This is a genomic window from Gemmatimonadota bacterium (assembly GCA_026706345.1).
Classification (GTDB): Bacteria; JAAXHH01; JAAXHH01; order JAAXHH01; family JAAXHH01; genus JAAXHH01.
On record JAPOYX010000023.1, the window covers coordinates 37,256 to 140,974 of the forward strand.

Sequence of the window (103,719 nt, forward strand, 5' to 3'; positions counted from 1 at the left end):
CTTTGATATTCAGAATGGACGAGGCGACTGCCGGGTTTGCTTCGGATGTAAATCCCTCACCCGAAGTCCGCGATAGACGTCAGGTAGTCGTAGCTCTGGCGGGCGGCTTCTTCGGGTTCCATGAGCTCGGCGAAGGCCTGGTGCACGGTGACGTAGCCGTCGTATCCGAGTTCCTCGAGCGTCTTCATGATGATGGGGAAATCGATCCCGCCCGTTTCCTGGAGCGGAACAGGGTCGTGGGGCGCGGGGCCCTTCACCCAGGTGTTCAGGGTCATGGAACCCGCCGGATTCAGGCGGTGGTTCTGCAGATAGACGTTGAACAGCCAGGGCGCGAAACGCCGGATGGTCTCTGGACCGTAATCCTGGCCGCACAGGTCGAGATTGGCCGGTTCGTAGATGATGCCGAAATTCGGACGTCCCACGCGCTTCAGCACCGAGACGGACTCCTCCACCGTTTCGAACAGGCTGCGCGTGTGGGACTGGTGGGCGAGCCGGATACTCCGTTCGGCTGCCTCGTCCGAAGCCCGCTGCGCCCAGGCGACCTCTTCATCCGTTTTCATGCCGATCCGGATCAGGTCGGCGCCCAGTAACGCGGTCAGGTCCAGGTAGGGCGTGATGTTCCGCAGGGCGTCCGGGGCGTGTTCGTCGTTTGCGGGTATGGGGATGTCTCCCGTCACCATGGAAACGGGCAGTCCCCGTTCGTCGAGGATCTTTCGCACCCGGGTGATCTGTTCCAAGGGCGTCTTTATGCCGGCCTGGGAGGCCCGCATGCACATGGCGGCGTATCCGAGCTCCCGGGCCAGGTCCGCCAGGTGCTCCATGGAACGGTTGGCTTCTTCCTTGTTCAGCACGGATTCGGCGACACGGACGGACAGGGACAGTTTCATGGAAATCTTCCTCTTTGTTTTCAGATTTCAACTTTGTTGCAGGGTCAACGGCGGCACCGACGGTCTAGCGTATCTGCACCTCGGTTCCGCCTGGAATCCTGTGCCCGATACAGGCCAGGATCTGGGCGGTGAAACGGTACGTGAGTCCCCAGAGCACGGGTTCTTCGGCGCCCAGCAGGTCGATGGCGGGCACCTCCTGTTTCCCCCATTCCCCCGAGACGACGGTCGTGACGTAGCGATTCTCATCCATCAGATCGGCCAGCGGGATCCAGAACGCACGCTGGATCTCATGGTTGAGGGACACGGACAGTTCTGACCCATTCGACAGGAAAAACACGAAAGCGGCGACGTGCACTTTGCTCAAATGGGTGGCCTGGTCGTCGAGCCGGCAGACGCATTCCGCCTCGGAAAGATCGAGGGACGTTTCTTCCCGGGTTTCGCGGATGGCCGTTTCCAGGGGACCTTTGTCGGACGCGTCGATCTTTCCGCCGGGGAAACTGATATGGCCCGACCAGGGATCGCCCCCGCGTTGCACGCGGAGCAGGTAGAGCAGGTCCAATCCGTCACCGGTTCCGCGCGCGCGTATCGGGACCGCGATGGACGCGGTAAGTGCGTCCCGGGCGGGATCCAGTATCCTGCTGCGCCTGCCGCGCAGCTTTTCGATGAGTTCATCTTCTCGTGTCAAATCCTCGCCGTTCCTCTCAATATTCGCCGCCGTGCGCTCAGTGATGCGCGCCCCGCCCGACAACGCGCCTGACGGTCCGCAATCAGGACCGGGCGAACACGACCTGGTTCCTAGGATGGTCGGCCCGCTGGCCCGGGCGCCTGCTTCCCAGATTGGCATCGATGACCGGCCGGTTTTCCGTGCTGCAAGCCGAGTCGTCGATTAGCAAACCATCCTCGTAGAACGTGATACCGAGCGCTTCACGGATTCGCCCCGACGTGTTGGCCCGCGCGCCGTGAACGACCCAGTGGCTGTGCAGGGTGGCGCCCCCCGCAGGAATCTCCTCTTCCACGACCGGAATCCGGTTCGTGCGGATAAAGTCTTCGAAGAACGACTCCGATTCGCGGTGTATCCCTCTGGGACCGAGCACTTTGTCTCTGTGGGTGCCGCTCGCGAAGCGGGGCGGCCCCATGTCGATGGCGGCGTCCACGAGGGGGATCCACATGGTGAGGACTTGGTCCGAGCACAGCGGCCAGTGGGGACCGTCCTGGTGCCAGGGCGTGATCCAGCTTTCGGGTTCCTTGAACATCGCCTTGTCGTAGTAGATGCGGACCGCGTCCACCCCCATGAGGTCGGCCGCTATCTGTCCGAACCGACGCGACTGGATAAACCGTGCGGCACGCTCGTCCGCTTCCCTCAGGTTGAACGTCTGCATGAATACGCGGGAGAAATCGTCCTCCGGCCGATCGCTCATCTTGCTCGCCCCGGCGAACCGTTCGGCCGTGACCGACCTCAGTATCCCCCGATACTCCGCGATCTCTTCCTTTGTACAGACGTCCCGGAGATGCACGTGGCCGTTTTCACGGTATTGCCGCACGTGGTCCGGCGACAAGGGGTATGCGGACGCAAGGCCCGTTCCACCGGGTAGATCACCCTCGGTCATGAAAGCAGATCCTCCCACCCCGCGCGGATCTTCCCTTCCGCGTAGATGTCCGGCCTTTCGCGGATCCTACCAGCCCGCACAGACCCTCTTGTCCGCGTGGTAAACCAACGGAGCTTTCAATCAGGATACGGTCATCGGGCAACTAACAAACAGGAACCGGGATGTCAAGGGGTTTGGCCCTTCCGGCCCGGGACCGCCTGGTCGATCGTGAGGTCACGAAACGGGAACGGATTACATGCTTACAACGTTTGCCAGGAGACCCTATGTTTTCGTCCGGCAGGCCCCGCCCTTGACAGGACATGCCTGTTGGTCTTTATTTGAAGGAACGCGGCGGGACTACGTGAACTTCGTGTGTCCGCCGCGATTCCAGTTTATGACGCCGGATGGTGCAGCCTGGAGCATGCCATGGAAGAGAACGGCCCGATTCTCGAATTTGAAAAACCGATCTACGAGCTCGAGAAGCGCATAGAGGAAATGAGAAACTATGCGGTGACCGAGAACCTCGACGCCCTGGCCGACGAGATCCAGCGCCTGGAAGAGGAAGTGGCCCGGCAGCGGCAGAAGACCTATTCCAACCTGACCCGGTGGCAGCGCGTGCTCATCGCCCGTCATCCGAACCGCCCCCACACGCTCGACTATATCGACGGGATGATGGAGGATTTCGTCGAACTGCACGGCGACCGGTCCTTCGGGGACGACAAGGCCATGGTCACGGGGCTGGCGAAAATGGATGGCCAGCCCATCGCCGTGGTCGGTCACCAGAAGGGGAAGAACACGAAGGAAAACGTGATGCGCAATTTCGGCATGGCGGGTCCCGAGGGATACCGCAAGGCCCTGCGCATCATGAAACTGGCCGAGAAGTTCGACATGCCGGTCCTGTCTCTTGTCGATACCCCGGGAGCCTATCCCGGCGCGGGCGCCGAAGAAAGGGGCCAGGCAGAGGCGATCGCCCGGAACATCTACGAGATGGGGCGTCTGCGTGTACCCATCATCGTCATGGTGATCGGCGAGGGCGCCAGCGGCGGGGCCCTGGGGATCGGGGTGGGCGACCGCGTCATCATGATGGAAAACGCCTGGTATTCGGTCATCAGCCCCGAACCCTGTTCCACCATTCTGTGGAAGGACCAGGAGAAGGCGGCTGCCCGCAAGGCCGACTGCGCCGAGGCCCTTCGGCTTGCCGCCACCGACCTGCTCCAGTTCGGCGTCATCGACGAGATCGTACCCGAACCCTTCGGCGGCGCGCACCGCGACCACGAAGCGGCTATTTCCAACGTCAGGAAATCCATCCTCAAGGCATTGCACGAGGCGGGCGGACAGTCCGTCGACGAACGGCTGGAAGCCCGGCTGGAGAAGTACAGCAGCATGGGCGCCTTCGACGAAATACCCGCCGCGAACGACCCCGCGTAACCCGGAAGCCAGGAGCAGGACGCTTGTTAAAGGCCATCAAGGGCGGCTTGATCATCAACGGGAAAGGCAAGACGCCGATTCCCGACGGGCTGATCCTGGTGGACGGCAACCGGATCCAGGCCGTCGGATCCCGCGAAAGCCTCTCGATACCTCAGGACGCGGAGATCGTCGACTTCGGTACGGCCACGCTGCTCCCCGGCCTCATCGATACCCACGTCCATCTCGTCATGAACGCGCGGGAGGACTGCGTAACCTCCCTGGCGCACAAGACCGCCGTCGAATCCGTGGTCGAGGCCGCCGGGAACGCCCGACGGACCTTGCGGGGCGGAGTGACGACCGTCCGTGATTGCGCTGACGTGTTCGGCGTGACCCTGACCCTGAAGCGGGCCATCGACGGGGGCCACCTGGACGGGCCGCGCATCCTGGCCTGCGGTCTGCCCATCACCACGACGGCGGGGCACCTCCACTACATGGGGATCAGCGCGGACAGCACGGAGGAGGTGCTGAAGGCCGTGCGCACGGTGGTCACCATGGGCGTGGACTGGGTCAAGGTCTGCGCGACCGGGGGCGGATTGACCCCCGACAGCAACGTGCGCCGCGCTCAGTACACGGCGGAGACGTTGACGGCCCTCGTCGACGACGCCCATCGACTGGGCAGAAAGGTCGCCGCCCACGCCCACGGGACCGAAGGCGTTATGAACTGCGCCATCGCCGGCACCGACAGCATCGAGCACTGTTCGTGGATGGGGGAGGAAGAAGACCACCGTTACGACGAGGCGGCCGTCGCCCTGATTCTGAAGAAGGGGCTCTACGTCAGCCACACGATCACGGGGCCGAGGACGGGTTCGCCGGAAGAAGTGGAGGAGCTGCTCAACAGCGAACTCGGTGAACGATTCGCCTTGCTGCGTCGGACGCTGGAAGAAGGCGTCCGCATGGTCATATCCAGCGACGCGGGCGTCCCGGACACACGATTCGAGGATTTCGCCGGGAGCCTCGTCATCGCCGTCAAATGCTGCGGCTTTTCCCCAATGGGCGCGATCATCGCCGCCACGAGCCGGGCTGCCGAGATGCTGGGCATGACGGACCGGGTCGGATCCCTGGAACCCGGCAAATTCGCGGATATCCTTGCCGTCGACGGCGATCCTCTCCAGGATATCACGGCCATCCGGCGGATCATCGGCGTGTTCAAGGAAGGCCGCCGGTTCGTGTGAACGGAAAGACGCGCCTGCCGGCGTAGCAAGAATTACGCGAGCGTACGAGGCTTAAGCACGCTTTGACTGCGTTGGGGGTCACGCGAGCGTACGAGGCTTAAGCACGCTTTGACTACTGAATCTTTCGAGACCGAACAGGCTCGTGTCGACTGGCGGCGGTTCATCGAACAGCAGGGCGGCCAGTGTATCGCCCAGCACTGGACCGAACTTGAACCCGTGACCCGAGAACCCTGCCGCGACGACTACGTGGCTGTAATCGGGATGCCGGTCCAGGATGAAGTGGAAATCCGCCGAGTTGGTGTACAGACAGTGTTTCACCGCGACGGGATCCCGGGACAGGTGGGGACATCTACGTCCGATGAAATCCTGCACCGCGGCGAGATTGGCGCCGTCGACCTCTTCAGGGTCGTCGGCCTCCACGACCCGGCCGGTCCTGTGGCAGCCGGCCTTGACGCCCGGCACCCGCACCTGGGGCACGCAGTAGAAGGGATCGGGGGTGTGGTAATCGATCACGTTGGGCATGGCGCCCGCCTCGTGGGGGACCGGCCCCTTCTGCGGGAAATAAGCCAGCAATTCCCGCGTCACCACCAGATCGACATTGATCCCCAGCGTGCGCAGCCACCGGTCCGTCCAGCCACCGGTTGCCAGCACGAGGCGGGTGCCTGACCAAGACCGTCCGTCCGACGCCGTGACCTCGACGCGCGCTTCGCTCGGGACGATCGAAGCGACTTCCGTTTCCGTAAGGGCGTCCACGCCGTCTTCCAGGACGCAGTCCCACAGGCTCCGTACCACCTCGTCGGCGAAAAGCACGGCACTGTCGGGTTGGTAGATGGCCTCGCCGTTCTTTGGCAGGTTTAGCTGGGGGAAACGGCGCGCAAAGGATGGACCGTCCAGTCGCTCGAAAGGAAGTTCGCAGTCCCGCAGCCGGGTTTCCAGCGTCTCCAGCACTTCTGCGTCCGCGGGCGCCAGGTTGCAGATGCCGGTCTGCCTGAACACCGGCCTGCCCAGGCGATTCGCGAGATCCTCCCAGGCCCGGAAGGCGCGCGCCGCCATTTCGACGTACACGTTCTCTTCGTAGTCGAAACGGATCATGCGGCTGTCGCCGTGTGAACTGCCGTGTTCGTGGACGGGTGCGTATCGCTCGAGCAGAAGGACGCCCATCCCGCGACGGGCCAGCACGTAGGCCGTCGAGACGCCGACGACTCCGCCGCCGACCACGATGACATCGTACTGTTTCACCGGTCGATTCACGACAGGACCCGCGTCGCGCGGAGCAGGGTCTCCTGCACGAGCAGTTCGTGGGACAGGGGACGGTCCGGCGGCTGTTCACCCGAGATAGTCTTCAGGAGAGACACCAGTTCGAGGTCATACAGCGCCTGGCGGCTGCGGCCCGTCACGGGTACGCGGGATTCTCCCGCGGGATACCCGTCCCGGGCTCCGGTCAGGACCAGCCGGATCTCCGTGCCCGGCTCAAAGGGTTCGAGTAGTATGGCGCTGCCTTCTGTTCCGTATACCTCGAAGCGGCGGGCGGGCGGAGACGGTTCCATGGCGGCGATATCCACGGTGGCCATGGCATGCTCGTATTCAAACACGCCCAGGCCGTTGTCCGCGAAAGCGGGCACTTCCCCGGTTTCGTTGCGCAGAAACGCGGTCACCTCAGACGGCCGGCCGAGGATCCAGACCACCTGGTCGAGCATGTGACCGGCCAAGTCGTAGAATATGCCTCCCCGATGGGCACTGATTACTTCGCGGGACGAGGCGGGGACGTTAGTCGACATGTGCGCGCGGATCGAAAACACGTTGCCCAGCATGCCGGACCGTGCCCAGTCGGCGATCTTGCAGAACCCGTCGTGGTACCGGAACATGTACCCCATCTGCACCTGCAGGTTCGCCATTTCGGCCTGTGCGACCACCCGCTGCCAGGCCGGCCAGTCGTCTCCCGCGGGCTTGTCGTACCAGGCATGCTTGCCGGCGCGGACGATCTCCTCCGTCTGGGCCAGGCTTTCGTCGTTGCGGCCTTCAGAAGCTATGGCAGTGATACCGGTGTCGCCAAGCATGTCCTCGGCGCGTTTAAACCAGCGGACGCCCGCATACGGTCCACCGCCCTGCTCCAACGCGGCACGCCGCGCCTCATCGGGCTCATAGACCCCGACGCACTCGACATCGGGATGGGTCAACATAGATTGAAGTTTGCCGGCCGCATGTCCGTGACCGGTGCCGTACTGCGCCATGCGTATCGCCATTCAGGGTTCCTCTGGTGACGTGGAGTTGAACTGTGGTAGGTGTTTCCGGGAAGTAAACAACGGACATGGTATCGTCAAGCGAATTCGGGAAGACATCGGGTAGACATCAGGCTTGACATCAGATGCGGTTTCCGCTACGTTCGCACCAATCTTTCCACGATCTGGAAGCCCATCGATCATTGTAATAAACCAGGAGACGAAGCGTGTCCCTGATCCAGGCGCAGATCGACGAATTCAGAGCGGTAGGGTTTCTCAACGTCGGTCGTGTCTACAGCGACGAAGAGGCCGACGCGTTGCGGGATCGCCTGATGACCGTGATCGCGGGCACGTCCCGCGGCAAGGCCGAGGCGGTTCGGAACATAGCCGGCGAGGAACTGGAAGCGGAAAGGGACGTGGTGATCCAGGTGGTCAACACCTGGCAGGCGGACGACGGATTCCGCGCCCATCTCTACCACCCTGAAATCTGCCGCATGGCCTGCGACCTGATCGGCACCGACGTGCTGAGGGTGTGGCACGACCAGATCCAGTACAAGCCACCGCGTCGCGGCGGGGCAACCGACTGGCACCAGGACCATCCCTACTGGCCGATCATCCAGCCGGCCGATCTGGTGAGCGCCTGGGTGGCGCTCGACGACGCCACCGTGGAGAACGGCTGCATGCGCATGGTGCCGCGCAGCCACCATTGGGGACCTCACAAGGGCGGCACGATCGGGACGAACGAGGATGGTTTCACACCGGATCCCGATCGGTCACTCATCCCCAGTGACGAAGAGATCGAGATCGTCCCCTGCGAGGTGAAGAAAGGCGAGTGCATGTTCCACCACTGCCTGACCTGGCACGGCAGCCCGCCCAATCCGTCCGCCAACGGCCGGCCGGCCATCGCCGTGCACTACATGCCCGGATGGACGCGCTACGAACCTACCAGAACTCATATCATGGAGCGGCGGGTCGACGTCGAACCAGGTGAACTCCTGACCGGCCATTACTTTCCCACCGTGTGGGATCGCGGTCCGGTAGAACCGCCGGCGCACTGGTCCAAGGAACAGGCATGACTATCGAGGGACACGTCAACGCCGCTTCCCGCCCCGGCGAACTGCGTATCACCGACATGCGCACGGTCACCATCGGCGCGTCAACGATCATCAGGCTCGATACCAACCAGGACATCCACGGCCTTGGAGAGGTGCGCGACGGCGCCAGCAAGACCTACGCCCTGGCCCTCAAGTCGCGCATCCTGGGCGAAAATCCATGCGACGTCGGCAGGATCTTTCGGAAGATACGCCAGTTCGGCCATCACGCCCGGCAGGCCGGCGGCGTCTGCGCCGTCGAAATGGCCCTGATGGACCTCGCGGGCAAGGCCTACGGCGTGCCGGCCTACCAGTTGGCGGGCGGCAAATTCCGAGACCGAGTTCGTATCTACTGCGATACGACGTCGACCCCGGATGCGGGAAAGATGGGCCGACGCCTTAAGGAACGCATGGACCGGGGTTTCACCTTCCTGAAGATGGACGTGGGCATCGGCCTGCTGAAGGACATACCCGGTACCCTTTCGGCCCCCTCCGGGATACTGGATACCCTGCACATCATGCATCCTTTCACCGGGATTCGGCTGACCGATAAAGGCATCGGCCTGCTGTCGGACTACGTGGCGGGCGTCCGCGACATCGTCGGGTACGAGATCCCCCTCGCCGTCGACCACTTCGGACACATCGGCGTGGAGGACTGCATCCGCCTGGGCAAGGCGCTGGACCGGTACAACCTGGCCTGGTACGAGGACATGGTCCCGTGGCAGTTCACCGAGCAGTACGTCCGCCTGCGCGACGCCTGCGATACGCCGATCTGCACGGGGGAGGACATCTATCTCCGGGAAGGGTTCATGGAGCTCTTCGAGAACCGGGCCATTTCCGTGTGCCATCCCGACCTGGCCACGTCGGGCGGCATACTGGAAACCAAGAGGATCGGCGATACGGCCCAGGAATACGGTATCTCCATGGCGCTGCACATGTCCGCCATGCCGGTCGCCCAGATGGCCAGCGTGCACTGCGCCGCGGCCACGGAGAACTTCATCGCCCTGGAGCACCACCACGTGGACGTGCCCTGGTGGGGCGACCTGGTGACCGGCCTTCCGGAGCCGGCGGTCCAGGACGGGTTCATGACGGTGCCGGATGCGCCGGGCCTGGGCATCGAATTGAATGAAGAGGCCATTCGGGAGCACGTCAGCGAGAAGGACCCCGGATACTTCGAACCCACCGACGAGTGGAACGAATTACGGTCTCACGACCGCCTGTGGAGTTGATCGACCGAAGGTCGGAGAGAACGGTGGACCGAAGGACGAAATGACAAAGGAGTGAAACGATGACCATCCCCGCTGTCCAGGCCGCGCCGGAACCGTTTGAACCTGAACCCTACCTGGCCATTACGGAAGCTCAACGGAAACAGTTCGACGAAGACGGCTTCATCCTGATCGAGGACGCCCTCTCTCCAGACCATGTCGACCGGTTGCTGGACGTCGTCGATGAGCTTTATGAAAAGCTTCACAAGGCGCATGGCACCTCCCCGGAGGCCGCCTACCAGATCCGGAATTCCCTGGCTCTCCACGATGAACTCTTTGCGCTGATCGAATATCCCGCGATCCTTCCGCTTGTCGTGGACGTCATGGGCGTCAACATCCAGATCCGCACTTCCCACGTGGACGTCCGTCCTCCTATGAAGAACCACAAAGAGACCGAACTCGGGGTATCAGGCAGTTTCTTCCCCTGGCATTCCGACGCACCCAACTACGGCTACCCGATTACGAACGGCATCGTCCCGTTCTTCGAGGTGAAGGTCGGGTACTACCTCACCGATCTTACCGAGCATAACAGCGGCGCCATCTGCGTGGTGCGCGGCAGTCACCTCCGTTCGCCCAGCCTGATTCACGATCCGGATTACCACATCGACCCGGAGGACATCGTCGAAGTGAACGTCCGTCCGGGGACCGCCATGGTCTGGCGCACGGCCCTGTGGCACTGCCTGACGCCCAACCTGTCCGACCGCACCCGGAAGTGCCTCTACTACGGATATAACTACCGCTGGGCGCGTCCAGGGGATTACGACCGGCAGGACTCCGGGTTGCTTGCGCGATGCACGCCGGTCCAGCGTCAGTTGCTGGGCTCCAACACCACGGAAGACGGCGTGGTCTACCAGGACGGTGACCCGGCCCACCCGGCCTCCAGATACTGGCGCCCGGAACCCGGTGACGTACCTTTGGAAGCATGGGCGGAAGAACAGATGAAGAAAAAGAGGGACAGGGAATGGAGGCGATGGAAACGGAGGAATACCCTGCCCGACGGCGCGGTAGGCGCACCAGTAGTGGCGGACGGAGGTCAACCAGGGAAGCCTAAGTAAGTATGAACTCGGAGAAGTATCTGGAGGCAACCATGACCGAAGCGGAAATCTTCGAATTCGATCTCAACGGCTACATCATGTACCGGAACGTGCTGACCCGGGACCAAGTCGACCATATGAACGGGGTGCTCGACAGACACCTCACGGATGAATCCTACAATTTCCGTTTCCTGGAACTTGACCCTGTGTTCATGGAGGTCATGGCCCTGCCCCGGACGCTGAACATCCTCGAGACGATCATCGGAAGATGGATGCGCCTCGATCACGCCTACGGGCTCCAGATGGATACGCGCTCCGAGGAACGGGGCGATGTCAGGCCGAACCTCCACGGCGGGCCGCTGGAAGACAACGGCGAGCATCATTACCAGTGGTTCAACGGGAAGATGTACAACGGGCTGACCGTCGTCATGTATGCCCTCAAAGACGTAAACCCCGGCGACGGCGGTTTCATCTGCGTGCCGGGAAGCCACAAGGCCAACATGGACTTCAAACCGGCTGTGGACTCGCATATCGTCGTGAATCCCACCTTCAGGGCTGGCGATATGCTGATCTTCACGGAAGCGCTGGTCCATGGGACCGACACGTGGACCTCGGCGGACAAGCGGCGCTCCCTGCTCTACAAGTACTCGCCCGGACACTCCACGTGGGCGATCCCGGAGAATTGGGAAAAGCTGCGGGAGATTGCCGCCAACGACCTGCAGCGCGACCTGCTCAGAGCACCCAGCATCGAGGGCCGGACGCCGGTGGAAATACCGGATGCGTGAGGAGGAATCCATGACCGAAGCCGAGATCTTCGAATTCGACCTCAACGGCTACATCATCTATAAAGACATGTTGTCCCGGGACCAGGTCGATCACATGAACGGCATCCTGGACGATCACCTCTCCGAAGAGACCCACGGTTTCGATTTTCTCCTGCTCGATCCGGTTTTCATGGAACTCATGGCCCATCCCCCTACGCTGCGTATCATCCGCACGATGATCGGGGAATGGTTGCGGCTGGACCACGCGTACGGGCTTCAGATGGACCGGCAGTCCGTGGAGCGGGGGCACGTGAAGCCCAACTTGCACGGCGGGCTGAGGCATGACCACGGCGAACACCAGTACCAGTGGTTCGATGGTAAGATGTACAACGGCCTGATCGTGGTCATGTACGCCCTGGAGGACGTACATCCCGGCGACGGAGGACTCATCTGCGTCCCGGGCAGTCACAAGGCCAACTTCCGTTACCGCCCGCCCGTGGATTCCCACCTCGTCGTGAACCCCTCCTTCATGGCCGGGGACATGCTCATCTTCACCGAAGCGCTGGTCCACGGCACCACCACGTGGACTTCCGACCGGCGGCGGCGCGCCTTGCTCTACAAGTACTCTCCCGGGTATTCCACCTGGGCATCCGTCGATCGGCTGGACGAAGCGCGCGAACTGGCCGCCAACGACCTGCAGCGCGACCTGCTGCGGCCGCCCAGCGTCGGCAAGCGGACGCCCATAGAGATTCCGGATGGATGAGAAATGCTGCGGAGCCGTATCACAGGAGGCAGGAAATGAACGTGCGGGAAGAATACCGTTACAACCGGCTGACCTGGGAGGACATGAACGAGGCCATCGCCATGCAGAAGGTGGTGGTCCTGCCCACGGGTTCCACCGAGCAGCACGGCAAGCATCTGCCGCTGGACACGGACGCTTTCCTGGTCGAATCGGTCTGCCATGAACTGGGCCGGCGCATCCCCGACCGCGTGCTCGTCCTGCCGACGGTCTCCTACGGTCTCAACCTGCACCACATCGACTTCCCGGGCACGATCCACATCGAGCCCGAGGTCTTCATCGCCTTCTGCCTGAACATCACCAAGAGCGTGGCCTACCACGGCTTCGAGAAGATCCTGATCGTAAACGGCCATGGCTCGAACGCACCGATGATCGACCTGATCGCCCGGAAGACGGTGCTTGCCACGGAGTCGCTCTGTTTCGCCGCCAACTACTTCACCTTCCTGATCGACGCCTTCAACGAAGTGAGGGAATCGGAGGTATTGGCCCACGCCGATGAACTGGAGACGTCCCTGTACCTTCACCTGGCCGGTGAACGCGTGAAGATGGACCGGGCCGCACCGGATAACGACCGTGTGGGGAAGTACTGCTCGTCCGACAGTACCGGGACGGTACGGTTTAACGATTTCTGGGGCCGGTGGACGGGCCTGGGCGTCCACGGCGATCCGACGCCGGCCACGGCCGAGAAGGGCGAGATCATCTTCAACGCGTCGGTTGAAGGCCTGATCGAACTGGTCGACGATATCCGGGATTGGCCGATTGAGCAGCGCAGCGATCAGCACACGGGGCCGGTGCAGCGCGGGATCAGGTGGTAGGTACTGAAGGCGATAAAACTGGTGCGGCGGTGAAGGCTGTTTCTTAAGGTCGCGGTCTACCAGTCGCCACGCCCGAAGAGTATCTGGCGGCCGCGGTCTGCTAGTAACTCAAAAACCCGCCGTCTACCAGCCACGTCGCCCCGGTGACGAAACTCGCCTCGTCGCTGCCCAGGAACACGGCCACCCGGCCGATTTCCTCCGGAGTTCCACGGCGGTCGAGGGGCGTGTCCCTGAAGAACCTTCCTGTAGCGCCGCGTCCTACCGCGTCCTCCCTCGGCTGGTCGCTTTGTTCCGTGTGGATATCGCCCGGCGCGATGCTGTTCACCCGGATGCCGTGAACGGCCAGTTCGATGGCCGCGGACTTGGTGAGGCCGTCCAGGCCCGCCTTGCCGGCGCAGTAGGCGGAGGCGCCCTCCTGCGCCGCGAACTGGGCAACTGACGAGATGTTGATGATGGAACCTCCCGCTCTCCGGGCGATCATGCGGCGGGCCGCTTCCTGCGTCGCGATAAACGCGCCGGTCAGGTTTATGTCGAGGACGTTGCGCCAGTGCTCGTCCGTTTCCTCCATGAAGGGCCGCAACTCCAGGGATTGTCCCGTCAACGCGGCATTGTTGACCATCACGTCCACAGGCCCAAGCAACGATTCCGCCTGGTCCAGGAGGGCGACGACATCCTCCCGCCGGCGCACGTCGCATCGCTGCGCCTGAGCCTTAAAGCCCTGCTCCCGGAAGCGCGCGGCCTCGCGCTCGGCGATCTCGATCCGGCGCTGGGCGATCATCACGGCGGCACCCGCTTCGAGACAGCAGCGCGCAATGCCGAGACCGATGCCGATACCGCCGCCGGTGACGACCACGATTTTGTCTTTCAACCGGTCACGCATAGACGTTTCATCCCTCATTCCGTGACGCGTCTTCATTCCGTGACGCGTCTTCGTCCATCCGACGCACGATTTCGTTGGCTCCGGCTTCGACCAGCGGGAACGTCCAATCTCCCAGTGTACGCAGGTCCAACAGAAAGCGGTCCCCCGACAACCGGCCGAATACGGGTGGCGACTGCCTCCTGAACGCGGCGGCGAGTTGCCGGTTCGTCCATGCGACAGGCCGGAGCGCCACGACACGGGAGGGGAGTTGCTGGACCGGCAGGGCGCCGCCTCCGATCTCAGCAAAGGATTCTTCCACGGTAACATCGACGCGGTGATCATAACAGCCCGCGAGGCGATCGGCGAGGCGACGTGCCCTGGATTCAAGTTCCCCGGTCGATACGGCAATCATACCCGTAACCGCGTGGCAATCCGCGAGTTTGTCAGGATCGGAAAACAACTCAAGGGTAGCCTGCAGGGCGGCATAAACCATCTTGTCCGCGCGAAAGGCCCGCATCAGCGGATCCTTCTTCATCTGATCGAGGAGGTCCCACCGGCCTGCGATGATACCGGCCTGAGGTCCGCCCAGCAGTTTGTCGCCGCTGAAACAGACCACGTCGACTCCCCGGTCGAGCGCTTCCCGCACCGTGTATCCGCTGTCCAGGCCGTGCTGATCGTACGCTTCCAGATCGATCAACGCGCCGCTTCCCTGGTCGTACACGACGGGTACGCCCCTCTCCCGGCCCAGCATCGCCAGTTCGTCAAGGGGCGTCGAGACGTCCAGGCCGGCGAGGTCGAAATTGCTCCGGTGGACGGCCATGATGAGGGCCGTCCGGTCCGTGATGGCGGCCCGGTAGTCTTCCAATTCGGTATGATTGGTCGCACCCACGCCGACGAGCCGTGCCCCGCCCGCGGCCATGACGTCCGGCATGCGGAAGGACCCGCCTATTTCCACCAGTTGTCCCCGGGAAATGATGACTTCGCGGTCCCGCGCCAGGGCGTGCAGGATCAACATCACCGCGGCGGCGTTGTTGTTCACCACGATGGCCGACTCCGCACCGGTCAAGGCGCACAGCAGGCCGGAAACCAGATCGTGGCGCGAACCGCGCTTGCCTGTCTCCGCATCGATTTCCAGCGTGCAGTAACCCTCGATCACGGCGGCCACGGCCCTCCGCGCCGCCTCCGACAGCACGGCCCGGCCCAATCCGGTGTGCAGGATCACGCCCGTGCCGTTCAAGGCAGGCGTCAATGCGCCGGCCGGATGCCCCGGAGCTGCTGGATTAGCCTGGTCTGACATATGATATGGAGGGAAGTCCGCTCAGTTATGGTCCTTATTGCCGATAGGACAATGCCGTGGAAAAGGTCCATGCCGCCAACAAGGCCCGTGTCGCCGAAAAGGACGATGCCGCCGATGAAAGCCGGATTCCGGAGTCCGTAATTCGCGACTACCATCGGCCGGCGATCACATCGGTCATCCTCGTCTTGAATTCCTCCCAGGGGAACGCGGGTCCGGGATCGATCTTGCGATCCGGCGCGATGTCGCTGTGGCGCACGATGTTGTCCAGGGGGATCCGGTAGCGCTCGACGAGCCGCCCGGACAGCGATTCGACCTGTTCGATCTGTCCGGACGGATAAGGCGCCCACCAGGCGCCCCCGGCCGGGACGGGTGATGGTCCGCTGTAAGGCGTCCCGTAGTCCTCCGGCCAGCAGTAGAAACGTCCGTTTTTCTTCTCCAGCCGCCCCCAGTTCACGATCTCGATGCCCAGTGACCACCGATTGCAGCCTTCCCGCCCCCGCCACGCGCTGACTCCGCAGTGCCAGGCGGAGTCTTTGTCGCGGACCATCTGCAGCACCGCGCCGTCGAGTCCCACGATGTAATGGCAGCTTACGCGTCGTTCCGGATCCTGGAAGATCGCGACGCAGTCTTCCAGCGAAGGTCCGTCCGTAAAGTGTAGCACCAGCATATCGATCGGCGCGTCTTCGCGACTCGAAGCGTACAGGGCCGGGATAAATGGTATCTCGGCAGGGGCATTTGACATGTCTGCCACGTGTCCTTCCGGGGTTCTTTGCGTCCCTGGATCGTTCCTTGAAACTTATAGAAAGGACCGCCGCAAGGCAATCCGTTTCACCGCGTTCCACGGGCGCGGCAATCGGGCGCGTCGGTTGACACGAAACCGCCCACCGCGTATACTAACGCCATGATCCGGACGTGCAAAGCACCTGTTTTTAATTGCCTCGCGACCAGGCAGGCCCGGTCTTGACCACCGACTCCTTACCAGCTCCCTCGCTGCGGGACCGATACCTCAAAAACCGCGGTCCGGTCTTTCTCACCGGCATACACGCCATCGTCCGCTTCCTGCTGGAAAAGCAGCGGCGTGACGCCCTGTCCTGCGGTGCTGTAAGACGCAGCTTCATAGCCGGCTATGAAGGCTCGCCCCTCGGCGGCCTCGACCTTGAACTCCGGCAACAGGCCGCTCTGCTCAACGAAGCCGCGCCTTTCGTACACCAGGCGGCGGTCAACGAGAAGACGGCAGCGGCGGCGGTGCACGGCAGCCAGTACGAAGGGAATGTGGACGGGTTCTGGTACGGCAAGGCCCACGGCGTGAAATGGGCCCTGGATGAATTCAGTCTGGCCAACATCGCGGGGACGGGAAAGGACAGCGGCGTCGTCCTGTTCTGCGGGGACGACCACATGGCGAAGAGTTCCGGGTACCCCGCCAGCAGTGAACAGGCCCTGCGCGACGCGCGCATTCCCGTCTTCTACCCTTCGACAGTCTCCGAGGTCATCACCTACGCCCATCACGCGCTGGCGCTCAGCAGGTACGCCGGGGTCCTCTGCGGCCTGAAACTCGTCACGCCCATCTGCGACGGGGCGGAAACGGTGGACGTCAATCCCGAACTTCCCAGTGTGACACTGCCGCCCGGTATGCCTGGCGGTCGGCCTGGACAGCCTGTCCGGCCTTACGAAAAACGCTTCCACCAGGTGGTTATCTCCACCCAGTCCGTCCCCTTTGAAGAAGAACTGACCACGATTCGTATGGAAATCGCCGCCGAGTACGCCCGGGCCAACGGAATCGACACGGTGGAGAACACGGAATCGGACTGTCCCCTCGGTATCGTCGCGACGGGAAAGAGCTACGCCGACATCGTCCAGGCGCTTCGATTGCTGAACCTGGAGGACCAGGTGCCGATCTTGAAGCTGGGCGTGATCTATCCGGTCAATCCGCGGACGATCCGGGAGTTCGCAGGGCGCCTGCAGACCCTGGTGGTCCTGGAGGAAAAGGGTCCTTTCGTGGAAGAGGCGGTGGCCCATGCGCTCCTGGGCACCGGCGTCGAACACGTCCACGGAAAGCGAGGCCCGGGTGACCGTCCGCTCATTCCCGCTTACGGAGAGTTGAATCCCGACCTGCTCACCCAGCGTCTCGGGCCGATGCTGCAGGAGATCTTCCCGTCGGCGCCCATTTACGCCCGCATGGAGGAACTGACATCCATCGCGGAAAGAGACCCGGGCGCCTTCGCCCGGCGCACCGCCCACTACTGTCCCGGATGTCCCCACAGCGTATCGGCCCGCGCGCCCGAAGGGGAGGTCGCGGGCGGCGAAATCGGCTGCTCTTCGCTGGACGCCTACATCGAGGCGGACGGCAGGGGCGTGCGATGGATTCCCACCATGGGCCTGGGCGGCGCCATCTACAACGGGATGTTCCCCTTCAACGGAAACCGTCACCTGTTCCAGAACATCGGCGACGGCACGGTGCTGCACAGCGGCCTGATCACGATCTTCAGCTCGATTTCCCACGGCGCCAACGTCACCTATAAAGTCCTCTGGAACCACGTGGTGGCCATGACCGGCGGCCAGGACATCACCGGGCAGCCGACGCTGGACGACTTCGCGTTGATTCTGCTGGGCATGGGTGTGCAGGATGTAACGGTCGTCAGCAAATTCCCGGAGCGGGTATCGCTCAAACGCGCCCGGGCGGCGTTGAAACCGGGTCAGAATCTGCTGCTCGAACCGCGCGACGGGCTCGAATCCGCCCAGGAGAGCCTGTCGCGAAAGCCCGGCGTGAAGGTGCTGGTCTACGACCAGGAATGCGCCACGGAACACCGGCGCCGCCGCAAGCGTCAGCGTCTCGCCCCCGAACGGTACGTCTTTATTCACGAACGGGTGTGCGAAGGGTGCGGCGACTGCGGACAGCAGTCCATGTGTCTCGCGCTCGAACCAAGGGAGACGGAGTTCGGACCCAAGACCGCCATACTCCAGTCGGCCTGCAACCAGGACCTGTCCTGCCTGAAGGGAGACTGCCCTTCCTTCGTCTCCGTCGAACCGGTTGGAGACAGCAGGCCTTTAAGAGCGGAATGTCCGTTATTGGACGACTCGGACCTGCAAGAGCCCGGCTCCAAGACGGCGATAGAGGGAGAATATGCGATTCACCTCATCGGTATCGGTGGCACCGGCGTCGTGACCGTGGCCCACCTGTTGGCCGTCGCGGCGCTTTTCGACGGGAAGAAGGTGAGCGAGATGAACCGCACGGGGCTGGCGCAGAAGGGAGGTCCCGTGGAATCGCCTATCATCCTGGGGGAAGGCGAGGTCCCCCCTTCCAGCTATATTCCTGCCGGGCGGTGCGATCTGTACCTGGCCGCGGATATCGCCGGCGCGGTGAACCCCCTGAACCTCCAGGCTGCTTCCGCGCATCGGACCGTGGCCGTGGTAAGCCGGTCCGGCGTCCCGACCGCGAAGATGGTGTACGATCCCCAGGTGCCCGGCGCCGACGTCCCGGCCATGGAAGCGCAGATCGAGGCACACACCCGGTCGGTGGACAATGTCTTCATCGATGCGCAGGACTACGCGATGAAGCTATTCGGGAATCACATCGTGGCCAACGTGTTTCTCCTGGGCGTCGCCTACCAGGCCGGGCACATTCCGCTGCAGGCCGGGAGCATCGAACGCGCTATCCGGTTGAACGGCCAGGCCGTCGACGTAAACATTCAGGCCTTCCGATGGGGACGCATGGCCGTACACGACCGGACCCGGTTGGACGGGGCCGTGGAGGAACCCGAACCCGGTTCGGATGAACTGGTCCGCCGTTATGCGCGGTTACTCGGTCGTAAGCGGGGGCAAGCCTTCGAGGCGATGATCGGGCGGATTCCCGTCCGCCAGGAATCTTTCCAAAGGAGTTGGGCCATACGCGTAGCCGAACTGATCGCCTTCCAGGACACGAAGCTCGCCGAGCGGTTTGTTGATCGAATCGCGCGGGTTTACGAAGGGGATGAACGAGTTGGCGGACCGGACCGCGGATACCTGCTTACCACACACGCGGCTTTCATGTTGCACAAGCTCATGGCCTACAAGGACGAGTACGAGGTGGCCCGGCTGCTGACCGACCCGTCCGAACCCGGCATCGCGGAGCGATTCGATGGACCGGTCAGGGTATCCTACCATCTGCATCCGCCCCTGTTGCGGGCGTGGGGACTCGACCGGAAGCTGCGGCTGGGGCCCTGGTTCAGGCCCTTTCTGCGGATCATGGCCCGCTGCAGATTCCTTCGTGGAACCCCCTTCGACCCCTTCGGATACACCGCGGCCCGGAGGGAGGAACGTGAGCTCGTAGCCTGGTACGAATCGTTGCTGGACCAGGCCCTCGCCATGCTCACACCTGAAAACTACCCCGAAGTATCGGAACTGCTCCAACTTCCCGACGAGATCCGGGGATACGAGCAGGTCAAGCACCGCTCGGTGCTCCGGGTGAAGAAGAAGGCCGACGAAATGCTCGAAACCCTCCTCCAGGGCGCGGCGTCGCGCCCGGTCCGCACCCGTTAAACCCGGATAACCAGGAGAGATGCGACAAGAAAAGATGCGAGTGAATGGCCGTAGTTCGCCCGCGCCGGACAGGTTCCACGATCTGGACGCGCTGCGCGCATTTGCCATGTTGCTCGGCATCGTGCTGCATGCCTGTCTCTTCCTCATGCCCGTCGACGCGTGGCCTGTACAGGACAGGTAGGCGGATTTCCACGATTTCGAGAACAATCCGTACGCCTTCCTCTTCGGCGCCATTCACGGTTTTCGCATGCCGGTCTTCTATCTGATCAGCGGCTTCTTTACTGCCATGCTCTGGCAATCCCGCGGTCTGAGCGGCCTGGCGCGCCACCGCCTGAAACGCATCGGACTTCCCCTGCTGGTGGGAACGTTGACGATCATCCCGGTTACGAACGCGTTCTTCTTTCCCGCGACTCCCCTGACGTGGATGTTCTCCTGGCTGTTCAGCCTCGCCCACCTCTGGTTCCTGTGGTACCTGATCCTCATGACGGCTGCCTTCATCGCCTGCACGCGAACCGGCCTGCGGTTCCGTCATCCGGCCTGGTGGCTTCTCGTACCGGCCAGCATCCTTCCACAGTACCTGATGCAGGAGGGCATGATCGGCGCGGACAACTCGCCGGGCTTTATTCCGATCCCCCACGTGTTCGGATACTATCCGGTCTTCTACCTGTTCGGCGCGTTCTTCTACCAGAAGCGCGTCGAAGTGCGAAGGTGGTGGTCCGCGGGCCTGGTTCCGGCCGTCCTGGTGGTCATGCCGGCAGGATACCTGATGCTGAACCCAGAGTTACTGGGGCTGTCGCCGTCGAACACAGTCAGGGGGACGGTCGCGGCGATCGGCGTGGTCTATACGTGGCTGGCCTGTTTCGGATTGCTCGGACTGTTTCGCTGGATCGCGTCGAAGCATCGATACTGGGTTCGATACGTCTCGGATGCGTCTTACTGGCTGTACCTGGGCCACTTGCCGCTCGTACTCGGCGGACAGGTGCTGGTGGTGTCCTGGCCAGTCAGCGTGCATCTCAAGTTCGCGCTGATTTGCGTCGCGGTTACCGCCATCCTGCTGGCAACCTATCACTTCGGGGTACGATACACGCCCGTCGGAAGGGTGCTGAACGGCCCCCGCGTCCGTCATTGACCGGAGGGATGTCGGCACGTCCGGCACGCGTCAAGTTGAGCGGAGACATATCGGGATGAACGGTTTCCGGAACGGGACTGGCGTGATTGCCCGGTCCCGGAAACCGTCGCTTCGCCGGAAGGGGATTGTGCCGGGTCCGTCCGGTGCCGCCAACTGCTCACGAGCACCTTTTTAAGTGCGGCGATGAAGGCTTCGTTCTCTTCCTGCAGGCCGGAGGTGACCCGCAGCCAGTTGTTCATCCGCCAGCGGCGCTTGCCGTTGCCCACGAGCACGTTGTACTCCTCGAACAGCTTGCGCGTAACCTCGTCCGCGTCCGTGCGCACGTTCACCAGCATGAAGCTGGACTGGCTGGGCACGTACTCCAGTCCCATCTCCTCGAACTGGCTGGCGAAATAGTCATGGCCGGCCCACGCGGTTTCCCGGGCGCGGTCCTGGTAGTCATCATCCTCGATACACGCCTCGGCGGCGACCATCGACAGCGCGCTGACCCGGCCGCCCTTGTTGTCTTCGAGTTTCTCGATGACATGGGGCCGGGCCAGGCCGTAGCCGATGCGCAGGCCGGCCATGCCCATGATCTTCGAAAAGGTGCGCGTTACGATGACGTTCTCGTGGTCCAGGATCAGGGGAGCGGCGCCGATGCGGTCCTGCGGATTCCGCGCGAACTCGATATAGGCCTCGTCGACAAAGACCATGACGTCGGAGGGAACATCGCTGACGAACTTCTTGAGGTCTTCGAAAGGCGCAATGATGCCCGTCGGATTGCCCGGAGACGTGATGATGACAACCCGGGTATCCTCTGTGACGGCCGCCTTCATGGCGTCGAGGTCCTGGTGGAAATCGCGGGTTGTGCGGACCAGCCGCGCCCGGGCCCCGTATTTCCGGGCCGTACGGATCACGCCCCCGTAACCCGGCGCCGCCTCGATCATCTGGCCGCCGTCGCGCAGGTAGGCCGACGCGATGGCGAAGAGCACCTCCGAAGATCCGCAGCCGAGGGTCACCCAGGGTTCGGACCGATCCTGGGAGTCCCGAGTGGGTATGACGACCGGCAATCCGTGGCGTTCCGCGATCTGGCCGTATAGTCCCCGTCCCCGATAGTAGCGGTTGAACTTGTAGACGTACTGCATGATGGCTTCGACGGCCCGGGGCGACGGACCAATCGGATTCTCGTTGCTGCTCAGCCGGATGAACCCCTCGGGTACGCCCCAGCCCCGCACGGGCCGCGCCCGGGGTCCCGCCACCATCTGGGCCACGGCCTCGTAGCTGCCCAGGGACGCCACGCCAGCGCCTAATGCAAGCCCCTTAAGGAACTTGCGTCTCGTGAACCCGGAAGCCGCCAGGTTCATAGCCTTGATCATGTTTGACATATCGCCTTCCTTTTGAACGATTTGTTCAGACGCCCGGTCAGCTGCTTACCAGCACTTTCCTGAGCGCGGCCATGAAGGCCTCGTTCTCTTCCTGCAGCCCCGAGGTGACCCGAAGCCAGGTGTCCATCTCCCATCGGCGCTTTCCGTTGCCGACCATCACGTTGTATTCTTCTCTCAGCTTCCGGACGACTTCGTCCGCGTCCTTACGCACGTTGATCAGCATGAAACTGGACTGGCTGGGCACGTACTCGATGCCCATCTCGTCGAACTGGCTGGCGAAGTACTCCTGCCCGTCCCACGTCACCTTCCGCGCCCGGTCCTGGTAGTCATGGTCATCGATCCCCGCCACCGCGGCGTTGGTGGAAAGCATGCTCGGCCTGCCACCCTTGTTCTGGTTCAGCTTCGCGATGACTTCGGGGCGCGCCAGACCGTAGCCGACGCCCAACCCCGCCATGCCCATGATCTTGGAGAACGTACGGGCTACGATCACGTTCGCGTGATCCAGGATCAGCGGCGCAGCGCCGACCCGGTCTTCTGGGTTCTTCGAAAACTCGATGTAGGCCTCGTCAACGAATACGATCACGTCCGACGGAACCTCCTGGACGAACTTCCTCACTGCATCCGGGGGGACGAGGACGCCCGTCGGGTTACCCGGGTTGGTAATGACCACCACCCTGGTGTTTTCGGATATGGCGGCCTTCATCGCATCGAGATCCTGCTGGAAGTCGCTGGTCAGCGGGACCCACTTCGCCGTGGCACCGTATGCTTCGGCCGTGCGGAACACGCCGGCGTAACCGGGCGAGGCTTCGACCACTTCGGCTCCGTCCCTGAGATAGGCGGACGCCACGGCGAACAGCACCTCCGACGAGCCGCAGCCCAGGGTGACCCAGGCGCCCGGCGGCGAGAAGGTATTGGGAGGCCACTCCACCACGGGCAGCCCGTGCCGCTCGGCGATCTTGGTATAGATGTCCCTGTTCCGGTTGTACCGATTGAAGGAATACACATTCTCCAGGACAGCTTCGACCGCGCGCGGCGACGGGCCGATCGGCATTTCGTTGCCGCTCAGTCGCACCAGGCCTTCGGGTACGCCCCACCCGCGCACGGGCCTTGCGTTGGGTCCGGAGATCATCTGCGCCACGGCCTCGTAGCTGCCCAGCGATACGGCGCCCGCGCCGACCATCACGCCTTTGAGAAAGCCTCGTCTTGAAAAACCGGATGGTGCCGTTTGCGTGGTTTCAGCCCTGTCTGCCATGATAGACTCCTCGATTGATTAAGTGTGCGGGTCATGCGGACCGCCGGGTGAAGTCTGGTCGTACGTTACGCCAAGGGACGGGGCGACCGCGGCATTCGCGCATTTCGACTTTTCGAATGGACAGTTGTTACAATCTAAAGCGCGGTGGTTCAAATTACAATTATAATGTGTGAGGAATATACAACTTCGAGGCTATCGACATTCAGAATCGTGTCGTTCACTCGGTCCACTCATTCTGCGTTGTTCGCCGGGCCGGTCCGGCCGACCTCCGCCCGCCCGGTCCGCTTCACGCCGCGCACAGGTAGTCTTCCACTTCGACCAGGCCGATATCCGTGAGCGCCTGCCGGATCAGTTTTCGGGCGCCTCTTGAGGACACGGCGACGATGAGCATGGGATGACGGTAGCGGGTCCAGGTCGCGGGCAGTTCATCGGGACCGATAACGGGGGCTTCGCGCAGATGCCTGCCGATCTTCCGGGGAGATATGTCCACGAATGCATCTGCCGGACGGCCCATGCGGACGATATGCCTGGTCAACCTGCGGCCGGTCTGTCCGGCGCCCCAGACGATCAGCCCGTCCCGGCCTTTCAGCGGTCCGTTGACCAGGAAGTGCGCCTTGACGCGGAGGAAGTTCTCCACCGAGTAACGGGAGTCGGTTCGCGTCAACCGGTCCGCGTGCTCCCGCCAGTACAGCAGCGTTTTCGGTACCTTGGCGAATCGCCGTCCCGCGGCGTGGTAGCGAAGCCACAGGTCGTAGTCCTCCGGCCAGCCGGCATCGCGGTATCCGCCGAGTCCCACGAGTTCGTCCCGACGCACCATGGCCGACGGATGGGCGATCGGACTTTCAATGAAGATCTCCCGGGCGATATCCTCGGGTTCGACCAGGCTGTTCAGCCAGGCTTCATATACCTTCATGCCCTCGCCCACCGTCCCGTCGGCGAAGATCTCCACGAGCGATCCGGCTACGCTGATATCGGGCCGGGAATCCAGCAGTTCCACCTGCCGCACAAGACGATCGGGTTGCATTCGGTCGTCGGCGTCCATGCGGGCCAACAGCGCTCCGCGGCACAACGACAGCCCGTGGTTCAGGGCCTTGACCAGTCCGACGCGGCCTGCGCAGACCGGCTTGATTCTCCTGTCCCCTCGCCCCCAGGCCTCCAGGATCATCCTGCTGTCGTCGTCCGACCCGTCGTCGACCGCGATGACCTCGAAATCGCCCAGCGTCTGCCCGGCGATGCTCTGCAGGGTCTCGGGAAGCGTGCCGGCGGCGTTGTATACCGGCATCAGGACGGATATGCGCGGCATGGACATGGGCAAAGTGTTGGTGGAAGTCTGGGGCGGTTTCAGGCGTACGTAGATCGACGACGCGGGCCGGGTCGGATGGGATCCGACAGGTTTGGCACGGAGAAGCACCGCACCTGACGGGATTTCACACGCGGTCCAGCGGCCCTAACCCTTGACCACGATATTGAGCAGCTTGTCCGGCACGAAGATGTTCCGCACCGATTCCTTGCCGTCCGTCCACTGGCGCACGCGCTCGCTGGCGAAGGCGGCCTGCTCGATTTCCTCGCGGGGCGTCCCGGGCGGCAGTTCCAGGCGGTCACGTACCCGGCCGTTGATCTGGATGACGTACTCGATCGTGGCGGATACGATCAACGACGGATCGTACTCCGGCCAGGGTACGTCGCAGATCATGCCCTCCCGGCCCAGGTGCGTCCAAAGTTCCTGGGAGATGAACGGCGCGAAGGGCGCGGCCAGTTGAAGCAGCGTGCAGGCCGCGTCGCGATGATGCGAAAACGCGTTCTGCAAACCGTTGAGCAGTTCCATCAGGCGCGCGATGGCGGTATTGTACTGAAATGTTTCGATGTCTTCGGTGACGTCGCGGATTTTGGCATGCAGCAGGGCGAGCATCTCGGGATCGTCGGCCAGCGCTTCACTGAACGTGGTTCCGGTTACGTAGCGCCAGAGCCGGTCGTAGAACCGTCGGACGCCGTTGATGCCCGCGTCTTGAAAGTCACCGCCCACCTGGTAGGGCCCCAGGAACATGAGATAAGTGCGGAAGGCGTCCGCTCCGAATTTGTCCAGGTATTCGTCGGGATTGACCACGTTCCCCTTGGACTTGCTCATTTTCGCGCCGGAGCGGATGATGGTGCCATGGGCCCGGAACTTCTTGAAGGGTTCGGAAAAGGAGATCAGGCCGATGTCGTGCAGCGCCATCGTGACGAACCGGGTGTACATGAGATGTAGCACCGCGTGCTCGTTGCCCCCCACGTACATGTCCACGGGCAGCCACCGTTCCGTCATCTCCGGGTCGAAGACCACGTCCTCGCGTTCCGAGCTCGGATACCGGAAGAAATACCACGCCGAATCGAGGAAGTTGTCGTTGACGTCGGTCTCCCGGGTGGCGGGACCGCCACACGCGGGACAGGTGGTGTTCAGGAAGGACGGGTCGCGCGCCAGCGGACTCCGTCCCGTCCCGTCCGGCCTGAAGTCCTCCACGTGGGGGAGGATTACGGGCAACTGGTCCTCGGGAACTGGCACCACGCCGCAGTCTCCGCAGTGAATCATCGGGATCGGCGGCCCCCAGTACCGCTGGCGGCTGATGCACCAGTCCCGCAGCCGGTAGTTGACCTGGCGCTTTCCGACGCCGCGCTTATCCAGCCAGTCCGTGACCGCGCTCACGCCGACGGTGCTGTGGGTCCCGTCGAAGGGCCCGCTGTTGATCATGGTTCCTTCGCCGGTATAGGCTTCCTCGAGGCCGGTTGCGCCGTCGTATCCGTTCGTCGTGTCTTCCGATTCGCTGATCACCTGGACGATGGGCAGGTTGAATGCCCTCGCGAACTCGAAGTCCCGCCCGTCATGGGCCGGAACCGCCATGATGGCGCCCGTGCCGTAAGTCATCAGCACGTAATCGGATATCCAGATCGGAATCCGGGCGTCGTTGACCGGATTGACGGCGTAGCCGCCCGTGAACACGCCGGTCTTCTCGCGGGTAACGTCCTCGCGCTCGATGGCTGTCTTCCGGCCGCTTTCCTTCACGTATTCACTAACGGCCGCGCGCTGATCTTCCGTGGTCACGATGTCGACAAAGGGGTGTTCCGGCGCGAGGACCATGTAGGTGGCGCCCCAGAGCGTATCCGGCCGCGTGGTGAACACACTGAGCTTCTCGTTCTGACTGGCCAGGTGGAAATCCACCTCGGCACCTTCGCTTCGGCCGATCCACCTGCGCTGCGCGGTCTTGGTCGTCTCGGACCAGTCGATCGTTTCCAGGTTCTCCAGTAGTTGCCTCGCGTAGGCCGTGATCCGGAAGAACCACTGGCGCATGTTCCGTTGTTCGACCAGGGCGTCGCATCGCTCGCACACTCCGCCCTCGGCCTGTTCCGCCGCCAGCACCGTGTTGCAGGAAGGGCACCAGGTGACCGGCGCTTCCTTCTGGTAGGCCAGTCCGGCCTTGAAGAGCTGGATGAAGATCCACTGCGTCCACCGGTAGTAATCCGGATCCGTGGATTGTACTTCGTGACGCCAGTCGAACATGGCGCCCAGGCGCTTGAACTGACGGGTGAAGTTGACGATATTGTCGGGGATCAGCCGTCCGGGATGGGTATTGATCTTGAGGGCGAAGTTCTCCGAATGGATGCCGAAGGCGTCGAAGCCCATGGGCTCGAACACGTCGTGTCCCTTTGCGCGCATGTACCTTCCGTGGATGTCCGCGCCCGTATAGGCGAACACGTTGCCCACGTGCATGCCCTCGGCGGAGGGATAGGGGAACATCATGAGGTTGTAGTAGGGCTTCCGCGCCGCCTCCAGGTCGACCTCGTACGTTCCTTCCGAATCCCAGCGCTCGATCCACCGCGCCTCGACCGCTCCGTGATCGTATCTGTCGCCGTTCATTGCTTCCTCGAATCCAGCTGCCCGAATCCCTTCGTCGGATTCCCCGCCGCCAAAGGATTTCCGCTATACTGACCGGTCATTTCGCGTCCGTAATTTACCTGTCTTGACTGCGGAAATCAAGCGACTACTTTATAAGGTGCCGATTACTGCGAGATGTCGATAGCCACGCGATACCGACTACCCGGATGGATATAGAGGGACCCGCCATGCCAACCCGAAACCCCCATCTGCTGCAAGACGATGCCATCCGCCGGTTTATCACCGACGGACATGTGCAGGTCAATGCCGGGCTGCCCGGGGAGTTTCACCGGGACCTGTACCGCAAGATCGAGACCGTGCTGGAGGAGGAAGGCAATCCAGGCAACAACATCCTGCCCCGGATACCCGAGATCCAGCGGGTCTTCGACCAGCCCGCCGTGCGGGGAGCGCTGACCAGCATGCTCGGACCCGGTTACCTCATGCATCCCCACAGGTACTGCCACCTGAACAAGCCGGGCAGTTCCGGACAGCAGTGGCACAAGGACGATTACATCTTCGACCATAACGTGAGACACGCGCGTTGCCGGTGGGTGATGGCCTTCTATTATCCCCAGGACGTGAGCGCGGACATGGGACCGACGGGCATTCTGCCCGGCATGCAGCACCACAACAGGATCTCCGATTGCGACGCATCCAAAACCACGGAGTCCGCGCTGGGACTGTGCGGTCCCGCCGGTACGGTCTCTATCGTCAACTTCGACTCCTGGCACCGGGCCACGCAAAACGTCAGCGAAAAGAACCGATACATGCTCAAGTTCCAGTTCACCCGTTCACGCGAACCGGCCGGACCCGCCTGGGGAGGCGGAAACGGTGGTTGGGCGTCGCGAAACGGTGATACACAGACCGCCGTTTCGGAGGTAGTCTGGAGCTGGCTGACCGGTGCGGACCGCGTTGGATCTGATACCAATGGCGCGTCCCTCGGCCAATGTCTGTCCGACCTGGACGACCCGGACGAAGGCGTACGGTTGCAGGCCGCGTACAGCTTTGGAAGGTTAGGTGGAGCATCCGTGGAGCCCCTTGTGGAACGGCTTCGTGCGACCCGGGAAGAGAACGCCCTGGCGAGCGTGCCCAAGAACCCCGCGAATCCCGCGGGCGGCAATCCGTCGGAACTGCCTGCCGCGTACGCCCTGTCGGCCGTCGGAAGTCCAGCTGTAAAGCGCCTTGCTGCACTGCTCGAGGACGATGCCTGGTGGGTACGGGCCGCAGCCGCGGACGTTCTGGGCGACATCGGCCTGCATGCGTCATCCGCCCGCCCGGCGCTGTTGCGTGCCCTCGGCGACGAGGACGCGTGGGTACGGCGTAACGCGTCCGAAGCCCTGGCGGTTCAGGGCGGTTTCAGCAACGACGACGCCCCTGCGCTTCGAGGCGCGCTCGGCGATGAAGACGAACGGGTGCGGCGCAATATCGCTTTCGCCCTGGCCAGGCACCCGATTCAGGATGCGGAGCTGGTCGACGACCTGGCGGCGCGCTCGGTGGAGGACGACGGACGCTACGTCCGCTACTATGCCCTGGCGGCCGCGGCGAGGATGGCGGGGAAGACGGACCACGAGTCCCTGTGGGAAGCCATGCTCGCTACGCGCTGGTGCCCGCTGACGACCCGCAAGAGCGCGTTCTGACTCCGCGTTAATCATGTCGTGCCGCGGAGTGCAAGCACCTGTCACGCCATGAATCCCCGCGGTTCGTCTTCCGTTTGTTACTGGTCCGCATCTGCATTGATCCGGCCAAACAGCAGGTAAAGAGGGTAGCTCAGGACGACCACGGCCAGGGCCGTCAGGCTGACACCCGTGCCGCCAATGATGTTGCCGGCCAGGAAGGCCAGGGCGCCGGCAAGCGTGAGGGCCGTGGTCCATGGATAACCCCAGGCCCGGTAAGGCCGCGGGATATCCGGTTCCTTTCGTCTCAGGATGAAAACGGATAGGAACAGGATGGCGTAGTTGACCACGGTGAAGAACGCCAGGGCCTCTACCAGGCGTACGAAGCTCCCGCTGAACAGCAGGAAGACGATTGTGGCCGCGAGGCTGGCGAAGAGCGCCACGGTGGGCGTGCCGCCCCGGTTTACCCGCCGGCACTGCTTGAAGAAAAGACCGTCTGTGCTCATGGCGTAAACCACCCGGGCGGCGAACATGAAGCCCAGGTTGATCCCGATGATCAGGAAACCGGTCAAACTCGCGGTGATAAGCGTTTCCGCAAGCGGTCCGAACACGGTCTCCACGGCCCGGCCCACGGCCAGTTCGGCGCCCGCGATCTCCGAAATGGGCAGCATGCGCAACAGGGCGATGTTGATGAGCATGTAGACCGCGATCACAATTCCCACGCCCATGAACATCGACCGGGGAATCGTCCGTCCCGGATTTGCCATTTCCTCAGAGAAATAAGCGGTAAACACCCAGCCGTCATAGGCGTAAAGCACGCCACGCAGGGCCACGATGAAGGCCATGACCACGGCCCATCCCGCCGGCATGGACGGCAGCGACGCCGGTTCGGTTTCCGACGCTCCGCCGCCCGCCAGTGCGAAACACGCGATGATGAGCACGGCGAATATGGCCGCCTTGATCATGCTCGCGACGTTGTGGAGGCCGGTTCCCCATTTCACTCCCCGCCATTGGATCATCGCGAAGGTGACAGCGATGGCCAGGCACAGCGGAAGGCTATGCTTCGGAATCGAGGGCGTCAGGAGATGGAGGTATTCGTTGATGACGACGATGGTCATGGCCGTTGCGCCGCACCAGTTCAGCCAGTCGGTCCACCCGCTGACGAAACCGACGAAGGGCCCGAGGGTCCGGTGCGCGTAGACGTAGTAGGCGCCGGCCCGCGGCAATGCGGTGGCCATCTCCGCCGCGGACGCCGTGCTGAACAGCACGAACACACCGGCCGCGATCCAGGTGGACATATACCACCAGGGATCGGGCAACTGGGCCGCCACCTCGCCCGGCGCGCGCAGGATGCCGAGGCTGACGATGCCGCCGAAAGTGATGGCCAGGCCGGTGATCAGGCCGAGTACCCGCAGGAGACCGCCTCGGGAAGACGCGGAAGACATGGTTAGATCCTTAATCGGGAGGAAAGATCAGCGGATATTCGACCGGGCCTGGCGAGTTTCGTGGAAGCCGGCCGCCTCGTGAATATGGTTCTCCATGCCGCATGAAACAAGAGATTACCCCCCTGAGCGTTTGCCCGCCAACGTTCAGGGGATTATATTGTCCGCGCGAAGTGAACTTGTATTGGTATGCATTTCGGTATGGAAATGCATTAGTTCCCGCCGGGATTTTCTGAGTGAAACCGGGAAACAGGACAATGACTACATGGATCTATCGCTTAAATACGGACTCAATCCCCATCAACATCCCGCCAGGGTGACCCTGCCGCCTGAATCACCGCTGCGCGTGCTCAATGGAACGCCGGGCTACGTCAACATCATCGATGCCATGGGCGCGTGGCAGTTGGCCCGGGAATTGAACCAGGCCACGGGGTTGGCCGGCGCAGCGTCTTTCAAGCACGCGAGTCCCGCCGGGGCGGCGGTCGCCTCGGACCTTGACGAGACTTACCTCGCGTCGCAGTTTCTGGCCGGGAAGGAGTACTCACCCGGTGCCACCGCCTACATTCGTGCCCGCGGCGGCGATCGCATGTGTTCCTTCGGGGACGCGGCGGCCGTGAGCGAGGTAGTGGACCGGTCCCTGGCCAACGTACTCAGGCGGGAAGTGTCCGACCTGATCATCGCGCCGGGATACGATCCTGACGCACTGGAGATCCTCTGTGCGAAGAAGGGCGGCGGATACCTCGTCCTGGAGATCGACCCGGACTTCGAACCGCCCGGAGTAGAGCAGAGAACGTTGTTCGGTCTCGAGTTGGAACAGCCCCGTAACGACGCGGCCATCACGCGGCAGACCTTTTCCAACATCGTCACGGGTAACCGGAATATACCGGATGCCGAGCTCGACACCCTCGTCGTGGCGACGATCGCCCTCAAGTACACCCAGTCCAATTCCGTCTGCGTGGCCTCCGACGGCCAGGTGATCGGCATGGGCGCGGGCCAGCAGTCCCGCATCCACTGCACCCGGCTCGCCTGCGACAAGGCCGACAAGTGGTTCCTTCAGCAGCATCCCCGGACGCTGGACCTCCCCTTCCGTGAAGGACTCAAACGTACCGAGAAGACGAACCTCGTCGACCAGTACCTCCTGTGGGACCAGCTTTCCGACACAGAAGAGGTCCACATGCTGGACCACCTTGAAGAGCTTCCCGTGCCGATCTCGCCGGCAGAGCGCAGGGAATACCTCTCCCGGTTCGGCGGGATCTGCCTCTCTTCGGACGCCTACATCCCCTTCCGCGACAATATCGACCGGGCCGCCCGAAGCAACGTGCGGTACGTAGCTCAGACGGGCGGTTCAACGGCGGACCAGGGCGTGACGGAAGCGGCCGACGACTACGGCATGGCGATGGCCCATACAGGGCTGCGGCTGTTTTTGCACTAGCACGGACGCCGATCGTTCCCGCTACGCGGTTTCCGCGATCACCGCTTTCATCCGTTCCGGATAGTTTGTCAGGATCCCGTCCACGCCCATCCCGGTATATGTCCGCATGTCTTCGGGGGTATCCGCGTAGAATACATGCACACCCAGTCCTGATTCGTGCGCCTTCTGAACAAATCCCGGCGTGGTCATGTCCCGTCCAGGCTGCGTCGTCCGAAGCCCCATCTCCGTTGATGACCGAATGTAATCCTCGGAGGAGCGGTTGTTCGGAAAGATCCGGCAAGCTATTCGCGGGTCGACCTCGGCAATTATCCCCACGCTCTCATCATTGCAGGCCAGAATGGAATCGTCCATCATTCGGAACGCACGCAGCGCCTTCGCTACCTTACGTTCATATTCGCCATCCGGGTTCCCACCCTCTTTAAGGTGTACATTGAGCCTCACTTTACCCTGAACGAGATCCAGCGCTTCCTCCCAGGTCGGCACGCGTTCGCCCCGAAACCGTTCGCCAAACGCCCATCCGGCGTCGAGTGTCCTGATCTCGGCAAGCGTGAGCTCGCCAATCGCGCCCGTACCGTCGGTTGTTCGATCTACTGTGGCATCGTGCATGACGACGAGATGTCCGTCCCTTGTAGAACGGAGATCGAGTTCAATCTCATCCACGCCGATTTCCAGCGCCATCTGAAACGCGCGTAACGTGTTCTCGGGGTAGTTTCCCGACGCGCCACGATGAGCGATGTTGGCAACCACGTGTTATTCCTTAGCCTATTGACGCAGGTGTTGTTAATTAGTAATGATCAGGGAGCCCGATAATTTAGTGATCAAATCAGTTGTTTCGCAACGCTTTCGTAACGCTAAGGAGTAGAAGACAGGATGAGCGGCAAAAGACCCAATGTCGTCCTGGTCATCACGGACGACCAGGGCTACGGCGACCTGGGATGCACGGGCCATCCGTGGTTGAAGACACCCGGGATAGACGCCTTTCACGCCGATGCGGTCCGGCTTACCGACTTCCACGTGTCCCCCCTGTGCACGCCGACGCGTGGCGCCCTGATGACGGGCCGGCGTCCCGTGCGCAACGGCGCCTGGGCGACCTGCTGGGGCCGTTCCATCCTGCGGAAGTCGGAGACGACCATGGCGGACGTCTTCGCCGCCGCGGGCTATCGCACCGCCATGTTCGGCAAGTGGCACCTGGGCGACAACTACCCCTGCCGCCCCCAGGACCGAGGTTTCCAGCACGTGGTCGCCCACAAGGGCGGCGGGGTGGGGCAGACTCCCGATTTCTGGGGGAACAACTACTTCGACGACACCTATTTCCACAACGGAGCGCCTGCGGAGCACGCAGGATATTGCACCGACGTGTGGTTCGACGAGGCGATCCGGTTCATCGAGGGGTGTGCGGCCGGGCGATCCACGGGACCGTCGTCAGACGCGCCACCGACGAATGCGGCCGAAAATGCGGCCGAATCAGACGCGCCCTTCTTCGTCTATCTCGCCACCAACGCCCCGCACAGCCCCTATCTCGTGTCCGAGAAGTACGCCCAGTCGTACCGCGGCAACCCTGACGTGCCGGAACCCGAATTCTGTGGAATGATCGCGAACATCGACGAGAACTTCGGGCGCCTTCGCCGCAGGCTTGCCGAACTGGGCCTGGAAGAAAACACCATCCTGGTTTTCATGACCGACAATGGGAGTTCCGGTGGCAGCGAACTCGATGAGAACCAACACGTGGCGCGGGGATTCAACGCGGGGATGCGAGGAAAGAAGGGCTCCTACTACGACGGTGGTCATCGCGTGCCCTTCTTCCTCAGGTGGCCGGGAGGTGGTCTCGGAGGAGGGCGGGACGTCGACGAAATGAGTCTTCATATCGACATGCTGCCGACTTTCATCGACCTTTGCGGTCTCGATGCGCCGGCCGTGGACTTCGAGGGCCAGAGCATAGCACCGCTGCTGCATGGCGACCGGACCAGCCTGTCCGGTGACCGGGTCCACTTCCTTCAGTACCGGCAGGACACCGTGCCGCCTGAGAAATGGACCAATGCCGTGATGACACGCCGCTGGCGGCTGGTGCGGGGTAAGGAACTGTACGACATCAAGGCTGACCCAGGACAGCACAAGGACATGGCCGCCGACTATCCGAGCGTAGTGGAACGGCTGCGGCGTGCCCACGACGCCTGGTGGGACGAGATCTCGCCCGGGCTCGAAACATATTGTCCCATCACACTGGGTAATCCGGCCGAGAATCCCGTGCGCCTCTGTGCCATGGACGTGTTGGGCGACGTGGCCTGGCACCAGACCCACATCACACAGGCCAAGGAAAGTACCGGCACCTGGGCCGTCGAGATCGAGCGGTCCGGCCGCTACCGGTTCTCCCTGCGCCGCTGGCCCGCCGAGCGCGATCTGGCCATTGACGGAACAATCCCGCCCGAGGAGGCAAGAACCCTCATCTACGCCCCGGAGGATGATCGCACCGTGGCAATCCGGCCGGTCGAAGCGCGCCTGTCGCTTTTCGACGAGGAAAGGAGCGGATCTATCGAGTCCGGCGACAAGACCGCCGAGTTCACCCACGAGATCGCAAGAACGGGAACGACAATCCTGCATGCTTCCTTCATTGACGAGGAAGGCAATATCCAGGGGGCGTATTACGTGGATGTTGAGCGATTGGAAGAGGCGGAATGAAGGTCAGGCCGGCACAGTCCTGCTGATTCCCAAGGCTTCCGCGAAACGTTCGACCGACGTCTGCAAACCATCGATCAGCCCCTCGTCGAAGCCGGTCAACCTGGCGTCCGTTGAGCGGCAGCGCGTCGTGATGGGCAGTCCGATACGCTGCAGGTACCGTTTGCAGGTTACGAGGTACTTGTTGTTGACGACCGGCGCCAGGGACGTCATCATCCGCTGCACCTCCTCCGCCGTTTCCGGCTGTTCGTCATACTCGGCACACAGCCAGGAAAACAGCTCCGGAAACACATTGCCGGCAACGGGAGAAATCCCGGTGGCCCCGTAACGAAGCCCCTCGAGACCCGTCTCGAAATGCGCGTTGTAGACGCCCAGCGGCGTGTTGCGCACGGCGTCGATCTTCAGCCGGAGCAGATCGATGTCACAGACGGTGTCCTTGTGATAAAGGAACCTGCCGGTAGCGCCGAGATGCCCGAACAGTTCGGGCGACAGTTTCCGGTGATATGGCGTAGGGCATTCGTAGAGGCCCAGGGGAATGGGATCCGTCAATTCGAGCAGTCGCTCCATGTTCCGCTGCAATATCTCTTCATCCTCGTTTCCATCGGCCAGCAGGCAGACGATGACGACCACCGCGTCCACGCCCGAATCGGCCATATGCTTGACAAACCTGGCCTGATCCTCTATGGGACCGCCGAAGGTGCCGGTGGCGACTACGGGCACGCTGCCGCTGGTCCGGCTTACGACGCGTTGCGCTACGGCCAGGCGCTCCACGTCGTCCAGGTGAAACATCTCACTGGAACCGCAGCAGGTGAAGAGTCCCGCTGATCCCCTCTCTATGTACCAGTCGGTCAGGGCGTCCACGCCGTGCCAGTCGATGGTTCCGTCCTCGTGAAAGGCGTTGAGCATCACCGGCCAGAGGCCGTGGGGCAGTGGTTGGGTTGGCATGGTGTCGCTTTCTGTGGCTTTCGACCTGTCCAGACAACCTGCGTTATGCATTCGGTTCACGGATCATATCGTTACGCCGTCTTCGATGTCAAGGATAACCGGGTCGAATCGGGCGATGGGCGTGAGAAACGGAAACGGCGATCTGTAATGCGATATGCATAAGGAAGTTGCCTGGAAAGAGCGCGCTCGTCGCGTACCTGCTTATTTAAGATCCCGGGACTCGCGAATGGGCCTGGATGGCTCAGCCTGTAGTCCTTTACACTCTCCGGTCTCGAAGGTATATTTTCGTGTAGCGATCCTGTAGCCGCGCACGGATTTCCATCCCCTTCCACTGATGCAAAAGCCGGTATATTCCGGTTCAATCCCGAAAGAAAACCATGTCCGTTCTCGGCCTCGCCTGTACCCGCTGCAATGCCCAGTATCCCCTGGAACCCATGTTCTTCGGCTGTCCCGCCTGCGTGGACGAGGAAGGCGGCGGCGCGGCCGCGTTGACGGTGGCATACGACTACAAGGCCATCGCGTCCGATCTGAACGTGGAGGATTGGGATCGCGCGGGTCACGGTATCTGGCGATTCGATGCCCTCCTGCCGCTGCGGGATCCGGCGGCGCAGATCTCCCTGGGCGAGGGGAACACGGCGCTCGTCAGGCCCCGTGCAGTGTGCAAAGCTGCCGGTTTATCGAACCTGTACATCAAGAACGAGACGACTAACCCCACCTGGGCCTTCAAGGACCGGTTCCACACTTCCTCCGTCTCCACGGCGAGATCCCTGGGCTACACCCGGGTCACGGCCAGTACCACGGGCAATCACGGCGCCTCGGCCGCGGCCTATTGCGCCGCCGCGGGGATGGACTCCTGCATCATTCTCTGCCATCCCGAATCTTCGATGCTGCAGCGGGACATGATCGCCCTGTACGGCGGCCACGCCTTCGTACTGGAAGACCGCTTTCAGTACCTGGACACGTTGATTCGGGACCATGGCTATTATCCTTCGACGACCATGACGCCCATGCCCACGGGCACGCCCTTCGGGGTCGAGGGATACAAGACCATCGCCTTCGAAATCTACGTGCAACTTGGCGGCCGCGTCCCTGATCGGATGTTCTGTCCCATCGCCGCGGGAGATGCGCTGTACGGTCCGTGGAAGGGATTCAACGAGATGCGGGTGCTGGATCTCGTCGACCGGAATCCCGTCATGCACGGCGTGCAGCCGGCGGGATGCAACCCCTATGTACAGTCGTTCCGGCAGGGACGCAGCGACGTGGTAGTCCATCCCGATCCGAGTTCCATCGCCCTTTCCATCCGGGACGACACCGGCGGACCCGCGGCACTGCGGGCCATCTACGACTCCGGCGGTGACGCGGCCGACGTCACCGAAGACGAGATCATCGAGGCGGTTCGGCTGCTTGCGCGGAGCGGCTACCTGGTGGAACCTTCCTCGGCGGCATCTGTTGCCGGGGCGATCAAGGCGGCCCGGACGGGTCGGCTTGCCTCTGATGAAACGGTCGTGTGCCTGGTCACCGGATCGGGCGCCAAGTGGCCGGAAGTCATGGCTGAACTGGCCGATCGCGACGCGCCCGTCGAACCCTCCTGGGAAGAGATAAGGGCGCGGACCGGCCTCGACGATATAAGTCAATAATACGTATCTCGAATGAGCACGCCTCTGTATATGCTCGCCGACGATCTCGCCGGCGCTCACGACGCGGCCATTCCCTTCGCGAAGCGAGGTTTTGCGGTGGCCGCGCTGTCTGATCCGGACCGGATGGATCGGTTCGATTCGGCAGATCTGGTCGTGCTGAACACGAACACCCGTTCCTGTGGCGAGGCGGAAGCCGCCGATCGCCTGGGGGCGGCCTGCGAGGCGATTCAGGCCCGATCCGGATGGGTGATCTACAAGAAGATCGACTCGACACTCAGGGGGCACGTAGGCTTCGAAATCGACCTCGTCAGCGACATGATGGCCTTCGATTTGGTCGTATGCGCTCCGGCCTTCCCTGAAATGGGAAGGACGACGGTGGGCGGCTATCACCTGCTTCGCGGCGTTCCGGTCCGGGGCCTGGACATGGCGGGTCCAGACATCCCGCCGCAACATGCCTTCATCCCGGATCTTCTGGACAATGGCTCCGGCAGGGAGAGGGCCTACATCGATTTGAAAACTGTCCAAGGCGGTTCGGCAGCCATCAGCCGGGTCCTCAACAGGACCCGAGCTGCACCGGGTACCACGATCGTAGTGGATATGGCCGATCCGATGGGGTGGAGTGGATTGCTGGACGCGATCCTCGAGGATTTTGAAGCGCCCGCGGAAAGTCGGCCTCCAGTGTCTGAGGCGGCGTCGACGCTGCTCTGCGGCTCAGGTGGAATGGCCGGCGCCCTTGCGGAAAGATTGGCGCTCACGAGGAAGCCGCGGGCCTCGTCGTCCCGGATGCCGCATGCCTCATCGTCCCGGAAGCCGCGAGCTGCCGCGCCATCGTCGCCACAGAAGGACGGCCCCGTCCTTGTCTTCGCCTGCAGCCTGCACGACACGACAGTCCGCCAGGTCGAGGAAGTCAAAGGTCAAAAGTCGGCCGCCATCTGCCCCTTCGATCCCCTATTGATCGTGGATGAGCGAAAGCGCATGGGCGAGATGGATCGGCTGACAACGAGCGTCGCGGAGGTCATGGCGGATGGCCGGAATGCGGTCGTGACTCCGAAACGGCCCGACCGGCCGCAACTTCAGGCGTGGTTCGAACGGCTGTCGGAGGCGGCCGGCGGCTGCGATCCCGCGTCGGTGGTCATCGAAAATCTGGGCAAAGTCGCCCGCCGCCTGTTCTCGGCAGTGGATCCGGGCGGCATCGTACTCACGGGAGGGGAGACCGCCGGAAGCGTCTTTCACGAACTCGATAGCGACGGCGCCTGGATCTTCGACGGGATCGAACCGGGCGTGGCCCTTGCCGTTGTCGCTGGCGGTCCTCAGGATGGCATGGGTGTGGTCATCAAGCCCGGATCCTTCGGCGGCGAACACACCCTGGCAAAGGCCATGGAACGCCTCTCCCCGCGCAACGGTGACGCCCCGGCAGGTGGCACCCCGTGTGCCGGTGGCACAGAGGCCGGTGACACCCCGGTTGGCACCACCAGACCCGATAGCGATCGGGCACCGGACGACCGTAAAGGAAGCGGTGGGGATGAGCGCCCGGTCATCGGCATTACGCTAGGCGATCCGAATGGCGTGGGTCCGGAGATCATCGTCAAGATCCTGTCACAGGCCTGGGTCTACGAACTTTGTCGCCCGCTGGTCATCGGAAATGACCACGTAGTCCGCCAGGCCCTTTCGCTGGCCGGTGGCGATTCCCGGGGCAAGCGTGAAGGCGGAACGACGGCCCCGAAACTGGATATCCGGGTGGCCGACCATCCCGCGGCCGGCCTCTACCGCCACGGCACGGTGGACGTCCTGAATGCCGCGCACGTGGAAATCGGCGGGCTGAAGCCAGGGCAGGAGCAGGCCGAGGCCGGAAGGCTTGCCGTGGAATCCGTGAAGCGGGCAGCCCGCCTGGCGATCGCAGGCGACATCGCCGCCCTGGTCACAGCGCCGATGAACAAGGCGGCCATGGGCCTTGCGGGGTACGCCTACGCCGGCCACACCGAATTGCTGGCCGAGATTACGGGAACGAAGCGTTTCCGGCTCGCGCTGGCCTTCGACGGGATCCTGGTTTCCCACGCGACGACCCACGTATCCCTGCGAGACGCCATCGACCGTCTGTCCGAAGAAGAGGTCCTCGTCACCTTGGACCTGGTCGGCCAGGCTCTGGTCGGCATGGGCGTGGCGGCGCCCCGTATCGCCGTGTGCGGTCTGAACCCCCATGCCGGTGAAGGCGGACTCTTCGGGGACGAGGAAATCCGGATCATCGCCCCCGCTCTCGAAAAAGCGCGCGAGAAATCCAGTGCCCGGAGTTGGCAGATAGTCGGTCCCCTGCCGCCGGACACCGTGTTCATGCGGGCCCGGAAGGGCGAGTTCGACGGGATTATCGGCATGTATCACGACCAGGGACATATCCCGGTCAAGGCCATCGCCTTCGACCGCACCGTGAACGTGACCCTGGGCCTGCCGATCATCCGAACCTCGGTGGATCACGGCACGGCCTTCGATATCGCGGGCAGGGGCATTGCCGACGCCGGCAACCTGGGCGAGGCGCTTCGGATGGCCGTGCAACTGGTTGGCGACCGGTGGTCCGTCGGATCCAACCCGGGGAAAGACGCGACATGAAGAAGGCGAAACGGCGGTCAACATCGGGTATGTGTGCGATTTTGGGCATCATCGCGCTGGGATGGGCATGCGTGCTGCTCGCCGGCACCGGCCCGGCGGTTTCGCAAAACACCCCCGCTGTCTTCAATTCCATCGGCAAGCCGCTGCCGCCGGACGCGGCGCCCCTGGCATTCCAGGCCTACCGTTTCATGCGCGACGAGCCCAGAAGCCTGGACGTCAGCGTCAACCTTTACGTGGGCCAGTGGAACGAGTTCCTCTTCGAGACCCTGGTCGCCAAGGACGAGAACGGCGACCTCATCCCTGCGGCGGCCGATCGGTGGGAGGTCTCTCCCGACGGTAAGACCTGGACCTTCTATCTGCGCGAAACGGGGCGGTGGAGCGACGGCAGGCCCGTCACGGCCCACGACTTCGTCTATACGTTCCGCAGGTCCCTCTCCTACGAGACGGCCAATCCATACGCCGCGTTCTACAGCGACATCGTGGGCGCGAAGTCCTACAGCCAGACCCCTGCCGCCGATCCGGAAACGCTGGGCGTCAGGGCCATAGACGACCATACGCTGACCTTCGAAACCACCCACCCGGCGCCGTACCTGGGACTCATTCTCTCCGTCCCAACGTCCATGCCGGTGCCCCGGTGGCAGGTGGAAAAGCACGGACCCCGGTGGACCGAGGAAGGGAACTGCGTGACCAATTCGAGTTACAGGCTGACGGAATGGAAGCACGGAAGCCACATGGACTTCGAGCTCAATCCCTATTACGATGGCCCCATCAAGGGCTACGTGGAAAAGATACACCGCGTTTTCCGCCATCCGTCGACCGCCAACCTGCTGCCTTACGAAAACGACGAAGTCGGCTTTGCCGAAGTACAGGCCAACGAGCTGATTCGCGTGCGGCGCGATCCGGAACTGAGTTCGGAACTCAGTTCCAACCCGACCGACGGTACCTGGTACATCTTCTTCGACACCCGCAAGCCCCCCTTCAACGACGCCAGGGTCCGGCGCGCCATCGCACGAGCCATCGACCGGGAGACGATATGCCGCGTCGTGCTGCACGGCGCGGCCGTACCTGCGTATTCCATGCTGCCGGTTACCTTCGACGCTCATGGCGACTACAAAGCCTACCAGGATTTCGATCCCGAAAAGGCGCGGAAGTTGCTGGCAGAGGCCGGTTATCCCGGAGGCCGAGGGTTTCCGACGATGGAGATGTGGCTCAGGCAGCCCAGGCCGGACATCCGGATGGTAGCGGAGGTGATCCAGGGGATGCTCAGGGAACATCTGGGCATCGGCATCACCTTCCGCAGCGCCGACTACCCGGTATTCACCAATTACATGTTCAACTGGAACATCGACCTGGGCCTGGTGCCTTTCTTCGCGGATTACCGGGACCCGAAGAACATGCTGGACATGATCTGGCGTCCCGGCAGCCGGGGACGAAGCCGCCACGATTTCGAAAACGCCGAATTCGAAGCTTTGCTGGACGCGGCGGACCAGGAAATAGATCCCGATGAACGTACGGAGATAGTTCGCCGGGCCGAACGCATCCTGGTCGAGGAGGCGGGTGCGGCCTTCGTCTTCCACCCCATGACCAACAACCTGTTCAAACCGTGGCTCAGAGGGCTCAAAACCAACCGGTTCGGCGGCAAGACCGTGATCTTCACGGATCTCTATATCGGTGAGGATTATCCCGAGGCGAGGTAAAACTTCGCGGTGAGGCGGAACACCTTGCGCGGCGTGTCCGCGCGGAGACACCCGCTACCGCTTTTACTTCTTCTTATGCCTGTCGGCCCGCAAGCGTTTCTTGCGCTTATGGGTAGCGATCTTGGAACGCTTGCGCTTCTTACCACTGGGCATGTCGGTCTCCTTCTTGATTGGTCTCGTTTCTCTTGATCAGTCTTGTTTCTGCACGCGATCCTTGAGGTGATCGGACGGTTTGAAAACGGGCACGACGCACGGGGGTATCCTGATGCCCGTCCCCGTCTTGGGATTGCGGGCGACGCGCGCCTTTCTTTCCTTCACTTTGAATATGCCGAATCCGCGCAGTTCGATCTTTTCGCCCCTGCCCAGGGCGGATGAGATCGAATCCAGCAACGCGTTCAGCACTTCCGCGGTATCCACCTTGGTCATCCCGGTGGACTGTGCGATACGAGCCACGATATCGGCCTTAGTCATACCATTCTCCTTGATCGTAGATGTTGCCGTTTCAGCGATACCGGTATTCGACAATGCCCGGCGAATACAGATCGGTCATCGTCTCCATGTTCTCCATCAGCATCTCGAAAAACGTCTTGGGCGGCTGCCGGACCACGCTGGGCTTTTCCGGCAGCCCGGCCATCTTGCCGGCCAGGGCAATCGCGTCCTGGTAGGTGCCCAGGCGGTCCACGAGTCCCAGGGGCAGGGCCTGGTTTCCGGTGTATATCCGCCCGTCCGCCACTTCAACCACTTCCTCGCGGGAAAGCGGACGATAGCTGGCTACTGCTCCGACAAACTGGTCGTATACATCGTCGACCACGGATTGTACGATTCCTAATTCCTCGTCGGTCATGCCGCGGCTCATCGAACCTATGTCCTTGTGCCGGCCGCTTTTGACGACCTGCCAGTCGATACCGATCTTTTCGAACAGATCTTCGGCGCTCGGCGCGACGGTGATCACGCCGATGCTTCCGGTTATGGTCCCGGGATTGGCCACGATGGAATCGGCCGCGCAGGCGATGTAGTATCCGCCCGACGCTGCCACGCTGCCCATGGATGCGACGATGATCTTGTCCGCTTCCCGGGTCTTGCGCAGTTCATCGAAGATTTCCTGCGTGGGGGCTACGGCGCCGCCGGGGCTCTCGATGCGGAGCACGATGGCCCGCACGGATTCGTCTTCGCGGTACTTGATAAGCTGTTTGACCGTGTCCTCGGCCCGGGTGATCGGTCCCCTGACCTCGACGAGGGCGATGCGCCCGCCGCCCGCGCCGGAAAAAGAACTGTCGCTGCTCAGCATGGGACCGGCGATGAGCAGCGCCATGACCACCACGATCACCAGCACTCCGCCGCCGAGCAAGCCGCCGATTATCCAGTCCGATTTGCGCGCCATGACACACACTCCGCCAGCCGGTTTCAACAACAAAATCCGGTCCGTCGAGGGCCTTTACCAGGTGTAATAACCCGCGACCAAAATATCACGTTAGTATAAGTATGTCAATGACTTTTTGGAATTCGGAGGCCGAAGGAACGGCCTCGCGGACGATTGTTTATGGGTTCGGATGGCGGGGTGTTTCTGTGGGTGGCAGATGGAGGGTTTTCACCGGTGGTCAGACGATGCCCGCGCGATGGTCGTCACGTCATGAAGCAATTGGCTGATCACGCGGTAACGGCTCGTCATAACGGCGGGTAATAGTAGCGCTGCGGTCGCGTCATGACGCCGCGTCATTCACCGGGAATCGGGCAGGTCATTCACCGGGAATCGGGCAGGTCGATCCGGAGCCGGTCGCCCGGGTGAATGGCTCCGCGCCGGTTGAGGCCGTTGGCCCTTCGAAGCGCGCTCACGGTGACGTTATGGGCCCGGGCGATATCCCAGAGGGTGTCTCCCGGTCTGACGGTGTAGGTGATGGTGTTCGATGCAGTTGCGCCGCCCTCGCCTCGGGTCGTACCGTCCCGTGCGGTGGATTCGCGGTCTGAGGCCGAAGCGCCGCCGGTCGAAGCGCCCTGTGACGCGCGGGGGAGATAGATCGTCAGCGTGCGGCCGGCGATGATATCGCCGGGATTGCTAAGCTTGTTCCAGTCCTGCAGGTTCGCCATTGATACGCCGTACCGCCTGCTGATGCTGGCAAGCGTGTCTCCCCGCCGGATACGATACGAAATGGCCCTGTGGGTCGAAGGATCCGGGGGCGGAACGACCCTGGGCTGCCGGTAGCGTATGGACCGGTTCGCCACCCGGTTCGAGGCGCCGTACAACGGGATGGTGAGGACCTGTCCGATCCTCAGGCGGTTCGGCCGGCGTATGTTGTTCTCGACGATGATATCCGCCGTCCGTACCCCGAAGCGGCGGGCGATGCGCCCCAGTGTATCGCCGCGTCTGACCCGGTAAAACGTCAGGTCGGACGGGTCGGGGCCCGGCGGCTCGACGCCGGCCCAGGCCGCGTAGGACCGGGTCGTACCCAGCGGCACCCTGAGACTATACCCCGACTCGGCCTTCCAGCGGCGCAGCTCCGGATTGAGCCGGCGCAGTTGCTCGGCCGGGATCTTCATGCCCTCGGCCACTTCCTCCAGGGCCATGGGTCTCGGAACCGGCACAGACTCGTGGATCAGCGGGAGGCCCCCCAGGGGTTCGAATCCGTAATCCTCCGGTGATTTGGAAATGATGGCCGACGCCATGACGAAGGACACGAAGGGAATCGTCTGTCCGGGTAGACTCATGTTCCACAGACTCAACCCTTCGGCCTTGCGCAGGGGCGTCGAACCGGCATGATGCGCCGCGAGCACGAGATCCCAGCTGCCCAGTTCCAGGTAAAGATCTTTGAACCGCGCCGCCGCCGCCCGCGTCGACTTCTCCGGATCGTAACGCTCGTCGATCTCGTTGTTCCGGATCAGACCGTACCGTTCCGCGTCCTCCCAAGTAAACTGCCACAGGCCGGCGCGTCCTTCCGGCGAGCGCGCACGGGGATCGAAACCGCTTCCGACCATGGCGATGTAAATCAGGTCGCCGGGCAATCCCGACCTGGAGAGGATCGACTCGATCATGGCCCGGTATCTGTTCGTCCGGCCCAACCAGAGAGCGAACGCATTGAACGCGTCGTTTCGCAGGATGTAAATCGCCTTTTTGACCCGTTCGTTGTAACTGATGGGCACGTCGAATCGACCGAAATCGGGCCAGGGCGGTTCCGGCGCGGCAGCGCGGTCCGATCCTTCCAGGAAAGGTGCGAGAAGAGCAAACCCGGCAGCGTCGTTCCGCTCTTCGACGTACGGATCGGTCGATGCGCCCGGATCTGTCGTTGACGGATCGGCCGTTGAATCTGCATTCGCCGTGGATGCTTCGGTTTTTAACGCAGATTCGGGAACACGATTCGCAGACGTAATCGAATCAACCGCATTCGCGGATGAAAAATAAAAAACCGGCGCTGGGTTCGGAACGGCGCCGGTCGGCTCATCTTCGAACGTACGGGGCCCCGCATAGAGAAAGGAAGGCAGCAGGACCAGGAAAGACAGACAGATCGGCAGCCGCCTTACATAGCAGAAGCAGCCTTTAGTCGGTATACTGCGAATGACTGTGCAGGTGGTACTGAGCATAGCGAGCGCTGTATACGAAATGCCGACTGTGTATAACGATCTTCACGTCTCGACGGGTTTGGCCTGTATCTCGGTCGATCCAACAGAGACTGGCATTCATGGCAAGGTTGTCACCGTCGAGTAATGGAGCTGAGCGGGATCGAACCGCTGACCTCATGAATGCCATTCATGCGCTCTCCCAGCTGAGCTACAGCCCCGAACGACGGTCAAGATAGGAACACACCCACAGGGTGTCAAGTGAAAACAGGACCGCCTGGTGATACTTCCGCGGGCGGCTCAAGACCTGTTTCATCCTGTCAGCACGGAATTGGCTTGTAACGACCGTGTCCGGCACTTAAAGTCTCTACTGACGGAAAACCAACTGGACGGGATCCGGTTCTATGACTTGTGTCCGCTCGACCTGTCGGAGGCCGGGCAGCCGCTGGCGGAAGATTAATGCGGAAGATCAACAAGGAAAAGACGGGAGCGGCAATAAATCGCCTGAAGATCAGCGAAAGGCCAGCCATGTCCGATGTAAAAACCAGCGTGAGCCATCCACTTCGCATCGACTGCTTGCGACCGAAGGAGAGTTTCGGCCGCATCGGCATCACCCTGTGTCCCGGCAAGACGGATCCCCGGGGGGTCGCGGGTAACTGGGCGCGCGACCTGGACCTGGATCTCGATGCAGTCGCAGCATGGGGTGCGACAGCGGTCGCCAGCCTGATCACACAAGAGGAGATACATGATCTGAAAGTAGCCGGTCTTTCCAGGGCGGTCGCGGATCGTCACATGGAGTGGTGGCACCTGCCGATTCCGGACGGACAGCCACCGGGCGCCGATTTCGAGCAGGCATGGCGCGTCGCGGGACCGGCCATCAGGGACCGGCTCCGGCTCGGTTTCGACGTCCTCGTCCATTGCAAGGGAGGACTCGGCCGCGCGGGCACTCTGGCCGCCCGCCTCCTCGTGGAATTCGGGGAAAGCCCGTCCGAAGCGAAGCGCCGTGTTCGAGAAGCCCGTTCCCCCTACGCGATCGAAACCTTGAGTCAGGAGCGATACGTAGAAAGGTGCGCGGCAGCGACGGAGCCGCTGCCTTCCACGACGGCGAAGAGCATCCAGGACCGTGCAATCGGGACTCTTCTCGGTCTCGCGGTGGGAGACGCGGTGGGCACGACACTCGAATTCCGGCCGCGCGACGCACAGGCGCGGGTGGAAGATATGGTAGGGGGAGGCCCTTTCGATCTGCCCGCCGGATCGTGGACGGACGACACAACCATGGCGCTGGCCCTTGCCGATAGCCTGGCCGCGTCGGAAACGATCGACTGCCGGGACCTGATGGACCGTTTCGTCAGCTGGTGGCGGCACGGCGAATACTCCTGCACGGAAAGCTGCTTCGACATCGGAAACACCACCAGGGCGTCGCTTGCCCGGTATGAGCGAACCGGCGATCCAATCGCCGGTTCGACCGACTCGCGCAGCGCGGGCAACGGTTCGCTGATGCGACTCGCCCCGGTCGCCCTGCGCTTCTGGGACGACCGCGGCTTGCTCGACGCCACCGCGGCCGAACAGTCCCGTACCACCCACGCCGCCGAGGATGCGGTAGATGCGTGCCGCGCCTTCGCGGAATTGCTGGCGGACGCCATCGCCGGTTCGCCGCGAACGGATCTCCTCGCCCCGAGACATATCGACGGGGCGCCGGCCGTCCAGCGGATCCTGGGCGGGAGCTGGCGCGGGCGGCCACGGGACGAAATCAGCTCGAGTGGTTACGTGATCAACACCCTCGAAGCCGCCATCTGGTCCGTCGCCCGTACCGCCGACTTCCGCGCCGCCATACTCCTTGCGGCCAACCTGGCCGACGACGCCGACACGGTAGCCGCCGTGACGGGACAGCTCGCCGGCGCGCTTTACGGTCTCAGCGGCATACCCCGGGATTGGCTCGATCGGCTCGCCTGGAAGGATCGGCTGATGGACGTGACCCACCGCCTGTCCAGCAGGAACGCATTGTCCAGCAGGAACGCCTGACACTATCGTCCGGTTCAGGTTCGTCCCAATTTGTGCTTGTAACGGGATGTTCACCGTAGTATAGTCCTGAATCCTGATGCAGCCATTCCGCATAGCATCCTGTTTTTATCGTTGAGGCTCGACGCCCATGGCGGAATCCCTGGCAATCGACGGTGGGACGCCGGTTCGCACCGAGAAGTGGCCGCCTCTCGTACCCGGCGGGTCAATGTACGGGGAGGAAGAAAAACAGGCCGCCATCGAAGTCATCGAAGCCCGGTCCCCCTTTCGGTACTACGGGATCGAGCCCCTCGGCAAGGTGGATCGATTCGAGGCCGCCTACGCCCGATACGTCGGCACGCGCTTCGCCCTGGCCACCCACAGCGGCAGCACGGCCCTTTCCGTGGCCCTAGCCTCCCTCGACGTGGGACCCGGTACCGAGGTCATCATGCCGGCGTTCATGTGGATCGCCGACGTGAACGCCGTAGTGCATCTGAGGGCGGTGCCGGTGCTGGCCGACATTGACGAAACCCTCAATCTCGACCCGAATGACATCGAGCGGCATATCACGCCCCGGACCCGGGCCATCGTCGCCGTGCACATGGCGGGAACGGTCGCCGACGTGCCGTCCATCGTGGAAATCGCAGACCGGCACGGGATCCCGGTTCTGGAGGACTGCTCCCAGGCCGCGGGGGCGAGCATCGGCGGCCGCCGCGTCGGATCGATGGGAACGGTGGGCGCCGTCAGCCTGCAGTACAACAAGAACTTCACCACGGGCGAAGGCGGGATGGTCACGACCGACGACGAAGCGATCTTCCGGCGCGCGATATGCTACCACGACACGGGTTTTGAACGAGACATCGAAGGCGTTTCTACCGGGGAGGATTCGCTGTTCGAGACCTTCGGTATGGGAGTCCGCATGGACGAACTGCGAGGTGCGCTGGGTCTGGTCCAGCTGGACAAGCTGCCCACCATCCTGGACGGTATGCGAAGGCACCAGGACCGGCTGCGGGAGACCCTGGGCAAGACGCCCGGCATACGGTTAAGGCGCATCACCGATCCCGAGGGCGACAGTGGTGCTTATTTCTCCTGGATTCATGAATCGGCGGAGGTCGCGGCCCGTTTCACCTCGGCCATACGCGCGGAGGGAATCCCGGCGGGCGAACCCCACGGCGGCATCCACCAGTACCGGTACATGTCCAACCTGCTGAAGAAGGTGCCGGTCACGACGGCGGGATGTCCCTGGACCTGTCCTTTCAACGCCGAGAGTCCCATGGAATACCGCGCCGGCATGCTGCCGCGCAGCGACGACCTGCTGGACCGCGCGCGCATACTGCCCCTGCCTGCCCAGTTGACGGATGAAGACGTGGACGACGTGATCCACGCGTTCCGCAAAGTGGCGCGAGCCGTTTTGTAATGGGAGAACCCGCATGAGCGAAGCTTCGACTCCGGCCGTAACCGGTACGCTGCCCGCCCCGGACGACGCCTTCTGGAAGGCGATCCGGCGCGACCAGTTCTATCTCGACCGCGACGTGGCCTTTCTCCAGGGCGGCTCCGTCGGACCGTCTCCCAAGCCGGTCGTGGACCGGGTGACCGAGGCCATCCGGGCCTTCGACAGCGACCCGCTGAAGCACCAGCCCCAATACTGGCCGATCGTCGAAGAGTCGAGAGAAAAGCTGGCGAGATTCGTGGGCACGCGGCCGGAGCGTATCGCACTGGTCCAGAACACCACCATGGCGCTCAGCGTCTTCGCCCAGGGCGTGACCTGGAAGGTGGGCGGTGAGATCCTCATGACGGACCAGGAGTACGGGGCGGTCAACGCCTGCTTCGACTACGTTGCCGAGCGGCACGGCATGACCGTTCGCAGGGTGCATCTGCCCATGGAGATCACCGATCGGCAACAGATTATCGACGTATTCAAAAGCGGACTGAACGAAAAAACGGCGGCCATGGTCTTCGGACACGTGTACTGGTCTACTGGACTGGTGACGCCGGTGAAGGAACTGACCGAGATCGGACGTGACCACGGTATCTGGGTGGTCGTGGACGGCGCTCACGCCGTGAGCATGGTGCCGCTGTGCCTGGACGAATGGAATCCCCATTTCTACGCGTCCAGCCTCCACAAGTGGACGCTTTCTCCCAAGGGCACGGGCATGCTCTTCGTATCGGACGACGCCCACGACCGGGTCGAGCCGCTGATCCTGGGCTCCAGCGCCCACCCCAACCCGAACGCGAGCCGGTTCGACATGATGGGCACCCGGGACCAGACGCCCTTCATCGGGCTGGGTACGGCCCTCGACTTCCAGCAGGAAATCGGCTGGGACCATATCCGGACTTACTGCCGCGGCCTGGTCGACTACATGCGGGAGCGCCTCGGCCGCATCCGCGGTGTGCGCTTCCTGACGCCGCGGGATCCCGAGATGTCCGGGTTCATCACGACCTTCACCATCGAGGGCGCCGATCTCCAGAAGATCCGCCAGGAACTGTGGGACGACGAGAAGATCGAGACCGTGGCCTTTCACGTCAACGACGTGCCCGTGTTCCGGATTTCCACCCACTTCTACAACAGCCGGGAGGAAATCGACCGCATGGTCCGGGCCATCGAGCGGCGGCTGTAGACGGCGGGATCAGCCCCGTGGTCCGAACGGAGGTTGCAGACAGCCGGATTCCACTGGACGATTCGATCGGAAAGGCCGGGCCATCGAGCGGCAACTGTAGGGAAAGGACGAACGAAATGACCGACGAACAGGGATTCATCACACGTTCCATCCACGCGGGCGAGGCGGAGAACACGTCGGCGACGCCGATCTATCAGGCGGCGACGGTGGACGGCGCCTACCTGCGGGGAAGCAATCCCACGTTCACCGCGTTCGAGGAGAAGATGTGCGCACTCGAAGGCGGCGGCCGTAGTGTCGCGACCGCCTGCGGCATGGCTTCGGTCACCCAGGCCGTGATGACCCTCATCGGGGCGGGATCCAGGATCGTCAGCCATCATACGACCTATGTCTGGACGAAACGTTTCATGTCAGAAGAACTGCCCAGGCTCGGCTTCGATACGGACATCATCGACATGCGGGACCCGAAGCAGATCGACGCGGCCCTTGAGAAGCCCACCGACGTGGTGTACTTCGAGCCCCTGTCGAATCCCACGCTGGACATCATCGACGCGCCCGCGGTGATCCGCAAGGCCCACGAGGCCGGCGCGAAGGTCGTGATCGACAACACGTTCCTGTCCCCCTATCTCTTCCGCCCGATCGATCACGGCGCGGACGTGGTGCTCCACAGCGCCACCAAGTACCTCTGCGGGCACGGCGACGCCCTGGCCGGCATCATCACGACCTGCGACCCGGACCTGGGCGAGCAGATCCTGCGCACCCGGAACACCTACGGGGGAATCCTCAGCCCATTGAACGCCTTCCTGCTGCTTCGCGGGATCAAGACGCTCTCCCTCCGCATGGATCGTCACGTCACGAACGCCCGCGCCGTGGCGGAGTTCCTCGAGTCTCACCCCGGGATCAAGCGGACCTACTATCCCGGACTTCCCTCCACGCCCGGCCACGAAATCGCCCGGTCGCAGTGGACCGGTTACGGCGGGATGGTGAGTTTCGAGCTCGCCGAAATGACTGCCGAACGGTTCTTCAGCCGCGTGAGGCTGTGCCGGCCCTGGGTCAGCCTGGGCGACATGGGCTCGCTCGTCGCCGGCGACCCCGCGGGGCAGCGCGTGCGGATGTCCGTGGGGCTCGAAGACACCGGCGACATCATCCGGGATCTCGAACAGGCGCTGGAGTAAAAACGTATACGCCAAGTGCACGACAGTTAAAAAACGCAGTCGTAGCAACCGCAGCCAACAGGAGCCGCTTCATGTCGAGAAAGCGTGTTTTTATCGGAGACCTGACGCGCAAGGAGTTCAGGGAAGGGATCGAAGACGGCACCATCCAGGCGGCCATCGTACCCACGGCCGCGACGGAGCAGCACCTGGAACATCTGGAGATGATTCACGACACGGCCAGCGTCGCCTACATGGCCGAAAACGCGGCGCTGAAGCTCTATCCTCACGTCGTGGTCGCGTCGCCCATCGCCATCGGAGTATCGGAGCATTGGATGGAGCACAAGGGCACGTTGACCGTTCGCGCGGAGATCTTCACCGAGTACGTCTACGACGTGTGCGACGCCCTCAGGCGGGGCGGCGTGACCAACATCCTCATCCTGAACGGACACGGCGGCAACGTCGTCCCCATGATGAACCGCATCGACGCTTTCCGGGAACGGCTCGGCATCAACGTGCGTTTCAATTCATATTGGGACACCTACCCGGTGGACGTCGTCTACCGGTACATGGAGGATAAGCGGCTGCCCGGGCACGCCGACGAATACGAGACCTCCATGGCCATGGCCCTGTTCCCCCACCGCGTGCACGAAGCGGACATGGAAATGGAGAGTTCCGCGAAACTCGGGACGAAGGAGAAGGGCGAGGCCCTCGCGCCCGTGGCGGTGGACGGCGTGGCCGAGCTGCTCCGGAAAATGATCGCGGGGGAGGAGATCGACCTGGAACCCCGAACGTTCCGGTCGGAGGGCGCCACGTCGATGCTGCGGGATCATGTTATCGAGGAGAGGACGGATGATTAGGGATGATTCGCGCACGGCGAGTATGGCGAACAAGGTGAGCATGGAGAGTATGACAAACATGGAGCGTACGGAGAATACGGCGCGCGCGGAGCGGCGGGAGCGAACAGGAATCTTTGAGCGTCTGGCTCTTACTATTCGTTCTTTCTCCGTCACGCTGATCGTCTGGGTCGCGGCGGCCGGGTTCGTTGCAACGATTGGCCTGGGTGTACTGGGCGGTTGCGCAAGCGACCAGGGCGAGAGCGAAGACTACAGTGCGTCCGGAGAATCAGGAACAGAGCACGCGGGTGCCGAAAATACTGAAACAATGTCGGACGACGGTGCCGAAAACACCGAAACAGGTTCGGCGTCCGAGGGCGAAAGCTCGGAGTCCACGTCGGACGATGAGGAAGAATCGGGAGACTTGCTGGCCCTGGACGAGACCTACGATTTCGTTCGTAAAGGCGCCCGGCTAATCCTGCGTTACGACGCGGCAGGCAATGCGTTCCTAGGAACGGTACAGAACACCAAGGAAGGCGTGCTGAACAGGGTCAGAGTCGAAGTACATCTCTCGAACGGCACCGAACTTGGTCCGACTACGCCGGTCGAACTCGCACCGGGCGAAACCGCTGAGGTCTCACTGGCCGCGACGGCAGAATCGTTTACCGGATGGACGCCTCACGCCGAGGTCGGGGAAGACGAGCACGGGACCGGTGACGAAGGCGAGGGCGGAGAGCATGAATCCGGGGGCGAAAGTGAGCATGGATCGGGAGTCGAGGGAGGCGGAGAGCACGGAGAGGATCGTGAAAGTGGTGGTGAACATGGCGGTGGAGGCGAAGGCGGTGAGGGAGGCGGTGAACAAGGTAGCGCCGGAGAAGGCGATGAAAGTGAAGGAGAGCATGGTTCAGGAGGATGACGGAAGTAGATGGAGGTAAAAAACCTAATGCGACCAACACCGGCCAATCCGGGCGTGAAGCAAGTTCCGCTACTCACCTCAGACCAGATCGCCCGCTTCAAGCGCGACGGCTTCCTCGTGCTGCCCGCCGTGCTCGACCCTGAACTATGCCGCCAGGCCAGGGAAGCACTGTGGGACGCAGTGGAGACACACAACCCCGCTATGAAACGCGGCGATCCCACCACCTGGGCGCCTTTCAACGACGAAGTAAGCGGCCAACTTAATGCGAAGCGGCCCGAGATCGGCGGCGACCCCTATTTCTTCACCGAAGGCCACCGCTTCTATGTCCGCAACGGCGCTGAGCCCTTCATGCTCGACCTGGCCCCCCGGGCCCTCTGGCAGGTCGCCGAGCAACTACTTGGCCAGGGTACGGTAGTGTGGCCGGCCGGGGCGGACGAGTCCGGCATGACGACCGGGCCGTGCTTCATGTCCGACGACATGGTGGGCGGGCTGGCCACTCACGGGATCGAAGAGACCGGGCAATGGCCCGAAAAGGGATCCTTCACCACGGAAGAAGCGCTGCGCCTGCCCAGGACGGGTCCGGTGTGGTCTACCGGGCAAGGGACTCGCGGCCTGTACTGCACCCTGCCTGGCAGCCCGTCTCCTGGTCCGGACTACCGCGGCGCCCATTCCGACGGCGCATGCTACGGCCGCGTCCGGTTTCAGGTGACCGCCTATGTCGACGACCTGCCGCCCGATTCCGGCGGATTCACGGTGTGGCCGGGAAGCCACAGACGGATCTGGCGCGAACAGTGGCAGGCCTTTCTCGAAGGCGCAAAGCATATGGACGAACACCTGGCGGGACGCAAGCCCGGCTACAGCGACGCGGTAATCCAGCGCATCAAGCGCGATACACAGCCCGTCGACTGCCACGGCCCCGCCGGCACGGCGGTCCTTTGGCACACCAAGATCCTCCACATCGCCGGGCAGAATACGTCGGCCGACATCATCCGCCAGGCGACCATCTACGGTTTCCTCAAAACGCCCGAATCCCTGCCGGACTCGCTCATGACGGATCACACCAACCTCGACATCTGGCGGGACTGGTCCGAAGAGGTGCGTGGCATTGATGAGCGTCAGCAATAGCGCTCTGATTCCGGCCTCTACAGCCGTTGCGGCTTCAGCCGGAATCTCCTCTTAGCCGGAATCTCCGCAAGGAAACCGCCAGGAGCCGGCGCTACCATTTCTACGACAACGGCATCTCGAACGGACTGATCAACAGCTTAACCTCTTGGATCGTATGTCATAATAGGGAGCTTCTGCTCGCGAGATCTCGCGAGATGGAAGATCGCAATGAGTATTCATTTCCCATTTGTCAGATAATTATATATATTTCTGACAAATTACAGGAGGAGATTACGGAAATAGAGGATACAACAATGCCTGGTCTTCCGAAACTCATCATGGAACACGCTTCCGAAACTTCCGAGGGGACGCTGTTGTGCCCGAACGCCCTACTTCACCTCGGAACCCGGTCGGCGGTGGACCAGGCGTTGTCGCGCCTGGCTCGAAACGGTCGTCTGATGCGCATCTGCCAGGGTATGTACGCGCGCCCTGTAGAAACTCGCTTCGGCTTCCGGCCGCCGGCAGTTGAAAAAGTGGTTATGTCCCTGTCGGTGCTGACCGGAGAGACGATTGTTCCCTGCGGCGGCGCTTTTGCAAACGCCTTGGGATTTACCACGCAGGTCCCGGTACGGTCGGTCTATCTGACCTCCGGGCCGGACCGGTGTCTGAAGTTCGGCGAACTGCGGGTGGAATTGCGCCACTCGCCGAGTTGGCAACTGGTTGCTCCCCACCGGAAAGGTGGCGACACTATACGCGCCCTGGTCTGGCTGGGTCCACGGGAGGTCGAGGAGCACGTCGGGATGATCAAAAACAAACTCTCCGCGGAGGACCGCCGGGAACTATTGACTTTGCGCGCGGCGATGCCGACCTGGATGGCCGAACCCGTGAGCAGGATGATTACTGACAATGCCGGATGACTTGCAGAATGTAACAGCAAGGCTGAAGTAACCATAGTCCGTAAACAGGAAACGCGGTTGACCAGATTGGCCGACCGGGTTACCTTGTATGTAGTAAGGACGACATATGACACGGCGTTCACGGAAGAATCGATACACAACGACGTCCAGTAAAATCGAGGTGGATATTCGAGCAATTCCCCTTCTCCTTCCCGGGGGATGGAAGCTTTGCGGTTTAGAAGAGTTTCCGATTGTCGGCACGGTCCCGAAGAACTATTTAGCCTACGGTGATCCTCAATCACCAACAACTACTGGTTACATTGCCAAAAGGGGGCGTTTGAAGGACTACGCACGAGAGTGCGTGACAGAGGAAATCATATCAAAAATCGGAGTGCTGTTGCCAGTCAAGATGGCCCGTTCGAAGTTGGTTCGCATTTCGAAAGACGACGTCCGATTCCTTTCCCAGAATTTCGTAGTGCGGCGCGAATTCGAATTACTCCATGGAATTGAACTTGCAGCGCGGTATTTCCAAGCCAATCCATCTGAAGTTGAATCAGCATTCGAGTTGCAGAATCGTGCCAGGGAGACTGATTTTTACACGATCAAAAACATATTGGAAATCCTTTCCTCATTGTATGAAAAAGACTACGGGAATCTGGAAGAAGGATTTTTCAGGATGGTTGCTTTCGATGCGTTTATCGGGGCGCCTGACAGGCACGGAATGAACTGGGGTGTTCTCGAACCTGTTGAAGGGAATGAAGGGCCTATCCGGTTCTCGCCGATTTTCGATACTGCACGGGGGCTTTTTCGCGAATACTCGGACAGTGCGTTGATCAAGCAGGCCCAAAATCAGGGACGAATGGGCTTCCTTGAAAACTATGCCAACAAGTCGCGGCCTATTTTCAGCACAGGACGGGATAATAAAGACGACCACTTTTCCCTGATCGGTTGGATTTCGTCTGAATTGCCGGACCGGAACAGGAAGACGATTTGTCGGGTGTTCGACGCGGTGAATATACAAAAGATAGAACGGATGCTCCAGATGCGGTTTCGTAGAATCATAACCCAGGACCGAATCGGGTTTATCAGGGATCTTCTCGCATTACGAATTGACCGTCTTCGGGAGGAGGTTCGAATATGAAGATAAGTTTCGCGGATCTACTTAACCCGAAAGCATGGGGGACAGCACTCGCTCGCGCTTCTTCAGATGCACCATCAGAGCGCAAATTGGAAGTTTATCGGCAAACCACGGACGCGCCGCGTTTGGTGGGCACCCTGTCCCTGGACCAGGATGAGTTTGTGTTCCGTTATGTCTCGGGCTACGATATGGATCCGATCTCGGCGTTTCCAATGATTGACGAGGAATATCGATCCAGGCATCTATGGCCGTTCTTCGCCGTTCGCATCCCCCCGATAGAACGCGAGGATATGCAAGAGAAGATCTCGAGTCGGTTGCTCGAAAAAGATCAAATCATCGAGATTCTTGGATTGGTTGCCAGGGTTTCAGTAACCAATCCTTATGAATTCAGGCTCGAGGGAGATTGAAATTGGATCGCATTACCGTACAGGCAGGCATCTTTGACGGCAAGCCGATTATTCGCAATATGCGCATCGCAGTGGAACACGTCCTGGGGATGCTCGCGTCAGATGACACGACGGAGACGATACTTCGGGAATATCCGGATCTGGAGGCAGAAGATATCCAGGCGTGTCTGCTCTTTGCCAAGCGCAAGACGCAAGAATCGGCATAATGTCCGATGAAACCCCGAAGGTACGAGTCATACCCCCAACGTGCCTCCCCGGTCCTGATTCCATCCCCTGTATAAACCGACTTCTACCAGATAATCTGCGGCCGGAAGTACCCAGTAAATCCTCTCGTTTTCGACAGGCTTTAATCGTCTGTAATTTACCTACTGCATAATTTTACTTGAGATAATTACCCGCGCTGTATATCTTCTGTAGATATGATACAGCGACACAAACATATGCGAATCGGAGATGCCTGTGCAATCCTTACAGGCTATACTTCCCGCGGCAGACTTCTACCGGCTGAACAAGGCGGTTCGCTCACGCTCCAACTGGGAGACGTGTCTCCGGACGGTCACGTTGATCCCGACCGCCTGACGCGCGTTGCCTTCGATGATCTGCCTGAACGGTACCTCGTGGGCCGGGGCGAAGTGATCTTCCGTTCGAGGGGCGAACCGAACATCGCCGTCGCCCTGGATGATCGTTTCGTCGAACGGGCCGTGGCCGTCCTGCCCCTTTTCGTGCTACGCCCGAAGCCGGAGATTCTCCTGCCCGAATTCCTCGCATGGGCGATCAACCAACCCGCTTCTCAGCGTCACTTCGACCGGGTAGCCCGTGGCACGACCATGCGCATGGTGCCCCGGTCCGGCCTTGAAATCCTGGAAATAAGTGCCCCGCCAATCGAGACGCAACGCCGGATCGTTGCGGTCGACGCGCTGGCCGAACGCGAACGGCGCCTGACCATCCTCGCCGCGAACAAGCGCAGGACCATCACCGGCAAAATACTCTACGATCAGGCAACGGCAACAGATTCGGACGCGTTACGAGAAAGGAAAACGAAATGACAAACCAGACCACGCAGCAGCAGGTCAACCAGACCGCCTGGGCCGCCTGCGACACCTTCCGGGGCGTCGTCGATGCCGGTCAATACAAGGACTACATCCTCGTGATGCTGTTCCTCAAGTACATCTCGGATCTGTGGGACGACCGCGTGGAGCGCTTCCAGGAGCGTTACGGCGGCGACGAGGCCCGGATCCGCCGCAGACTGGCCCGCGAGCGCTTCGTCCTGCCCGAGGGCGCGAGTTTCTACGATCTGTACGAACGGCGCGAAGCAGCGAATATCGGCGAGTTGATCAACATCGCCCTGCAAGAGATCGAGGACGCGAACCGTTCGAAGCTCGAAGGCGTGTTCCGCAACATCGACTTCAACTCGGAAGCCAACCTCGGCCGGGTAAAGGACCGCAACCGCCGTCTCGTCAACCTGCTCCGGGATTTCGCCAACCCGGACCTCGATCTGCGTCCGTCGAAGGTGTCTGGAGACGTAATAGGGGAGTGTTACCTCTACCTCATCTCGCGTTTCGCGTCGGACGCTGGCAAGAAAGCCGGGGAATTCTACACGCCGTCCGCCGTTTCCCGGTTGCTCGCCGGTCTCGCCGCGCCGAAGCCCGGCGACACGATATGCGACCCGGCCTGCGGTTCCGGTTCGCTGCTGATCCGCGCCGCCAACGAAGTCGGTTCGGGCAACTACGCCCTCTACGGGCAGGAGGTCAACGGCGCGACCTGGGCCCTGGCGCGGATGAACATGTTCCTGCACGCGAAGGACGCCGCGCGCATCGAGTGGTGCGACACGCTCAACAGCCCTGCGCTCGTCGAGGGGGATCAGCTGATGAAGTTCGACGTGGTGGTGGCCAATCCCCCCTTCTCGCTGGACAAGTGGGGCGCGGAGAACGCGCCGAACGATCCCTTCGCCCGGTACTGGCGCGGCGTGCCGCCCAGGTCGAAGGCCGACTACGGCTTCATCACGCACATGATCGAGATCGCCAGGCGGGGCAGCGGCCGCGTCGCGGTGATCGTTCCGCACGGCGTGCTCTTCCGGGGTGGTGCCGAAGGCCGGATCCGCCAGGCGCTGATCGAGGAGAATCTGCTCGACACCGTGGTCGGCCTGCCCGCGAACCTCTTCACCACGACCGGCATTCCCGTGGCCATCCTGGTCTTCGACCGGTCGCGCGAGCAGGGCGGCGAGAACGAAGACCGCAGAGACGTGCTGTTCATCGACGCCAGCAAGGACTTCAAGCCGGGCAAGACGCAGAACGTCATGGACGACGGGCATATCGAAAAGGTCCTGGAGACCTGCCGGACCCGAGCCGAAACCGAGAAGTACGCCCACGTGGCCAGCCCGGAGGAGATCGCCGAAAACGACTACAATCTCAACATCCCCCGCTACGTCGACACCTTCGAACCGGAGGAAGAGATCGACGTCGCCGCGGTCCAGAAGGAGATCGACCAGATCGAAGCCGAACTGGTCCAAGTGCGCAAGCGGATGAAGAAATACCTCAAGGAGCTTGGCGTCGATGTCTGAGGGGAAATGACCGAATGGGCAACTCGTACGGGATGCTTACAAGTTCGGATCAAGGCAGCTGTAAAGGATTACTTGATAGTTCAAATTGAGAGGAAACTAAAGGTCGAATATGGGTACAGTTCTACCACATAGAGAAGGTAGGGTTTTTCTGTCAGACCTGGGCGAATTCATCAAGGGGCGCGACATAACCAGGGCTGATCTGGTCCAATCCGGAATTCCCTGTCTGAGGTACGGCGATCTCTACACGACCTACGGCGACGTGACCGACGAACTGACCTCGTTCGTATCCGAAGATACGGCACGAAGGGCGACGCCACTGCACCATGGCGACATCATCTTCGCGGCTTCGGGAGAGACGGCCGGGGAAATCGGCAAGGCCGTCGCATGGTTGGGGAATGGTACGGCGGTAGCCGGCGGCGATACGATCATCTTGCGTGGCCACGGACAGGATCCCACCTTCCTGGCCCATGCGCTGAACGCAGATGACGCGGTTAGGCAGAAGTCGAGGTTGGGCAAGGGGCATTCTGTCGTTCACATCCACGAAGCGGAGCTTGCCAAGGTTTCCGTGTTTCTGCCGCCGATTTCTGATCAGCGCAAGATTGGGGAGATCCTACGCACGTGGGATGACGCGGCTAAGAAGTTGGGGGTATTACGGACGGAGAAAGAGCGACTTCTAAGACGTTTTTACTCGGTTGTTTTTCAGCCGGGTTCACCCATCAACAGATTTTGGGCGGAATACCGAATTGGTGAATTCCTAATCCCACGTGTAGAGTATGCTCTACCTAAGGCGAATCTTCCACTCTATTCGTTGACGATTGAAGATGGTGTGACCCCCAAAACCGAACGATACAACAGAGATTTCCTGGTCAAAGATCACAATTCCAAAACTTACAAGATAGTTCATCCAGGCGATATTGTATTCAATCCATCAAACCTACGTTGGGGTGCAATCGCGCGCTCAGATGTTAACCACGACGTACTGTTGTCTCCCATTTACGAAGTACTCGAGGTAAGTTCGGACAAAATAAACGCCGACTACCTCACGCATGCACTAACATGTCCATTTCAAATTCGTCGCTTCGCAACAAAGGTTGAAGGGACTCTATTGGAACGGATGGCTGTCAAACTAAATGCATTTCTGATGAGCAAAATCGTAGTTTCGACAGATAAGCAAGAACAGGCAGGTTTCTCAAATCTGTTAAATTCAATGCAGGAAGAAATCCAGTTCTTATTGGAACAGTTTTCCACTGTCGTACTCCAAAAACGCGGCTTGCTTCAGAAACTGCTTTCCGGAAACGGTCGTTTAGATTCTATCGACACTCGACTACCCGTAATAAGGTGAGACCATAACGATGCCACTTCCTGGCGGACCTGCAGATAAGTTTGGAAACCGGTATGAGACTTGGTGGACGATCAACCAACTGATCCGAGTCATCAAGGGCGAAGCCGAGAGCATTCGAATTGAGGATCCTTCGTTTCCTGCAGCGGAATTCGTCCTTTCAATCGAAAACCGCCACGAGTTTCATCAGGCAAAGCGTAGCCATCCAAGGGGTAAGTGGAGTCTTTCCGCACTCGAAAACGAGAATCTTCTACAAGCGATTTTCAGATATCTTTCACAAGACAGTAATGCGAGATTTGTCTTTGTCTCAGGCAGTGATGTGCCGGAGTTAAGAGAGTTAATAGAACGTGCTAATCGAGCAAAGAATCTGGAGGAATTCGAGTCAAGGTTTCTTGACACCAAGAATCACAGGGAAGCTTTCGATAAACTCAAAAATTCGTGGTATAACGCAGAAACGGCCGTTGTATACAATATTCTGCAGTGTATTGAAGTCCGTACCACTGATGAGAGGGGAATAGAAGATCAGGTACGTCAATCATTATCACTACATTTCCTGAGCGACCACACTGAGGTTTGTAACGCGTTGCGTGCCATAGTGCAAGATTCGATGCACGCAACCTTAGATCGCGAACATCTGGTTTCGAACCTTGAAAGCAGGGGATTCAGATTGCGACGCCTCGTTAATCCGAGCAATGCCCCCATTCTCGTTACCGAGGTCACCAATCGCTATACCGAAGACATCCGACGGCAACTTATCAATAAATCCTCCATAGCTCGGTCAGAAAGCGAAACGCTACTCGTTACATTGACAAACGCCGAAACCAGTATCGACCGCGTTATCACCGGAAACGCCGGAAGTGGAAAGTCAGCGTGTATACTCGAATGCGTAGATGGCCTCCGTAGAAGGCATTCTACCGTACTCGCCTTCCGTCTGGATCGGATAGAGGCGATATCCTCAACTAAAGAACTGGGAGAAGGCCTAGGACTAGAAGAATCACCAGTATTGGTACTGAAAGCTGCGGCAGAAGTTGATTCACGCGACGCAGTGCTCATTATCGACCAACTTGATGCCGTGAGTACGGCGTCTGGGCGCAGTACGGCATTCTTCAATGTCGTTGAAGATCTATTGGAAGAGGCACAGGGTTGCCGCGACACGGTGAAATTCCACATCGTTTTGGTCTGCAGAAAATTCGATTGGGAGAATGATCCTCGTTTGCGCCGCCTTCTTGTAGATAAAGACGACGAGATTCCCATTGCTGACTTCTCGTCTGAGCAAGTGGGCACTGTGCTTCAGACTAGCGGTTTCAAAACTGAGTGGTTCAACGCAAACCAACTGAAACTGCTGGGCCTTCCACAGAATCTGGCAGTGTTTTTGGAATCTAATCCTGATTCCAAAACGCGACCAAGATTCACCACAAACAAGGAGTTGTACGACAGTTACTGGGAAGTGAAACGTCGATCCGTAAATGAGCGTGCAGGTTTCCCCGATAACGATCCATGGCACGAGATTACCCAAGAACTGTGTGATGAAATGTCTGCTTCACAGCAACTTTCGGTAATGAAGGAAAAACTGGATCGCTTTCCCGAACAATATGTAAAAAGTATGGCCTCTGAGGGTGTCCTATCGAACGCTGTCGGGCGTTACGCTTTCAGTCATGAATCGTTTTTCGATTATTGTTTTGCGCGCGTTTTCGTGACTCAAAACGACTCCCTCATCGACTTCCTCAAGGCGTCGGAACAACATCTTTTTCGAAGAGCGCAGGTGCGACAAGTCTTGGAGTATCTTCGTGATGTCGATAGGGATCGTTACTGTCGCGAACTTCAAGCCTTACTGACAGATGGCCGGATTCGTGTTCACTTGAAGGAAGTAGCCGTTTCTAGGGCCGTATTCCTGCCCGATCCATGTGAAGGCGAATGGAACGTGCTGGTCCCATGGATCGAATCAGAACTTGAGTCAATTCAGAACGGGGATACGAACGCAGGTAAACTCGCGTCTCTCGTATGGGATCGTTTTTTCAATTCCGAATCCTGGTTTCCGATGGCAGACGGACGCGGATTGATATCGAAATGGCTTGAATCGGGGAACGACTATCTTGTAGACATGGCAGTCAGCTACGTCAGACGCCATCAGAGCCACTCGGGCGATAGGGTAGCCGAACTTTTGGAACCGTTCATTGACATGGGTGGTGAATGGCAGAGGCGGTTCTTTCAAGTAATACAATGGCCCGAACAAGTAAACAGTCGGAGATTCTTCGATCTGTTTCTCAGTCTGATCGATAATGGAACTTTGGATAACGCCAACTTCGACATCTTCAGGACAAAGGCATATGTTTTAATCAAAACGCGTCCTGACTGGGTCGCTGAAGTAATCGCTCATTGGTTGCACAGACGACTCCACAATCTTCTGACGACCGGGGCGGAACCAGATTACAACGACTGGATGAGTCTGATCGGAAAAGATCGTCACGATGCAGGAACAATCCTGGAAGCTGCCGCCAAAGCCCCAGAAGCGTTCGCCAGACATATGCTGCCGGTGATCCTCAATATTGCCGATGTGGCCGTTCTGAAAGAGGATAATAAGCCACCAAGGCAAGACGGTGTATGGATCATGATAGCCCAAACAAAGGATCATGCTCCTCTTGACGAGGCATGTCGTGATGCCGTTGCAACGGCATTGGAAAGACTCGCAGAGACAAACGCTGAACAAATCGGCCCGATTCTGGGCGAACTCAAGAAGCGAGACACAGTTATAGCGAACTATCTTCTTTTTCGGACCTATACCGCAGGCGCAGAGCACTTTGCGGACGACGCAGTTTCCGAACTTTTCGAAAAGACATGGCGCTTCGAATGCGAGTATTCTGGTAGTATGTATTGGATGGCGACTCAGTTGATAGAAGGCATCGCCCCCGCCTGCTCCGAAGAGAGCCTTACGAGGCTTGAAAGGGCGATTTTGGATTACGTTCCGGATTTTGAACGCACTCGTGAGGGTTACAGACGTCGGGCCAGAGGATATGCTTCTTACTGTCTGCTGTCCGCCATTCCGGAAAAATTGCGCAGCGAGCACGGCCAGGTCCGTTTCCGAGAGCTTGAACGCAAGTTCGGCAACATGAAAATACCGCCTCCGCAGAAGATCGAGACAGGCTTTGTTAGATCTCCGATTGATGATGCGACTGCCGAGAGAATGACGGATGCACAGTGGTTAAGAGACATTGAAAGATATGATTCTGACAAGGTCCCGTTCGACAGAGAAGATCCATTCAAAGGCGGAGCCACGCAACTCGCCGTCATGTTGCGATCTTACGTAAAGAAGCATCCGGAACGGTTTGCGCGGCTGTGCCTCAGATTTCCCGCGGACACGAATCCGGTCTATCTAGAAAACGTGCTCATCGGACTATCTGAAACAAGTGCGCCTACAGAATTTACATTGGATGTATGTCGGAGAGCGTTCTCCGAGAGCACCGATCGTTTGGGTGGTTCGATTGCCGATTTATTGGGTTCCATTGAGGAACCACTTCCAGATGACGTCATACAGATGCTCGACTGGCTGGCAACGGAAAGTACGGGACTGGACTTTGGTCTCCTGATTGGTGGTCAAGGTGGCGACTCTGGCGAGGTAGATCTTGTTACAAAAGGGGTCAACACTACACGTGGACGGGCCGCCTTGGCGATAGGCAAGCTCATACAAAGGGATTCTTTGTGCGTTCACCGCTTTCAATCCACACTCGAAAAACTGACAATCGACCAGTCTTCCGCAGTTCGGACGTGCGTTGCTAGTACTGTTCTGACCATTTCCGCGTACGACAGGGAATTGGCATCACGCCTGTTTCTAAGACTAATTGAACCTTGTGTAAGCGATGTCGATGACCACGGTTTGCTGGCAACGCCGGATGTGGAGACTTTCATCAACTATGGTTTACGAGATGGATTCGAACGCCTTGTGTCCGTTATCGAACATATGCTGCGCTCGGAGTTGCCACAAGTCGCCACGGCAGGAGCACGGCTGGCGGGCCTCGCTGTGCTTTACCGATATGAGAATGCCGATATTCTCGTTGAAGAAGCACTTCGCGGCAGTCCGGCTCAAAGACTCGGACTGGCACAGGTAGCGGCGAAGAACATCGGTCATCGGGAGTGTGAGAAATGGTCGGAACACCATCTGATCAGGTTTTTTGATGATCCGGATATCGAGGTTCGCCGGGAGGCCGCGATTTGCTTCGACAACCTTGAGGGAAGGCCTCTGGAGCATTTCGAAGAACTGATTGGAAGATTCTGCGAAAGCGCCGCCTTCCGGGAGTGCTCGTGGTCCATATTTTCGGCCATAGAGAAATCTTCACACCGCGTTCCCGGAATCACATATGCCATATATGCAAAGCTACTCGGCATGTACCGCGGGGAGGGGCAAATCCAGAATCCACCAAATCCCATCGACATGTACACCGTATCAAATCTGATTCTTCGCACGTACCACCAGCATCAACAAGATGAATGGTCTGCCAAATGTCTTGACCTGATAGATCGGTTGTATCTCGAAAACATCCGTGAAATTGGATGGAGGATGACTGAGTACGAACGATGATGTTCCAGGTGAGTTTGGGTGAAAAACTTGAGTTACTATACAATGGAAACAAACCTCTCAATAGATCTCGATCTGCTCGACAAGGCGTTTCAGATCGGTGGCGAGAAAACGAAGAAGGAAACTGTGAATCAGGCCTTGCGGGAATTCATTGCACGTCGCGAGCAGAAGCGGATTCTCGACCTGTTCGGTCAACTCGACTGGGACGAAGCCTACGACTACAAGCGGGAACGGTCACGCCGATGAATTTTCTCAATAAAACAAAAGGGGTCCCGAAATTTCCAGGCCCCCCAGATGTCGACCGGGTAATTCCCAATCCTTGAACTGTTAGTCCAAAAGAACGCATCTGCTGTTAACAAGTTTTCGATTCAAAGCTGACTCAATGAAACCCTGTTTCGCCTATACTCTGAACCGCTCGAACAGTCTCTGCGACCCGGTACATCCCCATGATCTTCGACGCCACGGAAAAACACCAGTCCCAGATACCGGCCCTGCATTTGCTGGTCGCGATGGGTTTTACGCCGCTCTCTCCTGAAAAAGCGCTGCGGCTGCGCGGAGGCAGGCTGCGCAACGTCACGCTCGACGACGTGCTGGCTGACCAACTCCTGAAGCTCAACCGTTTCACCCACCGGGGCAGGGCGTATCCCTTCGATCTCGAAGACGCCCACGAGGCGATGCGGCGGCTGAAGCCGACGCCGGACCGGCTCAAGGGGCTACGCGGGACCAATCAGGACGTATACGATACGCTGGTGCTCGGCACGACGATCACCAAGACCATCGACGGCGACTCGAAATCCTATTCGTTCCGCTACGTCGATTGGGAGCATCCGGACAACAACGCGTATCACGTGACCGCTGAAATGATGGTGGAGCGGGCCGGCAGCACCCGAACCCGCCGGTGCGATATCGTCGCCTTCGTCAACGGGGTCCCCTTCATCGTAATCGAGAACAAGCGGCCGACGGAGCGCCTGAAGAAGGCCGACAGTCAGTTGATCGGATACCAGAGAGAAGACGAAATTCCGCACCTGTTCCACTTCGCGCAAATCCTGTTGTCCATGAACCGGCAGGAATCCCGTTATGCGACGGTGGGAACGCAGAGCAGGTTCTGGCAGACCTGGCGGGAGGAGGAGACTACTGTTGAGGGATCGCATGCTACCCCACAGAACGAATCGGAGGATACTGAAACGCTGCCAGCGGACGTGGAGTTCGATCCGGACGAACAGGCGGTGTATCCGACCCGGAATCCCCTTCGCGATCTGGTCGATCGACCCCTGGCCGTTGCTGAAGCCGAAGCAGTATACTCGGGGAATCTCGCCTCTGCCCGGTCCCACTACGAGGCTGCCATCGGTGGGGAAGGCGGGCAGGTCACCGAGCAGGATGGCCAAAGACGGGAGATCACAAAGCAGGACATGGCGCTTTACGCACTGTGCCGGCGCGAGCGTCTACTGGATCTGGTGCGGCGCTTCACCGTGTTCGATAGCGGTGAACGGAAGATAGCCAGGCACCAGCAGTACTTTGCCGTTCGCAGGGCTATGGAAAGAATCAGGCAGTTCGATTTGCAGGATGTCCGTAAAGGCGGTGTGATCTGGCACACGCCCGGGACTGGTAAGTCGCTTACCATGGTCATGTTGGGCAAGGCGCTGGCCCTGGAAGAGACGATCTCCAACCCGCGCATCGTCATCGTAACGGACCGTGACGATCTGGACCGGCAGATCAAGGACACCTTCAAGTCGTGCGAAATGGAACCCGTTAGGGCCACGACCGGAACCCACCTGATCTCCTTGATTCAGAACAAGACGCCACTGGTTACGACGATCATAAACAAGTTCGACACGGCCTCGCGCGTCGGCCAGGTGATCGATGAGGATCCCAACGTATTCGTTCTGGTAGACGAAAGCCACCGCACGCAGACGGGATCACACGGCGGTTTCGGGCAACTGGCCAGCAAGATGCGACGCATCCTCGGCAAGGCCTGCTACCTCGGTTTCACAGGAACGCCTTTACTGCAGCGGGAAAAGAACACCTTAACCACCTTCGGTGGATTGATCCATCGGTATGCGATCGGCCAAGCGGTCCGGGATGAGGCGGTCGTCTCCCTGCTTTACGAAGGGAGGATCGTCGAACAGCAAATCAACCCGGAAACCATCGACTCCTGGTTCGAAAAATTGAGCGAAGGCCTCAATGAGCATCAACGGGCGGATCTCAAGGCAAAGTACTCCCGCTTGAACGCGCTGGCACGCACCGAACAGGCGATACACGCCAGGGCGTTCGACATCTCCGAACATTACCGGCAACACTGGCAGGGCAGCGGTTTCAAGGCGCAACTCGTCGCGCCCTCAAAGGCAGCCGCGTGCCGGTACAAGGAGATCCTCGACGAGATTGGCCACGTGACTAGCGAGATCGTCATCTCGCCGCCCGACGACCACGAGGGCAACGAAGACGTGGATCACGACTCCAAGAGCGTGGTCGGCGCGTTCTGGGAGCGCATGATGGACCGGTACGGGACGGAGGGCGAATACAACCGTCAGATCATCGACGCGTTCAAGCATTCGGAGCATCTGGAGATCCTCATCGTCGTCTCCAAGCTGCTGACCGGCTTTGATGCTCCCCGGAACACGGTGCTTTACCTCTGCCGCTCGATACGAGAGCACAACCTTCTCCAGGCGATCATGCGCGTGAACCGGCTTTTCGAGGAGGACGGCATCGAGAAGGAGCACGGATACATCATCGACTACGAAGGTCTGCTCGGAGAGTTGGACGGTGCACTAAACGCGTATAGCGCCCTCGAGGGGTTTGAATCGTCGGACCTCACCGACACATTGGAGAACGTCAAGGAAGAGATCCGCACGAACGCCTGTGGGACGTGTTCAAATCCATCAGGAACAAAAAGGACATGGAAGAGTATGAGCAGTTCCTGGCCGACGAGGCCAAGCGCCAGGACTTCTATGAAAAGCTGCGCGAATTCGGTCGCTGCCTGCGGATAGCACTGTCGTCAGACAAAATCCACGCCGTGTACGACGATGCGAAGATCGACGGGATGAAGAGGGACTGGTTGACGTTCTCCGAACTCAGGCGCTCGGTCCGCCTGCGATATCAGGAGACGATCGACGTCAGGGAATTCGAGCCGAAGATCAGAAAGCTCCTCGACGACCACGTGGTCGCCATGCCAGCAGAGACCGTCGTCGAGCCCGTTAACATCAACGACCCCGATGCCCTGAAGGCGATCGCCGAGGAATCTGGGGTTACCGAAGCGTCCAGGGCCGACCGCATCGCCAGCGCCACGCGCCGCACCGTCACCGAGAAGATGGAAGAGGACCCGACCTTCTACCGGCGGTTTTCGGAACTTCTGGAGGAGACGATCAGCAATTACCGGGCGAAGCGGATTTCCGAGCGGGCATACCTGCAGCAGGTACTAGATCTCGCCGGGAAGGTATCCCGCAAGGAGGACCGTGGTCAAAAGATGCCCGAACCGGTCAGGGGCAACGACGACGGCGAGGCTTTTTACGGTGTACTTGTAGAATTGCTTGCGGAAGCCAATGGCCGGGCTGACGCTAAAACATTCGACGAAGTAGAGATAGCAAAAGCCGCGCTCGACATTATCGAGATCATCAGGAAGCACCACATTGTCGACGTATGGTCCAACGAGATCGCACAGAACGAGATGCGCAACGCCATTGACGACTACTACTATGACGTGCTTCGGGAGCAGAAGGGGCTCATCCTGACGGACGCGCAGTTGAATGATCTCGAAAACAGGATCATGAATCTGGCCAGGGCGAGGTTTCCGGATTGACGAAGGAACGGCACTGGATTCAATACGGTGAGCATCGCATAACTTTCTCCGTTGTGCGCCGCGAACGGAAGACCCTGGAGATCGGTGTCGAACCAGACGCTACTGTTGTCGTGGCCGCGCCTTGCAACGCGTCGATAGAGGCCATCTCCGAAAAAGTTCGCAGACGGGCGGCCTGGGTGCGTCGCCAGCAGCGGTTTTTCTCCCAGTTTCTTCCGAGGATGCTCGAACGGCGCTTCATCTCGGGAGAAACCCATCTCTACCTCGGAAGACAATACCGTCTCAAGGTGATTGCGTGCGAGAAGCCCGGCGTCAAGTTGATCCGGGGCTTCATCGTCGTGCGAAGCCGCGAACCTGGTCGGAGCGAGTTGACCCGTGGCCTGGTCGAAAAGTGGTACCGGGACCGGGCGCGGGTCAAGTTCACCGAAAGGCTAGAAGTGAACCTGTTGCGGTTCGCGGATCCGGATTCATTCCGGCCTCGGGCACTAATCATCCGGACCATGCGTCGCCGGTGGGGATCCCTGTCGGACTCTTCCAGGTTAGTACTAAATCGTCGGTTGATCGAAGCGCCGGGTGATGGCATCGACTACGTGATCACCCATGAACTCTGTCATATCGCCGAGCCCCACCATGGATCACGATTCTATGAGTTGCTGGACGGCGTTATGCCGGACTGGGGGAAGCGGAAGGAACGGTTGGAGCGGAGTGTCGGTGGGCGGATGTGACGGCAAGCTGTTGTCATTTCGGCAGTCTGTCAGGTGGCCGAAAGGGATAGAAAATCGATTCACATTACTTTTATCGTCCGTTCAAGGAGATTATTTTCATTTTTCTTACGAGAGTATCGAGGTTGACCACGACTGAATTGATAGGCCAGTGGGAAAGGGCGGGGATATCAGTGGATTACGTTACAAAGACCGAACTCGAAGCCTGCCCGCCTTTTATGGAGCCTAGTATCGACAGAATCGCAACCCTTCTTGATTAGATCAAAATGCTCAAACGCAACAGGTCGGGGACCGGATCCGTGCGACGAATCATGCGACAGGGAGACTACCAATGGGAATACGAATCAACTGGAACGCCGTAACGGCCGTATGCGCGATTTTCGTGGCAGTATTCACGGCCAGCGGATGGTTGACCGATGGGTTACGTGAGGACATTAAGGACCTGCGCCAGGAGATGCGCGAAGGGTTCGCCGAGATGCGCCAGGAGATGCGCGAAGGGTTTGCCGAGACGCGCGAGGACATCGAGGTGCTGCAACAGGACGTGGCTTTCATCAAAGGCCGAATCCTGCCAGATCAGACGACAAACGGTAATGCGCAGCGTCCTGCGCCGGGGAAATAGTTGAACATGAATACCGACACGGCTTACGCTCACACGGTAAATGCGAGAGATACGCTGGCTACGGTTTCGGCAACAGAGCCGCTCTTCAAATTCGTTACAGGTTTGCAACGCCTCTTCCACGTGACTTTTCTAACCTGAGTTTCCGCACGCAAAGCATGCTCGTCTCATGAAGCCCCGTTTCGACAGAATCGCAAACCGTCCTTGTGGGATCGGAATGCTCAAACGCGACAAATCACAGACCGGATCCGCCCGGCGAATCATGCGACTGGGAGACAGCCGATGAGTATACGGATTAACTGGAACGCCGTAACGGCCGTATGCGCGATTTTCGTGGCACTGTTCTCGGCCAGCGGATGGTTGACCGACGGGTTACGTGAGGATATCAGGGACCTGCGCCAGGAGATGCGCGAGGGGTTCGCCGAAATGCGCAAGGAACTGGCCGGAGTGCGCCAGGAGACGCGTAAGGATAACAAAGACCTGCGCCAGGAGATGCGCGAGGGGTTCGCCGAGACGCGCGAGGAGTTCGCCGAGATACGCGAGGACATCGAGGTGCTACAACAGGACGTGGCTTTCATCAAGGGCCGAATCCTGCCGGATCAGACGACAACCGGCAACACGCAGGGTCCGGGTCCGAAGAAATAGCTGAACATGATTCCCGAATAGTGGTTTTAATGGACGCCGGGAGACTCCGATGCCGCCAACCGGGAACTCCTCAAACGCACCAGGCATTTTCCTTGCGTTACGATCAAATGTTATTACTATAGTAGCAACGACAGGAGGTGCTACATGGTCGAACTCAAAGTCCGAAAATTCGGCAACTCGCTTGGTGTCGTCCTGCCCAAGGAGGTCGTCAATCGGCTGCGCACGAAGGACGGGGAGCCACTGTTCCTCACCGAAGGACCGGACGGCAGCTATAAGTTGACGCCCTACGATCCGAATTTTGCAGAGAAAATGGCTAAGGTCGAAGAGATCATCGACCGCTATCGCAACACGCTCCATGTCCTGGCCAAGTGACGGACCCGGTCTGGATAGAAACACGCGACGCAATGATGTTGCACGACCGCCTGATCGCGCTGCACGGCGGTGTGGCAGGGGTGCGCGACAAAGGCTTGCTGCAATCGGCTTTGGCCCGGGCGCGGCAAATCTACGCCTATTCGGATTCGCCCGATCTCATCGAAATGGCGATGGCCCATACAGCGAGCATCGTGCGCAACCATCCATTTGTCGATGGCAACAAGCGTACCGGCTTTGTGGTCGGCATCCTGTTCCTGGAGTTGAACGGATATCACTTCACCGCCACGCAAGAGTGCGCGGCACAGTCCGTTATAGAACTGGCGGCTGGATCACTTGACGAAGCGGGCTACACGGCGTTCCTGCGCGCGAATGTCGAAACGCAGAGCGAGGATCGGAGGTAACATGTCGACCATGACCGAAGAGCAGAAGTTCTTCTTCGACCTGAAGGGCTGGATCCTCGTGCCGTCCGTGCTGACGGAGACCGAGGTCGAGGAGATGAAGGCCGAGGTGTACGCCGCGGTTGAGCCGGACTACAAGGGCAGGAACAGCGACCTGAAACAGGGTTTCCAGGGCAAGCTGGCCGATTTGCTCGATCACCCGGCCGTGGTGGGCATTCTCAACGAGATCCTGACCGAGCCGCCCTTCGTGGGGGACGACCACTACGGTTTCCGCTGCGAAAATTCCTTCCTCATGGCGCGGGAACCCGGCTGGGAATCGACCGTCAAGGGCACCGGGCTGCCCCATGTCGTACGCCCTCCGCAACAGGCCAACGCCATGCGCTACCAGGTGCAGGGCGGCAAGATCTTCGCGGGACTCACCCGGGTGGTATGGGAGCTGGAGGAGGTCAGGGCGGGGTACGGCGGCACTTCCTTTCTGAGCGGCTCGCACAAGGCCCATTTCAACTATGGCGGTCCGGATCGGTACCGCCCCAACATCAGCGAATCTCCGTGGGAAGAAAGCCTCTACGCCGCCATGGAGGATTACAGTTGTCCGCCGGGGTCCATGCTGGTTTTTACCGAGAGCCTCATCCACGCGGCGAATGACTGGACCAATACGGACAACCGGCGCTGCGCGGTGTTCAACTGCTACAACTCGATCTGGGCGCAGTGGCACCGGCTCAACCTCGACCACGAGATCATCGATAAGATGCCTCCGAAGCGCCAGTCCCTCTTCCGCGGCACGTGGCAGTTGGGGGGTGATGGGAACCGAACCTACTCGCTGGACAACCGGTCGGTGTAGACCGGCTCGACGAATCATGTCGGCCAGTGGCGCGTTCCGCTGCGTTAGTGGCCGGTGCAGCTCCGCGCAGGGCGAATACCCGTACAGGAATCCCCCATCCTTCGACAGGAATCGCAGATGACCGAAGTACCCGGCGGCCTGGATGCCGTTTCGCCACACCCCCCTTCCGTCCCGGAAAGTTCCGACCTGAAGATCACCGCCGTGGAAACCCTCATCCCCGACGACATCATGCCGGGGCTGATTCTGCTGCGGATCCACACCGACGCCGGCATCGTCGGCCACGGCGAAACCTACTACATTCCCCACGCGGTGGCCGCCGTCATCCATGACTGGCTTGCCCGCCGGTTGATCGGCAGCGATCCTTGTTCGATCGAGCACCACTGGCGGTTCTTCTATGAAAGATTCAGCGCCTTCGGCTCGCGGGGCGCCGAGATGCGGGCCCTCAGCGCCGTCGACCTGGCGCTCTGGGACCTCCTGGGCCAGGCGTGCGGCCGGCCCGCCTGGCAACTCCTGGGCGGAAGGGCCCGCGAAGCCGTACGGGTCTACAACAGCTGCGGAGGTCCCACCTATGGACGCCGGCCGCCGGGGGCGCCTTCCGAACAGGGTTGGCCCGGACACGGCGACATCGGCAAGCCCGGTCCGCTGGAAGACAACTGGGCAGCCCATAACGCAGCGGGCGACCTGGCCGAGGAACTGGTGGCGGAAGGCTACACGGGCATGAAGTTCTGGACCTTCGACCGGGCGTACCGGGCCCACGGCGGGAGCTACCTCCCCATGGCCACGGTCCGGGAATGCGTGAAGCCCCTGGAGGAGGTGCGTAAGCGGGTGGGCGACCGGATCGAGATCCTGCTGGACGGACACGGATTCTTCCAGCTTCCCGCCGCCCTGCGCATCGCCGAGGCCGTGCGGGACCTGAACCTGATGTGGCTCGAAGACGTCATGCGCCTGGACAACGTGGACACGCTCAGGGATTTCCGCGACAAGGCGGGCGTGCCGCTGGCCGTGAGCGAGATGTACATCAGCCGGGAGGACTACCGGCACGTGCTGGAGAAGAACGCCGCCGACTACCTCATGGTGGACCCCACCTGGGTGGGCGGCATCAGCGAGACCCGCCGCCTTGCCGAGATGGCCCAGGGGTACAATGTGCCGGCGGCGATGCACGACTGCACCGGCCCGCTTACCCTCTTCGCGGGTATCCACGTCGCCACCGCCGTACCCAACGTCGTCATCCAGGAATCGGTCCGGGCCCACATCAGGACCTTCTACGACCTGCTCATCGAACCCAACGTCGTCATCGAGAACGGTTTCGCCCAGCCGCCGGAGGGACCGGGCCTGGGTACCCGCCTGCGGCCGGAACTCTTCGACCCGGGACATCCGGGTTACCGGATTACGCGGATATAGGGCATCGCCGATGTGCTGCGCGGTTTAAGAGCGGGTTACGTGACTTTGAATGGGCCAATCGGAGTGTTTTTGATTACGTGAGCGACACATATACCGGCGACACATATACCGAAAGAAAACCCTCATGCTAAGCGTCGATATACTTGAAGCGAGCGAAGTTGAACGCGCCGCCGCGATATTCCACCGGGACGGATTCGTCTGCGTGGCGAATCCCCTGAGCGAGGAACAATTCGCCCTGAACCGTTCCGGCGCCGAGCGCGTGATGGCAGAGCAGGAAAAGCAGTTTGGACGCGAGAACATGAACCGGGGTTATGCGCGCCATTCATTCGGAAGCCAGTTGCACAACTGGGAATGGTGCATCCTGGTCGAATTGCCCACGATCCTGCCCATTATCGAGACGATCTGGGGGAGCGACGACTTCACCTGCACGGGCGCGGGCGGCGACTACTCCCTGCCCGGCGCGAAGGTCCAGCACCTGCACTCTGATCGGAACGCCGACTTTTTCAACGATCCACAGGGGCGAGTCACCCACAGCGATGTTCCGGCACCCTTTATCGTAATCAACTTCACCATGGTGGATTTCACCGTGGAAAACGGCGCGATCCGATTCATTCCAGGCACCCACCGGTCACCCGCGCCGATCCCCTCGCTGGACGAGGAACCGGAGTGGATGCGCAACAACCACCTGTGCGCGCCGGCGAACACGGCCATCGTCCGGGACGTGCGCTGCTGGCACGGCGGCACGGCGAATAACTCCGACATGAAGCGGCCGATGACCAGCGTGGGATATCACGCGCCGTGGTTTCGTGCCGTCGAGGAGAAAACCCTGCCGAGGAAACACTACGACCGGCTGTCCGCCCGGGGCCAATGGCTTTGCCGGCATATCGTAGAGGTAGCGTGAACCCTCGAACCGGTGACCATGATATGGCGAATCGCACGAACTGTCGGTCAGATTTCCTGTTCTTCTTCCTTTTCTCCGTCCTGTTGCTGCCGCAGGGCTGCGGAAAAGAGACCCCACCCACCAGGCCTCCGGACCCTGTACCTGCCCGGATAGTCATTTCACCTCCATCCGGTACACTCACCGCTTTGGGACAGACCCTGCAGTTGAACGCGGACGTGCTCGACACGGAAGGCAACAGGCTGCCCGGTTACGCCATCATCTGGAACAGCACGTCAACGGCGGTCGCATCCGTGGACCGCACCGGGCTGGTGACGGCCCGATCCGATGGAACCACGATGATTGTCGCCGCGTGGGGCGAGATTCGGACCAACATTACGGTGAGGGTAGTCCGCAGTCCGAGCCGGATCGTCGTAACGCCCGATTCGGTCCGATTGACCTCGATCGGCGAAACCGCGACGGTCACGGCGGTAGTCGAGGATGCCGGTGGCGCCGAGATTCCGGACGCGCCACGCGTATGGTCCAGCGATGACCCTGCCGTGGCCTCGGTGGATGAACAAGGCGTCGTGACGGCCCATATGCACGGCACAACGCGTATTACTGTTACGTCGGATATGGTTTCGAGTAGTGTGGAAGTCTCGGTCGGCGGAGTCACAACGGACCGTGAACTGCTTATCGACTTCTACAACGCCACGGACGGGCCGAACTGGAAGGACAATGCCGGTTGGCTCACCGAGCGGCCCCTGGATCAATGGCACGGTATAACGGTCGATTCGGCGGGAAACGTCGTGTCGATCTGGCTCAATCGCAACGGGCTGAAGGGGCACATACCGGCAACCCTCGGGAACCTGACGCATCTCGAGGTACTGGGCCTGGTGAACAATGAACTGGTTGGCGAGATTCCATCGGAACTGGGCAATCTCCGGGAGATGCGCCGCCTGCTGCTGCAGGTAAACCAGTTGTCGGGCTCCATTCCGTCTTCGCTGGGCGATCTGACTAAACTCGTTGTCATGGATCTTCATTACAATCGATTGATCGGCGAGATTCCAACTACCTTCGGCAAGCTCGCGAACCTTGTTTACCTTCACCTGGGCAACAACTTTCTCGACGGTCCCATTCCGCCGTCTATCGGGCAACTCGACAAGCTGGAAAGGGTTTATTTCGGCCAGAATAGACTGGTCGGTGAAATCCCTTCGGAGGTAGGCGGGTTGACCAGTTTGATCGAAATCTGGATGCAAGGGAACTTGCTGACCGGGGAAGTGCCCGGGGAACTGGGCAGTTTGAAACATCTGATCTCGTTGGATCTCAGGGACAACGCCGGTCTGCAGGGGCCCCTGCCGCGGACATTCCTGGAACGGGATCTGGTATTCCTGCACCTCTTCGGTACGCAGGTCTGTATTCCCAGGGATCCGGCGTTCCAGGAGTGGCGGCGTACCTTTCACAGCATCTACGCCCTTAACTGCGAAGCCGAACCCTAAGGGCCGCCCTGGAGTCGCTGTACTATAACGAAATCAGCGGCGGCATACCCCACATCCCCTGGCAATCTGGCAGCACTGAAGGAGCTATATGTTCAGAACAACGAGGATATGTCCGGACCGCTCCCCAATCTAGCGCACGCGCGGGCCAGGGAAGAGGGGATACCCTATCAGACGTTGCTGTCCAGCATCATCCACAAATACCTGTCCGGCCGCCTCACAGAGAAGAAGCAGAGTGATCAGGCAGCTTCCTCTCCCGTCCTCATTCGGCCAACATCCCACAGTCTCAATTACTAATTTAGGATTGATTAGTAGTACATTAGTAGTTCAACTCTTAACGTGGGTTGTTTCTGGTAAAAAAACAGGGCCGAAAGTGGGTCTTCACTGCTCCAGGGGATCTGAAGGCGAGGTTTGTGAGGGAGGGTTACTAGCTTCTGCAGGTTCGATATGCGATCCAACGAATTCTAACGCCGTCTCCAGGATCCCTCTGGATCTTTTTCAGGCATGTAATTAGGACTATAGAGCGTTCCCGATGCAGCATCGCCAAACCACCCAATCCATTGCTCAATGAACTTACTCTCATTGCCTTGGTCTATCGCCGTAAAGGGCCACGCAGCTTGGAATTCCGTACCCGAGACGGTGGAAAGTGCTTCACTAGCACTTTCCTCAGGATCCAATGCAAATGGATTATGTGCACTGGATATGCGCCTCAAAGGGCAATACATGAATGCCGTCTCAAACCAACGGTACGCGTCAGCCACCTTGGCGTCGCAATACCACAACGAATGGGACCTGCCTTCATAGCCGTGGGAATCACGTGGGATATCAATGGTTACTCTCGAAAAACACACGACATCAAATGGTAAGTCGTGGTTACGGTCTCGCCACGGAGGTCCTATATACTCCAATGAATCAATGCTTAACTTTGCTTGACTGAGTGTCCACGACCTCCCCGCGTGGTTTACGTTGGGAGCATTTTCCATAATGTATTCGTTAAGCGAGCTTACTATACGGAGTAGAGACTGTTCAGCCACTTGAGCGAGGTCGATTCGACGTGCTCTTTCGGTTTTCGCAATAGATTCTCGTCGACTCTCTTCGGCTCTCCGATTAACCACCACGGCATTGGCCTGCTGAAGCTTCTTGGCCGCATCGGAGCCCGGCAAAGCAACATTCTGCAATCGTTGCATTATGTTTTTCGGCGTTGGTCGTGATTCGGCCACCTTATAAAGACATTCGACGATCAACGATCTGAGATTTTCGGGTATTTCCTCAAGTGGCTCTGGATCAACATTCAAATGCTGATGCCGATAGTCCTCCAGTTGAGGCCCATGGAAGGGCCGTTTCCCGGCAAGCAACTCGTAAGCTACCACTCCCAATGCGTAAACGTCGGTAGCACTGGTTGCGCGTTCGTTTCTCCACTGCTCAGGAGCCGCGTAAGGCCAAGTCATGTAGTATTTGCGCGTGTCCACAGCTGTCGTAGCCTCCGCATATCGCGAAATGCCGAAATCGGCGAGACACCAGGTATGGTTCAGCAACAGGATGTTCGATGGTTTTATATCTCGATGGACGATATTATCCTTTACGTCTACCAGACCTACAAGGGCTTCTGCGACATTTCGTAAGATCTTCTTTGCTTCTTCAACTTCGAATCGCCCGCCTTTTTCTTCTATATAGTCACTTAGCGACTTGTCCGCCTCCGGCATGATGAGAACCCACTTATCACCCCATTCACCCCGGTCAAGTACCGGTACTACATTAGGTAAATCTTCTAGGTTTTCGAACAGAAGCTCCCGTTCGGCCCCGGGAGATTTTGGAATGAACTTGGCAACCGCTCGTTCTCCTTTCGCGGATTTTGCTCGGTGTATTACTCCAAAGCCACCTTCGTCTATCTGTTCTTCAATATGCCAACTCGAGTTTTCCAGCCTGATGATCTTGTCTTTTAGATTCTCATTCATGGATTATTCCGCACCAACGCAAGTTCGACAACAAGTGGTATGGTAACGCTCTCATCTACCACATCAAAAGCGGATCAGACGAACGGGGAAGTTCCTGAGGTTACCAGTTGGACGGAGCATGCTCAACCAATATTGAGAGAAAGACAGCACGCGGCTTCGTCCTACTCGTCTGTGTTCGGAAACACACTCGAACCTTCAAACAACTCGATGATCTCCAGATCGTCATCGAAATCGGGGGCCATCCACACCTTACCCTTCCAAGCACCGAGTTTGCGTTTGTCCTGATCTAGTTGGTATGGCACCAGCCGGACACAGGGCCTGCCTGATTTGCATATTACAACCTCTTCGCCCTGGGCAACGAGTTCCACGAGCTTCGATAGCTGAGATTTGGCGTGTCGTAGATCGACCTGCATATCATCCAGTCCTTTCGAGATAATGCTCCCGTTCCAGACTAACGAATATATCACCGATAAGTCAAGCGCTCCAGGAGTCTTGCTTGGTTGTGACGAATCTTTCGATTATCCGATGGGTCGATGTCTTCAGGGACCGCCGAGTCCTAGGACGGCCTTCCGTTCGAATTACGGAAATCGTCCTCACGAGGCAGTTCAAGTGCGTATTGACCGGCCACTGAGTTCTTCCTATATTCCTTCGTGTCGGCATGTCGTCTCACACGTCGGTCAATGACCTCCACGACCCCGTTCTGGTTACATCCGACCCATGACGAACAGCGAGCATACATCATTCCGAATGAAAACCGTCGATTCAAAGAGAAAGTCCAGACGGTCGGTCGCCGTCGACCTCTTCTGCGGCGCCGGCGGGCTTTCCTTTGGAATGAAGCAGGCCGACGTCCAGATATGTGCCGGCATCGACAGCGATCCCGCCTGCCGGCACCCCTTCGAAGCGAACGTCGGAGCGAAGTTTCACGAGCGGGACGTTGCGGAACTTTCGGCCGATTTCGTAGGTTCGCTCTTCCCGGACGAATGCGTTCGGATACTCGCAGGTTGTGCACCGTGCCAGCCCTTCTCTTCCTACACCAACAGGACCGCAGTCCGAGAACGCGATTGGCAACTTCTCGTCAAGTTCGGAGAAATGGTTACCGCGCTGGAGCCGGATATCGTGACGATGGAGAACGTATCGCGGCTGGAACGGTACCCGGTCTTCGACGAATTCCTCCGCGTCCTCGAGGACGCAGACTACGAATGCAGTTGTAAAGTGATCCGATGTGCCGAATACGGCGTCCCGCAGACCAGGAGACGTTTGGTACTGCTTGCGTCAAAGCTCGGCAAGATCCACCTGGTGCCCGCAACGCACTCGGAAGATGAATTTCAGACGGTAGAGGATACGATCCGGCACCTGGAGGGGATAGAAGCAGGCGGCGCTTCGGCGGCAGATCCCATGCACCGATCCAGTGGCCTGTCGATGAAGAACCTGGAGCGGATTCGCAGTTCGAAACCCGGGGGTACGTGGCGCGACTGGGAAGAAGGCCTGCGGGCGGATTGCCACGCCAGGGCGTCTGGACGCACCTTCCCCAGCGTCTACGGTCGTATGAAGTGGGACGAACCCGGTCCTACCATCACGACGCAATTCCACGGATTCGGCAACGGTCGATTCGGCCATCCCGCGCAAGACCGTGCCATTTCCCTGCGCGAAGGCGCCCTCCTGCAGACCTTCCCTGAAGATTACTCCTTCGTTCCGACGGTCGAAGAGGTCCGCATAGATGCGCTCGCCAGGATGATCGGCAACGCGGTTCCAGTGAAGCTCGGAGAAGCGATCGGCAGATCGATAGTCAGCCATCTAGAGACCCATCATGAGTGACGACAGCGAACGCAAATACCGGATGACGCTGAGCCTCAGCGTCCTCAAGCATCTGGGCTTCGGCCTCTACAGCAACGTTCCCGCGGTACTGTCTGAAGTGGTTGCGAACGCGTGGGACGCCGACGCACGGAAAGTATCCATCAAAATCGATCCGTATCCATCTGGCGGAAAGATCATCATACAGGATGATGGCCACGGGATGACCGTCGCGGATGCCAATGAAAGATACCTGCACGTGGGATATGAGCGACGCAAGGCAACAAACGGCGCGCGAACCCCCCGACTCCGCAGGCCAGTGATGGGGCGCAAGGGCATAGGGAAGCTGTCGCTCTTCTCGATCGCCAGAACTGTAGAGGTCCACAGCATCAGAGAATCAGAACGCCATGGTTTCAGGATGGACGTCGGGAAGATCGAAGAAACGATCAAAGATGGTGACGGGGGCGAGTACTTTCCCGATCCCGTTTCATCCGAAGACGTGGATCTGGATGTTGGTACCAGGATCGTACTGACCAACTTGAAACGCCAACTGCATCGATCTGGCAAGGCGCTGCGGCGAAGGCTCGCCCGCAGGTTCAGCATCATCGGTCCAGGGCACAGATTTGAGATCGAACTGGACGGACGGCCGATTACGATAGAAGATCGCGAATACCATGATAAGGTCCAATACATCTGGACGTTCGGGGATCGCGGGAGTGAATTCGCGTCCGTCGCCACCAACCTGGATCGCCATTCGCCGCGACAAGGAATGATTGAAGTCGATGGCGAGACATTCGAAGTCGATGGATGGATTGGCACGGCATCGGAAGCCGGACAGTTGAAAGATCAGGACACGAAGGAAAGCATCAACAAGATCGTCATCATGGTTCGAGACAAGCTGGCCCAGGAAGACGTCCTCGAAGATTTCGGTGAAGGGGGCGTCTACAGCAAGTACATAATCGGCGAAATACACGCAGACTTCCTGGACTTAGATGATAAAGAAGATATCGCAACGACCAGTCGACAGCGGATCATCGAAGACGATCCCAGGTACGAAGCCCTGAGGTCGAAACTCCTCGAATACCTGAAGGAAATCCAAAGTGAGTGGACTGATTTGAGAAATGCGGGTGGACGAGACGTCGCGATGGAATTCGCTCAGATCAAGGAGTGGTATCGGAATCTGAACCCGGATCACAAGAGATCCGCTGAAAGATTGTTTGGAAAGATCAATCGGCTGCCCATTGACGACGAAAGCGAGAAGAGACAACTGTTTATTAGCGGTATCTTGGCGTTTGAGAGTCTCAGGCTTCGTAGTCTGTTGCATCGGCTAGACGAAGTTTCAGTTGAGAACCTTGGTATGCTCGGGGAGGTTTTCCACCAACTGGATGATCTCGAGGCGAGCGCATACTATCAGATCGCGAAGGATCGCTTGGAAGTCATTAGCAAGCTCACGAGCCTGACTGACGACAATGCGAAAGAAAGAGCTTTGCAGGAGCATCTCTACAAGCACCTGTGGTTGCTTGATCCGTCGTGGGAACGTGCCACGCATACCGAGCGCATGGAATCACGTATCTATAACGCTTTGGACGCGGAGTACGAATCGCTTGCTGAAGAACAACGAGAAGCACGTTTGGACATCTACTATGCTACGACTGGTAATAAGCATGTTATCATCGAACTCAAACGCGCTGCGAGAGTATTGGATACAAGCGATCTCTATGGACAAATATCAAAGTACCAAAGAAGTGCGAAGAAGGTCCTACGGGATCTGGATAGGATCAACGAGCCGCTTGAGTTTGTCTGCGTCGTCGGGAGGCCTTTAAAAGACTGGGATGATAATCCGGATGGGCAAGAGACCTCGCGTAGATCACTTGAAGCCTTGAATGCACGAGTCGTCATGTATGATCAACTCATCCAGAACGCATTAGAAGCCTATCAGGACTACGTAGATAGAAGGGATGAAGTTGGAAGGGTATATGATCTCATTACCGCTATTTCATCAGAAGACGTTCAGGCAATCGGCCAGATTCCAAATTGAAGTATCAAGCCTTGGCGATGTGATTCAGAATCGCAGACGTTGCTTCTTCCGTACTGACATGCTCCCATATCCTGATTACTTGCCACCCCAGTGCCCGTAGCCCCGCATCTGTCTTTCGGTCTCTTTCGACGTTTTGAAGCAACTTCGGTATCCAATATTCTTCATTGGATTTTGGGACGGTACCGTGCTCGGGGCATGAATGCCAGAAGCAGCCATCCACGAAGATTGTGATCTTCTGCTTAGTGAATACGATATCCGGATGTACCGTCTTGCCATTCGATAGCCGAATGGGATAATCCTTCCGAAATCGCAGTCCACAATGGTGCAGCGACGACCGAAGCCTGATTTCTGGCTTGGTGTCAACGCGACGATTCGCCCGCATCTTGTTGGATGCGGCTATGCTCGTTGGTTGGGCAACTGGAAGGGGTGGCTTCGGTTGCATCTGATCGAGTTTAGTGCAATTGGCAATAGGATGTATGGGACTGGTCAGGGTTTCACGACTAATCGCCTTGTCGTCGATTGACAGGTATGAGAGCACACGATCTGACGTCTGGCGCTGGCGCGAACGGCATCATAGCAAGAAAGGCCGATCCAATGTCAAGTGTTTCGATTCGACATCAATCAGATTACACCGCCACAACCGTCTCCGTATCCCCGGCTTCCAACGCATTCATATACGCTAGGATCAAATCCTTCGTACGGTAGAATCCGTAGGTCTGCTCATCGTCTCGTCGAACGATATTAAAAGTGTCGAGAACATATCCTGCGTCGTCCCGGGAAAGGCCATATAGAAGGAAGTAGAGTGCATCCAAACGGGCCCGCAGGTGCAGGCGTTCCTCTTTGTTCCAGATGAAGGGTGGTCCGTCGTAGCCTAGTCTGCGAGCGAACGGAGTCATGTCACGGGCTGTGTATGTCAGACGGAGCACATGATCTAAGACAATATCGCCTGCCGTATTAACACCAAGTGGAAGGTCGTATCTGGTTCGAGCAATAAAAGGAAGTTGTTCGACGATGTACCAGTTCAGGCTAGTGCCATGGATCTTTTGCCTGGCAATGTAGTCCAGGCAGATCGCATTCAAATTCGATACTAAAGCAATCTGACACATAGGCCAATTGTTACACTGGCTTGTCTGCTCAACAAGTAGAGGAACTTTGTTCCCGAAGCCGGCTAGGGGGACAATCGATGCGATAACTGTTCGCGCGTCTGTAGATCTGGCGATGTCACGAAATCCCAAACTGAAGCCACAATTCGTTGGCAGAATCTCCGCAACAATGTTTGACGGAACCCAGTACTGTGTCTGGGGCAAGAAATCTGTTTCGGCGTGTTGAGCTTCAGTAACTACGTCACTTAGATATGGGTTATGAAGATTCCCAGGATTTACTCTAACAGAACTAGCTCGATGGTCAAATTGCCAGATCATACGGCCTTGGTATAGTGGTAGATATACATTGTTTCCCCGCTTCCAACGGTTTCCCTGAACAGGATAGAAACCATCTTCTTCAAGTTGCGCGGAAGTCCGGAACAGATTCGAGTCATTGGTCATATCAAACATGCGCACATACTTCACCGGCCATGTTCGACACTCCTCGTCACCAGATCGGTCAACCAGTACGGGATGTCGTTCATAGATACCGCGGGTGATTTCGGCGTCACGGCGGTTTCGAAATACGGGCGCGGTGCCGGTGTTCGGGTTCACTCGCGCGAAGTCGTCGGGAGCCAGCGGGAAGCAACGGTCCGGATCGTCAATCGTCTCCGCATCGTGGAGGAAGAAAGCGCATTCGGTCTGGTCGAATCGTCGATCATCCCCACCGAAGATGAAGGCGCAGAATTTGAAACGGGAATCCACGTCCGGGAAGAAAGGAGGTTGGCTGGTGCCGAGGCGTCTGTTCTCGAAATCGTACAACCCCGATATACGGCCATTCGTGGAAAAGGATTTGAAGAATGCGGCAGAGGTCTTGTCGGCATAGATGCCCGATGGTGTGAGCAGACCAACCAGCCCACCGGGTTTGACTAGGTTCATCGACCGTTCTACGAACAACGAATAGAGGTTGATGTCCCCTCCTCCCAGCAGCGGATACTCGCCCGATGCTCGAATCAGTCGTCCCAGGCTGTCGGCTCGTTCCTTCGCTTCGTCGAATGCGGACGCCAAGGGATCGCCCGCGGCGCGGAGGCGTTCAATCTCCCTCCTGCGGGCTGCGGCGGTGGGTGCACGGGCCAGATCGGGATCGCGGGTCGCGAACCACTCCACCTCCTGCAGTTTGATCCGATCCCACGGCGGGTTGCCAATAATGGCGTCGAAACCGCCGTCCGAGCGCACATTCGCCCAGTATTTCCACACACCAGGAAATGCGGCCTCCCAGTGGAGGAATCGTTCGCGGTCAGCGAGGTCTCTTGCCTGGTGCCAGAACTCGTTGAACTGGGACCAGTAGCCTTCGGATTTTGGGGGGACGCTAACATCCAGTTGATCCGGCCCACGACTCAGTAATTCGTACTGGCTTCCCGGATACCACCCGAGTGTGTCTGCCAACGGTCTTTCTACAGATACAAGTTCTTTTTGTTTCAATCCGGCAGTCAACCAGCGCCTGCTCGTCAGGAAGTCCAGCAGACCTCGCAGGTCCGCCGTGGTTTCCTCCACCTGATCGAAGAGCGAAGCCGACTCCCTCACCTCGGAAACGTCCGAGTCGGACATTTCCTCGATCATCTTCATGCTGCTGGTGGCCGCTTCTGCGGCAGCGATCACAGTACTGGTAAACATCGTGCCCAGTCTCTCCAGCTCGGAAACAACGTCTCCGACGCGAAACCCGATCAGCGAGTCTCCCCACCGGAGATGGTGGTCGAGGAAGGACAGCGGTGCCCCGACGGTGAAGCTGTGCAGCCACAGCGACACCTTGGCGAGTTCTACGGTCAACCGATTTTTGTCGACCCCGTAGATGCACCGCTTGAGCACCATGCGCCGGATGATCGCCTGATCTGTGAGTTGAGATTCGTCGATGACCCAGTTGGATTCTCCTGCGCGTTGTATGATTTCACCACGTATCCGGTCTATCCTGCCGACTAGAGGCGACTCGTACGCTCCATCCAGCCATGTCGGCACGGTCGGGACGTATTCGATCAATTCGGCGACGTAATCGGAAAGGAAGTCCACCGCGGTAACCAGGAAATGGCCGCTGCCCATTGCCGGGTCCAGTACCTTGAGCTCCAGGACCGCTTCGGCGGGATCGTGTCTGGACAAGGCGGCTTCCCTGGCATGCCTGGGGCGACGATCTCTCCTGAGCGCATCTGACTTCTCCTCGAAAGCCTTCAGCCGTTCTTCCACCAGTGGTTTCAGCGTGTGTTCCACGATGAGGTCAACGAGCTCCTGGGGCGTATAGAAACTCCCCGTGTCCCTGCGGGCATAGGAGTTCGGCCGTATAGCCACGCCACCTTCATCGTCCTGCGCCAACTCGCGTTCCAACAGGCGTTCGTAGATGGATCCAAGTTGCTGCACCGACATGTCGCGGTAGTTGACGAAATGGCGTGTACCGTCGATCTCCCTGTGGCTCATGGCATGGATGACGGGGGCGATCACCGCGTCGGGCAGTCGCACGTTTCCGAGCATCGGAGCGGTGTCTTGGGAGAAAAGACCGCCATTGTACGGCGGCAATCCGATGGAGGGGTCACCTTGGTCGATCACCCGGAACAGCTCGACGAGGCGGTTGTAGTAGTTCGCCGCGGTACCCGAAAAGGTGTCGCCTTGAGACATCCGGTCTGCGATGTCGTCGCGGACGCGTTTGCGAAGACCGTAGTCGTCGTACCGCTCGTCGTTCACGGGGAGCAGACCCCGATCCTCGGCGTACAGGACGAATAGCAGACGGTACAGGAAGATCAGGGCAGTATTGCGGATTTCTTCCAAATCCCCGGAGGATTCGTTGGTGAATCCATTGACCAGGGCAGGGAAGACCTCGTCGAAGACTACCTCGGAAAGATCTCGGGCGACCCGCTCCTCGTACCGGCGGCCTTCCGCCAGAGCCGCTTCAAGGAAAGTCGTTGTCGCGCCTTCGTGAAGTGTGTAGGACTCACGGCGGAACAAAAGAAGGAAGGTCCGCAAGCCGTCGTCGTCACCCGATTGGATCAATTCGGTCAGATTCACCTCGAAGTAGCCGCTTGCCCGAGGTCTTGCGCGGAAGTCATACAAACGCCAGACTGCACCGTTGGTTAGCATGCCCCAGCGGATCCGCCCGTCTGTAACGCTATCTGCTGTGGCAAGATATCGAAGGATCTGTCCATGTGGCGTACCGGTTTTCTCGTTGTCGTTACTGTCTCTCTTGTCCAGCGGCAAACCGAAACGCTTGCTTTCCTGCACAAGAAGTGCATCGAGATAACGATCGTTCGAGTTCGGGCGAGCTGCGGCTGTGGCTTTTGATTCGGCGTCCGTGAAGAGGAGGTGATCGGGGATGTCCTCCCCGCCGCTCGTGCCTTGCTGCGGCAAATAGTCCGTCCAACCCAGTGATTCCAGAATAGGGCGAATCAGGTCCTGCTCGGTTGTGGCTTCGTTGGGTTCGACGGACTGGGAAAGAGCATCTAACAGTTGTCGGATCGTGTCTTTGAAATCGGTAAATGCTTCCGGCTGGGTTGCAGAGGAATTCCAGTCGTCCGTTTCCTTAATGCCGTCGGTGAGGAAGTATTGAGTGAATAGTTGGCCGGGCATAGTGATCCATTACAACCAAAGGGAAGACCAGAAGCGTAACGAAACGTACTAAAAGGTTATTTCAGCCGGCTTGAATTTCCGTCTGCCACCCCTACCGCTCCCACGTCCTCTTCTTATCATCCGCGCAGGTAATGGTCAGCGCCGGCCCCAACTTGTCGATACTGAGGCGCAGGCTGTCGCCGTCCTGCACGGGACTCAAGGCGTAGTGGTGCGTGCCGGTCGAGACGACGTCGCCGGGCTCGAGGGTGACCACAGCGGTCACTTCGGCCAGGACTTCGGGAAGGTGGCGTGCCATTTCCCCGGTGGAGAAGTCGTGCTTGAGGTTGTCGTTGATCCACATCTTCGCGGGCAGGTCGTTGGCGTCGCCCACCTCGTCGGCCGTGACCAGCGCCGGGCCCATCGGGCCGAAGGTGTGCCAGCTCTTGCCGAGGAAGAAGCCGCCGGGCAATCCGCGGGCCGAGACGTCGATGAACTGGGTGTAACCGAAGACGTGGTCCAGGGCCTCGCTCTCGCTGAGCTTGCTGGCCCGCTTGCCGATGACGAGGGCGAGTTCGGGCTCGAAGTGGAAGACCGAGGCGTCCGTGTCGGGCAGTTCCACGACCGCGTCCTGGCCCATGACGGAGGTGTTGGATTTCAGGAAAGCGTTGAAGGTCTCCTTGGTGGGATGATCCGGTTCGATGTAGTTCCCTGCCAGGCAAAGCAGTTGTCCCGGACGCGGTAACGGCGCCCGCAAGCTCACTGCGGACAGCGGCGTACCGGCCTGTCCCTGCGCGGCCTCGGCAATGCGACCGCAGTAAGTGTCCCAGCCGCTGATGACCGCTTCGACCTGGGCCTGGGCACTGGACGCACCAGTATCTGAAACCGCGGACGAAACGTCGATGATCGCGTCGTTCTCGATGACGCCCAGGGTATAGTCGTTGTAGTATGCCAGTTTCACGAAAGCCTCCTGTCTGCGGATGAAATTTGGTTTTTGGCGGAGACCTGACTTCTGTCAGATCAATAGCCGTATTCCATTCTCATGAGAAGTGGGTCGAATCAAGCCTAGATTTGGTTTCGTGTCAACTCTTATGTATGTACAGGTAACGCCAATGTGGTTCTTGACAATTACTCGACTGTGTTTAATTGAAAATAAACAAGCAATCCATCCACAGTTACGACTATATTAGAATAGATCTGAATCATATCGCGTTAGTCCTATCTCGTACCGTTCACCGAGTCGATTTCGAGTCTACAATAGTAGAAGAATCTAATACATGAAAATAGTACCCGATCTGGACACTTGGATACTGTTCCTTGTACTAATCGTACCTGGACTCATTTCGATGCATGTGTATCGAATACTGTTTGCAGCTCGAAAAATCGAGTGGAAAGCCGGTCTGATTCAAGGACTTTTTTACAGCAGTCTCAACCTGGTTGCGTGTTTCCCGATTCTTATCCCAATTCACCAGACTGGATTCTGGGAGTCTCACCCATACCTTTACACCGCTGGCTTGATGACCGTTCTTCTAGTACTACCTGTAGCATGGCCCTTCTTGTACAGGTGGCTAATCAAATGGAAATGGCTGGCTTCAAAGATCCAGTTGCCGTATGACACAGCATGGGATTTCTTCTTTGAGCGTAGAATCCCTGTATTTGTTCTATTTCAACTAAAGAACGGGTCTAAAATCGGTGGGTACTATGGACTAAGATCCTATGCAACCTCATTTCCGACCGAAGGCGATATCTACGTCGAAACGGTTTACCGTGTAGATGAAGAGGGGAAATTTAAAGAACCCATAACCGACACTGATGGAGCGATCATTCGTAAAGACCAATACGATCTGATCGAGTTTTTTAAATCACCGCAGCAGGAGGATTAGTACAATGGCACAGAAAAAAGAAACAAATGGAATCGTTCGGAGACCGGCCCAGCCATTTACTGAGGATAGGGGCGGATATCGACCCCATCAGAAAGGTTATCAGCCTCTTTCTACTACACCATCGGAACAAAGTCCAACGTCCGAGTCGAGTCCTCCAAAACCACCTGTTGGTGGAACGGGCCAGTCATCTTCATCGAAAAATTCTACAAGTCACGGCAAGTAGTAAGTGCCTCCTAAAACGTATACCGCACCCCGGCCTGCACCTGCCACCGGGACGAGAGGTTGGTGGTCTGAAATACGTCCTCGCGATCAATCGAACCGTCCTCGTTGGCGTCCCTGACCCGGAGGTCCATGTCCAGCCTGCCCTGTTCGTCGTATCCGTCGAAATTGAACAGACCGGCGGCGTCGAACCGCACGTAGCGGCTCTGGCCCCAGTCGCTGTTGACCAGGTTGGCCAGGTTCAATACGTCGAGCGTCAATTCGAAGTGATGGTTTCGTATTGAAGGCAATTGCTGGATCAGGCGCAGGTCCAACCGGTTCCGCCAGGGGGAACGGCTCGCGTTTCGCTGGACGATGCCGCCCCGGGCCGCGTGCAGCGCGGGATCTGAATCAATGAAGGCGTCGATTGCCCGCCACTCGTCGCCTGTGACCTCCGCGCTCACATCGCTCCTGCTTGCGGGGATGTAGGCGAGATCGTTGCCCCGGATGCCGTCGCCATTCACGTCGTCGGAATACATGTAGCTGTACGGATCTCCCGCGCTGCCTTCGTAGAAGACGGAGACGGTCGTGGCGAGTCCCCGCCCGAATTCGAACTTCCAGGACCCGCTGGCCAGGACCCGGTGCCGGACCTCGAAATCGGACGTGGCGGTCGTCTCGCCGTTGGGGTCGTCGGTCTCATTGTACTGCCAGTTGGAGATGGCGCGGCTGGACCGCCCGCTGTTGATGTCCTCGGCGTCCTGGAACACGTAGGCCACGCTGCCGAAGAGCCCGGGAAGAATAGGGGTGTTCTGTCCCTTGCGCAGCCTCAGCGTCAGGTTGACCTGACGGCCCTTGTTTGTATTCTCCAGGAGTATTACGTTGGTGAAGTCCCCGCTGACCTTATTGCCTCCGTAGTCGGCCCGTCCGTCCGGCGTCCTTCCCGTCGGCCGGCCGTCTGCGCCGATGTTGAGGTTGCGGAAACGTACTTCGTCGAGGTTGCGGGCCAACAGCACTTCCACCGTGCCGACCAGGTCCAGCGGCAGCCTGCGGTCCAGGGCGAGGTTGGCGCGAAATACCCTAGGCAGCCTGAAATCCGGATCGATGACGTTGACCTCCGAGGTCTGGGGCGCGGTGAGACCGCCGTCCAGCGGAAGCGGTTGCGCGAAGGGATCCGCCACGAACGCGGGGACGTCCTGGTCCCGAAATGTCGCGAGATCGATGCGGGAGAAGTCCACCCCGGTGTTGCTGTAGGCGTTGGAAAGCCAGACGGCCGGCGGAAGACCCGCGAAAACGCCGCCGCCGCCGCGGACCTGCGTCCCACGGTCCCCTCCGGCGTCGAAATTGAACCCGAAACGGGGAGACCAGAGCACCTGGCCGCCCGGGGTGCGGTCCGTCCTGTGGCCGACGAACTGGCTGGAGAAACGGTCGTTGGCCAGGGGTTCGGTCGGAAGGACCGGCACATCGGCCCGCAATCCGAAGTTGAGATTCAGGCGCGGGCTGACCCTCCAGTTATCCTGGGCGTAGAATCCCAGCTGCACGTAGTCCCACGCGGCGCGTGGCCGTTCGACGCCGGGTACCCTGGAACGACTCAGGAGGTATCGGGCAGGCGTACCTTGCTCGAAAGCCTCGATACTGTCGAACTCGTAGGCCCCGTAGTAGTCCTGTATGAACAGGTTGTCGAAAGAGATGAACTCGTTGTGCGTACCAATCGTTATAGTATGATCCGCCCTGAACAGGTGAAGGTCGTTGGTAAATTCAATAGTGTCCTGGTCCAGCGTATTTGCCTGGGAGAAGCGCTCCACGCCGAGCCGCACCTCGCCGAGGAACGTGCCGTCCGGTTCTTCGAGATCGATCTGGACCTGGGGGAAGAAAGCTGAAAGCGGCGATCTCTTGTCCCGCACGCGGCTGTAGGATATCCGCGCTTCATTCGCCAGGCTGCCGGAGAACGTGCTGTTGAGTTGCACGACGGAGGACTGGATGGTGTTGTCGCGCTTGAACTGGTTGCTGGTCAGCGTAAAGATGGTGCGGCCCCGGCGCAGGCCGTCGTCCAGGTCGCCGGTGACCAGATTGTGGCGCAGCGTGAGCCGGTGCCTGGACGACAGGTTGACGTCCAGCCGCGCGAAGATCTTTTCGTTCTGCGTATCCTGCGAGAATGGGTTGAATCCGCCGGCGTCGTAACCGTATCTGTCGCGTGCGATATCCACGATCCGCTGCAGATCCGCCGAGTCTGCCCCAAAGCGTATGGGTTGGCCCGAATCCGCCGGTCCCGCGCTCGAAAGGCTCGAACGTCGCCTCAGCTCTCCGTTGACGAAGAAGAAGGCCCGGTTCCTGGCCACCGGACCGCCGAGCCTGAAACCGAGCTGGTAGTCGGTGAAGTCTCCGAATTCGTCTCCGTCCAGGTCGCCGACCAGGGATTCGTTCCGGCCGAACCAGTATACGGAACCCCGGATCCGGTTCGTTCCGCTGCGTGTCACCGCGTTGATAAGGCCGCCCGCGAAGCCACCGGAACGGACGTCAAAGGGGGCCACCTGCACCTGGAATTCCTCGATAGCGTCGAGGCTGATCGGCTGGGCGCCCACCTGTCCCGTGGGCAGTCCCTCTCCCGTCAACCCGAAGGCGTCGTTCAGCACCGCGCCGTCTACCTGGAAGTTGTTCAGGCGGTTGTTCTTGCCCGCGATGCTCTGCCCGCCGGCTTTCGAAGCCGCTTCGGGCGCCAGCCGCGTGTAGTCGTGTATGCTCCGGGCGATGGAGGGCAGCCGGGCAATCTCGTGGGTCGTGACGTGGGTCTCGGTACCGGTGTTCGATGCGCTGAGCACCTCGTCCCGGTGAGCCGTGACGATGATCTCGCCGGCCTCGATGCCCTCCCTGTCAAGCCGGAAATCCGCACGCAGACTCTGGCCCATGGTCAGGGTTACATCCCGGCGGACGGTGGTCTGATACCCGATATAACTGACCCGGATTTCATACGGACCTCCGGTCCTGAGTCCCGCAATGTTGTATCGCCCGTCGGCACGGGAAAACACGCCCGAGGAGACTCCCGTGGGCACGTGCAGGACGACCACGGTGGCGTCGGGGAGCGGCACACCGGTGTCGTCCAGGATCATGCCGTTGAGCGCCGCGGTCGTAATGCCCTGAGCGAGAGCCAGGGCCGGCTGGATCAGGACGAGGACCAGGAAAGTCCGGCTCGGGATTCGCATGGCCCGAAACCTCCATGTTCGATAAATCGTTTCACAATTCCGGGAACGTCGGATATAATACCCCTCAAGCCCGAGAACGAAACTGAAAATTTCATCCTCTTTCATTGTTCGCGCAAATTCGTCCGGTCACATTATGACCGTCCTCTTGTCGGGACTAACAGGTTGAATGTCAAATAGAAGAAGGAGTCCACCATGGCGCTGATGGAAATCGAACCCGGTATCAAGGTCGCGGGACAGATGTCCCCCGAACCGACGCAAGAGGACCTGGAGTTCGCCCGGCAACTCGGCATTGAATACGTCTGTCTCTGGACGGACGGCGAACACGCCAACTACGACTATTTCATGAGCCGGCGGGAGATCTACGAGGACGCGGGCATAAAGATATACGGCTTCGGGAACAGCGACGTGCACAACCAGGACGCCATCGTGCTCAACCTGCCGAACCGGGACGCAAAGGTGGAACAGTACATGCGCTACATTCGCGACCTCGGCAGGGCGGGCATTCCCTATACGACCTACGCCCACATGGGCAACGGGATCTGGAGCACGGAGCGGGAGACCACCCGCGGCGGCGCCTCGGCCCGGGGTTTCGACCTCGCACAGGCCGAAGAAGGCCACTGGGGCGGCCGGCTGTTCAAGATGCCGCTTACCCACGGACGCGTGTACAGCGAGGACGAGATCTGGGACAATTTCGCCCATTTCATTGGCGAAGTCGCGCCGGTGGCGGAGGAAGCGGGCGTCCGGATCGGCATTCATCCGGACGATCCTCCCCAGCCGGAACTCGGCGGCATACCGCGTTGTATCTTCAGCAGTTACGACGGATACTACCGGGCCATGGAAATCGCCGACAGCCCGAACGTGGGGCTCTGCTTCTGCATCGGATGCTGGCTCGAAGGCGGATCGCTGATGGGCAAGGGCGTGGAGGACGCGCTACGCCACTTCGGCGAGCAGGGCAAGGTCTTCAAGGTCCATTACCGGAACGTGGACCAGCCCCTGCCCCATTTCGTGGAAACCTTTATCGACAACGGCTACTTCGACATGTACCAGGCCGCGCGGGTCCTGGAGGAAACCGGTTTCTACGGGGTCATGATACCGGATCACATCCCGGAGATGGCGGGAGACGGCCGGATCGGCTACGCCTATTCCATCGCGTACATGAAGGCGCACGTGGACCGGGCGCGGGCGGAGTGCGCCGCCGCGTGAGCGCACAGGCCAGCGGGACTTGCAAGATCGCGCCAGTGAGATGCCTTGTTCCTGACCTTGCCAGAGGAAGGACCTGCGCGCGTCATGAACGAACTGAACGATTTCCTCACCCACCTGCTCATTGAACGGGGACTGTCGCCGAACAGCCACGAAGCGTACCGTCGTGATCTGACCTCCTACAGGAGCCATCTCGACCGGCGGGGGATCGCTTCCTTCTCCGACGCCACACGCCAGGACGTCCAGGGATTTATCGCGTACCTCCGAAGGCGAGGCCTCGCGCCTTCTAGTATCGCGCGGCACGTTTCGGCGGTACGGATCTTCCACCGATTCCTTATCGGCGAGGGGCTGGCCACGGACGATCCGACCGAGCACGTCAGGGTTCCCAAGCAACCCCGTCGCCTTCCGGTCGTTTTGAACCGGGAGGAAATCGGGCGGTTGCTCGAACAGCCGGACCATACGACGTCGCTGGGACTGCGCGACCGTGCGATGCTCGAATTCATGTACGCCACCGGTCTGCGCGCGTCCGAATTACTGGATTTCAGGCGGCCCGACCTGCTCTTCGACGCGGGGCTGGCGCGTATCTTCGGGAAGGGCGGCAAGGAGCGCCTGGTACCGGTGGGCCGCCAGGCGATCAACGTCATCCGAAACTACCTGCACAAAGTTCGACCCGCCCTGGCCTCTCCGAAAAGCGGTGAGTTGCTCTTCCTGAACGCCCGTGGAGGCCGTCTGTCCCGCATGGGCCTGTGGAAGATCATGGATACCTACGTGGAACTCGCCGGCCTGGAAAAAAAAGTCAGTCCCCATACCATGCGCCATTCCTTCGCCACTCATCTCCTGGAAGGCGGCGCCGACCTCCGTGCCGTCCAGGAAATGCTCGGCCACGTGGACATCGCCACGACGCAGATCTACACCCACGTGGACCGCGAATACCTCAAGGACGTGTACGCCCGATACCATCCGCGTGGATGATCATTTCGATTTGTTTGTGAAGAGGGCTACCGTCCTGCCGCCCGTCAGGGCCGCCGCGACGACGGCCAGCACGCAGCAGAACAGGGCGAACACGTCGCCGTAGCGGGTGTAGAACGTAGGTTCACCCCGGTTGGGATGTACATTCGCGACGGTGGTCGTGGCGACCATCATCGGTGTTGTGCCATAGACGGCGCCAGTGGCGGAGATGAACCCCGAAATGCCGGTGTTCGCCGCGCGTATGATCGGCGTGCCGGTCTCCACTGCACGAAGCACGGCCATGGAGAAGTGCTGGCTGGGGGCGGAGGAGGTTCCGAACCAGGCGTCGTTGGTCATGACCACGAGCACGTTTGCGCCGTTCAGAGGAAACCGCCGGACCAGGTCAGGGAAGATGGATTCGTAGCAGATGACCGTACCGATATGCATGTCCTGTCCGGTGAGCGGCATCACGGTCAGTTCGTCGCCGGGCGTGAGGTCTCCGATCGCGCCGGTCAACCCGGACAGAAAGGAGAACAGACTCGGTATCGGCAGATACTCGCCGAAGGGCACCAGGTGCATCTTGCTGTAGGAACTCACAATCCCCCTCTGGGGAAGCAACAGAAAAGCGCTGTTGTAGATGTCGTTTTCGCCGGATCGGTAGCCCAGCGCACCGGTAAGCAGCGGAACACCCGCTTCGTCGGTCAAAGCATGTACCTGTTCGTTATATTCCTCATATGCCGGACTCTCCAGCCAGAAGGTCATCGCCGTCTCGGGAAACACGATGAACTCGGGGTCCTGGGGCAGTATCGACCGCGTCAGATCCCGGTAGACGTCCACGGTCCGCTGGACCTCCTCCGGCAACCACTTCATACCCTGTTCCTTGCTGCCTTGGACGACGGCCACCTTTACCGGGGGTGTCTGCCGTTCCAACGCACGTGCCTGCGAGATCGACCACCAGCCGTATCCCGTCGTGCCGATCAGGGTAATACAGGCCAGGAACATGGCGAATACGGGCGCCCGCCACGAGGTGCTGTCCCGCAGGCCGATGAAGACCATGGCCAGCGTCGCGTTCAACAGCATGACCAGGAAGCTCACACCGTAGACGCCCGTGAAATTCGCGATCTGAATGACGGGCAGAACCAGGTGCTGCGAGTAACCCAGCAATTCCCATGGGAACCCCGTGAATACATAGGTCTGGATGTATTCCAGCGCCGTCCACAGGGCGGCCGCGAACAACGGGAATAGGGGGGACTTCCAGTCGGCCCGCGCCGCATACAATCCGAAAATGAAGGCGTACAGGGCGATGACGAGGGCCACGCCCGCCATGCTGACCAGGCCCAGCGCCAGGTTCAGGCCACCGAAGTTCATGACGGTTTCCCGGATCCAGTACACCTTGGCGACGCCTGACACGAACGCGAATAACAGGGCGATCAAAGCCACCCTGGTCAAGGAGCCGTTCCGTCCGGCGTCGTGCAACGCGATCATGACCGGCACGAAAGCGCCCCAGGCCAGGGGCCACCAGTCGACCTTGGGTATGCTGAGGAAGATGAACAGCGCGGAACAACAGGCGAGACCGTACCCGGCGATGGTCGAAGAGGCGTGGAGCCGTCGTATGGAGTCCATGGGGTCTTCTCCAGGGGTCTCTGCGTCCGTTTGCGTGACTGAAATCAACACCCATTGCCGCGGCGTGTCAACTTCAAGAAGCGATTCAGGCCCGGGATCCGACCTTCAAATGAGGTTGACCATACGGGGTGGCGGCCTCTACATTCCGGCTGGAGAACACCGCGCTGAGTTATAAGTCAAGATGTCAGGGAGAAACCGCACTTGGATCCCTTGCGGACGGCCGTAATCGGTGTCGGACGCCTCGGCGAAGTCCATGCCCGCGTACTGGCGGACCTGCCGGGTATATACCTTGCCGGCGTGTACGACATTCGCGGCGAGCGGGCCGAGCAGGTTGCCCGCCGTTACGGCGCGAAGGCCTACGGCAGTTTGTCCGATCTCGCGGGGGATGCCGCAGCCGTCACCGTGGTCGTGCCCACCACCGCCCACTGTGAAGTGGCTTCGTACACGCTGTCCCGGGGGCTGCATACCTTCGTGGAAAAACCGATCGCCGCGACCGTCGAAGAAGCCGGACGGCTCGTCGAACTGTCGGAGGCTCACCGAAAGGTACTCCAGGTCGGACACATCGAACGGTTCAACGGCGCCTTCCGGGCCCTTGAAGGAACGGCCGTATCCCCTGGTTTCATCGAGTCGCACCGCCTGGCGTCCTTCGACCCCAGGGGAACCGACGTGTCCGTCGTCCACGACCTGATGATCCACGACATCGACCTGATCCGTTGCCTGGTCCGGTCGGACCTGGATCGGGTGGACGCCACCGGGGTCGCCGTGATCTCCGACCAGGTGGACATCGCCAACGCCCGGATGCAGTTCGCCGACGGCTGCGTGGCCAACGTAACGGCCAGCCGCATATCCCTCAAGCAGATGCGCAAGATGCGGGTCTTTCAGCGCGATCATTACATTTCGATGGATTTCCTGGCGGGCGAAAGCGAGATATACCGACTGGTCGACGAGCCCGGACCGGGCGGGACCCGGGGATTGAAGATTCCCATTAACACCGGCGACGGCCGCACCCGGCATATCCTGCGGCAGAAGAAGGCGAAGGACAGGACCGAGCCGTTGAAGGCGGAACTCGCCTCCTTCGCCGCCGCGGTGCGGGGGGAATATCCGCCGCCGGTGACCGGCCGCGATGGCCTGGAAGCCCTGCGCATCTCCCTGGCGGTGATCGATCAGATCGACCGCGGACGCCGATAGGGCACGCACTACGATCCGGTACAGTGGCTGAGCAGTTCCGTCGCTGGAACGCGATTCTCGAACAGGCGGCACGATCTACCGACATGGACATACGCGCCCGCGTTTTCGCAGCCCGAAGCTATACTCCCATTCCCCTGCTGGTAGCCGTGCTGATCATGGCGGAGCCAAACCTGCTTACCCTTGCAACCGGCGGACTGGTGGTAGTCCTCGGGGAATCCATACGCCTCTGGGCGGTCGGCTACGCCGGTTCCGCCACCCGCACCCGGCACGTCGGTGCGCCTTCGCTCATCACGAACGGACCCTATGGCCGGGTACGCAATCCCCTCTACGTGGGCAACTTCATCCTGAGCCTCGGCCTCTGCATTATGGCCTGGGCCTGGATGCCGTATATGCTCGGGATCTTCCTGGCGGCCTTCGCTGTACAGTACGGGCTGATCGTATCCCTGGAGGAAGAGAGTCTGCGAAGTATCTTCGGCGAAGAGTACGACGCCTACGTGAGGGCCGTGCCCCGGTTCCTGCCGCGATTCACCGGGTATGTCGGAGGCGAACCGGCGCCCTACGATTTCGCCGCCGCCCTGCGCAGCGAAAGGCGGACCTTTCAGTCTATCGCCGCAGTTGCGGTCGCGATCGCGGCACGATGGTACTTCGGCTAGTCAGGGCAGTCGCGCCTGGTTTCAACGCATCAGGCGCGTACCGCGCTTGCGGGTTCCAATCTGGCCGGATCTCGTAAAGCGCAATGGATCGGAACCCGGGCCGGCCGCATCGGGCGGGCGGGACGAAGGCGGCGTCTCCGGCTTGGAGGGCGGAGGCGTAGGAAGATCGATCGTTTCGTCGTCGCCGTCGGCGTCCTGTGTTTCCGCCGATCGCTTCTGCACGCTGACCCCGGCGGCGCCCTGCAGGAGGCTGAGGACCGCGACGAGCAGGACGAGGAGGACAACCGGCCACCACGGGATTTTGCTCAAAACCCGCAACACGTCCGATTCAGGCTGGAAGAACAGCCCGTACAGCAGAATCGGACCGAGTATGACCAGCAGCGACACCCCGACGATGCACACGACCTGCGACCAGGCCGGGTTCCGCTGGAGAAACCGAGATATGCCGGAGGTTTTGATCTTCCGCTTCAATCGTCTGTCCTTTCAAACCATGGAGCATTAGTCCACATCTGTTACCCACTCTTGCACCGGGGTGGATGCACGTGTTTCCGACCGGACGAACCGGCAGTCTCAGCGATGCCTCGACGCGCCGGCCTGTGCGCCGCGGAGTCGAAGGATGCGTCGCTAACGCGCACCCGCAGCACAATGCCGCGACGCCTTCCAAAGCCCGGTCCCTGAAGCATAGCGCCATCCGGTCCGGTCGACGTTACAAACTATTTCGGACACGTTGCGGATTGACCGGTCGCCAGGAACGGTGCAGGCGCCCATATCCCCTTGACAAAACCCTGACGGCGGCCTACTGTAACAGGTCGATCTGCTTGCCGTTGCCCTGGCAACAACCGGTTCTTTAACCAACGAAGAGGATTACGTGTCTCGCACCGCCGCCGTAACGCGCGAAACGCTGGAAACCCGTATCGATCTGACCCTCGACCTGGAGGGCAAGGGCTCGCTTTCCGGAGAAACCGGCATCGGCTTCTTCGACCACATGCTGGCCGGTTTCGTCAAACACGGGGGTTTCGATCTCGATCTATCCTGCACGGGCGATTTGCATATAGACGATCACCACACGGTGGAAGACGTGGGGATCTGCCTGGGACAGGCCTTTGTCCAGGCGATCGGCGATGGGGCCGGCATTACGCGTTTCGGCCATGCCTACGCTCCCCTGGACGAGGCGTTGGCCCGGGCCGTCTTCGACATCAGCGGAAGGGCCCACCTTGAATTCGACGCCGAATTCTCGCGTTCCTCGGTCGGCGATTTCAGCACGGAAATGGTGCGGGAGTTCTTCGGGGCGTTCGTTCACCACGGACGCGTAACCCTGCACGTCAGCCTGCTCGCGGGAGTAAACGCCCACCACCAGGTCGAGGCGGTCTTCAAGGCGGCGGCCAGGGCGCTTCGCCAGGCGGTAGCAATGGATGACCGCGTGTCCGGGGTGCCGTCCACCAAGGGCAGCCTCTAGCGGCCATAGCGAACACGGGTAACCATGCACATCGACGAACTGGACACTCCGGCCTACACGGTCGACCTGGACGTGATGGAGCGGAACATCGCGTCCATGGCGGAACACTGCCGGAATCTCGACATCGGCCTTCGGTGCCACACGAAGAGCCACAAAATCCCAGAAATCGCCCACCGGCAGGTCAGGGCGGGCGCGATCGGTATCTGCTGCCAGAAACTCGGCGAGGCCGAAGTCATGGCCGCCGCCGGCATCGAGAACATCCTGATCCCCTACAACATCGTCGGTCCCCGGAAGGTGGAGCGCCTGACACGCGTCTCCCGCCGGGCCGAGATCATCGTGGCCGCCGATGACGAAATCACGGTACGGGGCATGTCGGACCAGGCGCTGAAAGACGGCTGCCGGGTCAACGTGATCATCGAACTTGATACGGGCACGAAGCGTTGCGGCGTACAGTCGCCCGAAGCGGCGGCGGACCTTGCCGAACGAATCACGGACCTCCGCGGTCTCTTCTTCAAAGGCGTCATGATCTTCCCCAGCCATCCCGAGGCAGAGGTTTTCCTGCGGGAGACCGTGGAACGAATCACGGACAAGGGCATACCCATCGAGATCATCAGCGGCGGCGGCACCGGCGGCGAAGAAAATTCCAAAGCCATGGGCTGCACCGAGACCCGCAGCGGGTCCTACATCTGGGAGGGCATGGACCGCATCAGCACTTCCGCCATGCTCAACCCCGAACGCTGTCCCTGCCGCATGATCTGCACCGTGGTGAGCGCCCCGACGCCGGACCGCATCATCATCGACGGCGGCATGAAGACCTTTGCCAGCTATCCGCCCACGCCCTACGGCCACATCATTGAACATCCCGAGGCGGAGATCTACGGCATGTCGGTGGAGCACGGGCACGTGGACGTGTCCAAGTGTGCGCACCGGTTCAAGGTGGGCGAGCGTTTGTCGGTCATTCCCCTACACCAGGAGATGGCCCTCAACCTGCACGACGAACTCAACGGGGTCCGGGACGGGCAGGTGGAAGTCGTCTGGCCCGTCGCCGGCCGGGGCAGAGTCAAGTAGGCAAAGTGTAACAGTTGGTATAAAACGAAGTAAGCCATACAAGGCGAGAGACAAGCTGGAAGGAGAACCAGATGTCTGTAACCAAGGTAAGGGAAGTCTGGCAAAGCCGCATGGGCCTGATCATGGCCATGGCGGGCAACGCCATCGGCCTGGGCAATTTCCTGCGGTTTCCCGTACAGGCGGCCGCCAACGGCGGCGGGGCCTTCATGATCCCCTATTTCGTCGCCTTCCTCGTCGTGGGCATCCCCATGATGTGGGTGGAGTGGAGCGTGGGACGGTTCGGCGGGAAGCATGGCCACGGCACCACGCCGGGTATCCTGTACCGCCTGTGGAAACATCCGGCGGCCAAGTACATCGGCGTGCTCGGCATCGCGGCGCCGGTGGCCTTCGCCCTGTACTATTCCTACGTGCAGTCGTGGACCCTGGCTTACAGCTTCTTCTCCCTGACCGGCCAGTACTTCGGCATCAGTACCCAGGAGGAGATGGGCGCGTTCCTGAGCAGCTTCCAGGGCATCACCGAAAGCTCCCATTTCAGCGGCATTGCGACGGCCTACATCTTCTTCCTCATTAACCTCGGCATCGTATTCTGGGTACTGAGCCGCGGCGTGGTACGGGGCATCGAGACCCTGGCCAAGTTCGCTATGCCCATGCTGCTGATCTTCGCCGTCGTCCTGGTGGCCCGGGTACTGACCCTCGGGACCCCCGACCCGGCCTTTCCGGACCGAAGCGTCATGGCCGGTTTCGCCTGGATCTGGAACCCGGACCTCAGCCGTCTTTCCGAAGGCAGCGTGTGGCTCGCGGCCGCGGGTCAGATCTTCTTCTCCCTCGGTATCGGCATCGGGAGCATGCAGTGCTACGCGAGTTACGTCCGCGCCCGGCAGGATGTAGCCTTGACCGGATTGACCACCTCCATGAGCAACGGCTTCGCCGAGGTGGTGCTGGGCAGTTCCATCGCCATCCCGGTTGCCGTGGCCTTCTTCGGCGTCACCGCCACCGAGGCGATCGCCACCGGAGGTTCCTTCGACCTGGGATTCCAGTCCATGCCGCTGATCTTCCAGCAACTGCCGCTGGGCCAGTTCATCGGCACGCTGTGGTTCGGCCTGCTGTTCTTCGCGGGGATTACCTCGACGGTGGCCCTGACGCAACCGCCCATGGCCTTCCTCCAGGACGAGATGGGATGGCCGCGAAAGAAGGCGGCTATCGTCGTAATCTCCTTTCTGTTCATTTTCGGCAACTTCATCGTCTTCAATATCGAGCACGGCGTTATCGACGAACTGGATTTCTGGATCGGGACCGTGGGCCTGGTGGTCTTCTCCTTTCTCGAGATCATCATCTTCGCCTGGATATTCGGCATGGACAAGGCCTGGGACGAGATCAACGAAGGCGCGGCGATCCGGATACCGCGGATCTTCTACTATATGATCAAGTACGTAACGCCTGTCTCGCTGGCGATCCTGCTCGTCGTATGGACCTACCAGGCCGGCTTCGACCTGCTTCTGCTGCGCAACGCCAACCCGGAGGACATCCCCTATCTGCTGCTCACGCGGGGCATCATCGTGGGGCTGATCCTGGTAGGTGTGTTGCAGGTACGGCGCGTTTCGAAGAACTGGAATTAACGATGTGGCAACGCCCATGAGTGCGGTGAACGAAAACCACCAGAGCGTCGGCCTTCCTCCGGGTATCGTGCGCCTGAGCCGGAACGAAAACCCCCTCGGGCCATCTCCCGGCGTCATCGAAGCGGTGAAATCGCGCAGCAACCAGATCAACCGCTATGAAGACCCCGACCATATCGACCTCTTTCGCAAGCTGGCCAGGCTTCACGGCGTGCCGCACGATGAGAAACTATCGCTGCCCGGCCTGGATTCGGAAGATGCCTGGATCCGCGTAGGCGACGGCGCCGAACACCTGATGCACGCCATCGCGCGGGCCTTCCTCTCGGCGGGCGACGAGGTGATCGAGCCTCATCCCGCCTTCGGACTGATGATCCGGTACGGGGAGGATATCGGAGCCCGGTCCGTGCGGACCACCCTGACGCCGCAGTACGTGTACGACCTGGACGCCATGGCCGCTGCCGTCAACGAACGGACCCGCATGGCCGTCATCACCAACCCGAACAATCCGACGGGCACCGTCGTCACCCACGACGCGCTGTCGCGCTTCGTCGAAGATCTGCCCGACCGCGTGATCGTCCTGGTGGACGAAGCCTACATCGACTTGGTGGAAGACGGCACGTGCTCCGACAGCAGCGCCTTGGTCAGAAAACACGAGAACGTCCTCCTGGTCCGCACCTTCTCGAAGGGCTACGGACTGGCGGGCTTCAGGCTGGGCTATGCCGTGGGCCAGCCCCACATGATGGCGCGCGTCCGCCAGTTTCACGGGGGATCGCCCAGCGCCCTGGTGCTGACCGCCGCCTGCGCGGCCCTCGACGATCCGGATCACGTGATCTGTTCCAGGGAGGCCGCGAGCGCGTCCAAGGCGATCTACTACGAGACGTGCGAAGCGCTCGGACTGGCGTACGTCCGCAGCGAGGCGGCCTTCGTCCTGATCGAAGTCGGCGACGCGAATGCGGTGACGCAGGCACTGGCCGAACGGCGCATTATCGTCATCAACGCCGAAGCTTCCTGGGGCATACCGGGCATGATCCGGGTCTCTTACGGCAACGAGACGGAAAGCCGGATCTTCACCGGGGCTCTGCGGGATATCCTTGGCTGAAGTCCCCGGCATCACGCATGTGATGATCCCGGTCGCGTAACCCGCCATTATCCCAACCTGAATTCGTTCAGAAAGGCGCGCGATGCCCGTATCCGAACTGTGCTTCACCCCGGCGACCGATCTCGTCCGCATGATCCGCCGCAAGGACGTTTCCGCGACGGAAGTCATGGAGGCCCACCTGGTCCAGGTCGACCGGGTGAATCCCGCCGTGAACGCCATCGTCACCTATCATCCCGAGCAGGCGCTGGATGGTGCCCGGAAAGCGGACGAAGCCATCGCGCGAAACGAAGCGCGGGGACACCTCTTCGGCCTGCCCATCGCCCACAAGGATCTGGTACTGACCAGGGGCGTGCGGACTACTTATGGTTCGCCGATCTTCCGCGATTTCGTCCCGGGCCAGGACGAACTGATCGTGGAGCGGCTGAAGCAAGCCGGGGCGATCTCCTTCGGCAAGACGAACGTGCCGGAATTCGGCGCGGGTTCCCAGACCTTCAACCCGGTCTTCGGCGCGACGCTCAATCCATACGACACGTCCCGGACCTGCGGGGGCAGCAGCGGAGGCGCCGCCGTGGCGCTGGCCTGCGGCATGCTGCCCATCGCCGACGGAAGCGACATGGGCGGCTCGCTGCGCAACCCGGCCAACTTCTGCAACGTGGTGGGGCTGCGGTCCGCGCCGGGCCGCGTGCCGCGATGGCCGTCCGTCAACGCCTGGGGAAAGTTGAGCGTCCAGGGCCCCATGGCCCGGACGGTCGCGGACGCCGCCCTCATGCTCAGCGCCATCGCGGGTCCCGATCCCCGTGCGCCGCTTGCCATTCGGGAGCCGGGACAGCCCTTCGCAATGCCGCTGGAACGCGACTTCAAGGGAATGACGGCAGCCTGGAGCATGGACTTCGGCGGGCTGCCCGTGGATCCCGAGGTCACCTCGGCCATCGAGGCCAAGCGCGGAGTATTCGAGGATCTGGGCATGACCGTCAGGCCGGGCCAGCCCGATTTCGCCGAAGCCGACGAGGTATTCAAGACGCTGCGGGCGTGGAGCTTCATCCAGGGTTACGGCGATCTCCTCGAGAAACACCGCGGCCAGATCAAGGATACGGTCATCTGGAACCTCGAAGCCGGATTCGCCCTTACGGGGTCGCAGATCGCCCGCGCAGAGGTGGACCGGACCACCCTGTACCACCGGGTCCGCCGGTTCATGGAGCGCCACGAATTCATGGTTTTTCCCGTCAGCCAGGTCCCGCCCTTCGACGTGAATACGCCTTACCCCACGGAAATAGACGGCGTGCAGATGGAGACCTATATCGACTGGATGAGGTCGTGCTACTACGTCACCGTCACGGGACTGCCCGCCATTTCCGTGCCTTGCGGATTCACTTCCTCGGGCCTGCCCGTGGGGCTGAGGGAGATCGTCGGATCCGGCACGCTGTTTACCGGTATGGAATTCCTGCT

General features: G+C 60.2%; 80 protein-coding genes, 1 tRNA gene and 1 pseudogene. 55 read left to right on the plus strand and 27 right to left on the minus strand.

Annotation, left to right across the window (positions count from 1 at the left end; translation table 11 throughout):
• Positions 1-56 precede the first annotated feature (56 nt).
• The 3 genes from OXG98_02595 to OXG98_02605 all read right to left on the minus strand — a co-directional run bounded on the left by OXG98_02595 (position 57) and on the right by OXG98_02605 (position 2,494).
• Positions 57-887: a TIM barrel protein gene (locus tag OXG98_02595; GenBank protein ID MCY3770898.1), complete on the minus strand. Its 831-nt coding sequence runs from the start codon at positions 885-887 to the stop codon at positions 57-59.
• A 64-nt stretch (positions 888-951) separates the two neighbouring features.
• Positions 952-1,572 carry a CoA pyrophosphatase gene (locus tag OXG98_02600; protein ID MCY3770899.1) on the minus strand — a complete coding sequence of 207 codons (621 nt, stop codon included), beginning with the start codon at positions 1,570-1,572 and terminating at the stop codon, positions 952-954.
• Between the two features lie 82 nt (positions 1,573-1,654).
• Positions 1,655-2,494 carry a phytanoyl-CoA dioxygenase family protein gene (locus tag OXG98_02605; protein ID MCY3770900.1) on the minus strand — a complete coding sequence of 280 codons (840 nt, stop codon included), beginning with the start codon at positions 2,492-2,494 and terminating at the stop codon, positions 1,655-1,657.
• Positions 2,495-2,899: 405 nt separating this feature from the next.
• Here OXG98_02605 and OXG98_02610 point away from each other — a divergent pair, with 405 nt between their 5' ends.
• Entirely contained in the window at positions 2,900-3,901 is a 1,002-nt protein-coding gene (locus tag OXG98_02610; GenBank protein ID MCY3770901.1) for an acetyl-CoA carboxylase carboxyltransferase subunit alpha, read from the plus strand.
• 23 nt (positions 3,902-3,924) lie between these two features.
• Positions 3,925-5,112: an amidohydrolase family protein gene (locus OXG98_02615; protein MCY3770902.1), complete on the plus strand. Its 1,188-nt coding sequence runs from the start codon at positions 3,925-3,927 to the stop codon at positions 5,110-5,112.
• 78 nt (positions 5,113-5,190) lie between these two features.
• Here the strand turns inward: OXG98_02615 and solA are convergent, their stop codons facing one another.
• The gene (gene solA, locus OXG98_02620; GenBank protein ID MCY3770903.1) at positions 5,191-6,351 is read right to left on the minus strand and encodes an N-methyl-L-tryptophan oxidase; all 1,161 of its coding nucleotides are present in this window, start codon (positions 6,349-6,351) and stop codon (positions 5,191-5,193) included.
• An 8-nt stretch (positions 6,352-6,359) separates the two neighbouring features.
• Positions 6,360-7,355, minus strand: coding sequence for a Gfo/Idh/MocA family oxidoreductase (locus tag OXG98_02625; GenBank protein MCY3770904.1), 996 nt, complete (start codon positions 7,353-7,355; stop codon positions 6,360-6,362).
• 203 nt (positions 7,356-7,558) lie between these two features.
• Between OXG98_02625 and OXG98_02630 the strand changes: the two genes are divergently transcribed.
• The 6 genes from OXG98_02630 to OXG98_02655 are packed head-to-tail and all read left to right on the plus strand — an operon-like array spanning position 7,559 to position 13,099.
• Positions 7,559-8,407, plus strand: a complete 849-nt coding sequence (locus OXG98_02630; GenBank protein ID MCY3770905.1) for a phytanoyl-CoA dioxygenase family protein — start codon at positions 7,559-7,561, stop codon at positions 8,405-8,407.
• Positions 8,404-9,651, plus strand: coding sequence for a mandelate racemase/muconate lactonizing enzyme family protein (locus OXG98_02635; protein MCY3770906.1), 1,248 nt, complete (start codon positions 8,404-8,406; stop codon positions 9,649-9,651). Before OXG98_02630 ends, OXG98_02635 begins: the two co-directional genes overlap by 4 nt.
• Before the next feature lie 59 nt (positions 9,652-9,710).
• Positions 9,711-10,742: a phytanoyl-CoA dioxygenase family protein gene (locus OXG98_02640; GenBank protein ID MCY3770907.1), complete on the plus strand. Its 1,032-nt coding sequence runs from the start codon at positions 9,711-9,713 to the stop codon at positions 10,740-10,742.
• 32 nt (positions 10,743-10,774) lie between these two features.
• The gene (locus tag OXG98_02645) at positions 10,775-11,506 is read left to right on the plus strand and encodes a phytanoyl-CoA dioxygenase family protein (protein MCY3770908.1); all 732 of its coding nucleotides are present in this window, start codon (positions 10,775-10,777) and stop codon (positions 11,504-11,506) included.
• Positions 11,507-11,516: 10 nt separating this feature from the next.
• Positions 11,517-12,248: a phytanoyl-CoA dioxygenase family protein gene (locus OXG98_02650; GenBank protein ID MCY3770909.1), complete on the plus strand. Its 732-nt coding sequence runs from the start codon at positions 11,517-11,519 to the stop codon at positions 12,246-12,248.
• 35 nt (positions 12,249-12,283) lie between these two features.
• Positions 12,284-13,099 (plus strand): creatininase family protein, encoded by an 816-nt coding sequence (locus OXG98_02655; protein ID MCY3770910.1) that lies wholly within the window; start codon positions 12,284-12,286, stop codon positions 13,097-13,099.
• A gap of 100 nt (positions 13,100-13,199) precedes the next feature.
• On the opposite strand, the gene OXG98_02660 is transcribed toward OXG98_02655, so the two are convergent.
• The 3 genes from OXG98_02660 to OXG98_02670 form a co-directional block, all read right to left on the minus strand.
• Entirely contained in the window at positions 13,200-13,979 is a 780-nt protein-coding gene (locus OXG98_02660; GenBank protein MCY3770911.1) for an SDR family NAD(P)-dependent oxidoreductase, read from the minus strand.
• A 7-nt stretch (positions 13,980-13,986) separates the two neighbouring features.
• The gene (gene selA / locus OXG98_02665) at positions 13,987-15,255 is read right to left on the minus strand and encodes an L-seryl-tRNA(Sec) selenium transferase (GenBank protein ID MCY3770912.1); all 1,269 of its coding nucleotides are present in this window, start codon (positions 15,253-15,255) and stop codon (positions 13,987-13,989) included.
• A 148-nt stretch (positions 15,256-15,403) separates the two neighbouring features.
• Complete coding sequence (locus OXG98_02670) at positions 15,404-15,997, minus strand: N-acetylmuramoyl-L-alanine amidase (GenBank protein ID MCY3770913.1); 594 nt, start codon at positions 15,995-15,997, stop codon at positions 15,404-15,406.
• A gap of 218 nt (positions 15,998-16,215) precedes the next feature.
• Here OXG98_02670 and OXG98_02675 point away from each other — a divergent pair, with 218 nt between their 5' ends.
• From OXG98_02675 to OXG98_02685, 3 genes are read left to right on the plus strand one after another with little or no spacing between them, the layout of a single operon-like run.
• On the plus strand, positions 16,216-19,770 hold the full coding sequence (locus OXG98_02675; protein MCY3770914.1) for an indolepyruvate ferredoxin oxidoreductase family protein: 3,555 nt from the start codon (positions 16,216-16,218) through the stop codon (positions 19,768-19,770).
• A gap of 19 nt (positions 19,771-19,789) precedes the next feature.
• Positions 19,790-19,951: a hypothetical protein gene (locus OXG98_02680; GenBank protein ID MCY3770915.1), complete on the plus strand. Its 162-nt coding sequence runs from the start codon at positions 19,790-19,792 to the stop codon at positions 19,949-19,951.
• Between the two features lie 51 nt (positions 19,952-20,002).
• Positions 20,003-20,899, plus strand: coding sequence for an acyltransferase family protein (locus OXG98_02685; GenBank protein ID MCY3770916.1), 897 nt, complete (start codon positions 20,003-20,005; stop codon positions 20,897-20,899).
• On the opposite strand, the gene OXG98_02690 is transcribed toward OXG98_02685, so the two are convergent.
• The 4 genes from OXG98_02690 to leuS form a co-directional block, all read right to left on the minus strand.
• Complete coding sequence (locus tag OXG98_02690) at positions 20,893-22,263, minus strand: histidinol-phosphate transaminase (protein ID MCY3770917.1); 1,371 nt, start codon at positions 22,261-22,263, stop codon at positions 20,893-20,895. The two genes, OXG98_02685 and OXG98_02690, sit on opposite strands and share 7 nt — an antisense overlap.
• A 37-nt stretch (positions 22,264-22,300) precedes the next feature.
• Complete coding sequence (locus OXG98_02695) at positions 22,301-23,515, minus strand: histidinol-phosphate transaminase (GenBank protein ID MCY3770918.1); 1,215 nt, start codon at positions 23,513-23,515, stop codon at positions 22,301-22,303.
• A 286-nt stretch (positions 23,516-23,801) separates the two neighbouring features.
• Complete coding sequence (locus OXG98_02700; GenBank protein MCY3770919.1) at positions 23,802-24,926, minus strand: glycosyltransferase; 1,125 nt, start codon at positions 24,924-24,926, stop codon at positions 23,802-23,804.
• Positions 24,927-24,962: 36 nt separating this feature from the next.
• The gene (gene leuS / locus OXG98_02705) at positions 24,963-27,404 is read right to left on the minus strand and encodes a leucine--tRNA ligase (protein MCY3770920.1); all 2,442 of its coding nucleotides are present in this window, start codon (positions 27,402-27,404) and stop codon (positions 24,963-24,965) included.
• A gap of 206 nt (positions 27,405-27,610) precedes the next feature.
• Between leuS and OXG98_02710 the strand changes: the two genes are divergently transcribed.
• Positions 27,611-29,059, plus strand: coding sequence for a HEAT repeat domain-containing protein (locus OXG98_02710; GenBank protein MCY3770921.1), 1,449 nt, complete (start codon positions 27,611-27,613; stop codon positions 29,057-29,059).
• 77 nt (positions 29,060-29,136) lie between these two features.
• Here OXG98_02710 and OXG98_02715 read toward each other — a convergent pair whose 3' ends face one another.
• Entirely contained in the window at positions 29,137-30,480 is a 1,344-nt protein-coding gene (locus tag OXG98_02715) for an APC family permease (protein ID MCY3770922.1), read from the minus strand.
• A gap of 262 nt (positions 30,481-30,742) precedes the next feature.
• Between OXG98_02715 and OXG98_02720 the strand changes: the two genes are divergently transcribed.
• Positions 30,743-31,909, plus strand: a complete 1,167-nt coding sequence (locus OXG98_02720; GenBank protein MCY3770923.1) for a phosphoribosylaminoimidazolecarboxamide formyltransferase — start codon at positions 30,743-30,745, stop codon at positions 31,907-31,909.
• A gap of 21 nt (positions 31,910-31,930) precedes the next feature.
• On the opposite strand, the gene OXG98_02725 is transcribed toward OXG98_02720, so the two are convergent.
• Entirely contained in the window at positions 31,931-32,656 is a 726-nt protein-coding gene (locus tag OXG98_02725; GenBank protein MCY3770924.1) for a glycerophosphodiester phosphodiesterase family protein, read from the minus strand.
• A 123-nt stretch (positions 32,657-32,779) separates the two neighbouring features.
• Here OXG98_02725 and OXG98_02730 point away from each other — a divergent pair, with 123 nt between their 5' ends.
• On the plus strand, positions 32,780-34,585 hold the full coding sequence (locus tag OXG98_02730; GenBank protein ID MCY3770925.1) for an arylsulfatase: 1,806 nt from the start codon (positions 32,780-32,782) through the stop codon (positions 34,583-34,585).
• A 3-nt stretch (positions 34,586-34,588) separates the two neighbouring features.
• Here the strand turns inward: OXG98_02730 and OXG98_02735 are convergent, their stop codons facing one another.
• Positions 34,589-35,527, minus strand: a complete 939-nt coding sequence (locus tag OXG98_02735) for a dihydrodipicolinate synthase family protein (GenBank protein MCY3770926.1) — start codon at positions 35,525-35,527, stop codon at positions 34,589-34,591.
• A gap of 377 nt (positions 35,528-35,904) precedes the next feature.
• Between OXG98_02735 and OXG98_02740 the strand changes: the two genes are divergently transcribed.
• Genes OXG98_02740 through OXG98_02750 form a run of 3 tightly spaced genes read left to right on the plus strand, consistent with a single transcriptional unit; the run spans position 35,905 to position 41,462 of the window.
• Positions 35,905-37,164, plus strand: coding sequence for a pyridoxal-phosphate dependent enzyme (locus OXG98_02740; GenBank protein MCY3770927.1), 1,260 nt, complete (start codon positions 35,905-35,907; stop codon positions 37,162-37,164).
• 12 nt (positions 37,165-37,176) lie between these two features.
• Positions 37,177-39,765 carry a 4-hydroxythreonine-4-phosphate dehydrogenase PdxA gene (gene pdxA / locus OXG98_02745; protein ID MCY3770928.1) on the plus strand — a complete coding sequence of 863 codons (2,589 nt, stop codon included), beginning with the start codon at positions 37,177-37,179 and terminating at the stop codon, positions 39,763-39,765.
• On the plus strand, positions 39,762-41,462 hold the full coding sequence (locus OXG98_02750; protein ID MCY3770929.1) for a peptide ABC transporter substrate-binding protein: 1,701 nt from the start codon (positions 39,762-39,764) through the stop codon (positions 41,460-41,462). The genes pdxA and OXG98_02750 overlap by 4 nt, the downstream gene beginning before the upstream one ends.
• A 189-nt stretch (positions 41,463-41,651) precedes the next feature.
• On the opposite strand, the gene OXG98_02755 is transcribed toward OXG98_02750, so the two are convergent.
• The 4 genes from OXG98_02755 to OXG98_02770 all read right to left on the minus strand — a co-directional run bounded on the left by OXG98_02755 (position 41,652) and on the right by OXG98_02770 (position 45,232).
• The gene (locus OXG98_02755) at positions 41,652-41,987 is read right to left on the minus strand and encodes an integration host factor subunit beta (GenBank protein MCY3770930.1); all 336 of its coding nucleotides are present in this window, start codon (positions 41,985-41,987) and stop codon (positions 41,652-41,654) included.
• On the minus strand, positions 41,965-42,843 hold the full coding sequence (sppA, locus tag OXG98_02760) for a signal peptide peptidase SppA (GenBank protein MCY3770931.1): 879 nt from the start codon (positions 42,841-42,843) through the stop codon (positions 41,965-41,967). The genes OXG98_02755 and sppA overlap by 23 nt, the downstream gene beginning before the upstream one ends.
• Before the next feature lie 359 nt (positions 42,844-43,202).
• Positions 43,203-44,597, minus strand: a complete 1,395-nt coding sequence (locus OXG98_02765) for a LysM peptidoglycan-binding domain-containing protein (protein ID MCY3770932.1) — start codon at positions 44,595-44,597, stop codon at positions 43,203-43,205.
• 562 nt (positions 44,598-45,159) lie between these two features.
• A tRNA-Ala gene (locus tag OXG98_02770) sits at positions 45,160-45,232 on the minus strand.
• A 238-nt stretch (positions 45,233-45,470) separates the two neighbouring features.
• Here OXG98_02770 and OXG98_02775 point away from each other — a divergent pair.
• From OXG98_02775 to OXG98_02900, 26 genes and pseudogenes are all read left to right on the plus strand, one after another.
• Positions 45,471-47,033 carry an ADP-ribosylglycohydrolase family protein gene (locus OXG98_02775; GenBank protein ID MCY3770933.1) on the plus strand — a complete coding sequence of 521 codons (1,563 nt, stop codon included), beginning with the start codon at positions 45,471-45,473 and terminating at the stop codon, positions 47,031-47,033.
• Positions 47,034-47,160: 127 nt separating this feature from the next.
• Entirely contained in the window at positions 47,161-48,426 is a 1,266-nt protein-coding gene (locus OXG98_02780) for a DegT/DnrJ/EryC1/StrS family aminotransferase (GenBank protein ID MCY3770934.1), read from the plus strand.
• A 13-nt stretch (positions 48,427-48,439) separates the two neighbouring features.
• On the plus strand, positions 48,440-49,627 hold the full coding sequence (locus tag OXG98_02785) for an aminotransferase class V-fold PLP-dependent enzyme (protein MCY3770935.1): 1,188 nt from the start codon (positions 48,440-48,442) through the stop codon (positions 49,625-49,627).
• A gap of 116 nt (positions 49,628-49,743) precedes the next feature.
• Positions 49,744-50,799: a PLP-dependent aspartate aminotransferase family protein gene (locus tag OXG98_02790; GenBank protein MCY3770936.1), complete on the plus strand. Its 1,056-nt coding sequence runs from the start codon at positions 49,744-49,746 to the stop codon at positions 50,797-50,799.
• A gap of 71 nt (positions 50,800-50,870) precedes the next feature.
• Positions 50,871-51,635, plus strand: a complete 765-nt coding sequence (locus tag OXG98_02795; GenBank protein MCY3770937.1) for a creatininase family protein — start codon at positions 50,871-50,873, stop codon at positions 51,633-51,635.
• Positions 51,628-52,527 carry a hypothetical protein gene (locus tag OXG98_02800; protein MCY3770938.1) on the plus strand — a complete coding sequence of 300 codons (900 nt, stop codon included), beginning with the start codon at positions 51,628-51,630 and terminating at the stop codon, positions 52,525-52,527. The genes OXG98_02795 and OXG98_02800 overlap by 8 nt, the downstream gene beginning before the upstream one ends.
• Positions 52,528-52,554: 27 nt before the next feature.
• Entirely contained in the window at positions 52,555-53,652 is a 1,098-nt protein-coding gene (locus tag OXG98_02805) for a phytanoyl-CoA dioxygenase family protein (protein MCY3770939.1), read from the plus strand.
• A 293-nt stretch (positions 53,653-53,945) separates the two neighbouring features.
• Positions 53,946-54,548 carry a DUF6088 family protein gene (locus tag OXG98_02810; GenBank protein MCY3770940.1) on the plus strand — a complete coding sequence of 201 codons (603 nt, stop codon included), beginning with the start codon at positions 53,946-53,948 and terminating at the stop codon, positions 54,546-54,548.
• Positions 54,549-54,654: 106 nt separating this feature from the next.
• Positions 54,655-55,668 (plus strand): HipA domain-containing protein, encoded by a 1,014-nt coding sequence (locus OXG98_02815; GenBank protein MCY3770941.1) that lies wholly within the window; start codon positions 54,655-54,657, stop codon positions 55,666-55,668.
• The gene (locus OXG98_02820; GenBank protein MCY3770942.1) at positions 55,665-56,072 is read left to right on the plus strand and encodes a hypothetical protein; all 408 of its coding nucleotides are present in this window, start codon (positions 55,665-55,667) and stop codon (positions 56,070-56,072) included. Before OXG98_02815 ends, OXG98_02820 begins: the two co-directional genes overlap by 4 nt.
• 2 nt (positions 56,073-56,074) lie before the next feature.
• On the plus strand, positions 56,075-56,278 hold the full coding sequence (locus OXG98_02825) for a DUF433 domain-containing protein (protein MCY3770943.1): 204 nt from the start codon (positions 56,075-56,077) through the stop codon (positions 56,276-56,278).
• A gap of 234 nt (positions 56,279-56,512) precedes the next feature.
• Positions 56,513-57,118, plus strand: a complete 606-nt coding sequence (locus tag OXG98_02830; protein ID MCY3770944.1) for a restriction endonuclease subunit S — start codon at positions 56,513-56,515, stop codon at positions 57,116-57,118.
• On the plus strand, positions 57,115-58,632 hold the full coding sequence (locus OXG98_02835) for a type I restriction-modification system subunit M (protein MCY3770945.1): 1,518 nt from the start codon (positions 57,115-57,117) through the stop codon (positions 58,630-58,632). Before OXG98_02830 ends, OXG98_02835 begins: the two co-directional genes overlap by 4 nt.
• 109 nt (positions 58,633-58,741) lie before the next feature.
• Positions 58,742-59,974 (plus strand): restriction endonuclease subunit S, encoded by a 1,233-nt coding sequence (locus OXG98_02840; protein ID MCY3770946.1) that lies wholly within the window; start codon positions 58,742-58,744, stop codon positions 59,972-59,974.
• 10 nt (positions 59,975-59,984) lie between these two features.
• On the plus strand, positions 59,985-64,544 hold the full coding sequence (locus tag OXG98_02845; protein MCY3770947.1) for a hypothetical protein: 4,560 nt from the start codon (positions 59,985-59,987) through the stop codon (positions 64,542-64,544).
• A gap of 42 nt (positions 64,545-64,586) precedes the next feature.
• Entirely contained in the window at positions 64,587-64,787 is a 201-nt protein-coding gene (locus OXG98_02850; GenBank protein ID MCY3770948.1) for a type II toxin-antitoxin system VapB family antitoxin, read from the plus strand.
• A gap of 200 nt (positions 64,788-64,987) precedes the next feature.
• Positions 64,988-68,334: pseudogene (locus OXG98_02855) on the plus strand (HsdR family type I site-specific deoxyribonuclease).
• Positions 68,331-69,056, plus strand: a complete 726-nt coding sequence (locus OXG98_02860) for a SprT family zinc-dependent metalloprotease (protein ID MCY3770949.1) — start codon at positions 68,331-68,333, stop codon at positions 69,054-69,056. Before OXG98_02855 ends, OXG98_02860 begins: the two are co-directional and overlap by 4 nt.
• Before the next feature lie 328 nt (positions 69,057-69,384).
• Positions 69,385-69,672, plus strand: a complete 288-nt coding sequence (locus OXG98_02865; GenBank protein ID MCY3770950.1) for a hypothetical protein — start codon at positions 69,385-69,387, stop codon at positions 69,670-69,672.
• Positions 69,673-69,951: 279 nt separating this feature from the next.
• Entirely contained in the window at positions 69,952-70,314 is a 363-nt protein-coding gene (locus tag OXG98_02870; GenBank protein ID MCY3770951.1) for a hypothetical protein, read from the plus strand.
• Positions 70,315-70,458: 144 nt separating this feature from the next.
• The gene (locus tag OXG98_02875) at positions 70,459-70,686 is read left to right on the plus strand and encodes an AbrB family transcriptional regulator (GenBank protein ID MCY3770952.1); all 228 of its coding nucleotides are present in this window, start codon (positions 70,459-70,461) and stop codon (positions 70,684-70,686) included.
• Complete coding sequence (locus OXG98_02880; protein MCY3770953.1) at positions 70,683-71,087, plus strand: type II toxin-antitoxin system death-on-curing family toxin; 405 nt, start codon at positions 70,683-70,685, stop codon at positions 71,085-71,087. The genes OXG98_02875 and OXG98_02880 overlap by 4 nt, the downstream gene beginning before the upstream one ends.
• 1 nt (position 71,088) lies before the next feature.
• Positions 71,089-71,925, plus strand: coding sequence for a phytanoyl-CoA dioxygenase family protein (locus tag OXG98_02885; GenBank protein MCY3770954.1), 837 nt, complete (start codon positions 71,089-71,091; stop codon positions 71,923-71,925).
• 117 nt (positions 71,926-72,042) lie between these two features.
• Positions 72,043-73,326: a mandelate racemase/muconate lactonizing enzyme family protein gene (locus OXG98_02890; protein ID MCY3770955.1), complete on the plus strand. Its 1,284-nt coding sequence runs from the start codon at positions 72,043-72,045 to the stop codon at positions 73,324-73,326.
• Between the two features lie 124 nt (positions 73,327-73,450).
• The gene (locus OXG98_02895) at positions 73,451-74,227 is read left to right on the plus strand and encodes a phytanoyl-CoA dioxygenase family protein (protein ID MCY3770956.1); all 777 of its coding nucleotides are present in this window, start codon (positions 73,451-73,453) and stop codon (positions 74,225-74,227) included.
• 23 nt (positions 74,228-74,250) lie between these two features.
• Complete coding sequence (locus tag OXG98_02900) at positions 74,251-75,702, plus strand: Ig-like domain-containing protein (protein MCY3770957.1); 1,452 nt, start codon at positions 74,251-74,253, stop codon at positions 75,700-75,702.
• Between the two features lie 461 nt (positions 75,703-76,163).
• On the opposite strand, the gene OXG98_02905 is transcribed toward OXG98_02900, so the two are convergent.
• Both OXG98_02905 and OXG98_02910 read right to left on the minus strand, forming a co-directional pair.
• On the minus strand, positions 76,164-77,654 hold the full coding sequence (locus OXG98_02905) for a serine/threonine-protein kinase (GenBank protein MCY3770958.1): 1,491 nt from the start codon (positions 77,652-77,654) through the stop codon (positions 76,164-76,166).
• Between the two features lie 161 nt (positions 77,655-77,815).
• On the minus strand, positions 77,816-78,067 hold the full coding sequence (locus tag OXG98_02910) for a type II toxin-antitoxin system prevent-host-death family antitoxin (protein MCY3770959.1): 252 nt from the start codon (positions 78,065-78,067) through the stop codon (positions 77,816-77,818).
• 334 nt (positions 78,068-78,401) lie between these two features.
• Between OXG98_02910 and OXG98_02915 the strand changes: the two genes are divergently transcribed.
• The gene (locus tag OXG98_02915) at positions 78,402-79,469 is read left to right on the plus strand and encodes a DNA cytosine methyltransferase (protein ID MCY3770960.1); all 1,068 of its coding nucleotides are present in this window, start codon (positions 78,402-78,404) and stop codon (positions 79,467-79,469) included.
• Positions 79,462-81,483 carry an ATP-binding protein gene (locus OXG98_02920; protein MCY3770961.1) on the plus strand — a complete coding sequence of 674 codons (2,022 nt, stop codon included), beginning with the start codon at positions 79,462-79,464 and terminating at the stop codon, positions 81,481-81,483. The genes OXG98_02915 and OXG98_02920 overlap by 8 nt, the downstream gene beginning before the upstream one ends.
• 4 nt (positions 81,484-81,487) lie before the next feature.
• On the opposite strand, the gene OXG98_02925 is transcribed toward OXG98_02920, so the two are convergent.
• From OXG98_02925 to OXG98_02935, 3 genes are all read right to left on the minus strand, one after another.
• Entirely contained in the window at positions 81,488-81,925 is a 438-nt protein-coding gene (locus tag OXG98_02925; GenBank protein MCY3770962.1) for a very short patch repair endonuclease, read from the minus strand.
• Between the two features lie 184 nt (positions 81,926-82,109).
• A complete protein-coding gene (locus OXG98_02930; GenBank protein ID MCY3770963.1) occupies positions 82,110-86,171 on the minus strand; it encodes a restriction endonuclease in 4,062 nt (1,353 codons plus the stop codon).
• A 91-nt stretch (positions 86,172-86,262) separates the two neighbouring features.
• Positions 86,263-87,108, minus strand: coding sequence for a fumarylacetoacetate hydrolase family protein (locus tag OXG98_02935; GenBank protein MCY3770964.1), 846 nt, complete (start codon positions 87,106-87,108; stop codon positions 86,263-86,265).
• 316 nt (positions 87,109-87,424) lie between these two features.
• Here OXG98_02935 and OXG98_02940 point away from each other — a divergent pair, with 316 nt between their 5' ends.
• Positions 87,425-88,030 (plus strand): DUF6338 family protein, encoded by a 606-nt coding sequence (locus OXG98_02940; GenBank protein ID MCY3770965.1) that lies wholly within the window; start codon positions 87,425-87,427, stop codon positions 88,028-88,030.
• Between the two features lie 233 nt (positions 88,031-88,263).
• Here the strand turns inward: OXG98_02940 and OXG98_02945 are convergent, their stop codons facing one another.
• Positions 88,264-91,425, minus strand: a complete 3,162-nt coding sequence (locus OXG98_02945) for a carboxypeptidase regulatory-like domain-containing protein (protein MCY3770966.1) — start codon at positions 91,423-91,425, stop codon at positions 88,264-88,266.
• 192 nt (positions 91,426-91,617) lie between these two features.
• Here OXG98_02945 and OXG98_02950 point away from each other — a divergent pair, with 192 nt between their 5' ends.
• Positions 91,618-92,628: a mannonate dehydratase gene (locus OXG98_02950; protein MCY3770967.1), complete on the plus strand. Its 1,011-nt coding sequence runs from the start codon at positions 91,618-91,620 to the stop codon at positions 92,626-92,628.
• A gap of 84 nt (positions 92,629-92,712) precedes the next feature.
• Positions 92,713-93,597 (plus strand): site-specific tyrosine recombinase XerD, encoded by an 885-nt coding sequence (gene xerD / locus OXG98_02955; protein MCY3770968.1) that lies wholly within the window; start codon positions 92,713-92,715, stop codon positions 93,595-93,597.
• Here the strand turns inward: xerD and lnt are convergent, their stop codons facing one another.
• Positions 93,598-95,196: an apolipoprotein N-acyltransferase gene (lnt, locus tag OXG98_02960; protein MCY3770969.1), complete on the minus strand. Its 1,599-nt coding sequence runs from the start codon at positions 95,194-95,196 to the stop codon at positions 93,598-93,600. It lies immediately after the preceding gene.
• A 201-nt stretch (positions 95,197-95,397) separates the two neighbouring features.
• Here lnt and OXG98_02965 point away from each other — a divergent pair, with 201 nt between their 5' ends.
• Entirely contained in the window at positions 95,398-96,384 is a 987-nt protein-coding gene (locus tag OXG98_02965; protein MCY3770970.1) for a Gfo/Idh/MocA family oxidoreductase, read from the plus strand.
• A 23-nt stretch (positions 96,385-96,407) separates the two neighbouring features.
• Positions 96,408-97,037, plus strand: a complete 630-nt coding sequence (locus tag OXG98_02970; protein ID MCY3770971.1) for an isoprenylcysteine carboxylmethyltransferase family protein — start codon at positions 96,408-96,410, stop codon at positions 97,035-97,037.
• Between the two features lie 21 nt (positions 97,038-97,058).
• Here OXG98_02970 and OXG98_02975 read toward each other — a convergent pair whose 3' ends face one another.
• Positions 97,059-97,508 carry a hypothetical protein gene (locus OXG98_02975; protein ID MCY3770972.1) on the minus strand — a complete coding sequence of 150 codons (450 nt, stop codon included), beginning with the start codon at positions 97,506-97,508 and terminating at the stop codon, positions 97,059-97,061.
• 397 nt (positions 97,509-97,905) lie between these two features.
• Here OXG98_02975 and hisB point away from each other — a divergent pair, with 397 nt between their 5' ends.
• The 5 genes from hisB to OXG98_03000 all read left to right on the plus strand — a co-directional run.
• On the plus strand, positions 97,906-98,493 hold the full coding sequence (gene hisB / locus OXG98_02980; protein MCY3770973.1) for an imidazoleglycerol-phosphate dehydratase HisB: 588 nt from the start codon (positions 97,906-97,908) through the stop codon (positions 98,491-98,493).
• 24 nt (positions 98,494-98,517) lie between these two features.
• Positions 98,518-99,561 carry an alanine racemase gene (locus tag OXG98_02985; protein ID MCY3770974.1) on the plus strand — a complete coding sequence of 348 codons (1,044 nt, stop codon included), beginning with the start codon at positions 98,518-98,520 and terminating at the stop codon, positions 99,559-99,561.
• A 71-nt stretch (positions 99,562-99,632) separates the two neighbouring features.
• Positions 99,633-101,177 carry a sodium-dependent transporter gene (locus tag OXG98_02990; GenBank protein ID MCY3770975.1) on the plus strand — a complete coding sequence of 515 codons (1,545 nt, stop codon included), beginning with the start codon at positions 99,633-99,635 and terminating at the stop codon, positions 101,175-101,177.
• A 4-nt stretch (positions 101,178-101,181) separates the two neighbouring features.
• On the plus strand, positions 101,182-102,273 hold the full coding sequence (locus OXG98_02995) for a histidinol-phosphate transaminase (GenBank protein ID MCY3770976.1): 1,092 nt from the start codon (positions 101,182-101,184) through the stop codon (positions 102,271-102,273).
• 82 nt (positions 102,274-102,355) lie between these two features.
• Positions 102,356-103,719: amidase (locus OXG98_03000; protein ID MCY3770977.1), on the plus strand; the 1,364-nt coding region annotated here is incomplete at its 3' end.

Excerpts from the sequence above, each read along its gene's own strand:
- OXG98_02595 (MCY3770898.1), bottom strand. The coding sequence starts at position 887 with ATGAAACTGTCCCTGTCCGTCCGTGTCGCCGAATCCGTGCTGAACAAG.
- OXG98_02605 (MCY3770900.1), bottom strand. The coding sequence starts at position 2,494 with ATGACCGAGGGTGATCTACCCGGTGGAACGGGCCTTGCGTCCGCATAC.
- OXG98_02610 (MCY3770901.1), top strand. The coding sequence starts at position 2,900 with ATGGAAGAGAACGGCCCGATTCTCGAATTTGAAAAACCGATCTACGAG.
- OXG98_02625 (MCY3770904.1), bottom strand. The coding sequence starts at position 7,355 with ATGGCGATACGCATGGCGCAGTACGGCACCGGTCACGGACATGCGGCC.
- OXG98_02635 (MCY3770906.1), top strand. The coding sequence starts at position 8,404 with ATGACTATCGAGGGACACGTCAACGCCGCTTCCCGCCCCGGCGAACTG.
- OXG98_02640 (MCY3770907.1), top strand. The coding sequence starts at position 9,711 with ATGACCATCCCCGCTGTCCAGGCCGCGCCGGAACCGTTTGAACCTGAA.
- OXG98_02645 (MCY3770908.1), top strand. The coding sequence starts at position 10,775 with ATGACCGAAGCGGAAATCTTCGAATTCGATCTCAACGGCTACATCATG.
- OXG98_02650 (MCY3770909.1), top strand. The coding sequence starts at position 11,517 with ATGACCGAAGCCGAGATCTTCGAATTCGACCTCAACGGCTACATCATC.
- OXG98_02655 (MCY3770910.1), top strand. The coding sequence starts at position 12,284 with ATGAACGTGCGGGAAGAATACCGTTACAACCGGCTGACCTGGGAGGAC.
- OXG98_02660 (MCY3770911.1), bottom strand. The coding sequence starts at position 13,979 with ATGCGTGACCGGTTGAAAGACAAAATCGTGGTCGTCACCGGCGGCGGT.
- selA (MCY3770912.1), bottom strand. The coding sequence starts at position 15,255 with ATGTCAGACCAGGCTAATCCAGCAGCTCCGGGGCATCCGGCCGGCGCA.
- OXG98_02670 (MCY3770913.1), bottom strand. The coding sequence starts at position 15,997 with ATGTCAAATGCCCCTGCCGAGATACCATTTATCCCGGCCCTGTACGCT.
- OXG98_02680 (MCY3770915.1), top strand. The coding sequence starts at position 19,790 with ATGCGACAAGAAAAGATGCGAGTGAATGGCCGTAGTTCGCCCGCGCCG.
- OXG98_02690 (MCY3770917.1), bottom strand. The coding sequence starts at position 22,263 with ATGTCAAACATGATCAAGGCTATGAACCTGGCGGCTTCCGGGTTCACG.
- OXG98_02695 (MCY3770918.1), bottom strand. The coding sequence starts at position 23,515 with ATGGCAGACAGGGCTGAAACCACGCAAACGGCACCATCCGGTTTTTCA.
- leuS (MCY3770920.1), bottom strand. The coding sequence starts at position 27,404 with ATGAACGGCGACAGATACGATCACGGAGCGGTCGAGGCGCGGTGGATC.
- OXG98_02710 (MCY3770921.1), top strand. The coding sequence starts at position 27,611 with ATGCCAACCCGAAACCCCCATCTGCTGCAAGACGATGCCATCCGCCGG.
- OXG98_02715 (MCY3770922.1), bottom strand. The coding sequence starts at position 30,480 with ATGTCTTCCGCGTCTTCCCGAGGCGGTCTCCTGCGGGTACTCGGCCTG.
- OXG98_02720 (MCY3770923.1), top strand. The coding sequence starts at position 30,743 with ATGGATCTATCGCTTAAATACGGACTCAATCCCCATCAACATCCCGCC.
- OXG98_02730 (MCY3770925.1), top strand. The coding sequence starts at position 32,780 with ATGAGCGGCAAAAGACCCAATGTCGTCCTGGTCATCACGGACGACCAG.
- OXG98_02735 (MCY3770926.1), bottom strand. The coding sequence starts at position 35,527 with ATGCCAACCCAACCACTGCCCCACGGCCTCTGGCCGGTGATGCTCAAC.
- OXG98_02740 (MCY3770927.1), top strand. The coding sequence starts at position 35,905 with ATGTCCGTTCTCGGCCTCGCCTGTACCCGCTGCAATGCCCAGTATCCC.
- pdxA (MCY3770928.1), top strand. The coding sequence starts at position 37,177 with ATGAGCACGCCTCTGTATATGCTCGCCGACGATCTCGCCGGCGCTCAC.
- OXG98_02750 (MCY3770929.1), top strand. The coding sequence starts at position 39,762 with ATGAAGAAGGCGAAACGGCGGTCAACATCGGGTATGTGTGCGATTTTG.
- sppA (MCY3770931.1), bottom strand. The coding sequence starts at position 42,843 with ATGGCGCGCAAATCGGACTGGATAATCGGCGGCTTGCTCGGCGGCGGA.
- OXG98_02775 (MCY3770933.1), top strand. The coding sequence starts at position 45,471 with ATGCGGAAGATCAACAAGGAAAAGACGGGAGCGGCAATAAATCGCCTG.
- OXG98_02780 (MCY3770934.1), top strand. The coding sequence starts at position 47,161 with ATGGCGGAATCCCTGGCAATCGACGGTGGGACGCCGGTTCGCACCGAG.
- OXG98_02785 (MCY3770935.1), top strand. The coding sequence starts at position 48,440 with ATGAGCGAAGCTTCGACTCCGGCCGTAACCGGTACGCTGCCCGCCCCG.
- OXG98_02790 (MCY3770936.1), top strand. The coding sequence starts at position 49,744 with ATGACCGACGAACAGGGATTCATCACACGTTCCATCCACGCGGGCGAG.
- OXG98_02795 (MCY3770937.1), top strand. The coding sequence starts at position 50,871 with ATGTCGAGAAAGCGTGTTTTTATCGGAGACCTGACGCGCAAGGAGTTC.
- OXG98_02800 (MCY3770938.1), top strand. The coding sequence starts at position 51,628 with ATGATTAGGGATGATTCGCGCACGGCGAGTATGGCGAACAAGGTGAGC.
- OXG98_02805 (MCY3770939.1), top strand. The coding sequence starts at position 52,555 with ATGCGACCAACACCGGCCAATCCGGGCGTGAAGCAAGTTCCGCTACTC.
- OXG98_02810 (MCY3770940.1), top strand. The coding sequence starts at position 53,946 with ATGCCTGGTCTTCCGAAACTCATCATGGAACACGCTTCCGAAACTTCC.
- OXG98_02815 (MCY3770941.1), top strand. The coding sequence starts at position 54,655 with ATGACACGGCGTTCACGGAAGAATCGATACACAACGACGTCCAGTAAA.
- OXG98_02820 (MCY3770942.1), top strand. The coding sequence starts at position 55,665 with ATGAAGATAAGTTTCGCGGATCTACTTAACCCGAAAGCATGGGGGACA.
- OXG98_02830 (MCY3770944.1), top strand. The coding sequence starts at position 56,513 with ATGCGAATCGGAGATGCCTGTGCAATCCTTACAGGCTATACTTCCCGC.
- OXG98_02835 (MCY3770945.1), top strand. The coding sequence starts at position 57,115 with ATGACAAACCAGACCACGCAGCAGCAGGTCAACCAGACCGCCTGGGCC.
- OXG98_02840 (MCY3770946.1), top strand. The coding sequence starts at position 58,742 with ATGGGTACAGTTCTACCACATAGAGAAGGTAGGGTTTTTCTGTCAGAC.
- OXG98_02845 (MCY3770947.1), top strand. The coding sequence starts at position 59,985 with ATGCCACTTCCTGGCGGACCTGCAGATAAGTTTGGAAACCGGTATGAG.
- OXG98_02850 (MCY3770948.1), top strand. The coding sequence starts at position 64,587 with ATGGAAACAAACCTCTCAATAGATCTCGATCTGCTCGACAAGGCGTTT.
- OXG98_02865 (MCY3770950.1), top strand. The coding sequence starts at position 69,385 with ATGGGAATACGAATCAACTGGAACGCCGTAACGGCCGTATGCGCGATT.
- OXG98_02870 (MCY3770951.1), top strand. The coding sequence starts at position 69,952 with ATGAGTATACGGATTAACTGGAACGCCGTAACGGCCGTATGCGCGATT.
- OXG98_02875 (MCY3770952.1), top strand. The coding sequence starts at position 70,459 with ATGGTCGAACTCAAAGTCCGAAAATTCGGCAACTCGCTTGGTGTCGTC.
- OXG98_02885 (MCY3770954.1), top strand. The coding sequence starts at position 71,089 with ATGTCGACCATGACCGAAGAGCAGAAGTTCTTCTTCGACCTGAAGGGC.
- OXG98_02890 (MCY3770955.1), top strand. The coding sequence starts at position 72,043 with ATGACCGAAGTACCCGGCGGCCTGGATGCCGTTTCGCCACACCCCCCT.
- OXG98_02895 (MCY3770956.1), top strand. The coding sequence starts at position 73,451 with ATGCTAAGCGTCGATATACTTGAAGCGAGCGAAGTTGAACGCGCCGCC.
- OXG98_02900 (MCY3770957.1), top strand. The coding sequence starts at position 74,251 with ATGGCGAATCGCACGAACTGTCGGTCAGATTTCCTGTTCTTCTTCCTT.
- OXG98_02905 (MCY3770958.1), bottom strand. The coding sequence starts at position 77,654 with ATGAATGAGAATCTAAAAGACAAGATCATCAGGCTGGAAAACTCGAGT.
- OXG98_02910 (MCY3770959.1), bottom strand. The coding sequence starts at position 78,067 with ATGCAGGTCGATCTACGACACGCCAAATCTCAGCTATCGAAGCTCGTG.
- OXG98_02915 (MCY3770960.1), top strand. The coding sequence starts at position 78,402 with ATGAAAACCGTCGATTCAAAGAGAAAGTCCAGACGGTCGGTCGCCGTC.
- OXG98_02920 (MCY3770961.1), top strand. The coding sequence starts at position 79,462 with ATGAGTGACGACAGCGAACGCAAATACCGGATGACGCTGAGCCTCAGC.
- OXG98_02925 (MCY3770962.1), bottom strand. The coding sequence starts at position 81,925 with ATGCAACCGAAGCCACCCCTTCCAGTTGCCCAACCAACGAGCATAGCC.
- OXG98_02930 (MCY3770963.1), bottom strand. The coding sequence starts at position 86,171 with ATGCCCGGCCAACTATTCACTCAATACTTCCTCACCGACGGCATTAAG.
- OXG98_02940 (MCY3770965.1), top strand. The coding sequence starts at position 87,425 with ATGAAAATAGTACCCGATCTGGACACTTGGATACTGTTCCTTGTACTA.
- OXG98_02945 (MCY3770966.1), bottom strand. The coding sequence starts at position 91,425 with ATGCGAATCCCGAGCCGGACTTTCCTGGTCCTCGTCCTGATCCAGCCG.
- OXG98_02950 (MCY3770967.1), top strand. The coding sequence starts at position 91,618 with ATGGCGCTGATGGAAATCGAACCCGGTATCAAGGTCGCGGGACAGATG.
- xerD (MCY3770968.1), top strand. The coding sequence starts at position 92,713 with ATGAACGAACTGAACGATTTCCTCACCCACCTGCTCATTGAACGGGGA.
- lnt (MCY3770969.1), bottom strand. The coding sequence starts at position 95,196 with ATGGACTCCATACGACGGCTCCACGCCTCTTCGACCATCGCCGGGTAC.
- OXG98_02985 (MCY3770974.1), top strand. The coding sequence starts at position 98,518 with ATGCACATCGACGAACTGGACACTCCGGCCTACACGGTCGACCTGGAC.
- OXG98_02990 (MCY3770975.1), top strand. The coding sequence starts at position 99,633 with ATGTCTGTAACCAAGGTAAGGGAAGTCTGGCAAAGCCGCATGGGCCTG.